This window comes from Blautia sp. DFI.1.216 (assembly GCF_020594215.1).
GTDB classification, from domain to species: Bacteria; Bacillota; Clostridia; order Lachnospirales; family Lachnospiraceae; genus Blautia_A; species Blautia_A wexlerae.
In genome coordinates this window covers 1-86,942 of sequence record NZ_JAJDML010000012.1, presented here as the reverse complement: position 1 = coordinate 86,942, position 86,942 = coordinate 1, and the positions used below count along the sequence as shown (strand labels likewise).

The 86,942-nt window shown below is 41.8% G+C and carries 78 protein-coding genes, 5 pseudogenes and 1 riboswitch; of the genes and pseudogenes, 75 read left to right on the top strand and 8 right to left on the bottom strand.

All coding sequences use genetic code 11. The features are described 5' to 3' along the window. From LJE11_RS06875 to LJE11_RS06865, 3 genes and pseudogenes are all read left to right on the top strand, one after another. The coding region (locus LJE11_RS06875) for a hypothetical protein (RefSeq protein ID WP_227295731.1) at positions 1-206 on the top strand (206 nt) is incomplete at its 5' end. Continuing rightward, positions 190-1,038 (top strand): annotated as a pseudogene (locus LJE11_RS06870) (ABC-three component system middle component 6); the annotation flags it as partial. The gene LJE11_RS06875 and the pseudogene LJE11_RS06870, both read left to right, overlap by 17 nt. 430 nt (positions 1,039-1,468) lie before the next feature. Further along, entirely contained in the window at positions 1,469-2,020 is a 552-nt protein-coding gene (locus tag LJE11_RS06865; protein WP_008704233.1) for a prolyl-tRNA synthetase associated domain-containing protein, read from the top strand. A gap of 389 nt (positions 2,021-2,409) precedes the next feature. Here the strand turns inward: LJE11_RS06865 and LJE11_RS20280 are convergent. Continuing rightward, positions 2,410-2,595: pseudogene (locus LJE11_RS20280) on the bottom strand (small, acid-soluble spore protein, alpha/beta type); the annotation flags it as partial. Between the two features lie 289 nt (positions 2,596-2,884). Here LJE11_RS20280 and LJE11_RS06855 point away from each other — a divergent pair. The 4 genes from LJE11_RS06855 (at position 2,885) to LJE11_RS06840 (ending at position 5,140) form a co-directional block, all read left to right on the top strand. After that, positions 2,885-3,280: a methylglyoxal synthase gene (locus LJE11_RS06855; protein ID WP_008702973.1), complete on the top strand. Its 396-nt coding sequence runs from the start codon at positions 2,885-2,887 to the stop codon at positions 3,278-3,280. After that, a complete protein-coding gene (gene rsmD / locus LJE11_RS06850) occupies positions 3,277-3,828 on the top strand; it encodes a 16S rRNA (guanine(966)-N(2))-methyltransferase RsmD (protein WP_020993877.1) in 552 nt (183 codons plus the stop codon). The genes LJE11_RS06855 and rsmD overlap by 4 nt, the downstream gene beginning before the upstream one ends. Before the next feature lie 126 nt (positions 3,829-3,954). Further along, complete coding sequence (gene coaD, locus LJE11_RS06845; protein ID WP_055058006.1) at positions 3,955-4,449, top strand: pantetheine-phosphate adenylyltransferase; 495 nt, start codon at positions 3,955-3,957, stop codon at positions 4,447-4,449. A gap of 58 nt (positions 4,450-4,507) precedes the next feature. Next, positions 4,508-5,140: a hypothetical protein gene (locus tag LJE11_RS06840; RefSeq protein WP_008702979.1), complete on the top strand. Its 633-nt coding sequence runs from the start codon at positions 4,508-4,510 to the stop codon at positions 5,138-5,140. A 107-nt stretch (positions 5,141-5,247) separates the two neighbouring features. Here the strand turns inward: LJE11_RS06840 and LJE11_RS06835 are convergent, their stop codons facing one another. Beyond that, a complete protein-coding gene (locus tag LJE11_RS06835; protein ID WP_118339409.1) occupies positions 5,248-6,174 on the bottom strand; it encodes a hypothetical protein in 927 nt (308 codons plus the stop codon). Between the two features lie 169 nt (positions 6,175-6,343). Between LJE11_RS06835 and LJE11_RS06830 the strand changes: the two genes are divergently transcribed. The 7 genes from LJE11_RS06830 (at position 6,344) to LJE11_RS06800 (ending at position 13,656) form a co-directional block, all read left to right on the top strand. Then, a complete protein-coding gene (locus LJE11_RS06830) occupies positions 6,344-7,795 on the top strand; it encodes an aminoacyl-histidine dipeptidase (RefSeq protein ID WP_020993878.1) in 1,452 nt (483 codons plus the stop codon). A 199-nt stretch (positions 7,796-7,994) separates the two neighbouring features. Next, positions 7,995-8,807 (top strand): GTP pyrophosphokinase, encoded by an 813-nt coding sequence (locus LJE11_RS06825; RefSeq protein ID WP_025576989.1) that lies wholly within the window; start codon positions 7,995-7,997, stop codon positions 8,805-8,807. 102 nt (positions 8,808-8,909) lie between these two features. Further along, entirely contained in the window at positions 8,910-10,856 is a 1,947-nt protein-coding gene (locus LJE11_RS06820; protein ID WP_118613718.1) for a YgiQ family radical SAM protein, read from the top strand. Then, positions 10,853-11,506 (top strand): hypothetical protein, encoded by a 654-nt coding sequence (locus tag LJE11_RS06815; protein WP_008702984.1) that lies wholly within the window; start codon positions 10,853-10,855, stop codon positions 11,504-11,506. The genes LJE11_RS06820 and LJE11_RS06815 overlap by 4 nt, the downstream gene beginning before the upstream one ends. Positions 11,507-11,587: 81 nt before the next feature. Next, positions 11,588-12,613, top strand: coding sequence for an RluA family pseudouridine synthase (locus LJE11_RS06810; RefSeq protein ID WP_055149671.1), 1,026 nt, complete (start codon positions 11,588-11,590; stop codon positions 12,611-12,613). After that, positions 12,537-13,097 (top strand): signal peptidase I, encoded by a 561-nt coding sequence (gene lepB / locus LJE11_RS06805; RefSeq protein ID WP_008702987.1) that lies wholly within the window; start codon positions 12,537-12,539, stop codon positions 13,095-13,097. The genes LJE11_RS06810 and lepB overlap by 77 nt, the downstream gene beginning before the upstream one ends. 25 nt (positions 13,098-13,122) lie before the next feature. Beyond that, a complete protein-coding gene (locus tag LJE11_RS06800; RefSeq protein ID WP_008702988.1) occupies positions 13,123-13,656 on the top strand; it encodes a Holliday junction resolvase RecU in 534 nt (177 codons plus the stop codon). Between the two features lie 168 nt (positions 13,657-13,824). On the opposite strand, the pseudogene LJE11_RS20275 reads toward LJE11_RS06800, so the two are convergent. Next, positions 13,825-13,947, bottom strand: a pseudogene (locus LJE11_RS20275) (DUF6783 domain-containing protein). Here LJE11_RS20275 and LJE11_RS20270 point away from each other — a divergent pair. The 15 genes and pseudogenes from LJE11_RS20270 to glmS form a co-directional block, all read left to right on the top strand. Next, positions 13,906-14,031 (top strand): annotated as a pseudogene (locus LJE11_RS20270) (DUF6783 domain-containing protein); the annotation flags it as partial. The pseudogenes LJE11_RS20275 and LJE11_RS20270 overlap by 42 nt on opposite strands. A 619-nt stretch (positions 14,032-14,650) precedes the next feature. Then, the gene (gene hisZ, locus LJE11_RS06795; RefSeq protein ID WP_022381095.1) at positions 14,651-15,769 is read left to right on the top strand and encodes an ATP phosphoribosyltransferase regulatory subunit; all 1,119 of its coding nucleotides are present in this window, start codon (positions 14,651-14,653) and stop codon (positions 15,767-15,769) included. Positions 15,770-15,772: 3 nt separating this feature from the next. Then, a complete protein-coding gene (gene hisG, locus LJE11_RS06790) occupies positions 15,773-16,420 on the top strand; it encodes an ATP phosphoribosyltransferase (protein WP_008702990.1) in 648 nt (215 codons plus the stop codon). 2 nt (positions 16,421-16,422) lie between these two features. Further along, on the top strand, positions 16,423-17,727 hold the full coding sequence (gene hisD, locus LJE11_RS06785; RefSeq protein WP_008702991.1) for a histidinol dehydrogenase: 1,305 nt from the start codon (positions 16,423-16,425) through the stop codon (positions 17,725-17,727). Positions 17,728-17,834: 107 nt separating this feature from the next. Then, on the top strand, positions 17,835-18,422 hold the full coding sequence (hisB, locus tag LJE11_RS06780) for an imidazoleglycerol-phosphate dehydratase HisB (protein ID WP_008702993.1): 588 nt from the start codon (positions 17,835-17,837) through the stop codon (positions 18,420-18,422). Between the two features lie 90 nt (positions 18,423-18,512). After that, positions 18,513-18,827, top strand: a pseudogene (hisI, locus tag LJE11_RS06775) (phosphoribosyl-AMP cyclohydrolase); the annotation flags it as partial. A gap of 197 nt (positions 18,828-19,024) precedes the next feature. After that, positions 19,025-19,201: riboswitch (cobalamin riboswitch) on the top strand. A 200-nt stretch (positions 19,202-19,401) separates the two neighbouring features. After that, entirely contained in the window at positions 19,402-20,814 is a 1,413-nt protein-coding gene (locus tag LJE11_RS06770) for a sirohydrochlorin cobaltochelatase (RefSeq protein ID WP_055052818.1), read from the top strand. A 324-nt stretch (positions 20,815-21,138) separates the two neighbouring features. Next, positions 21,139-22,158, top strand: a complete 1,020-nt coding sequence (locus LJE11_RS06765) for a hypothetical protein (RefSeq protein ID WP_022381097.1) — start codon at positions 21,139-21,141, stop codon at positions 22,156-22,158. A 24-nt stretch (positions 22,159-22,182) separates the two neighbouring features. Next, a complete protein-coding gene (locus LJE11_RS06760) occupies positions 22,183-23,376 on the top strand; it encodes an ABC transporter substrate-binding protein (RefSeq protein WP_118613710.1) in 1,194 nt (397 codons plus the stop codon). Between the two features lie 139 nt (positions 23,377-23,515). Further along, a complete protein-coding gene (locus LJE11_RS06755; protein ID WP_055052829.1) occupies positions 23,516-24,535 on the top strand; it encodes a FecCD family ABC transporter permease in 1,020 nt (339 codons plus the stop codon). A 79-nt stretch (positions 24,536-24,614) separates the two neighbouring features. Next, positions 24,615-25,772 carry an ABC transporter ATP-binding protein gene (locus LJE11_RS06750; protein ID WP_008702999.1) on the top strand — a complete coding sequence of 386 codons (1,158 nt, stop codon included), beginning with the start codon at positions 24,615-24,617 and terminating at the stop codon, positions 25,770-25,772. A gap of 235 nt (positions 25,773-26,007) precedes the next feature. Then, positions 26,008-26,727, top strand: a complete 720-nt coding sequence (locus tag LJE11_RS06745) for a glycosyltransferase family 2 protein (RefSeq protein WP_008703000.1) — start codon at positions 26,008-26,010, stop codon at positions 26,725-26,727. A gap of 299 nt (positions 26,728-27,026) precedes the next feature. Further along, positions 27,027-27,290 carry a hypothetical protein gene (locus LJE11_RS06740; protein WP_008703001.1) on the top strand — a complete coding sequence of 88 codons (264 nt, stop codon included), beginning with the start codon at positions 27,027-27,029 and terminating at the stop codon, positions 27,288-27,290. 79 nt (positions 27,291-27,369) lie between these two features. Next, positions 27,370-28,992: a hypothetical protein gene (locus LJE11_RS06735; RefSeq protein WP_227295729.1), complete on the top strand. Its 1,623-nt coding sequence runs from the start codon at positions 27,370-27,372 to the stop codon at positions 28,990-28,992. 263 nt (positions 28,993-29,255) lie between these two features. After that, positions 29,256-31,097 carry a glutamine--fructose-6-phosphate transaminase (isomerizing) gene (glmS, locus tag LJE11_RS06730; RefSeq protein ID WP_227295716.1) on the top strand — a complete coding sequence of 614 codons (1,842 nt, stop codon included), beginning with the start codon at positions 29,256-29,258 and terminating at the stop codon, positions 31,095-31,097. Between the two features lie 75 nt (positions 31,098-31,172). On the opposite strand, the gene LJE11_RS06725 is transcribed toward glmS, so the two are convergent. After that, the gene (locus tag LJE11_RS06725) at positions 31,173-32,228 is read right to left on the bottom strand and encodes a tetratricopeptide repeat-containing glycosyltransferase (RefSeq protein WP_331466268.1); all 1,056 of its coding nucleotides are present in this window, start codon (positions 32,226-32,228) and stop codon (positions 31,173-31,175) included. A gap of 81 nt (positions 32,229-32,309) precedes the next feature. After that, complete coding sequence (locus tag LJE11_RS20755) at positions 32,310-32,810, bottom strand: collagen-like protein (protein WP_173698797.1); 501 nt, start codon at positions 32,808-32,810, stop codon at positions 32,310-32,312. Positions 32,811-33,644: 834 nt separating this feature from the next. Between LJE11_RS20755 and LJE11_RS06715 the strand changes: the two genes are divergently transcribed. The 20 genes from LJE11_RS06715 to spoIVA all read left to right on the top strand — a co-directional run bounded on the left by LJE11_RS06715 (position 33,645) and on the right by spoIVA (position 57,096). Continuing rightward, complete coding sequence (locus LJE11_RS06715) at positions 33,645-35,240, top strand: AAA family ATPase (protein ID WP_173701692.1); 1,596 nt, start codon at positions 33,645-33,647, stop codon at positions 35,238-35,240. Positions 35,241-35,446: 206 nt separating this feature from the next. Then, a complete protein-coding gene (locus LJE11_RS06710; protein WP_008703013.1) occupies positions 35,447-36,247 on the top strand; it encodes a DUF4866 domain-containing protein in 801 nt (266 codons plus the stop codon). A 68-nt stretch (positions 36,248-36,315) separates the two neighbouring features. Beyond that, positions 36,316-37,647: a threonine/serine ThrE exporter family protein gene (locus LJE11_RS06705; RefSeq protein WP_020993881.1), complete on the top strand. Its 1,332-nt coding sequence runs from the start codon at positions 36,316-36,318 to the stop codon at positions 37,645-37,647. Between the two features lie 264 nt (positions 37,648-37,911). Beyond that, a complete protein-coding gene (locus tag LJE11_RS06700; RefSeq protein ID WP_008703016.1) occupies positions 37,912-38,862 on the top strand; it encodes an L-lactate dehydrogenase in 951 nt (316 codons plus the stop codon). A gap of 596 nt (positions 38,863-39,458) precedes the next feature. Continuing rightward, positions 39,459-40,253, top strand: coding sequence for a CoB--CoM heterodisulfide reductase iron-sulfur subunit B family protein (locus LJE11_RS06695; RefSeq protein WP_118521581.1), 795 nt, complete (start codon positions 39,459-39,461; stop codon positions 40,251-40,253). Further along, complete coding sequence (locus LJE11_RS06690; protein WP_008703021.1) at positions 40,250-40,639, top strand: 4Fe-4S dicluster domain-containing protein; 390 nt, start codon at positions 40,250-40,252, stop codon at positions 40,637-40,639. The genes LJE11_RS06695 and LJE11_RS06690 overlap by 4 nt, the downstream gene beginning before the upstream one ends. 6 nt (positions 40,640-40,645) lie before the next feature. Next, the gene (locus LJE11_RS06685) at positions 40,646-42,634 is read left to right on the top strand and encodes a 4Fe-4S binding protein (RefSeq protein ID WP_227295712.1); all 1,989 of its coding nucleotides are present in this window, start codon (positions 40,646-40,648) and stop codon (positions 42,632-42,634) included. Then, positions 42,625-43,068 carry a hydrogenase iron-sulfur subunit gene (locus tag LJE11_RS06680; protein ID WP_008703025.1) on the top strand — a complete coding sequence of 148 codons (444 nt, stop codon included), beginning with the start codon at positions 42,625-42,627 and terminating at the stop codon, positions 43,066-43,068. Before LJE11_RS06685 ends, LJE11_RS06680 begins: the two co-directional genes overlap by 10 nt. Next, positions 43,056-44,030 (top strand): 4Fe-4S dicluster domain-containing protein, encoded by a 975-nt coding sequence (locus tag LJE11_RS06675; protein ID WP_022380682.1) that lies wholly within the window; start codon positions 43,056-43,058, stop codon positions 44,028-44,030. Before LJE11_RS06680 ends, LJE11_RS06675 begins: the two co-directional genes overlap by 13 nt. 3 nt (positions 44,031-44,033) lie before the next feature. Further along, complete coding sequence (locus tag LJE11_RS06670; RefSeq protein ID WP_008703028.1) at positions 44,034-45,065, top strand: 4Fe-4S dicluster domain-containing protein; 1,032 nt, start codon at positions 44,034-44,036, stop codon at positions 45,063-45,065. Continuing rightward, the gene (locus LJE11_RS06665; RefSeq protein WP_022380684.1) at positions 45,065-45,919 is read left to right on the top strand and encodes an FAD/NAD(P)-binding protein; all 855 of its coding nucleotides are present in this window, start codon (positions 45,065-45,067) and stop codon (positions 45,917-45,919) included. The genes LJE11_RS06670 and LJE11_RS06665 overlap by 1 nt, the downstream gene beginning before the upstream one ends. Before the next feature lie 178 nt (positions 45,920-46,097). Beyond that, the gene (locus LJE11_RS06660; protein WP_008703029.1) at positions 46,098-46,775 is read left to right on the top strand and encodes a 2Fe-2S iron-sulfur cluster-binding protein; all 678 of its coding nucleotides are present in this window, start codon (positions 46,098-46,100) and stop codon (positions 46,773-46,775) included. 14 nt (positions 46,776-46,789) lie between these two features. Further along, positions 46,790-48,403 (top strand): FAD-dependent oxidoreductase, encoded by a 1,614-nt coding sequence (locus LJE11_RS06655; protein WP_008703030.1) that lies wholly within the window; start codon positions 46,790-46,792, stop codon positions 48,401-48,403. Positions 48,404-48,539: 136 nt separating this feature from the next. Next, complete coding sequence (locus tag LJE11_RS06650; protein ID WP_008703031.1) at positions 48,540-49,382, top strand: fumarate hydratase; 843 nt, start codon at positions 48,540-48,542, stop codon at positions 49,380-49,382. A 1-nt stretch (position 49,383) separates the two neighbouring features. Next, the gene (locus LJE11_RS06645) at positions 49,384-49,950 is read left to right on the top strand and encodes a Fe-S-containing hydro-lyase (RefSeq protein WP_022380686.1); all 567 of its coding nucleotides are present in this window, start codon (positions 49,384-49,386) and stop codon (positions 49,948-49,950) included. Positions 49,951-50,274: 324 nt separating this feature from the next. Then, on the top strand, positions 50,275-50,976 hold the full coding sequence (locus LJE11_RS06640) for a YoaK family protein (RefSeq protein ID WP_025576998.1): 702 nt from the start codon (positions 50,275-50,277) through the stop codon (positions 50,974-50,976). 322 nt (positions 50,977-51,298) lie between these two features. Continuing rightward, positions 51,299-51,778, top strand: a complete 480-nt coding sequence (locus LJE11_RS06635; RefSeq protein ID WP_008703034.1) for a complex I 24 kDa subunit family protein — start codon at positions 51,299-51,301, stop codon at positions 51,776-51,778. Beyond that, on the top strand, positions 51,775-53,646 hold the full coding sequence (locus LJE11_RS06630; RefSeq protein ID WP_008703037.1) for an NADH-quinone oxidoreductase subunit NuoF: 1,872 nt from the start codon (positions 51,775-51,777) through the stop codon (positions 53,644-53,646). Before LJE11_RS06635 ends, LJE11_RS06630 begins: the two co-directional genes overlap by 4 nt. A gap of 15 nt (positions 53,647-53,661) precedes the next feature. Then, positions 53,662-55,350 (top strand): [FeFe] hydrogenase, group A, encoded by a 1,689-nt coding sequence (locus tag LJE11_RS06625; RefSeq protein WP_008703039.1) that lies wholly within the window; start codon positions 53,662-53,664, stop codon positions 55,348-55,350. Between the two features lie 276 nt (positions 55,351-55,626). Further along, positions 55,627-57,096: a stage IV sporulation protein A gene (gene spoIVA, locus LJE11_RS06620; protein ID WP_008703041.1), complete on the top strand. Its 1,470-nt coding sequence runs from the start codon at positions 55,627-55,629 to the stop codon at positions 57,094-57,096. A gap of 81 nt (positions 57,097-57,177) precedes the next feature. Here spoIVA and LJE11_RS06615 read toward each other — a convergent pair whose 3' ends face one another. Next, on the bottom strand, positions 57,178-57,549 hold the full coding sequence (locus tag LJE11_RS06615) for a NusG domain II-containing protein (RefSeq protein WP_008703043.1): 372 nt from the start codon (positions 57,547-57,549) through the stop codon (positions 57,178-57,180). Between the two features lie 370 nt (positions 57,550-57,919). Here LJE11_RS06615 and glpK point away from each other — a divergent pair, with 370 nt between their 5' ends. The 15 genes from glpK to LJE11_RS06540 all read left to right on the top strand — a co-directional run bounded on the left by glpK (position 57,920) and on the right by LJE11_RS06540 (position 73,173). Next, a complete protein-coding gene (glpK, locus tag LJE11_RS06610) occupies positions 57,920-59,416 on the top strand; it encodes a glycerol kinase GlpK (protein ID WP_025577002.1) in 1,497 nt (498 codons plus the stop codon). A gap of 179 nt (positions 59,417-59,595) precedes the next feature. Next, positions 59,596-60,465 (top strand): phosphoribosylaminoimidazolesuccinocarboxamide synthase, encoded by an 870-nt coding sequence (locus LJE11_RS06605; protein WP_020993888.1) that lies wholly within the window; start codon positions 59,596-59,598, stop codon positions 60,463-60,465. A gap of 215 nt (positions 60,466-60,680) precedes the next feature. After that, a complete protein-coding gene (locus LJE11_RS06600) occupies positions 60,681-61,661 on the top strand; it encodes a transglutaminase domain-containing protein (protein ID WP_008703048.1) in 981 nt (326 codons plus the stop codon). A 39-nt stretch (positions 61,662-61,700) separates the two neighbouring features. Beyond that, entirely contained in the window at positions 61,701-61,946 is a 246-nt protein-coding gene (locus LJE11_RS06595; protein WP_020993889.1) for a TM1266 family iron-only hydrogenase system putative regulator, read from the top strand. 15 nt (positions 61,947-61,961) lie between these two features. Next, positions 61,962-63,011, top strand: a complete 1,050-nt coding sequence (gene hydE, locus LJE11_RS06590; protein WP_008703051.1) for a [FeFe] hydrogenase H-cluster radical SAM maturase HydE — start codon at positions 61,962-61,964, stop codon at positions 63,009-63,011. 125 nt (positions 63,012-63,136) lie between these two features. Beyond that, on the top strand, positions 63,137-64,558 hold the full coding sequence (hydG, locus tag LJE11_RS06585; protein ID WP_020993890.1) for a [FeFe] hydrogenase H-cluster radical SAM maturase HydG: 1,422 nt from the start codon (positions 63,137-63,139) through the stop codon (positions 64,556-64,558). 51 nt (positions 64,559-64,609) lie between these two features. Then, entirely contained in the window at positions 64,610-65,818 is a 1,209-nt protein-coding gene (gene hydF, locus LJE11_RS06580) for a [FeFe] hydrogenase H-cluster maturation GTPase HydF (RefSeq protein ID WP_008703055.1), read from the top strand. Positions 65,819-66,158: 340 nt separating this feature from the next. After that, complete coding sequence (locus LJE11_RS06575) at positions 66,159-66,434, top strand: DUF2325 domain-containing protein (RefSeq protein ID WP_008703057.1); 276 nt, start codon at positions 66,159-66,161, stop codon at positions 66,432-66,434. A gap of 194 nt (positions 66,435-66,628) precedes the next feature. Next, positions 66,629-66,838, top strand: coding sequence for a FeoA family protein (locus LJE11_RS06570; protein WP_008703058.1), 210 nt, complete (start codon positions 66,629-66,631; stop codon positions 66,836-66,838). 97 nt (positions 66,839-66,935) lie between these two features. Beyond that, complete coding sequence (locus LJE11_RS06565; RefSeq protein WP_022380698.1) at positions 66,936-67,157, top strand: FeoA family protein; 222 nt, start codon at positions 66,936-66,938, stop codon at positions 67,155-67,157. 173 nt (positions 67,158-67,330) lie between these two features. Then, the gene (feoB, locus tag LJE11_RS06560) at positions 67,331-69,490 is read left to right on the top strand and encodes a ferrous iron transport protein B (protein ID WP_118613700.1); all 2,160 of its coding nucleotides are present in this window, start codon (positions 67,331-67,333) and stop codon (positions 69,488-69,490) included. 213 nt (positions 69,491-69,703) lie between these two features. Beyond that, positions 69,704-69,835: a FeoB-associated Cys-rich membrane protein gene (locus tag LJE11_RS06555; RefSeq protein WP_008703063.1), complete on the top strand. Its 132-nt coding sequence runs from the start codon at positions 69,704-69,706 to the stop codon at positions 69,833-69,835. 149 nt (positions 69,836-69,984) lie between these two features. Continuing rightward, complete coding sequence (locus LJE11_RS06550) at positions 69,985-70,395, top strand: transcriptional repressor (RefSeq protein ID WP_008703065.1); 411 nt, start codon at positions 69,985-69,987, stop codon at positions 70,393-70,395. 346 nt (positions 70,396-70,741) lie between these two features. After that, on the top strand, positions 70,742-71,077 hold the full coding sequence (locus LJE11_RS06545) for a DUF6110 family protein (RefSeq protein WP_118613698.1): 336 nt from the start codon (positions 70,742-70,744) through the stop codon (positions 71,075-71,077). Beyond that, complete coding sequence (locus LJE11_RS06540) at positions 71,077-73,173, top strand: heavy metal translocating P-type ATPase (RefSeq protein ID WP_118670270.1); 2,097 nt, start codon at positions 71,077-71,079, stop codon at positions 73,171-73,173. Before LJE11_RS06545 ends, LJE11_RS06540 begins: the two co-directional genes overlap by 1 nt. 236 nt (positions 73,174-73,409) lie before the next feature. Here LJE11_RS06540 and LJE11_RS06535 read toward each other — a convergent pair whose 3' ends face one another. Then, a complete protein-coding gene (locus LJE11_RS06535) occupies positions 73,410-73,802 on the bottom strand; it encodes a metal-dependent transcriptional regulator (protein WP_022380700.1) in 393 nt (130 codons plus the stop codon). 324 nt (positions 73,803-74,126) lie between these two features. Here LJE11_RS06535 and LJE11_RS06530 point away from each other — a divergent pair, with 324 nt between their 5' ends. From LJE11_RS06530 to LJE11_RS06520, 3 genes are all read left to right on the top strand, one after another. After that, positions 74,127-74,345 (top strand): cation transporter, encoded by a 219-nt coding sequence (locus LJE11_RS06530; protein WP_008703069.1) that lies wholly within the window; start codon positions 74,127-74,129, stop codon positions 74,343-74,345. Positions 74,346-74,458: 113 nt separating this feature from the next. After that, positions 74,459-76,324: a heavy metal translocating P-type ATPase gene (locus LJE11_RS06525; protein ID WP_022380701.1), complete on the top strand. Its 1,866-nt coding sequence runs from the start codon at positions 74,459-74,461 to the stop codon at positions 76,322-76,324. Between the two features lie 59 nt (positions 76,325-76,383). Next, the gene (locus LJE11_RS06520; RefSeq protein ID WP_008703071.1) at positions 76,384-76,746 is read left to right on the top strand and encodes an ArsR/SmtB family transcription factor; all 363 of its coding nucleotides are present in this window, start codon (positions 76,384-76,386) and stop codon (positions 76,744-76,746) included. 55 nt (positions 76,747-76,801) lie between these two features. On the opposite strand, the gene LJE11_RS06515 is transcribed toward LJE11_RS06520, so the two are convergent. Beyond that, entirely contained in the window at positions 76,802-77,284 is a 483-nt protein-coding gene (locus LJE11_RS06515) for a Gx transporter family protein (RefSeq protein ID WP_008703072.1), read from the bottom strand. A gap of 380 nt (positions 77,285-77,664) precedes the next feature. On the opposite strand from LJE11_RS06515, the gene LJE11_RS06510 reads away from it, so the two are divergent. From LJE11_RS06510 to LJE11_RS06475, 8 genes are all read left to right on the top strand, one after another. Continuing rightward, positions 77,665-79,641, top strand: a complete 1,977-nt coding sequence (locus tag LJE11_RS06510) for an Ig-like domain-containing protein (RefSeq protein WP_022380702.1) — start codon at positions 77,665-77,667, stop codon at positions 79,639-79,641. 215 nt (positions 79,642-79,856) lie between these two features. Beyond that, a complete protein-coding gene (locus LJE11_RS06505; RefSeq protein WP_022380703.1) occupies positions 79,857-80,453 on the top strand; it encodes an FMN-binding protein in 597 nt (198 codons plus the stop codon). Then, positions 80,450-81,226: a 4Fe-4S binding protein gene (locus LJE11_RS06500; protein ID WP_022380704.1), complete on the top strand. Its 777-nt coding sequence runs from the start codon at positions 80,450-80,452 to the stop codon at positions 81,224-81,226. Before LJE11_RS06505 ends, LJE11_RS06500 begins: the two co-directional genes overlap by 4 nt. A 131-nt stretch (positions 81,227-81,357) precedes the next feature. Further along, positions 81,358-82,392 (top strand): FAD:protein FMN transferase, encoded by a 1,035-nt coding sequence (locus LJE11_RS06495; RefSeq protein ID WP_118670269.1) that lies wholly within the window; start codon positions 81,358-81,360, stop codon positions 82,390-82,392. 99 nt (positions 82,393-82,491) lie between these two features. Next, positions 82,492-84,381, top strand: coding sequence for a penicillin-binding Tp47 domain C-containing protein (locus LJE11_RS06490; protein WP_022380706.1), 1,890 nt, complete (start codon positions 82,492-82,494; stop codon positions 84,379-84,381). Between the two features lie 177 nt (positions 84,382-84,558). Continuing rightward, positions 84,559-86,061 carry an FMN-binding protein gene (locus LJE11_RS06485; RefSeq protein ID WP_022380707.1) on the top strand — a complete coding sequence of 501 codons (1,503 nt, stop codon included), beginning with the start codon at positions 84,559-84,561 and terminating at the stop codon, positions 86,059-86,061. Between the two features lie 72 nt (positions 86,062-86,133). Further along, on the top strand, positions 86,134-86,394 hold the full coding sequence (locus LJE11_RS06480; RefSeq protein WP_022380708.1) for a heavy-metal-associated domain-containing protein: 261 nt from the start codon (positions 86,134-86,136) through the stop codon (positions 86,392-86,394). Positions 86,395-86,687: 293 nt separating this feature from the next. After that, positions 86,688-86,936 carry a hypothetical protein gene (locus LJE11_RS06475; RefSeq protein WP_227295709.1) on the top strand — a complete coding sequence of 83 codons (249 nt, stop codon included), beginning with the start codon at positions 86,688-86,690 and terminating at the stop codon, positions 86,934-86,936. Positions 86,937-86,942: the final 6 nt, after the last annotated feature.

Genomic DNA, 86,942 nt, shown 5'->3' with positions numbered 1-86,942 from the left:
TGAGGAAATCCGTGGGACAGAGAATACCGGAAAAAGAAATCGCTAACTTCCAGTTTGCCGAACTGGCGAAATACAGAAAACAGCATAAGAATAATCAACAGGCAGGTAGTCTTATAACGAGACTGCCTGCCTTCTTTTATGCCTGCAAGTGCCATTTCTCAAGGGGTGTTCAAATGAACTCTTTGAACAAGTCATACATGGGATGAACTGATACAGCATTTTGTGGATTCCTATGTTATGGAAACAGATAAGAAGGCGGTATCCGCTTTTTATGACCGTGATTATATTGCAGAAAGGCTGAAGGGGCTGGAAACTGAATTGTCTTTAGAGTGTCGAATCACTCTGAATGGAGAAGAACGATGGGTTCGCAATGTGATCATACGTGGAGAGATAGAGGATTCAGAATATGCCATGATTTTCTTGCGTGATATCACAGAGGCAAAGATAGAGAGCGCACGGCATCTGCAGATGGCAGCAGATAATGCCTCCATGGAGCTGCTGATCCAGAGTATTGTGCGTCTGGTTGACCGTTTTGTTGTCTGTGATCTGGAAAATGACAGATATGAGTTCTACAACCTGAATGGACAGATGATATATAAACCTCTGGGCTTTTATCATGATTTTCAGATGCAGGTTCTTGAAAGGTATAAGACACTGGAACCACTGGAAGCTATAGATATTCTGATAGCCCCGGATAATATTCGAAAAAAACTGAAAAGTGAAAATGATATTTATAAGTTTGAGTATTGTAGCCTGGATGAAAAGACTTATAAAATCGCTTCTTATATTCCCTTGGAATGGAAGAATGGAAAGCTGGAAAAGGTATTGCTGGCATCCATGGATGTGACACAGGAGAAGAAAGCAGAGATTGAATCCCGTCAGGCACTGAAAGAGGCTTACCGGTCCGCAGAAAATGCAAATCGTGCGAAAACAGAATTCCTTTCCAATATGTCCCATGTTTTGTTATGTTTAGATTGGTTGTATCTTATAGATGCGGCAGAGGTCGATAAGAAAGGGTGCATAAACTTATGTATATGAACTACTACGGCTATTGAATAGCCGATTTTGTTAAACTCTTTGATATCCGGCAATTCCATTGCTGTGAGTACCGTTTTATCCCCATGGAGGCTTTCTATGTAAGTATCTACAGCATTGTGGATAGGATGGGGGAATAATCCATGTCAGGATGCAGGGATGCTGGCAGTAGATGCAGTTGGATGAGATGTTGTTTCAGCGGATATATAGCGGGTACTGATGGGTACTATGGAGCATCACATGATATTCCTGCTGCGGATAGACCGGTTGGTATCATAAGGTGGGGAGAGCTGGAGTGCTAGTGATCTATTCCGCGGAGGTGGTAGAATGTATAGGATACCAGAAAAATATTCTGGATATCTGCCCTTTTGTTGACAATCCGCATATAAAAGGATTACACTTTCATCAATAAAAAATAAAGGAGCACCACGAAATGGAATTACAAAAGGGAAGACCTGAGAATACAGATAATCGTCTGGACAAAGAAATCCGTGTCTATGATTTTTTAGACAAACTTGGAGTTCAATATCAGCGTATTGACCATGAGGCTGCTATGACTATGGAAGCCTGCGAAGAAATTGACCACGCCCTTGGCGACAACACCACGATCTGCAAAAATCTGTTCCTGTGCAATCGTCAGGAGACGGATTTTTATCTTCTTCTGATGCCTGGTGATAAACCGTTTAAGACAAAAGATCTCTCTGCGCAGATCCATTCCGCCAGATTATCTTTTGCCAAACCGGAATATATGGAGAAATATCTTGATATCACCCCTGGATCCGTCAGTGTATTGGGACTGATGAATGATTCTGAGAAGAAAGTACAGCTTCTTATTGATGAAGATGTCATGAAGGAGCCATACTTCGGCTGTCATCCCTGTATTAATACCTCGAGTCTCAAATTCACAACTGAAGATCTGATGCAGAAAATTATTCCAGCACTGGAGCATGAGCCTGTCACAGTGACTCTGCCGGTTCCGGAATAAGGAAAACACATAACCAAAGACACAGGAAAGCCCTCAGCTATAGATTTTGTCTATATCTGAGGGTTTTCTGAATATGGACTATTTTAAAATGCCATAATCCTGCATGAATTCCTGCTATCCTTGATACTCCAATCGCATTAGACTCATGCACTGCGTCCAGACGATTACATATGATCACTCTGGGACAGCGAATACCAAGTTCCGGTTCCGGAAATGTCGGAGAATCTTATCATAAGACCGGCCGAGAATAAAGGCTATAATACAATTATTTCGGGGGTTATATGTCTCGGGATAGTGGTGCGTAAACAGTAACAAATACCTGGGAATGTTGTTCTGTAGTTGACAATGACTCTGGGAATGATATAAAATATGGAATTGAAATTCAGCGGTTGTTCTGATACTATTTTTTTGACCATATAACCTCCGACAGAACCATTCTGTTTAGAAGTCAGGTTACCGTTGTACCCGTCTGTAAGCGGTACGCCTAATTCATTTGCAACCTCGAATTTGAAACGGTCTAACGCACCTTTTGCTTCCGGTACAGCTGTCTGGTTAGAAGATTTTGTGTTTGACATATCAATTTCCTCCTTGGTTGTTGTTTTCTTTTGAAAGTATTTTTGTGTTGCAATGCTAGTATATGAAGATGCAGAAATAATACACTGGAAGTTTTCGCATGGACAGGAAGAGCATGGAAACAGGAAAACTTGCATGATGACTGTAAGAAAAATATTAATAAATTATGAATTATGTATATTTTTTAAGTTTTAATTGCGTTTTATTTAGTGCTTTGTTATAATTACAGTTAGGATTGTGGATAAAAGATAAAATCCGCAAAATAAATAGGAGAAACGGAGAGGAGAAACTATGAACTTAGGTATAATCGCACATAACAGTAAAAAAGTACTGATAGAAGATTTCTGCATCGCTTATAAGAATATACTTGCCAAACATGAGGTCTATGCCACAGGTACAACCGGACGGAGAATAGAAGAAGCGACAAGCCTTCATGTGCATAAATTCCTTGCCGGCAGCATTGGTGGAGACAAGCAGTTTATGGAGATGGTAGAGCGTCAGGATCTTGATATGGTCATTCTGTTCTACAATCCGGTCATGATTGATCCTAAAGAACCGGATATCACAAGCATCGTGAGAAGATGCGACCAGTACAATATTCCTGTAGCGACAAATATTGCCACAGCAGAACTTCTTATTTTAGGGCTTGCAAGAGGAGACCTGGATTGGAGACTGAATCTGAAATGAGAGTGATCGCAGGTAAAGCCAGAAGGCTTAATTTGAAAACAATTCCGGGGATAGACACAAGACCTACTACTGACAGAATCAAAGAAACATTATTTAATATACTTCAGCCGGAGCTTTTGGAATGCCGTTTCCTGGATCTTTTTTCCGGAAGTGGCGGGATCGGAATCGAAGCTCTGAGCAGAGGGGCTTCTTATGCAGTGTTTGTGGAGAAGAATCCAAAAGCTGCTGCATGCATCAGAGAAAATCTTGCATTTACAAAACTGGCAGAAGATGGTAAACTGCTGAACATGGACGTGTTGCAGGCATTGCGTTCCCTTGAGGGAAAAGGTGTTTTTGATATTATTTTTATGGATCCCCCATATAATAATGAACTGGAAAGACAGGTGCTGGAATATCTGAAAGACAGCACAGTTGCAGATAAGAATACACTTATTATTGTGGAAGCGGATCTTCAGACGGATTTCAGTTATGTGGAATCTCTCGGTTACAGGCAGCTGCGTTCGAAAGAGTATAAAACAAATAAGCATGTATTTTTAGAACGTGCATAATTAACTATAATAATTTCAGAATGAATGCATTGCTTCCTGAAATTATCATAAGATTGCTGCCTGCAGGCAGCATTCGTGTTGTTATGCATATGTGTATGTGCCAGAGGAAAGAGAGAGTAAAAATAAATGAAAATAGCAGTATATCCCGGCAGCTTTGATCCGGCTACCTATGGACATCTTGATGTGATCCGGAGAGCAGCAGTTTCTTTTGACAAAGTGATAGTGGGCGTTTTACATAATTCTTCAAAAAGTCCGTTGTTTTCTGTGCAGGAACGTGTTAATATATTAGAAAAGGCGACTCAGGACGTTCCTAATGTCGAGGTAAAACCATTTGAGGGATTGTCTGTGAATTTTGCCAGAGAGAATCACGCTCAGGTGATCATACGTGGACTTCGTGCAGTTACAGATTTTGAGTATGAGCTCCAGATGGCTCAGACCAATCGTGTACTTGCACCGGATGTAGATACTGTATTTCTGACTACAAGTCTGGAATATGCATACCTGAGTTCTACAATATTGAAGGAAGTTGCACATTTTGGAGGCGACCTGAGTAAGTTTGCACCGGCCGAGATAACGGATGCAGTTATTGAGAAGATTCGTCTTACAGCAGACAACAAATAAGTTATTGTTCACATAGAGCGTACAGTAACAGAAATAGAAAATAAGGAGTGTATATACTATGAGCAGCAGAATTGAACAGATTATCGGTGAGATTGAGGAATATGTGGACAGCTGTAAATTCCAGCCACTGTCAACTACTAAGATTGTGGTAAATAAAGAAGAAATTGAGGAACTTCTGAGAGAACTCCGCCTGAAAACTCCGGATGAGATTAAACGTTATCAGAAGATCATTAACAATAAGGACGCTATCCTTGAGGATGCTCAGACTAAGGCAGATGCACTGATCGCAGATGCACAGGCAAGAGCACAGGAACTGGTAACACAGCATGAGATTATGCAGAAAGCATATGCACAGGCAAATGATACGATCAATGCAGCTAACAAACAGGCACAGGAGATTCTGGATTCTGCAACACAGGATGCAAACAGCATTCGTCTCAGCGCGATCACCTATACAGATGATATGATGGCCAATATTGGCAGTGTGCTTAATACAACATTAGAGGATGCAGGTGTGAAATACAAAACATTTATTGATTCCCTGCAGAGCTGTCTTGATGTTGTAAACCACAATCGTCAGGAACTTGCACCTCAGACAGCACAGGCTGCAGCAATTACAGGCTCTTATCATGATAATGACGGAGCGAAAGATGATGATGACGATCTGTTAGATGATCTGGGAGAGAACTAAAAATAAATCAGTTATAAATATAGAAGATGAGAAAACAAGGGGCAGGAAAATTTCCTGCCCTGATTTTGTATAATGAAATGATGACAGTTCCCGGAAAGAATTTATTTTCACAGATAGGAAATCAGACAGTAAAGAATACCTGCTGTAAGGAATGTACAGATACACTTGGAAATAAAATAAGGCAGAATGCTGAGGTCATGGTGGAGAACACCTTTTGTCTGAGCAAGGATGCACAGACCGCCGGATGCGGTGGCTGCAGCGGACAAAAGTATACGAGTCATGTATGGCAGTCCGGAAACTGAAATAAGAGAAAGTCCGGAAGTAATCTCTGTAAATCCGAGCAGCAGGTATTGATAGAGAAGTGGAAAAGGCGCATAATATCTGATACATCCTGCCAGAATGGAGAACAATAGAATATATCCTCCGAGACGTGTAATGGTTTCAAAACCGTTCATTATAGAAAAATCAAGTATATTTTTTCGAGAAGAAATCTCGGGTGAAAATTCTGGGGAATCTGAGATGGTGGCATTTTGGTACACAAAAAAACGAAAGAACAGCATACATATCAGATTTGCTGAAAAAATACTCGCAAAGACCATGCCGGCAGGTACTGTATCCTTAAGACAGGACTTACAGAGATAGGTAATGATAAAGGCAGGGCTTGGATTGTTACAGAAGGTAGTGAGATAAAGAGCTTCTTTTTTGCTGATTTTATGTAATCCATACAGATCAGAGGCAAGTTTGGCTCCCAGAGGATAACCACACAGCATTCCGAGAACGAAAACATAACCACCCCAGATGCTGACACCCGGAAAAATATGAAAGAATGATTCAAATGGCAGGAGAAGTTTCCGGATATGACCGGTATGTGTAAGCATTCCTGTGAGAATAATAAATGGGAGAAGCGTTGGGATTAATGTATTCAGCCACAGAGTCATTCCGGCTCTGGCACAGGACAGACTTTCAGCAGGATGTAGCAGAAGAAAGACAAGAAGAAAACAAATACCACCGGTGAGTATGGTGTTTTTGGACATACAACAACCTCTTTGCAATTGTTTGCCATTCTTTATAAAATTTATATGGCGCAGAATGAAAATAAATGCTATAGTATTTGGGTAAAATATATCTGGAAAATTTGTCGTATATCGGGAAAACAATGGTATATTATAAGACAAATGTGTGATTTTTGGAGGTAATATAATTATGGCAGTTTTAGAGAATTGTGAACCCAAAAGAGTGTTCCATTATTTTGAGGAGATATGCAAAATTCCTCATGGCTCAGGAAATACAAAGCAGATCAGCGACTATCTGGTTCAGTTTGCAAAGGATCATGATCTGAAATATGTTCAGGATGAGATGAATAATGTGGTTATTTATAAACCGGGCACAGCGGGATACGAGAATGCTCCTGTAGTGATCATTCAGGGACATATGGATATGGTATGTGAGAAACGTCCGGATGTAGAGCATGATTTTACAAAAGACGGATTAAATCTTTCTGTAGAAGGTGACTATGTATCTGCAAACGGAACAACCCTTGGTGGTGATGACGGAATTGCTGTTGCTTATGGTCTTGCACTTCTGGAAAGTGATACAATTGCTCATCCGCCGCTTGAAGTGTTTATTACTGTAGATGAGGAAATCGGTCTTCTGGGTGCAGTTGGATTTGACTGCAGTGTATTAAAAGGAAGAAGATTTATCAATCTGGATTCTGAAGCAGAAGGAAGCCTCTGGATCAGCTGTGCAGGCGGACTTTCCGGAGTCAGCCATATTCCAGTGACAAGACTGGATGCAGAGGGAGAGAAGCTGACAGTTAAGATCAGCGGACTGATGGGCGGTCATTCCGGAGCTGAGATTGACAAGAATCGTGCAAACGCAAATTCTCTTCTCGGAAAATTTCTCCATGGTCTGGATGAGAAAACAGATTTTGAACTGATCAGTGTGCAGGGCGGACAGAAAGATAATGCCATTACAAGGGAGGCTACAGCAGAAATCCTTGTTCTTGAAGAAAATGTAGATGCTGTCAGAGAATATGCGGCTTCTGTGCAGGGAGCATGGAGAGAAGAGTATGCAGGAACTGATGAGGGTATCACAGTAACTGTTGAAGATGAGGGAAAACAGGAAGTAAGGGTTCTTCATCCCACAAGTAAAGAAAAAGTAATTTTCTTCCTTGTAAATGTACCTTATGGTGTTCAGAAAATGAGCGGAACGATCAAAGGACTGGTAGAGACTTCTACGAATATTGGTATTCTGAAGACTTCTGAGAATGAGGTAATGGGAAGTTCCAGTATCAGAAGTTCTGTGGAGACAGCCAGAGATTCCCTTTCTGACAAGATTGCCTATCTGACGGAGTTCCTTGGCGGAGAGTATGAGAGACAGGGCGTTTATCCTGCGTGGGAGTATCGCAAGGATTCACCGCTTCGTGATAAGATGGTGGAAGTATATGAGGAAATGTATGGACAGAAACCGAATGTGGTGGCAATCCATGCAGGACTTGAGTGTGGACTTTTCTATAAGAAGATGGAAGGACTTGACTGTGTGTCTCTGGGACCTGATATGAAGGATATTCATACGTCTGAAGAGGTGCTTAGTATTTCTTCTACAGAGAGAGTCTGGAAGTATCTGGTGAAAGTTCTGGAGGCTCTTAAAGAGTGATGTTGGAAGCATCCCTGTTGCGCTTTGGCGGCAGGGGTGCTTTTTTGAATGTTCTATATGTCCGGTGCTTTGCATATACTGTATCAGAATGCGGAACTAGGCATTTCTAAAAAAAACAGAAACTATTCATATTAGCGAGATATTTTTCAAAATCTATGCTATAATAACAAAATGTATGAAATGCAAGGAGCGAGTGAAAATGGAAATACAGTTATGGAGAAGCATTTTGTGCCCGTATGAACTGGCTGTGAGAGAGCTGGAAGTGAAATTCAATCACATTATTGATGAATGTAAAGAGAATGATGTTTACTGCCCGATTGAGCAGGTGGAGGGCAGGGTTAAGAGCGTGAGCAGTATTCTTGAGAAAATGCAGCGCAAGCATATTCCTATGGAGAGAATGGAAGAAGAACTGGAGGATATTGCCGGTGTTCGTATTATCTGCCAGTTTGAGGAGGATATAGAGACGGTTGCTTCCCTGATCCAGAAGAGAAGCGATATGGTTATAAAGAGTGAGAAGAATTATCTGAAGCATATTAAACAGAGTGGTTACAGAAGTTATCATCTGATTATTTATTATACAGTGGATACGATCAAAGGGCCAAAGAAGCTGCAGGCGGAGATACAGATCCGTACAATGGCTATGAACTTCTGGGCGACGATTGAGCATTCCCTGCAATATAAATATAAAGGGGATATGCCGGAGCATGTGGCAGAACGTCTGAGCAAGGCAGCAGATGCCATTAATGCTCTTGACCATGAGATGTCTTCTGTGCGGAATGAGATTATGGATGCACAGAATTCGTCACAGATGCAGTCTAATCTGGTGAAGGATATTCTGATCAACATTGAAAATCTGTACAAGATTGCAAATAAGCGGGAGATTATGAAGATTCAGGATGAGTTCCTGAGAGTATTTAAAACAAAAGATCTTCAGCAACTGAAGCGGTTCCACAGACAGCTTGATATTATATCCGAAGGATACCGGGCACAGGCAGTGTATCATCATGTCTGATTATTATCCGGAAATGATAATTTGAAAGGTTTGCTGCAGATGTAGAACTGTGTGGCGGATGATCGTATCCGCATGACTATAATACATACGAGGAAAATATAAATGCAGGATTTTTTACCGGTAACAAAGAAAGAAATGAAACAGAGAGGGTGGGAGCAGGTAGATTTTGCCTATATTACAGGTGATGCCTACGTGGACCATCCTTCCTTTGGTACTGCGATCATCAGCAGACTGTTGGAGAGTCGTGGGTATAAAGTGGGGATCATTCCTCAGCCTGACTGGAGAAAGAAGGAGAGTATTCAGGTATTTGGAGAGCCTCGACTGGGATTTCTGGTGTCTGCGGGAAATATGGACTCTATGGTAAATCACTATACAGTCTCTAAAAAGCACAGGCAGAAAGATTCCTATTCACCGGGAGGCCAGATGGGACTTCGTCCTGACCGCGCGGTGATCGTGTACAGCAATCTGATCCGTCAGACTTATAAAAAGACACCCATTATCCTGGGTGGGATTGAAGCCAGCCTGAGACGACTGGCACATTATGATTATTGGGAGAATAAAGTAAAACACAGTGTACTCCTTGATTCCGGGGCAGATATGATTTCCTATGGAATGGGTGAGCATTCGATCATAGAGATTGCAGATGCGCTGGCGAGTGGACTGCCGGTAGAGGAACTTACCTATATTGCAGGAACTGTATTTAAGTGCAGGGATCTGTCGAGAGTTTATGATCCGATTATTCTTCCTTCTTATGAGGAAGTAAAAGTAAACAAGAAGGTTTATGCAGACAGCTTTGCCATTCAGTATCAGAATACAGATCCATTCAGCGCCAGACCAATGGCAGAATCTTATGGGACAAAGGGATATATTATACAGAATCCTCCTGCTCTGCCCCTGACACAGGAGGAAATGGATGATGTATATGCCCTGCCTTATACGGAGAAAGTTCATCCCATGTATGAGAAGCTGGGCGGAATTCCGGCACTGGAAGAAATCAAGTTCAGCCTGACAAGCAACAGAGGGTGCTTTGGCGGCTGTAATTTCTGCGCCCTGACTTTTCATCAGGGAAGAATTCTTCAGACCAGAAGTCATGAGTCTCTGATCGAAGAAGCTACCAGAATGACAAATGATCCTGAGTTCAAGGGTTATATTCACGATGTGGGTGGTCCCACAGCAGATTTCAGACAACCATCTTGTCAGAAACAGCTCACGAAAGGGGTCTGCAAGAATAAGCAGTGCCTGTTTCCCACGCCATGCAAAAACCTAACTGTAGATCATTCGGATTACGTTTCTCTGCTTCGGAAGCTGCGGAAGATCCCGGGAGTGAAGAAGGTATTCATCCGCTCCGGTGTACGCTTTGATTATGTGGTGGCAGACAGGGACAAGACTTTTTTGCGTGAACTGGTGGAACATCACGTAAGTGGGCAGTTGCGTGTGGCACCGGAACATGTGTCTGATCAGGTTCTGAAGTATATGGGAAAACCAAGTCACAGCGTCTATCAGCAGTTTCTTAAGGAATATGATGCGGCAAACAGGCAAACAGGAAAGCAGCAGTATGCTGTCCCGTATTTCATGTCCTCCCATCCGGGATGTACCATGAAAGAGGCAGTAAAACTTGCGGAATATGTCCGGGATCTTGGCTTTACCCCGGAACAGGTACAGGATTTCTATCCAACCCCGTCTACTCTTTCTACCTGTATGTACTATACGGGAATCCATCCTCTTACAGGTGAGAAGGTATATGTGCCGAAGAACCCCCATGAAAAAGCAATACAGAGAGTTTTGATGCAGTACAAGAATCCTGCAAACAGAGAACTGGTGCTGGAAGGCCTCAAAATGACCGGAAGAATGGACCTGGTAGGTTACGGCCCTAAATGTTTGATCCGGCCGCTTCGAGAGAATCATGGAGGCCAACAGCATACTCAGGGCAGTAGTCGGAATGCGAAAAACAGCAGAAATAGCAAAAATAACAAAAACAGTTCAGCATCTGCAAAGAAGAATACTATCAGAAATATACATAAGAAAAATTCCAGAGGAGGACGTAAGTGACAGAAAAGAAAAACAGAAATAAAAAACAAAGTAAAGCGAAAACATCTTCAAAAGTATCCAAAGGGAACTTCGGATATTTCAGAAGTGAAAAGAGACGCCGCCTGATCATCACTGCAATTCTTTTTGCAGTACCCTTATTCATCTTTTTTACATCCTGGTTCTATTTTAAGACAAGAATGACTGTCTGGACAGTTGTAACTGTAGTTGGCTGTCTTCCGGCATGTAAATCCATGGTGAATCTGATCATGATTCTGAAATGCAGACCAATGGATGCCGGATTATATCAGAAAATCCATGAGCATCAGGGCAGTCTGGATATGGCATATGAACTTTACATGACTTTTTATGAAAAAAGTGCCTATATTGATGCAGCAGCAGTATGTGGAAATACAGTAGTGGCTTACAGCAGTGATCCGAAAATCGATGCATCTTTCATGGAAACCAATTCCCAGAAGATCATCCGTAAAAACGGTTATAAAGTGACGGTGAAAATTTTTACAGATCTCCGTCCGTTCCTGGAACGTCTTGATTCCATGAACGATCACAGAGAAAGTCTGGAAGAAGGAATCAAATTTACCCCGGACGAAAAATATCCGGATCTTTCCAGAAACGAACTGATCCGACAGACCATTCTGGCATTGTGTCTGTAGTCGCCGGAATTCAATTACAAAATATATCTATAGCAATGTGTTATTTCGGAGTTTGGTATAATTATACAGGAACAATTAAATATGAAAGAATTTATTATAGAAGAAAATGAAGCGGGCCAGCGCTTTGATAAATATCTGGCCAAGCTTCTCAGAGAAGCACCTAAAAGTTTTTTTTACAAAATGCTTCGCAAAAAGAACATCACTCTAAATGGAAAGAAAGCCACAGGAAACGAAAAACTTCTCAAAGGCGACACCATCAAACTGTTTCTGAGTGATGAAACTTTCGATAAATTTGCAGGAAGCAGTCAGGCAGCAAGAGCATACTGCGAACTGGATATTGTTTACGAGGATCCTGATATCATTATCATCAATAAACCGGCAGGGATGCTTTCACAGCCGGCAGATGACGGGGAACCGTCCCTTGTAGAATATCTGACCGGCTACCTTTTAAAGAAAGGTGATCTTACAGAAGAACAGCTCAAAACCTTCAGACCTTCTGTATGTAACCGACTTGACCGTAATACCAGTGGAATGGTCTGTGCAGGTAAAAGCCTTGCCGGTCTGCAGTTTCTGTCCAGGATATTCCACGACAGAACACTTCACAAATACTACATCTGCCTCACAAAAGGCAAAATAGAAAAACCGGATCATATCAGGGGTTATCTGCACAAAGATAAAAAAACAAACAAAGTAATCGTAAGCAGACAGGAATTCAAAGATTCCCTGCCGATTGAAACGAAATATCGTCCTCTTGGCAGCAACGGAAAAATAACTCTTCTGGAAGTTGAGCTGATCACAGGCCGTACTCACCAGATTCGTGCTCACCTTGCAGGAACAGGACATCCATTGCTTGGAGACACCAAATACGGAGATTCTGAATTTAATAAGCAATACATCCGCCATGGAGTCAGGCATCAGCTTCTCCATGCATACAGGTTAGTAATTCCGGAGACAGACCAGACCTTTGTGGCGCCGGCACCGGAGCTTTTCTGTAAAATCATCAAAGAGGAAAATCTTGAGGAGGCTTATCATGAGAATCTGGAAAGAAATATGGGATTACGCAAAAATGATCATCATAGTAGTAGTGATCGTAACGCTTGTGAATAGCGTAGTACTGATCAATGCCAAAATTCCTTCCGAATCAATGGAAAAAACCATTATGACAGGAGACCGTATTTTCGGATTCCGCCTTGCATATGGACTCAATCTGGATTTCTTCGGACATGAAATATCAAAAAAAATAAAAGATCCGGAACGTTTTGACATTGTTATTTTCAAATACCCGGATGACGAAAGCAAGCTTTTTATCAAACGAGTCATCGGACTTCCGGGAGAAAAAGTACAGATTAAGGACGGCAAAGTCTATATCAATGATTCAGAGATTCCTCTGGATGACAGTTTCGTTCCGGAAAAACCAAGGGGCAGCTTTGGCCCGTATGAAGTTCCCGAAAACAGCTATTTCGTCCTGGGTGATAACCGCAATCATTCCAAAGACTCCCGTTGCTGGAAAAGCACCAGTTTTGTGACATTTGATGAGATTGTCGGAAAGGCAGTTATCAGGTATTATCCGTCGGTAAAATTATTGAAGTAGAAAATAAAATTTACGGAGAAATAAAGTGGCAACATGGAACAGCAGAGGTTTGCGGGGATCCACTCTGGAGGATCTTGTAAATCGTACAAATGAACAATACAGAGAAAAGGGACTGGCACTTATCCAGAAAATTCCCACTCCGATCACACCTGTCCGTATGGATAAGGAAAACCGTCATATTACGCTGGCATATTTCGAGCAACGAAGCACTGTAGACTATATCGGAGCAGTACAGGGTATCCCTGTCTGCTTTGATGCCAAAGAATGTGCGGCGGATACTTTTCCGCTTGCGAATATCCATCCTCATCAGGTGGAATTTATGCAGGCATTTGAAAAGCAGGGAGGGGTGGCTTTTTTTCTTATATTCTACAGCCATGAAAACCAGTTCTATTACCTTACACTGCGCAGTCTCCTTACTTTCTGGAACCGGATGCAGGAAGGCGGCCGCAAGAGCTTCCGGCGCGAAGAACTGGAGCCTCAGTACTATTTGAATAAAAAAAGCGGGTTTCTTGTGCCCTTTCTGGATGGGATTCAGATTGATCTTGATGAGAGGGAATAGAAGAGGGACGCGCAGAAATTTATTTTATTTCCGGTGCGGTTTCGGCATCTAAGAGTTTCTAAGGCAAAAAAAATCTGCTAAAAGCATGAGCCGTCTTCTCAAACTCGCTCCGTCGCCGACTTCGCTCAGACAGTGAAACAGCCGGCTCATAACGCAGATTTTTTTTGCCTAAGAAACTCTAGAGTGTGTCTGAAAAATCATTCCCGCAATCTGCACGCCCCACTTTGCGGGATATTTCACCCGAATTCAGTTGCCGTAGCCCGCTACGGCGCCCTCATCCGGGCAAAATATTCCACAAATTGTGACGCACATCTTGCAGAAAGCCTTTTTCAGACACGCTCTAAGATACCTGCAAATGCACCGGAAATAAAATAAATTTCTGCGCTGTGTATTGGCAGTAACCATGAAGAAATCAACTGGCTGGCATACTATAGCAAGCCTCTTATAATGTATATTGATTCAGTTCATCAGAGCGTAAAATCCTGCGTCAGATATCCTTGATGTGCGTCAGCACGCCTGTAGGTATCTGCCTTGTCTTTCGCACTCGGCTGAACTGTCTTAAATGCATTAGTTAATAGACTTGCTATAGCCGTCATAATCTTCCACATTGCGAAAACCAGCTCGGAAACATATTGTATTTGAGGTGCATTTGCAGGTGTCTTAGAGATTCTTAGTTTTCAGGAAATCTGCGTTATGAGAAGAAAAGCCCCTTGTCTGAGCGACAGCGAGTAATTCCGGGCTTTTCTTCTCATGGTTTTAGCAGATTTCCTGAAGACTTAGAAGCTCTTAGATACCGAAACCGCACCTCAAATACAATATGTTTCTGAGCGTCCCTCTAAACATATAATAATAACATTAACTGTACTTGACATTTTTCTAAAAAACAATTATAATTCTATCTAGTTTCACATTACTTTAGTAGCACGTTACTGTACTAAAGCGAAATCGGCAAAGTAATAACAACCACAATACATAACCAAGAGGAGGACCACCCATGCAGCGTATTTTCCACACCCCTGAAGGTGTAAGAGACATCTACAACGGCGAATGCAGCCAGAAAAGAAAGGTACAGGAGAAAATCCATCGCGTCTTCCACCAGTATGGCTATGAAGACATAGAAACCCCGACATTCGAATACTTTGAAGTATTCAGCCGCGAAGTAGGAACCATCCCATCCAAAGAACTTTATAAATTCTTTGACAGAGAAGGCAATACCCTGGTACTCAGACCTGACTTCACCCCGTCTGTATCCAGAGCCTGTGCAACCTACTTTTCCCCGGACAAAGAACCTGTAAGCCTCTGCTACACAGGAAACACATTTATTAATAACACCAGCTACAGAGGACATCTCAAAGAAACCACACAGATGGGAGTAGAACGGATCGGTGATGAATCCGCAGATGCAGATGCAGAACTTCTTGCCATGACAGTGGAATGCCTTCTGGCAGCAGGTCTTACAGAATTTCAGGTCAGTGTCGGACAGGTAGATTACTTCAAATCCTTATTAAAAGAAGCCGAACTCGGTCCGGAAGCAGAAGAACGTCTTCGTGTTTTGATCTCGCAGAAAAATTCTTTCGGAGTAGAAGAGTTTGTAGAAGAACAGAAACTCAAAGACAGTATGCAGAAAGCCTTTACTGAAATCCCACAGATGTTTGGTTCAGAAGAAGTCTTAAAGAAAGCCAGAAGTCTGACAAACAACGCCTGCGCACTGGAGGCAGTTTCCAGACTGGAAGAAATCTATGAGATTATGAAAAACTACGGATATGAAAAGTATATCTCTTTCGATTTTGGAATGCTTAGTAAATATCAGTACTATACAGGTATCATTTTCCAGGCATATACTTACGGAACCGGTGAACCTATGATCAAGGGAGGCCGTTACAATGGCCTGATGAAACACTTTGGCAAACCTGCGGCATCTATCGGATTTGCCCTTGAAGTAGATAACCTTCTTCTTGCACTTTCCAGCCAGAAACTGATCTCTGAGAAAGAGGAGAAGCCGGAAGTGATCGAATACGAGCCACAGAACCGTACAGAAGCCATTAAAGAGGCACAGAAACTTCGTGCAGAGGGCAGATGTGTGGCATTACGTTTGAAAAAGGAGGCCAGATAAGCCATGAGATACCTGACAGTTGCCCTGACAAAAGGCAGACTTGCCAACAAAACAATGGAGATGTTTGAGAAAGCAGGAATCACCTGCGAAGAGATGAAAGATAAAGATTCCCGTAAACTGATCTTTACCAATGAAGAACTGAAGATGAAATTCTTCCTTGCAAAAGGGCCGGATGTTCCTACCTATGTAGAGTATGGTGCGGCAGATATCGGAATTGTGGGAAAGGATACGATCCTGGAGGAAGGCCGTAAGCTTTATGAAGTGATGGATCTTGGATTTGGAAAATGTAAGATGTGTGTCTGTGGACCGGAGAGTGCCAGAGAGGTTCTGGAGAACAACCAGCTGATCCGTGTGGCGACTAAATATCCAAATATTGCCAAGGATTACTTCTTTAACAGAAAACACCAGACAGTAGATTTGATCAAATTAAACGGTTCCATTGAACTGGCACCCATCGTTGGTCTGTCTGAAGTGATCGTAGATATTGTGGAGACCGGAAGTACACTGAAGGAAAACGGACTGAAGGTGCTGGAAGAGGTCTGCCCGCTGTCTGCCAGAATGGTAGTCAATCAGGTGAGCATGAAGATGGAAAATGAGAGAATCCGTAAACTTATTGAAGACTTAAGAAGAGTTCTTCAGGAGGAGATGTAAAGATGCGTACAGTAAAATTAACAAAAGAATCAACAAAGGATATTCTTGAGAATCTGCTGAAAAGAAGCCCGAATAACTATGGGAAATTTGAATCCACAGTAGCTCAGATCCTTGATAAAGTAAAAAATGAAGGGGACGCAGCTCTTTTTGCCTATACAAAAGAATTTGACAAAGCTGATGTGACAAAAGAGACTATCCGCGTCACAGATGCAGAAATTGAAGAGGCTTATGCGCAGATTGATCCTGCACTTCTTGGAGTGATCCGCAAAGCTCTGGTCAATATCCGTCAGTATCATGAAAAACAGATCCAGAACAGCTGGTTTACAAGCACAACAGATGGAACTATGCTTGGACAGAAAGTAACACCGTTAAATCGTGTGGGTGTCTATGTACCCGGTGGAAAAGCAGTTTATCCGTCTTCTGTACTGATGAATATTGTACCTGCGAAAGTGGCAGGAGTCCCGCATATTGTTATGACAACACCGCCCGGAAAGGATGGCAAAGTATGCGCTTCCACACTGGTAGCAGCCAAAGAAGCAGGAGCAGATGAGATTTATAAGGTGGGTGGTGCACAGGCGATCGGTGCCCTTGCTTTCGGAACAGAGAGTATTCCGAAGGTAGACAAGATCGTAGGTCCCGGAAACATTTTCGTAGCTCTTGCAAAGAAAGCAGTATATGGCTATGTAAGCATTGACTCCATTGCAGGACCGAGTGAGATCCTTGTTCTTGCAGATGAGACAGCTAATCCGCATTTTGTGGCAGCTGACCTTCTTTCCCAGGCAGAGCATGATGAACTGGCATGTGCTATCCTGATCACTACAAGTGAGGAATTTGCGAAGAAAGTAGATGAAGAAGTAAAAGGTTTCGTGGAGGTTCTTTCCAGAAAAGAAATCATTCAGAAGTCTCTTGATAACTTTGGATACATTCTGATCGCAGAGGATATGGACGAGGCGATTGAGGCAGCCAATGAAATCGCTCCGGAACATATGGAGATCGTGACAGCCAATCCCTTTGAAGATATGATGAAAGTGAAGAATGCAGGTGCGATCTTTATCGGAGAGTACAGTTCCGAGCCACTGGGAGATTATTTTGCAGGTCCGAACCATGTACTTCCTACAAACGGAACAGCCAAATTTTTCTCAGCCCTTTCCGTAGATGATTTCATAAAGAAATCAAGTATTGTATATTACTCAAAATCCGCACTGCGTAATATACACAAAGATATCATTCAGTTTGCAACTTCTGAGCAGCTTACTGCACATGCAAATTCTATTGCAGTTCGTTTTGAGGATGAAGATAAAGAATAATGGTAAGGCTTTGAATCTGAAATCTGCTATAATGTAAACTGTAGTTTGCGCATTAAAACAATGGATTCAGAGTGTTTGAAAATAAGTAAGACAGAGAGGACTTAACCATGGCAAGAGAAGCCTCAGCAGAAAGAAATACAAAAGAAACAGAAATCAAATTAAAAATAAATCTGGATGGAACCGGATATTCTGATATTGAGACAGGTGTGGGATTTTTTAACCATATGCTGGATGGATTTACCCGTCATGGGCTCTTTGATCTCAGTGTCAGAGTCCATGGTGATCTTCAGGTGGATGACCATCACACCATCGAGGATACAGGAATTGTTCTGGGAACTGCATTAAAAGAAGCAATTGGTGACAAAAAGGGGATTAAGCGCTATGGAAGCTGCATCCTTCCCATGGATGAATCCCTGGTGCTCTGTGCGATTGATCTGTCCGGAAGACCTTACTTTGTATGGGATGCAGAGTTTACCACAGACAGGATCGGTGACATGTCCACGGAAATGGTAAAAGAGTTCTTCTATGCCATTTCCTATGCCTGTGGCATGAATCTTCATATCAGGGTTCTGGCAGGTGGGAATAATCACCATGTAGCAGAAGCAATGTTCAAAAGTTTTGCCAAAGCACTGGACGCAGCCACATCCTATGATCCAAGGATCACAGATGTTCTGTCTACCAAGGGCAGTTTGTAAAATTTGAAAATTTACGAAATGATTTATGGCAATCAATAAATTAGATGGAGACAGAAAATGGAAAATACAGTGAATTTAAAAAGCAGCATCGCATGGTCTGATTTTAAATTAAACAGTGATGGAATGGTACCTGTTATAGCCCAGGATTATCAGACAAACGAAGTGCTGATGCTGGCGTATATGAATGAAGAAGCATTTAATACCACTCTTGAAACAGGTAAAATGACTTACTGGAGCAGAAGCCGCAATGAACTCTGGACGAAGGGACTCACATCCGGACATCTCCAGTTTGTAAAATCCCTTACACTGGATTGTGACAATGATACGATCCTTGCTAAAGTAGAGCAGATCGGTGCAGCCTGCCATACCGGAAACAGAACCTGTTTTTTCAAAGCCCTGACAGAAGTGTAATGAATAACGCGATAATATACATACAAGCCAAAATTCCATTGCCGCAGGCAATCTGGAATGAATTTTGGCTACGTTACTGTGAACGGAGTGAACAGTAACACTAATGCCAAACATTAAAGGAAAATATACACGAATTGTATTGACATTTTTGTTAAAATGTGATAAAAAAAGAATATCCGAATTGAATATGTGCAATGTTATAACGCAAAGGTTGCATCGTACTTGATGTGCAAAAGAGAATCCGGTGAGAATCCGGAGCGATACCGTCACTGTGTATGGGAGCTGCTTTTCAGAAACCACTGGGAAACTGGGAAGGGAGAAACAGCGATGATCGAAGTCAGGAGAACTGCCTTGGCGTAGAATTTAAGGTCTGCGGTATACAGAACCTGTATTCTCATAACGATACATAGCTCTTTTATTAAATGAATCAGACAGAATCGAAATTACAGATATATCTGGTACATATAAACCATGTATTTATGGGAAAGCGGTAGCTGCAGAATATGCAGTTGCCTTTTTTGTGCATACAATTGTCCGGAAATACGAGAAATAAAAGAGGAAAAACGAAATGAAAAGAAAATCCATGTTAGCCTTATTACTGGCAGTATCCATGACCTGTTCCATGACAGCAGCAACAGGTACAGTTGCTTTTGCATCTGATGATGCAGCAACAGAAGAGGCTGCAGATGACACAGAAGCAGCTGCAGACGATGCAGATGCAGCAGATACAGAGGAAGCATCTGATGATACAACAGAAGCTTCTGATGATGATCAGAAAGCCGCAGACGAAGTTGGTGCCCTGATCGATAAGATTTATGTTCAGGAAAGAACAGACACAACTGACGAAGACTGCAAAGCAGCAAAAGAAGCATGGGACAAACTTACAGATGCTCAGAAAGAACTGGTAACAGGTGAAGAAGCAAGCCCTGAATACTTTGGACGTGACACAGGTGATGCTTCCAAAGATGATCCTCGTAACCAGGATGAGATTGGTGAGAATGAACTTCTTGTAGTAAGTTTTGGTACATCCTTCAACGACAGCCGTGCAGAGGATATCAAAGGAATCGAGGATGCCCTTGCAAAAGCATATCCGGACTGGTCAGTAAGACGTGCATTTACAGCACAGATCATCATCAACCATGTACAGGCAAGAGATGATGAAGTAATCGATAATATGCAGCAGGCTCTTGACCGTGCAGTAGCTAACGGTGTTAAGAATCTTGTTGTACAGCCGACACATCTGATGCATGGTGCAGAATATGATGAAATGACAGAGGCAATTGATGGATACAAAGACAAATTTGAATCTGTTGCAATTGCAGAGCCAATGCTCGGTGAAGTTGGTGATGACGCTACAGTGATCAATGATGACAAGAAAGCAGTTGCTCAGGCAATCACAGATGAAGCTTGCAAGGAAGCTGGATTTGATGATATGAAAGCAGCAGCAGATGCAGGCACAGCATTTGTATTCATGGGACATGGTACATCCCATACAGCTAACGTAACCTATGACCAGATGCAGACACAGATGGATGATCTTGGATTCACAAACGCTTTCATCGGAACTGTAGAGGGAGAACCGGAAGACACAGCATGTGACAAGGTTATCGAGAAAGTAAAAGAAGCAGGATTCAAGAATGTAATCCTTCGTCCTCTGATGGTTGTTGCCGGAGACCACGCTAACAATGATATGGCTGGTGATGATGCAGATTCCTGGAAATCTCAGTTTGAGGCATCCGGTGATTTCGACAGTGTTGACTGTCAGATCGCAGGTCTTGGAAGAATCGCAGCAGTAGAAGATCTGTATGTGGCTCATACAAAAGCAGCAATTGATTCTCTTGGAGCATCTGACGATGCAGCAGCAGAAGATACTGATGCCAAAGCAACAGATGACAGTGCAGACGATGCACAGGCAGACGATGCACAGGCAGATGACGCAGCTGAGACAACAGCTGATACTGCAGAGGCTGACGCTGAATAAAAAATATTGTTCAAACAAGATAAACTGCCCGGAGAACTTGCAAAAGTTTCCGGGCAGATATATTATATGATAAGAAAAAAAGAAGTCATAGCAATTCCATAAAATACTGCAAACAGTTCGCACGTTTCTGTTCATTCCGTTCACAGTAACGTGCGCACATCTGAGAAAGATCCAGAGGAACTGTCTTAATTGCATTATTTTCTGGAATTACTATAATATATTTGCCATCACCTGTTCAAAAGCCTGTTGCTCTGCAGCAGATGGGTTGAACAGCACGATAGAAAAAACTATAAAAAATATGAAGATAAGGGAGAAGAAATAATCATGAAGAAACGTTCATTTACATTATTAATGTCAGCACTTACTATTTCAGCTACTCTGATCGGTACAAGCCCGGTTGCTGCAAAGACAGATACTGATACGGCAACAGAAGAAACCACTGATAAAGAAGAAACAACTGCAAAAGATGCTGATTCAGAAAACACAGATAATAAAGAAACAGATGCATCCAAGAGTGATACATTAGAGGATGGCACCTACACAGCAGAATTTGATACAGACAGCGGAATGTTCCATGTAAATGAAGCAAACGATGGAAAAGGAACCCTTACAGTAAAGGATGGCAAGATGACTATCCATGTAAGCCTTGCTTCTAAGAAAATTGTAAACCTTTTCGTCGGAAAGGCAGAAGATGCACAGAAAGACGGGGCAGAGGTTCTTGAGCCAACCACAGATACTGTTACATACAGCGATGGAATGAGTGAGGAAGTATATGGATTTGATATCCCGGTACCCGCAATTGATGAAGAATTCGATGTAGCTTTGATCGGAACAAAAGGAAAATGGTATGACCATAAGGTAAGTGTCAAAAATCCTGTAAAATCCGATGATACAGATGCAAAAAAAGATGATAAAGAAAATAAAGATGCAGATTCCAAAGCAGATGACACAGACAAAGATGCGAAAGACAGTAAGACAAGTGAAGGTAAGACTCTGGCAGATCTGAATCTTGAAGACGGCGATTATACCATGGATGTAACTCTCACAGGCGGTTCAGGAAGAGCAACCATTGATTCTCCTGCAGCCATTAATGTAGAAGGCGATAAAGCTACAGCAACTATCGTATGGAGCAGTCCGAACTATGATTATATGCTTGTGGATGGTGAGAAATATGAGCCGGTTAATAAAGACGGAAACTCCACTTTTGAAATCCCTGTCAGCGTATTTGATGCAGAGATGGAGGTAACAGCAGATACAGTAGCAATGAGTGAGCCTCACGAGATTGACTACACCTTAAATTTTGATTCCACAACTGCCAAAGAAGCAGAAAAAACAGCAAAATAATCACATACAAACAAAGAAACAATTATGAAGATGAAAAACATAATAAAGAAACAGCAAAAAACAATATTTATCGGTTTTATGTCAGTTGCATTATTTATTATCTGTATATGCACTGTCTGTACAGCATACGCAGCAGATAAAGACAATGCAAAAACTCCTGTGGATATCCCGGGACTTACCTATGACCACAGTATGGAACTTTCCTACGCAGAAGAATTCAGCGTAGACTATTACAATGATGGCTATGCTCTGATTACTATCGATCAGGAAGGACAGTTTCTTGTAGTTCCAGAGGGAAAAAAGGCTCCAAAGGGGCTTGAAAAAGATATCACAGTTATTCAACAACCGCTGAACAACATCTATCTGGTAGCAACCTCTGCCATGGATCTTTTCCGCGCAATTGACGGTATTGACAGCATTCGTCTTTCAGGAACTCAGGAGAATGGATGGTATATCCAGGAAGCAAAAGATGCCATGGAATCCGGAAAAATGATTTATGCAGGCAAGTACAATGCACCGGATTATGAACTGATCCTGGATGAAGGCTGTGGTCTTGCCATTGAATCAACTATGATCCATCATAATCCGGAGGTGGAAGAGAAACTGGAACAGTTTGGTATCCCGGTAATGGTAGAACGTTCCAGTTATGAGAGCCATCCTCTGGGAAGAACTGAATGGATGAAACTCTATGCTGTGCTTCTCGGAAAGGAAGATGTAGCTGAGAAGGCATTTAAGGAGCAGACAGACAAGCTTGACAAAGTTCTGACCTCTGATGATAAAGATACAGGTAAAACAGTAGCATTCTTTTATATTAATTCCACAGGTGCTGTCAATGTGCGAAAGAATGGTGATTATGTTTCAAACATGATCGAGCTTGCAGGCGGCAAATATGTTCCCGAAGATACAGGAGAAAGTGATAACGCTTTGTCTACCATGAATATGCAGATGGAAGAATTTTATGCCAAAGCAAAAGATGCGGACTATATCATCTATAACAGTACTATCGACGGTGAACTTTCTAGTATTGATGAACTGCTGGCAAAAAGTAATCTTCTGGCAGATTTTAAGGCAGTGAAGGATGGAAATGTGTGGTGTACGGGTAAAAATCTTTTCCAGGAAACCACCGAGCTTGGAACCATGATCGAAGATATTCATACAATCCTTACCACAGATGATGATTCACTGGATGAACTTGTATATATGCATAAGTTAAAATGATATTTGTAAATCCTCGGCACACTTGAATTCGCATTCTATGCGATTGGTATAGTTATTTACGAATGGCATTGAAATATGTTTGCGGGATTCTGCAGAACTGCCAAAAGCAGGAAATATAAAAACAAAAGGAACAAAAAATATGGATGACAAAAAACGTACAGCCAGATACTGGATAGCATTTTTTATACTGGCGGTGTTTCTGGTGATTTTATTTGTCTGGAATGTAAATGCCGGAAGCATTCATCTTTCAGTGGGTGAGATTCTGAATATTATTTTCAGACATCAAGGAGATGCGACTGCTTACAATATAATATGGGAAATCCGTCTTCCCAGGATTCTGTCAGTGATCATTCTTGGAGGAGCACTTTCTGTATCCGGATTTCTTCTTCAGACATTTTTTAATAACCCTATTGCAGGTCCCTTTGTACTTGGAATTTCTTCAGGAGCCAAGCTGGTAGTTGCACTTCTGATGATTTATTTTCTGAGCAGATCTATTTCCATGGGTTCTGCAGCCATGATCATTGCAGCGTTTATCGGTTCTATGATTTCCATGGGATTTGTCCTGCTGGTTGCCAAAAAAGTCCACAACATGTCCATGCTGGTTATCAGCGGTGTCATGATCGGTTACATCTGTTCTGCAGTTACAGATTTCGTAGTTACATTTGCGGATGACTCCAATATCGTCAATCTTCACAACTGGTCACTGGGAAGTTTTTCAGGAATGTCCTGGGGTAATGTGAAAGTAATGGCAATAGTAGTTCTGCTCACAATGGTGATCGTGTTCTTTATGTCTAAGCCTATCGGTGCCTATCAGCTGGGTGAAGTTTATGCCCAGAATATGGGAGTGAATATCAAGCTGTTCCGCATAGGACTGATTCTCTTATCCAGTATTCTGTCTGCCTGTGTGACAGCTTTTGCAGGACCAATTTCTTTTGTTGGCATTGCAGTGCCTCACATTGTAAAAAGCCTGCTGAAAACAGCCAGACCGCTCCTTGTGATCCCGGCTTGCTTTCTGGGAGGGGCAGTATTCTGTCTTTTCTGTGATCTGATCGCCAGAACCGTATTTGCACCTACAGAACTCAGTATCAGTTCCGTAACAGCAGTGTTTGGCGCACCAGTTGTAATCTATATCATGATTCGCAGACAGAAGAGAAATTGATATAAAAAGCAGGAGCAGAATACGCTATCCGGGCAGATTACTATAAGATGCAGCATAAAAAAGGAAAACAGGAAAAAATATGTCAGAGAAAATAGCAGATGTAATAAAGGAAACAGAAAATAACAAAGCAGACCGGCAGGAACAGTATTTTTTCCGTACGGATCAGCTGACTGTGGGATATGACGGAAAACCTCTTATCAGAGAAATCAATATTCAGCTGAAAAAGGGAGAAATCCTCACTCTCATCGGTCCTAACGGTGCCGGAAAATCCACTATTCTTAAAAGCATCACCAGACAGCTTGCCACGATCAGCGGTACTGTTTATCTGGATAAAGAGAAAATGGCAAAGATGACCAATAAAGAGGTTTCTCAGAAACTGGCAGTCGTGCTCACAGAGCGTATGCGTCCGGAACTGATGACCTGCGAAGACATTGTAGCCACAGGGCGTTATCCTTATACAGGAACTTTGGGAATACTCTCCGCAGAGGATAAGACAAAGGTAAAGAAATCAATGGAAACCGTCCATGCATGGGATTTAAAAGACAGGGATTTTACAGCCATCAGTGATGGTCAGAGACAACGAATCCTTCTTGCCCGGGCTATCTGTCAGGAGCCGGAGATCATTGTACTGGATGAGCCGACTTCTTTTCTGGATATCCGTCATAAGCTGGAACTTCTTACCATTTTGAAACAGATGGTGCTGGATCATCAGCTTACAGTGATCATGTCGCTGCATGAGTTGGATCTTGCACAGAAAATATCTGATAAAGTTATCTGTGTACATGGAGAATATATAGAAAAATATGGTGCTCCGGAAGAAATCTTTACTTCTGAGTATATTCGGAAGTTGTATGGAATTACCAGAGGAAGCTATAATGCTGCTTTTGGATGTGTGGAGATGGATCCGCCCAGAGGTGAACCTCAGGTGTTTGTAATTGGCGGTAATGGAAGCGGAATTCCGTATTATCGAAAACTGCAGAGACAGGGAATTCCATTTGCGGCAGGAGTGCTTCACACGAATGATGTAGACTGTCAGGTAGCCGGTGCACTTGCAGACCAGGTGATTACAGAGAAACCTTTCGAAAGTATTTCACAGGAATCTTATGATAAGGCTGTGGAATTGATGAAAAAATGTCAGAAAGTGATCTGTCCTCTGAAAGACTTCGGAACAGTGAATGCCGCAAACAGGGAACTGCTTCGCCTTGCGCGGGAGCTGGGAATACTGGCAGAGCTATAGGTTACTGTTCACTCCGTTCCCAGCAACACGCTTCGCGATGCACAGAATTTATGCTAATCGCATAAATTCGCGCAGTATGTCTCGGGTTTTCTGTGACCTTCGCTCACAAAAAACACCTCGCGGGATATTAGCAGTGAACAGTGACAGCTATAGTACATCGTTTTCGAAATAATATTATTATTTCATGTATATGTATGCTATAATGGATACCATCAATCATCCAAAGGAGAGAAATATGGATAAGTTATACATTGTTATCCCGGCATACAATGAGCAGGATAACATTGAACAGGTCATTAATGACTGGTATCCTGTTATAGAGAAGCATAACGGAAACGGTCAGTCACGTCTGATTGTCATTGATGACGGGAGCAAAGATTCTACATATGAAAAACTGAAACAGTGTACAAAGACACGCCCTCTGCTGATTCCGATAACAAAACCAAACGGCGGTCATGGTGCAACTGTGCTTTATGGCTATAAGTATGCACTCAAAAATGGTGCAGATTACATTTTCCAGACAGATTCAGACGGCCAGACACTGCCGGAAGAATTTGAACCGTTCTGGAAACGAAGACAGAAATATGATATGGTCATCGGTTGGAGAAAAGACAGACAGGATGGAATATCACGTGTTTTTGTAACAAAAACTCTGAAACTAGTTATCCGTATCTGTTTTGGGGTAAATCTGACAGATGCCAACACTCCGTACCGTTTGATGAAAGCAGAGACGATGGCCAGGTACATACATCTGATTCCGAAGGACTTTAATCTTTCCAATGTACTTCTGGCTGTTATTTATAAGAAGAAGGGATGCAGCATCAAATTTCTTCCTGTCACATTCAGACCTCGTCAGGGCGGGGTGAATTCCATTAACATGAAGAAAATCTGTAAGATCGGAAAACAGGCGGTAATAGATTTTGTGAAATTGAACAGGATTATCCGCCGAACATAAAAAATGATGAAAAAAAACTGTTGTTCCTACAGTGATCGTGAGGAACAGCAGTTTTTTTGTTGTTATATTTTCAGATAAATGTCGAATCATATCATAAGATGTCGGACGAAATAAATTGACATTTTCTTTAAACAAAATTACAATTATAGTTGTAATAAAACAGAAAACGGTATGTACCGATCTGCACACATCGGGTACATAACACACATAACACAACAAATCAACATATAACAAAACAACACACACAGGTAACAAGGTTGCCACAAATGTAAAAATAATAATAGGGAGAAAAGAATAAGATGAACAAAATGAATGAATTGTGCGAAATGGAATTAACAGGTCGTTACGAGGAGAAACTTTCTGCTCTGAAAGCGGAAATCAGTGCAGCAGATGAGTATATCAGGCAGGATAACAGTGACCTGACGGAATTTGAGAACCGATATGAGCGCTTAGATATCCCGTATCGTGTAAAAAGATTTCTGGATGACTATATTGCGTGTATGCAGACAAAATATGAACGTCTTGCAGACCTGTGCTATCTGGCAGGAGAACAAGGATTATAAAAAAAATCTTGTTTTATCTGTCGAAATAAAGTATTGTAGTAATATACTATATTTACGACAGATAAGGAGAAAATGCGTTATGTACAGAAAGAAAAATTTTATAAGTCTGGGAATGAGCCTGGTTCTGGCAGCAGGAATTACGGTAACACCTGTAACAGCAGCAGATTTCACAGATGGTACAGTTTCTGAATTTAATTCAGATGATGCAACAGAATTTGATGTACAACAGGAAACTGCGGATAATGCGGAGTTTGCATCAGATACAGAGGATAGCATTTCGGACAAAGCAGGTTCAAGTGAAGCAGATTCAGACGAAGAAGTCTTTGCAGAGGCTGTAATTCCGGACGAAAACGGTGCTGTGGATAACAGACAGCTTCTGGAGAAATATCTGAATGACATTCTGTACGGACAGGATCCGGACACACAGCCAGCAGCTTCTCTGGGTGAGGATGTACTGAATGGACAGCAGCAGACCTTATATGAGGAACTTAAGAGTAAAATCAGCGCAGTGGCATCGAAAGGTGGTTCTACCAGGTTTAAAGTCAGTTCAGATCTGGGACTGACCTGGCAGACAACAGCAAGCGGTAATGCTCTCAAAAGAGAAGTAGCCGCACACCTTAATGAACTGGATATTTCAAAGATTATCGATTGCCTGGCTGTAGATTGTCCATATGAATTGTACTGGTACGAAAAGACTGCGGCTACTACCTGGCAGTATGGTTACAGCACAAAGGCAACAGGAAACAAAACAACTGTAAAAATTGAAAATCTTTCCATATCTATGCCGGTGATCAGCAGTTATGCTTCCGGTAAATATAAAGTAAATGCAGGGATTGTACAGCTTGCAAAAAGTGCAGCAGAAAATGCCAGAATGATCGTAAAAGAATTTCAGGGTTATACAGAGACAGAAAAGCTGTACGGATATAAAGAAATGATCTGCTACCTGACTTCCTACAATGATGATGTGACGGAGGATGATGAATACGGAGATCCATGGCAGTTAATCTATGTTTTTGACGGAGATGACAGTACTAATGTGGTCTGTGAAGGTTATTCCAAGGCATTTCAGTATCTGTGCGATCTCAGTGACATTACCTGCTATACAGTGACCGGTATGATGAATGGCGGTACAGGTGAAGGTCCTCATATGTGGAATATTGTGGCAAATAACGGTAAATATTATATGGCAGATATCACAAACAGCGATGAAGGAACAGTTGGAGAAGACGGAGGTCTGTTTCTGGATACTCCGATCTCAGGAAGTATTTCCCGGGGCTATACATATGCGACAGACAGTGCGAATATATATTTTGCATATGACAAAGAAGCAAAGAGCTTATATGGAACCGGAAAAAATTCCATTCTTTATATGACGAAGGAAACGTATTCTGCTGATGATCTGACTGCAAAACCGGCAAAAACTTCAATTACAGGTATATCAAACAGGACTGCCGGAAAACTTGTGATTACATGGAAAAAGGCAAAGAGTGCAGACGGATATGAGATCTACCGCCGGGCAGGAACCACTAATCCATACGTAAGAGCAGCGGTAATTAAATCCGGTTCAACTACAAAATACACAAATGCAAAACTGAAAAAAGGACATACATATTATTACAGAATCCGTTCATACAGATATGATGAGAATGGAAGAAAGATATACAGCGGCTGGTCAACAGTAAAGAAGCAGAAAGTAAAATGAAATCGGTAATCAGAAAAAGACACAAAGGATAACGTGGATAAAACAATGATGAAAGTACTTTCGTAAAAACAGAGTACACAGTTTCAGGGGATTTTCTTGCCATATGTGGAACATCATGATACAATGAGACACGATATGACAGAGAGAACCCCTGAAATTTTATTATGTTATAAGAAATTACTCCATAATGTTCTTATAATATAATAAAGCAGTATTTTTATAATGCTGTAAATATCTGGAAAATATGGGAGGAATAAATATAAATGTGTGGAATTGTTGGATTTACAGGTAATCATCAGGCAGCACCTATATTATTATATGGTCTGTCCAGACTTGAATACAGAGGTTATGATTCAGCGGGACTTGCAGTTCGCGACGGCGAAGGTGATACAGAGGTTATTAAAGCGAAAGGCAGACTGAAAGTTCTTGCAGATAAGACTAATAATGGAGAATCTGTACCTGGAACATGTGGTATCGGACATACCCGTTGGGCGACACATGGAGAACCATCTGAGACAAATGCGCATCCCCATATGAGTGATGACGGTAACGTAGTAGCAGTTCATAATGGAATCATTGAGAATTATCAGGAACTGAAAGACAAACTGATCCGCAATGGCTATGAGTTTTATTCATCTACAGACACTGAAGTAGCAGTTAAACTGGTAGATTATTATTATAAGAAATATCTCGGAACACCGGTAGATGCCATTAACCATGCAATGGTCCGTATCCGCGGTTCCTATGCTCTTGCGATCATGTTTAAAGACTACCCGGGAGAGATTTATGTGGCAAGAAAAGACAGCCCGATGATCCTTGGGGTGGAGAACGGTGAATCTTACATTGCATCCGATGTTCCTGCAATTTTAAAATACACCAGAAATGTATATTATATTGGAAATCTGGAGATGGCTCGTATCAGAAAAGGGGATATCACGTTCTACAATCTGGATGGTGATGAGATCCAGAAAGAGCCGAAAACAATTGAATGGGATGCAGAAGCGGCGGAGAAAGCGGGATTTGAACATTTCATGATAAAAGAAATTCATGAACAGCCGAAAGCAGTTCGGGATACTTTGAATTCTGTACTCAAAGATGATCGTATTGATCTCTCAGAAGTAGGTCTTACAGATGAGGAGATCAAAAAGATCAGCCAGATCTATATTGTAGCCTGTGGCTCTGCTTACCATGTGGGAATGGCAGCCCAGTATGTGATTGAAGATCTGACAAGGATTCCGGTACGTGTGGAACTGGCATCGGAATTCCGATACAGAAATCCGATTTTAGATCCGGAAGGTCTTGTGGTCATTGTCAGCCAGTCAGGGGAAACAGCAGACAGCCTTGCGGCACTTCGTGAGGCGAAACAGAGAGGCATCCGTACACTGGGAATTGTCAATGTGGTAGGTTCTTCCATTGCCAGAGAAGCGGATAATGTTTTTTACACTCTGGCGGGACCGGAAATTTCTGTAGCAACTACCAAGGCATACAGTACTCAGCTGATTGCCTCCTATGCACTGGCAGTGCAGTTTGGAAAAGTCAGAGAACAGATTACAGAAGAAAAATATCAGGAGCTGATCGCAGAGCTGAAAACACTTCCGGATAAGATTGCCAAGATTATTGAAGATGACAAAGAGCGTATCCAGTGGTTTGCGGCTAAGCAGGCAAATGCCAGGGATGCTTTCTTTATCGGGCGTGGTATTGACTATGCCATCAGTATGGAAGGCAGCCTGAAGATGAAAGAAGTCAGTTATGTACACACAGAAGCTTATGCGGCCGGAGAACTGAAACATGGCACAATCTCTCTGATTGAGGACGGAACTCTTGTGATCGGTATTCTCACGCAGAATCATCTCTATGAGAAAACAGTCTCCAATATGGTAGAATGTAAGAGCCGTGGTGCATACCTGATGGGGCTCACCACATATGGACATTATAATATAGAAGATACTGCAGATTTCACAGTTTATATTCCGAAAACAGATCCACACTTTGCAACTTCACTGGCAGTTATTCCTTTGCAGCTGCTTGGCTATTATGTCAGCGTAGCCAAAGGCCTGGATGTAGATAAGCCGAGAAATCTGGCTAAGAGTGTAACTGTAGAATAGTGCCGGGAAAACAATACAATATGTAGCGTAATGCCACAGACTGTAAAGGATTAATACGGTCTGCGGCATTTTTTTTCAAAATCTCAGAATCTCATGAAAATAGATCTGATTTTGAATAACAGAAGGATGTTCCGGTTTCAGTGTTCTGGCTTTCCGATGAAATTCAAAAGCTTCTTTGTGCATTCCGGATTTGTCCAGACATACACATAATTGCAGAAATGGTATGAAATTATGGCAGTCCGGAATATAGAATCCTCCGTTTTGGCTGTTGTCCGGTGCAAGAAGTGCCTGATGATACCAGTGAGCTGCCATGGAAAAGTTCTGTTTCATAAAAAATATTTTCCCAATCTCACAGCATATTTCGGCTCTTGGAATATCTGACATGAAACTGTGAAACAGTATCTCAAGAGCATACTGGTCATTGCCTGATGCCTGATAACAATAGGAGAGAACCAGACAACTGTCCAGTCTGTTTTCAATCCAGCCGTCCGGCTCTTTCAGAAATTTTTTCAGAACACAGATGGCATACTCGTATTGCTTATGATAAAAAAGTTCCCGGCCATAATAAAATAAGTCTCTGGGTTCCAGAGGCTCTCCTTCTTCGATCATCTGTTGATAGATGTGCAGATTTCGAAAGGAAGAGCAGGGTTTTATTTTGCGATGTTCAATCTGTATGGGAGAATAAAGGATGTTCCCGGTGGGAATGATGGATTCATGAACTCTTCCCCGCCATCTGAAATTTCGGGAAGTTTTTAAGATGCGTTCTCTGTAACAGGAGAATGCAGCATGATTCCATTCATCGAAATCTGTGACATAATCCATCATAACCATATCTGTGTTCGGACTCAGTGTTTCTTTTAATTGTTTTAGTCTGTACAGATTTTCCTGAGTGATCATGTCGTCTGCATCCAGCCACATCCAGTAATCAGTACTGACTTTTTCCGAAATAAAATTCCGGGCAGCAGAAAAATCATTTTTCCATGGAAAATCATAAACTTCTGCTGTAAATTCTTTGATAATTTCTTTGGTCCTGTCTGTAGAACCGGTATCACAGATAAGAATTTTGTCTACAATTTCTTTCATGGGTTTCAGGATACGCGGCAATACTTTTTCTTCATTTTTTACAATCATACAAAGGCTGAGAGAAATCATGGAAGATAATTTAAAGCACCTTTTGAGAAAATCAGGAGGAGCATTTGCCCCTCCTGAGGTTTAAGTTGCAAGAAGTCCGGCTGCGCGGAGATTTGCGAGAAGCTGATTAAACTGGGTTACAATATCTGTCTGACCTGTGGCATCTGCTACGGCCGCTGCCGGAGCTACAGTACCGGCAGGTCCGGTAGCACCAGTGGCTCCAGTAGGTCCGGCAGGCCCGGCAGCACCAGTAGGTCCGATAGGCCCGGCAGGGCCAGTAGGTCCGGTAGCTCCGACAGGTCCGGCAGCGCCAGTGGCTCCGGTAGCTCCGACAGGTCCGGTAGCGCCAGTGGCTCCAACAGGTCCGACAGGACCTGGGTAACCTTGAAGTCCGGGTTCACCCTGGGGGCCCTGAGGTCCCATTGGACCAACGGGACCGGGACAGCCTCTGGGTCCGGTAGGACCAGGACAACCGCGCGGCCCCTGAGGTCCCTGACAGTCACAGCTGCAGCGATTGTTATTGTTACAACAGGATGTACCGGATAATTCCGGATCATCTGATGTATGATGACTAAACAGCATAGAAAAGTATCACCTCTGGAAAAATCTTATATCGTCAGACTAGACAGTCTGCCCGGCAGACTGTAATTTTACAGGACATTCCGGCAGTTGTCGTGGAATCTGACAATAATAGATTGCAGTTCTCGATATTAGTATATGTTTCATATGTGAGTTTGTGACTTACTATTGTATAACTGTCAACTACCCATTACCTAAAGGCAATGGGCTTGTAACTGCCCAGTCGTAGTAACGGTTTACGCCTTCGACCTTTTATCCCCAATAGGTATTGCTACCTAAAGTGGCGCTACATCATAGGGTGGTTGACAGCATCCTTTACAGACAAGATATACTCATCTGTAACTGTATCAGGTACTAAACTTCTCATGCTATACAGCAAACATTTTTTTACGGGTAAGATTTTACGCAATACGCGAGTTTTTTACTTTATAAGAAAGAAATATAAAAAATGCTGTGGAAGATAAGTTTATTTTCCTGACAGAATAATTATCAAAAATGAAAAGAGTCTGATGCATAAAACATATAGGTTTATGCGTTGGATTCTTTTTTGTCTCTTGCCCAATAAGTTCCGGTATGCTATGATAAACAAAAGCATATTTTCTAATTATCTAAATCTATGTAACTGTCCGGTATTTTCAACAGTTACAGCCAAATCTCAATTCATATACAGATCATGAATCTGTTCTTTCAGAAAAGTCATGCTTTAATTTTCACTATTTATTTCTAGCAGGAGTTTTCTAAAAGGCAGGAACTCCTGAACATATTTATCAAGGAGGTTATAAGATACTGTATAAGAAGACAGAAAAGCTATCAATAATAAAGAGGGAGGGTGAGATAATGGGTATGTTTGTAAATCCGAATGCTGCTGCATTTCAGTGTGCAGTCAATTCGGAAGTATATATAGACAAAACGGGATTATTGGAATATACAAATAAAGTACTTGGCACGAATGCCAGGTTTATATGTAACAGTCGTCCGCGCAGATTCGGGAAATCTGTTACTGTAGATATGCTGACTGCATATTACAGTAAAGGATGCGACACTGAAAAAATGTTTTCAGGACTGGAAATCAGCAAATGTCCGGATTTTTACGAACATTTAAATAAATATGATGTCATTCATTTTGATGTACAATGGTGCTGTATATCAGCAGGTTCCAGTGAGAATTTAATTTCATATATCACGAATATCGTTGTTTCCGAATTAAGAGAGACTTATCCTGAAGTCAATCTGGTGGAAAACAGCACTATATATGGAGCAATGGCACGCATTAATACTGTATTAGGAAAACAGTTTATTGTAATCATTGATGAATGGGATGTTCTGATTCGTGATGAAGCCCATAATCAGGCAGCACAGGAAATGTATATTGACTTTCTCAGAAACATGTTTAAAGGAATTGAGGCATCAAAATATATCGCACTTGCATATCTGACCGGAATTTTACCGATAAAGAAATTAAAAACCCAGTCTGCCTTAAATAATTTCACCCAGTTTACAATGCTTAATGCCGGCCCATTGACACCATATATCGGTTTTAATGAAGATGAAGTAATCGATTTGTGTGAAAAATATGAGATAGATTTTGCAGAAGTGAGGCGGTGGTACGATGGTTACCGTCTTGGAGATTACCATGTATATAATCCAAATGCGTTAGTAAATCTGACAATTATGCGGACATTCCAGAGCTACTGGTCACAGACAGGAACCTATCTGTCAATCCTGCCACTGATCAACATGGATTTTGATGGTCTGCGGACATCCATTATAGAGATGCTGTCCGGTTCCTCTGTAGAAGTAAATGTGAATGAATTTCAGAATGATATGGTCAGCTTCGCAGACAAAGATGATGTATTGACTCTGCTGATCCACCTGGGTTACCTTGCCTACGACCAGAGAACCCAGAGAGCTTACATTCCCAATGAAGAAATCCGTCAGGAATTTCGTGCTGCCACCAAACGAAATAAATGGAACGAACTGATCGAATTCCAGCAGGAATCCGAGAAGCTACTGGAAGCCACCTGGGAAATGGATGCAGAAACAGTTGCTGAACAGATAGAGAAAATCCATGCAGAATACACATCAGTGATTCAGTACAATAACGAGAATTCCCTGAGCAGCGTACTCAGCATTGCCTACTTAAGTGCAATAAAATACTATTTTAAGCCAATCCGGGAACTCCCGACAGGAAGAGGCTTCGCAGATTTCGTCTTCATCCCCAAACCACTGTACAGAGACTATTATCCTGCATTACTCGTGGAGCTAAAATGGAACAAAGACGCAGAAACTGCTCTGAATCAGATAAAAGAACGAAAATATCCAGAGTCATTGGAACAGTATACAGGGGATATTTTGCTGGTTGGAATCAATTATGATAAAAAAGAAAAAGTACATCAGTGTGTAATCGAAAAATGGTTTCCACTGTGTATATAGAACGTAACTTCAAAAGAATCATATAAGTTATGAGAAAAGACATTCTACCCCAGTGGATGGAATGTCTTTTTTATATAATTTTTAGCTTGCATCTATGTAAAATTGATATCAGAAAATTCCCTCTTTTTATGTTGACATTACTAAAAGCAAGACTATAATGAGAACCGAAAAAAGAATCTGAAACGATTGGAAAGGGGAAGTTAATTATGAGTACAGTTTTGCCAAGAGAAGAAGCAGTAGAAACAATTTTTTCTAAAATTTTGGCTTCGCCGGAAGCATCCGGACGATTAAGCGGAGTTTTTTATGACCATATAGATGACGACCATCGTCTGACAGATAATGACAGAGATCATTTCCTGCAGGTATTGTTTCATGCGTACCAGAACGGTGATATCAGTGCACTGCTGTTGGAATTATGCGGCAGAAGTATGTTTGACCTGTTAAGGGAGGCTTATCTGATCCCGAAGAAATTCCACGGAAAAGCAGGAGAGAACCCGGTGCTCCTTACAGATGCAGCCGGAGAACTTCTTCCCGGGGAAAAGGTTTCAGCCAGAGAATATGCAAAATTCAAGGAAACATATGAACATCATGAATGTGCCCCCAGATCTGCACTGTATCTTGCAGATGGTTATGATCTTGTCCGTACCTATACAGAAGGTCTGAACATTACAGAAGAAAAAGATAACCGTAAACGTGGTGTCCTGGCTCTTTATGCACTTCCCGACACCTGTAAACTGGGTCTGACAGAAGCACAGGCATATGCCGTTGTATGGGATGCTTTCCAGAAGATTCAGGAAGAAGCCCCAAGAGCCATGGTATACTACGGACAGGAAACAGGTCTGAAGAAAGAGAATCCGGATAAACCCTATGATGAAATTGGAATTCTTCTTCCTATCCATGAATTTGAGAAAAAAATGCTGCAGCATTTAGACGAGATTGACGGAATCGTACTGGCATGCAGAGAGAAAATGATGGAGAAAGCAGGAAATGACAGTCTGCAGCTTTAACAAATCAAGCAAGTAGCAAAGCGGATGATTTTATCCGATTGACAATATAGAATGAGGAAGTGAGAAAAATGCCGCAGGAAGTGATTAAAAAGAACCATATGGATGTTGCCTGGCATGAGTATACAGATGAAAATGGGGGAAATGTACCAGTTGTAGATTCCAGCATCGCAGAGAAAGCATCCATTATCGGACGTGTGGGGATTATGTTTCTCTCATGCGGTACCGGAGCATGGAGAGTGAGAAGTTCCATGAATACACTGGCAGAAGCACTTGGCATTACGTGTACGGAGGATATTGGTCTGATGTCCATTGAATATACATGTTATGACGGAGAAAATGGTTTTACCCAGTCGTTGTGCCTGACTAATACAGGCGTAAATACTTTGAAGTTAAATCGTCTGGAACACTTTATCCGAAACTTTGAAAAAGAAGGAAAGCATATGTCAGGAGAACAGCTGCATACATTTCTTGACAATATTGAAAAAACACATGGTCTATATTCCCCGCCTGCACTGGGACTTGCTGCAGCGATCGCATGCTGCGGATTTACATTCCTTCTTGGGGGCGGTCCGATCGAGATGTTCTGTGCATTTGTCGGGGCAGGAATTGGAAATTATCTCCGCTGCAAATTGACCAAACACCATTTTACATTGTTCTTATGTATTGTGTCTTCTGTATCTCTGGCATGTTTTGCATATGCAGGTCTGCTCAAACTTGGAGAAATATTATTTGGTATTTCTGTTCAGCACGAAGCGGGATATATCTGTGCAATGCTCTTTATCATACCGGGATTTCCGTTTATTACCAGTGGTATTGACCTTGCAAAACTGGATATGCGTTCAGGAATAGAACGTCTGACTTATGCTTTGATCGTTATTCTGGTAGCTACTATGTCAGCATGGATCATGGCACTGATCCTGCATTTGAAACCTGTAGATTTTATAAAACTTTCACTGTCAACAGAGCAGTGGATCTTATTCAGGCTTCTTGCAAGTTTCTGCGGAGTGTTTGGATTCTCTATCATGTTTAACAGCCCGGTTCGTCTGGCAGTCGCAGCAGCCGGGATAGGAGCAGTTGCCAATACTCTGAGACTGGAACTGGTAGACCTTGCAAATATTCCTCCTGCTGCAGCCGCATTTATTGGTGCACTTACTGCGGGACTTCTGGCGTCCCTGCTGAAGAATAAAGTCGGATATCCAAGGATATCTGTAACAGTTCCCTCAATCGTTATCATGGTTCCGGGATTATATTTATACAGAGGATTTTATAATCTTGGTATTATGTCATTATCAGTAGCTGCATCCTGGTTTGCGTCTGCAATCCTTATCATTGCAGCGTTGCCATTAGGGCTAATCTTTGCACGTATTCTGACAGATAAAGCTTTCAGATACTGTACTTAACCGAATCAAAAATCAGGGAAATCCCCAACCACTGCTTAAATTGCAAAAAGCAACAAGCAGTGGTTGGGGATTTGTTCGTGCAAGTATCTACTCCAATAGGAAAATGTGAAAATTATATCAAACTAACAAACAATTTTATGCTTCCAAACAAATATTTAAACGAAAAAATTGTTCAGGTTTCTGTACAAAAGCTCTTGTCAATTTTTTGACAATGTGTTATCATTAAGACGTCAATTTTGTTAGGAGAAAAGGAGTATTAAGATTATGAGCAGTAAAATTACTATCATTGGAGCCGGCAGCGTCGGATCTACCATCGCGTACACTTTATCAAGCCAGGATATCGCATCTGAAATTGTTCTGATCGATATCAACAAAAAGAAAGCAGAAGGTGAAGTTCTGGATATTATCCAGGGAACCTGCTTCAGAGATCCTATCTCTATCATTGCCGGAGACTACGAAGATGCTAGGGATTCTGACATCGTTATCATCACATCCGGTATTGCCCGTAAACCAGGACAGACAAGACTTGAACTTACACAGACAAATGTAAATATCCTCAAATCTATCACACCGGAGATCGTAAAGGCAGCTCCAAATGCCCTTTATCTGATCGTAAGCAATCCGGTTGATATCATGACTTATGTATTTACAAAGATTTCCGGACTTCCAGAAAACCAGATCCTTGGTTCCGGTACAATTCTTGACTCTGCACGTCTGCGCTGCGGATTATCCGAACATTTCCAGATTGCACAGAGTAATATCCATGCCTATGTATTCGGTGAGCATGGAGATACATCCTTTATTCCGTGGTCTGGTGCCTATATTTCAGGTGTAAGTGTGGATGAATATTACGACCTTGAGAAGAAACTCGGTAAGGATATTGAACCGATTGATAAAGAAGCAATGCTTCAGTATGTACAGAAATCTGGCGGTGAGATCATTTCCAAGAAAGGTGCAACTTTCTATGCAGTATCCTCTTCTGTATGCAAACTTTGCAGCCTTCTTGTATCTTCTTCAGAGTCTATCTCTACAGTATCTACTATGATGCATGGAGAGTACGGAATCGATGATGTATGCTTGAGTACATTAACTCTGGTAGGACCAAATGGTGTACAGGGCAAAGTTCCAATGAGAATGACAAAAGCTGAGATCGAACAGCTTAAGAAGAGTGCAGATGCACTGAAAGAAATTATTGCTCAGATTGACCTTAATTAATAATATATCAGACAAAACATTCAGAAGTACAGGTACAGCCTGTTCTTCTGAATCCATATTACTGTTTACTCCTTTTTAATTATTAGCCAAAATTCTGTACTGTAAGCGGAAACAGACGAATTTTGGCTTACATATATCAAAAGCAAAAAAATATATAAATAATATTTTTATTAATTTTTTGAAAGATACTATGATTGTGAGTAAATAGAAAAGCGGAAGATTTTATCTGCCTGAAAAAGATTAATTTAGATCAGAAGAATTGAGCAATGATGCGTGATAAAAAAATTATCAAAAACCTCTTGTTAAAATGTTGTCAATATGATATAATATTTTTCGGAAATCGAGCTGATACACTCCTTTAATTGCGGAGGAAGGGTGTGCGAACTCTTTTATTTTCTATGTCTCAACAAAGATATAAAAAGTAATTGTATTAGACTTGATTTATATTTTTGTCCATATATTGTTAAAAAAAAGACAAGGACTAGCGACTGTTATTTACGGGCGCTATATATCGGGGCAAATTGCTTTTGGACCCTGATATCATTATTTGAGCAACATGAATTTATCTGAACAACTAAGAAAGGATAATGTTAAGTATGAAGTACAGTTATTATCCGGGTTGTACCCTGAGAAACAAGGCGAAAGATCTGGACGAATATGCCAGAGCCAGCGCCAGAGCACTTGGGTTTGAACTGGAAGAGATCGAAGACTGGCAGTGCTGCGGAGGTGTTTATCCTCTGGGAACTGACGAAATTGCTACGAAGCTTTCTTCTGTACGTGCTCTTAATCAGGCCAAAGAAAAGGGCCAGGATCTGGTAACAATCTGCTCTGCCTGTCATCACGTGATCAAACGTGTCAATGATGATATGAAAAATGTGGAGGATATCCGCACCAGAGCAAATAATTACATGCAGCTTGATGAGCCTTATGAAGGCGAGACAACAGTGCTCCATTATCTGGAAGTACTTCGCGACAAAGTCGGTTTCGACAAGCTGAAAGAGAAGGTAGTAAACCCGCTTACAGGAAAGAAAATCGGAGCCTATTACGGATGTCTCTTATTACGTCCGGGCAAGATCATGGCTTTTGATGATCCGGAGAATCCGACAATCATGGAAGATTTCATCCGTGCACTTGGGGCAGAACCGGTAATCTATCCATACAGAAATGAATGCTGCGGCGGTTACATTTCTCTGAAAGAAAAAGATATGTCTCAGAATATGTGTCAGAAAATCGAAGACAGTGCGAAAGGCTTTGGCGCAGATATGCTGATCACAGCCTGTCCATTGTGTAAATATAATTTAAATAAAAACGCTTCCAGCGAACTGCCTGTATATTATTTCACAGAGCTCCTTGCAGAAGCCCTCGGAGTAAAAGAGGAGGTGGCAAAATGAGAAACCAGCATTCAGCAGCAGAAAAGATCAAAGAGATCTCCGGAACCAATCCGCTGAAATGTATGAAATGTGGAAAATGTTCTGCTACCTGCCCATCTTTCAATGAAATGGATATCAAGCCACATCAGTTTGTATCCTATGTTGTAAATGAAGATATCGAAGCACTTGTCAATTCAAAGTCTCTCTGGAAATGCCTTTCCTGCTTCGCCTGTGTAGAGCGTTGTCCAAGAGATGTAAAACCGGGAAAGATCATCGATGCAGCAAGACAGTTAGTTGTCCGTGAAAAAGGCGGCGATTATCTGAAAGCAGATGAGATACCACAGCTTCTTGATCCGGAACTGCCACAGCAGCTTCTGGTAAGTGCATTCAGAAGATACAGGAGGTAAGCCAGCGTGCAGAGAATTGGTGTATTTGTCTGTCATTGCGGAAGTAATATCGCCGCTACGGTAGATGTAAAAAAAGTTGTTGAATTAGCTGCCAAAGAGCCGGGTGTCGTTCATGCAGAAGACTACCAGTACATGTGCTCAGAAGCAGGCCAGGCTAAAATTCAGGAAGCCATTAAAGAGAAAAACCTGACAGGCGTTGTTGTCTGTTCATGCTCTCCACGTATGCATGAGGCAACATTCAGAAAAGCAGCTGAAAGAGCTGGCCTGAATCCATACATGGTGGAGATTGCAAATATCCGTGAGCATTGTTCCTGGATTCACAAGGATATGGAAGAGGCTACAAAGAAGGCCGTGATCCTTGCCAGGGCAGCAATCGCAAAAGTAAACTTAAACACACCTCTTCAGCCAGGAGAGAGCCGTGTTACAAAGAGAGCCCTGATCATCGGCGGCGGTATTGCCGGAATCCAGACAGCCCTGGATATCGCAGATGCAGGATATGAAGTAGATATTGTAGAGAAAACTCCAAGTATCGGCGGAAGAATGTCACAGCTTGACAAAACATTCCCTACACTTGACTGTTCTGCATGTATCCTTACACCGAAGATGGTTGAGGCAGCAGCCCATGAGAAGATCAATATCTATACATACAGTGAAGTAGAACATGTCAGCGGTTTCGTAGGTGATTTCACCGTTGATATCAGAAAGAAAGCAAGAAGTGTAAATATGGACAAATGTACAGGCTGCGGTGTCTGTCAGGAAAAATGTCCGTCCAAGAAGATCCCTAATGAATTTAACAGAGGATTAAACAACAGAACTGCTATTTACACTCCGTTTGCACAGGCCATCCCAAATGTTCCGGTTATTGACCGTGAGAACTGTATCAAGTTTAAAACCGGAAAATGTGGAGTATGTTCCAAGGTATGTCAGGCAGGAGCCATTGAATACGATCAGCAGGATGAGATCGTAACACAGAAATATGGTGCCATCGTAGTTGCTACAGGTTTCGATACCATCAAGCTTGACAAATACGATGAATATGCATACAGCCAGAGCAAAGATGTGATCACATCTCTGGAACTGGAACGTATTATGAATGCAGCAGGTCCTACAAAGGGACACTTAGAGCGTCTTTCCGACGGAAAGGCTCCGAAAGAGCTGGTATTTATCCAGTGTGTGGGAAGCAGATGTTCTGATGACAGAGGAAAGCCATACTGCTCCAAGATCTGCTGTATGTACACAGCAAAACATGCAATGCTGATCCGTGATAAATATCCGGATACAAATGTAACCGTATTCTATATTGATGTCCGTACTCCAGGTAAAAACTTCGATGAGTTCTACAGAAGAGCCGTAGAACAGTACGGCGTAAACTACATCAAAGGCCAGGTAGGAAAAGTTATTCCACAGCCGGACGGAAGCCTTCTTGTACAGGGATCTGACCTGATCGACAACAAACAAATCCTTAAGAAAGCAGATATGGTCGTTCTTGCAACAGCCATTGAACCGAACCCGGATGTTCGTAAGATCGCTACTATGCTTACAGCAAGTATTGATACAAACAACTTCCTCACAGAAGCCCATGCAAAACTCCGTCCTGTAGAATCTCCTACAGCAGGTATCTTCCTTTCCGGTGTATGCCAGGGACCGAAGGATATTCCGGAGACAGTTGCACAGGCTGGCGCAGCAGCAGTTAAGGCAATCGGCCTTCTTGCCAAAGATAAACTGACAACCAACCCATGTACAGCAAAATCCGATGAACTGTTATGTAACGGATGTTCTACATGTGCAAATGTCTGCCCATATGGAGCAATTTCCTATGAGGATAAACAGGTAAATGACCACGGTATCCGTGAAACAAGAAGAGTAGCCGTTGTAAATACAGCACTTTGCCAGGGATGCGGCGCTTGTACAGTAGCCTGCCCGTCTGGTGCTATGGATCTGCAGGGCTTTTCCAACAGACAGATTATCGCGGAGGTAGATGCAATATGTCGATAGAAACAAACGAAGAATTCAGACCTAAGATTGTAGCATTCTGCTGTAACTGGTGTAGTTACGCAGGTGCAGACCTTGCAGGAAGCAGCCGTCTTTCTTACCCGGCTGACGTAAAGATCATCCGTGTTCCATGTTCCTGCCGTGTCAATCCAATGTTCATCCTCCGTGCTTTTGAGAAAGGTGCTGACGGTGTGATCATGTGTGGATGTCATCCTGGAGACTGTCATTACAGCACAGGTAACTACTATGCAAGAAGACGTATGACGCTTCTTTTCTCCATGCTTGACTACATCGGTGTGGAAAACGGAAGAACACGAGTAGAATGGGTTTCCGCTGCTGAAGGTGTGAAATTCTCCCAGACTATGAATGAGTTTGTAGAGAAGATCCATTCACTCGGTAAGAACGTAAGATTGGAGGATTTAAGATGCAGGAGCTGATAAATCGTGCAAAAGAACTGCTTGCTGACGGTACAGTTGCAAGAGTTCTGGGATGGAAAGCCGGAGATCTGCCTTACAATCCGGAACCGGCTTACTTTGAAACAGAAGAATCTCTGAAAGATTTTGTATATAACGGATTCTGCGGTGCAAATTTAAGCAAATATATGATCGAAGCTTCCAAACTGGAAGGCAAGACACTGGTTTGTTTAAAACCATGTGATACATACAGCTTTAATCAGCTGATCAAAGAGCATCGTGTAGACCGTGAGAAAGCTTATATCATTGGTGTTGGATGTAAAGGAAAACTGGATATCGAGAGAATCCGCAAACAGGGAATCAAAGGTATCGAAAGCATTTCCGGTGCAGAGATCACAGATGAGGCAGAAACACTGACTATTCAGACAATCTATGGTGAGAAGACCTGTGCATACAAAGATGCAATGCTTGAAAGATGTCACGTATGTAAAGGAAAAGAACATAAGATTTATGATGAACTTATCGGTGAGTCCAAAGACACAAAAGATGCAGATCGTTTTGCAGAAGTAGAGAAGATCGAAGCAATGAGCCCGGAAGAAAAATTTGCATTCTTCCAGAGCCAGTTAAGCAAATGTATCCGCTGCAATGCCTGCCGTAATGTCTGTCCTGCATGCAGCTGCCGTAAATGTGTATTCGACAGCAATAAGTTTGACAGTGCGCAGAAAGCAAACGTGGACTCTTTCGAAGAGAAGATGTTCCATATCATCCGTGCATTCCATGTGGCAGGAAGATGTACAGACTGCGGCGAATGCAGCAGAGTATGTCCTCAGGGAATTCCGCTTCACCTGTTCAATCGTAAATTTATCAAAGATATTGATACATTCTATGGTGAATATCAGGCAGGAGAGGATTCAACATCCAAGGGACCTCTTACAAACTTTACATTTGAAGATGTTGAGCCGAGTATCGTGGCAGAAAGGGGATAATGTATGTATAAGATAGCAGCAGAGAATCTGCAGGCATTATTCCAGAAGATTGCCGCAGATCAGGATTTATATTTACCGGTCAAAGTCAGTGATCAGGTAAACTTCAAAGCATGGAGCGAAGATGCAGAAGTTTGTCTTGATACTTTAAAAACTGTAAAATCACCAAAAGATGCTTTTTTTCCACAGAGTGAAAACCTCTACACCTGTAAGAAAGAGGAGAAGAATATCTCCATTGAGCCACAGGCATTACAGGAAAAGAACTTTGTTGTGTTCGGAATGAAAGCCTGCGATATCCAGGGTGTAAAAGTACTGGATAACGTATTCTTAAGTGATCCGATCGATACTTTCTATGCAGCCAGAAGAGATCATGGTACGATTGTAGCACTTGCATGCCATGAGCCGGAAGAAAGCTGTTTCTGTAAAGTATTCGGTATTGACTGCGCAGACCCTGTTGCAGATGTTGCAACATGGATGATCGAGGGAGAGCTTTACTGGAAACCTCTTACAGAGAAAGGGGAAGCCCTTACAAAAGCAGTTGCAGAACTTCTCAACGATGCTGACGAAGCAAAAGTAGAAGAAGAGAAAGCTGCGATCCGCGCAATCGTAGAGAAGCTTCCGTACTCTAATCTTTCTCTGGAAGGATGGGGACAGGAAGATTACATGGATCGTTTCAATTCTCCTGTATGGGAAGAACTTTATAAACCATGTCTGGCATGTGGTACCTGTACATTTGTATGCCCTACCTGCCAGTGCTATGACATCAAAGATTATGACACAGGACACGGCGTACAGCGTTACCGCTGCTGGGATTCCTGTATGTACTCTGACTTTACAATGATGGCACACGGAAATAACCGTAACAGCCAGATGCAGCGTTTTCGTCAGAGATTCATGCATAAACTTGTTTACTATCCGGTAAACAACAATGGAATGTTCTCATGTGTAGGATGCGGCCGCTGCGTTGAGAAATGCCCATCATCCTTAAATATCGTAAAAGTCATCAAAGCTTTTGAAAATCAGGGAGGTGAAAAATAATGAGCGAATGTACCTGCCATAAAAACTACACATTAGACACACTGATCCCGAAGGTTGGTGTGATCACAGATATCCGTCAGGAGACACCGGATGTTAAAACATTCCGTGTAAACGCTCCTGAAGGAGGAAAACTTTTTGAACATATGCCTGGCCAGTGTGCAATGGTCTGCGCACCAGGTGTAAGTGAAGGTATGTTTTCCATTACTTCTTCACCTACAAATAAAGAATATCAGGAATTCAGTATCAAGAAGTGCGGTGCACTGACCGATTATCTCCACAGCCTTCAGGTTGGAGATGAGATCACAGTCCGTGGACCATACGGAAATCATTTCCCTGTAGAAGATAAATTAAAAGGTAAAAACCTTCTTTTTATCGCAGGTGGTATCGGACTTGCACCTCTTCGTTCTGTTATCAACTATGTACTGGATAACCGTGCAGATTACGGAACAGTAGATATCCTCTATGGTTCCCGTTCCGCAGATGACCTGGTACAGTTAAAAGAAATCCAGGAAGTCTGGATGAAAGCAGAGGGAGTTAATGTTTATCTGACAATCGACCGTGAACAGGAAGGCTGGGACGGACACGTTGGATTCGTTCCTTCTTATCTGAAAGAGATTGGATTCGATACAAACAAAACAGCACTTGTCTGCGGACCGCCGATCATGATCAAGTTCGTTCTTGCAGGACTGGAAGAACTGGGCTTCTCCAGAGAACAGGTTTACACAACTCTGGAGCTTCGTATGAAATGCGGTATCGGTAAATGCGGCCGTTGCAATATCGGTTCCAAATACGTCTGCAAAGACGGTCCGGTATTCAGATGCGACGAGATTGATGAATTACCTGCAGAATATTGATAAGCAATGAGCAGTGCAGAAAGTGATGTGAAGGAATGCGTCATGCTTGCATATAAGCATTCTTTCACAGAACATTCTGTAGGGCGAACGCCCTCAAGCGAGAAGTAGCGTAGCGGATTCGAGCTTGTATGTGCTGCTGACGACAGATGATATATATAGAAAGGACTGGTAATCTCAAATGGAAAAGAATATGGTAAACGTATATTTTTTCGGTAAGAAATACAGCGTACCTGCAGAACTTACAATTATGACTGCCATGGAATATGCCGGTTATACATTAAAGAGAGGATGCGGCTGCAGACACGGATTCTGCGGAGCCTGCGCAACAATCTACAGAATCAAAGGTGAAAACGAGCTGAAAACATGTCTTGCCTGTCAGACACAGGTACAGGAAGGAATGTATGTAGCAAGCATCCCGTTCTTCCCTACAGATAAGAGACTCTACAACATCGAAGACCTGAAACCGAATCAGCAGGTAATGATGGAACTCTATCCGGAAATCTACAGCTGTATCGGATGTAATGCCTGTACAAAAGCATGTACTCAGGACTTAAATGTAATGCAGTACATCGCATATGCACAGAGAGGCGAACTTGAAAAATGTGCAGAGGAATCCTTCGACTGCGTAAGCTGCGGATGCTGTTCTGTAAGATGTCCGGCCGGTATTTCCCATCCGATGGTAGGTCTTCTGGCAAGACGTCTCACAGGTAAATATATCGCGCCTAAGAGCGAACATCTGGAGAAACGTGTAGAAGAAATCCACGAAGGTAAATATGATGATCTGATCGAGCAGATCATGCAGAAACCAATCACAGACATGCAGGAACTTTACAACAACAGAGAAATTGAGAAATAGGGAGGGCGTAAAACATGTATGCACCATATCCAGAAAATATGATGGAATCCATCAAAAAGGTAGAGGCTACAAGAGCACAGCGTATGGCAACAGAGCCAAGACGTCTGACAGCTGAAGAGAAAGACGCTCTTCTTGAGAAATTCCATCCGGATTATAATCCAGACGCGTTTGCAGAAATCAAAGTAGGACCGAACAAAGGACAGAAAGCTCCTCTGGAACTGGCAGAAATGCTTCATTCAACAAGCCGTCTGATCAACGAAAAAATTGACCTTACAAAAATTGATTATGATGTAGATGTACTTGTAATCGGCGGCGGCGGTGCAGGTTCTTCCTGTGCAATCGAAGCACATAATGCAGGTGCTGACGTTATGATCGTTACAAAGCTTCGTATCGGTGATGCCAATACAATGATGGCTGAAGGTGGTATCCAGGCAGCTGACAAAGAGAACGATTCTCCTGTACAGCATTATCTGGATTGCTTCGGCGGCGGACATTTTGCTGCAAAACCGGAACTGGTAAAGAGACTGGTAATGGAAGCTCCGGATGCCATCAAATGGCTCAATGACCTTGGTGTTGAATTTGATAAAGCAGAAGACGGAACCATGGTTACCACACACGGCGGCGGTACTTCCAGAAAGAGAATGCATGCTGCAAAGGATTATTCTGGATCTGAGATCATGCGTACCATCAGAGATGAAGTTCTGAATCTTAAGATTCCGGTAGTTGAATTTACTTCAGCTGTTGAACTTCTGAAAGATGAAAAAGGACAGGTTGCAGGTGCAGTTCTTCTTAACATGGAAACAGGAGATTATTCTGTTGCAAGAGCCAAAACTGTTGTAATCGCAACAGGTGGTGCAGGAAGAATGCATTATCAGGGATTCCCGACATCTAACCATTATGGCGCAACTGCAGACGGACTTGTACTTGGATATAGAGCTGGTGCTTCCCTTCTTTATCAGGATTCTATCCAGTACCATCCAACAGGAGCAATCTATCCATCACAGATCATGGGTGCTCTGGTAACAGAAAAAGTTCGTTCCGTTGGTGCACAGCTTGTAAATGCAAACGGAGAAGCTTATATTCATCCGCTTGAAACCCGTGACGTAAATGCTTCCGGTGTTATCCGTGAATGTGAAGAAGGCCGCGGCGTAGAAGTTCCAGGCGGACTGAAAGGTGTATGGCTTGACACTCCGATGATCGAGATCCTCGGTGGCGAAGGAACCATCGAAAAGAGAATCCCGGCTATGTTCCGTATGTACATGAACTACGGCATTGATATGAGAAAAGTTCCTATCGTTATTTATCCGACACTTCACTACCAGAACGGTGGTCTTGAGATTAACGGAGACGGATTCACAAAAGAAATTCCAAACCTGTTAGTTGCAGGAGAAGCCGCAGGTGGAATCCACGGAAGAAACAGACTGATGGGTAACTCTCTTCTGGATGTTATCGTATTCGGAAGAAATGCAGGTAAAAAAGCAGCTGCAAAATGCAAGAACGTAGAGCTTGGTGAAATGAACCTGGATCATATCTACAAATATGCAGATGAACTGGACAAAGCAGGCGTACATACTGATAAGGTATCTCCATTACTGCTTCCAAAATACGCTCGTCACGAACAGCGCTAATAAGATACTCAGAATGTAAAAAAGAGCTCCCGGTATCGATAAGGGATTACCGGTACCGGGAGCCTTTGATATAATGCAAAAGGGATATGTCACCTCCCGGTGAATATCCCCAAATGAAAGAAGGGAGCTTACCAGAATGCGTGAAGTAGAAGTAAGCAGACTTACAGATGTCATCGAAAAACTCTGTATCGAAGCAAATGAACATCTTCCGGAAGACGTAAAATGTGCGATCAAAACATGCCGCGCATGCGAAGACGGAGAGATTGCCAAGGGTATCCTTGACAATATTATTGAGAATTTTGATATTGCAGATAACGAGAACGTGCCGATCTGCCAGGATACAGGAATGGCATGTGTATTCCTTGAAATAGGACAGGATGTACATTTTGTTGGCGGAGATCTCACCGATGCGATCAATGAAGGTGTACGCCGCGGATACGACAAAGGATATTTAAGAAAATCTGTAGTAAAAGACCCGGTACGCCGCGGAAACACAGGCGACAATACACCGGCTATGATCTACACAGAAATCGTTCCCGGAGATCAGGTAAAGATTACAGTAGGCCCTAAAGGCTTCGGAAGTGAGAACATGAGCCAGATCCGTATGTTCAAACCATCTGCAGGATTACAGGGAATCAAGGATTTCATCCTTGAAGTAGTAGAGACCGCAGGTCCCAACCCATGTCCGCCAATGGTAGTCGGAGTTGGTATCGGAGGAACCTTTGATAAATGTGCACTTCTTGCAAAGAAAGCACTGATGAGACCTCTGGATACTCAGAACCCGGATCCGTTCTATGCTGATCTTGAGAAAGAAATGCTGGAAAAAGTAAACAAGCTTGGAATCGGACCTCAGGGATTTGGCGGAAAGACAACAGCCATCGGCCTGAATATCGAAACAATGCCGACTCATATTGCAGGTATGCCATGTGCAGTTAATATCAACTGCCATGTAACCCGCCATAAATCGGAGGTGATCTGAGATGGAAAGAAAGAAAATTACACTTCCACTTACTAGAGAGCTGGCAAGAACTCTCCATGCAGGTGATCAGGTATTATTAACAGGTACTATTTATACATCACGTGATGCAGGACACAAGAGAATGTGTGAGGCCCTTGCAAAAGGGGAAAAAATTCCATTTGATCCTACAGATGCAACCATCTACTATGTAGGACCAACTCCTGCAAAACCAGGCGCAGTCATCGGCTCCGCAGGCCCTACAACCAGCGGACGTATGGATGCCTATGCACCCACAATGATGTCTGTGGGAGCAAGAGGAATGATCGGAAAAGGTGCCCGCCTTCCGGAAGTAGTAGACGCCATGAAGAAATATGATGGTGTATACTTCGGAGCTATCGGCGGTGCAGGTGCGCTTCTTGCAAAATGCATCAAAAAGGCCGAACTGATCGCCTATGAAGATCTGGGAGCAGAAGCACTTCGTAAATTGTATGTAGAGGATATGCCTCTTGTAGTCATCATTGACTCAGAAGGTAATAATCTGTACGAGATGGGAAAAGCAGAATATCTCAAAGAACACGGAGATAAGTAATTCTGCAGATACATAAAAAAATAACTTCCATATGCTGTAGACATACAGTATATGGAAGTTGCTTTATATAGCCAAAATTATATATATATATTGTATCCAATATATAAAAATCATATATACAATAATATGAATTATATCTTTTACATTTGACCTATAAACGTATAACATGATAATCAGGGTCAAAAAGGGACCCGCCAAACATGAGAAAGCAGCGATTTACGCAGTAAAGCAGCGGATTTCGAATGTTTGAAAATAAACGGTAAAAGAATAAAGGCAGTTATCCGTACAGGAAATAACTGCAAATAAACTTGAACGGGGAAAATCATGAAAGATCATAATCAACACGAAATACAAATGTCGGAAGCCTTTTTAAACAGTGCATTCCTGGCACTGTCAGGAGGTTTTCAGGATGCTTACACCTATAATGCAAGAAACGAAGTATTCTGTAATGCACAGACAGGAAACGTCGTTCTTATGAGCCAGCACTTTATGGCAGGAGAACTGACAGCAGGACTGGGATACTTCTTTCCTATTATTTTCTTTGCACTGGGCGTATGGGTTGCGGAGAAAATACAGGCAAATTATAAATATGCGCAGAAGCTCCACTGGCGGCAGGGTGTTCTGCTGGCAGAAATCCTGATCTTATTTACAGTAGGTTTCCTGCCAACCGAATACAATATGCTGGCGAATGCCATGGCATCTTTCGCCTGTGCAATGCAGGTACAGTCTTTCCGCAAGGTAAACGGATATTCCTATGCAAGTACTATGTGTATCGGTAATTTGCGCAGTGGTACAGCTGCGTTGTCAGTTTATTTTCGTGAAAAAAAATCAAAACAGCTAAAACAGGCGATGTATTATTTTGGAATCATCCTTATGTTTGCCTTGGGTGCCGGCATTGGTGGAAATCTGTCCATACGCTATGGAATCAGAATGATCTGGGTTTCCTGTGGATTCCTTATGATCAGCTTTCTGTTGATGTTTATAGAAAAATATAAGCATTTCCATGAGGAACATGAAATTAAATAATGCAGCCATTTCCAGAAAGGTCATTGAGAAGAAGATAATATTCTTTTCAATGATCTTTTTTGTTTTGATATTGCTATTAAATTAACAACCCTGTTAAAGAAATTGCTTTTCATTTCTATACATTTATGAATACTATACATCTATAACAAATTGTTATAAATTAATTTCAGAAAATTTCAAAAATGATATTGTGCAAAACAACTATATAATGTATAATATCAACAGCACATATGTTGAAAATAACTAAAGCTGCGTGGGAATCGATATATCGGTACTATATTAAAACCGATGTATCAAAATTACTATTTAAGGAGGGAACCGAATGTTAGACCAGTCTTATTACAGAAAAGCGGATGAGATCATCGAGCACTACGGACGTACAGCAGCATCGCTGATTCCGATCATGCAGGATATTCAGGCGGAATATCGTTACCTGCCGGGAGAATTGCTGACTTATGTAGCGAAAGAAATCGGAGTAAAAGAAGCCAAGGCCTACAGTGTAGCCACATTCTATGAGAATTTTTCTTTTGAGCCGAAAGGGAAATATGTCATTAAAGTGTGTGACGGAACAGCCTGTCATGTGAGAAAATCCATGCCTGTAAAAGAGGCTTTGATGAAGGAACTTGGACTGAGCAACAAGAAACACACTACAGATGACATGCTTTTTACCGTAGAAACAGTATCCTGTCTGGGTGCATGTGGACTTGCCCCCACACTGACTGTCAATGATGAAGTACATCCGAAGATGACTCCTGAGAAAGCTGTAGAACTTTTGAATAAACTGAGAGGAGAGTGCGTATGAGTATTAAGAGTAAAGAAGACCTGTTAAATAAGCAGGCTGAAGTAAATGAGCAGATTAAATCTTATACCTGCCGCGTTCTTGTCTGTTCAGGTACCGGATGTATCGCATCCGGAGCGCAGAAGATTTATGAAGAGATGTCAGTACTCTGTGAGAGAATTGATGGAGTAACAGTTGAAATGCAGAAGGATGTGCCTCATGTAGGCGTGATCAAGACAGGGTGCCAGGGCTTATGTGAACTTGGACCTCTGATGAGAATTGAACCATATGATTATCAGTATGTTCACGTACAGCCAGAAGACTGTAAGGAAATTGTGGAGAGAACTATATTGGAAGGGAAACCTGTAGAGAGGCTGTTTTATCGTGATAATAATACAGTCTGTCCACATCCTGATGATATTCCTTTCTTAAATCAACAAACACGTATCGTCCTTGAAAACTGCGGAAAAATTGATGCGGAATCTATTGAAGAGTATATTGCTGTGGGAGGCTATCAGGCACTTGCAAAAGTGATGGGAAGCATGTCCCCGCAGGAAGTTATTGATGAAGTAACTAAATCCGGGCTTCGCGGTCGTGGCGGTGCAGGATTCCCGGCAGGCAAGAAATGGTCTCAGGTTGCACGCCAGGCAGAGAAAACCCGCTATGTTGTATGTAATGGTGATGAGGGTGATCCCGGTGCATTTATGGATGGTTCCGTCATGGAAGGTGATCCATATAAGATGATCGAAGGTATGACTATTGCAGCCTACGCAGTCGGTGCGGAGAATGGATATATTTATGTTCGTGCAGAGTATCCTCTTTCTGTAAAGAGACTTAGGATGGCGATTGAACAGGCAGAAAAATATGGCCTGTTAGGTGATAATATTTTAAATTCCGGTGTAAACTTCCATTTACATATCAACAGAGGTGCCGGAGCTTTCGTATGTGGAGAAGGTTCGGCACTTACCGCATCTATCGAGGGTAACAGAGGTATGCCTCGTGTAAAACCGCCCCGTACAGTAGAGAAAGGTCTGTGGGGTAAGCCTACAGTTCTTAATAATGTAGAAACCTATGCTAATGTACCGAAGATTATTCTTCAGGGAGCAGACTGGTTCCGCACCATCGGTACAGAGGGAAGCCCCGGAACTAAAACCTTCTCACTGACCGGTTCTATCGAGAATACCGGTCTGATAGAGGTTCCTATGGGAACCACACTCCGCCACATTATCTATGATATCGGTGGTGGCTTAAAGAGTGGCGCCGCATTTAAAGGTGTCCAGATCGGCGGTCCGTCCGGCGGATGTCTGATCCTTGACCAGCTGGATGCACCTCTTGATTTTGATTCTGTCAAAAAATTAGATGCGATTATGGGATCCGGTGGTCTGGTAGTTATGGACGAGAATACCTGTATGGTTGAGGTTGCCAGATTCTTTATGAACTTCACCCAGCGTGAGAGTTGCGGTAAATGTGTACCGTGCCGTGAGGGTACCAAACGTATGCTGGAGATCCTGGAGAGGATCGTAGATGGCAAGGGTGAGATGTCCGATCTGGATGAGCTGGAAGAGCTTGCAAATATGGTTCAGAACATGGCTCTGTGCGGACTTGGCAAGAGTGCACCTCTTCCTGTTATCAGTACTCTCAAACGCTTCCGCAATGAATATGAGGAACATATCCGCGATAAGAAATGCCGTGCAAAAGTATGTACTGCTCTTCGTCAGTTCCACATCAACCCTGAGTTCTGTATCGGCTGCGGTAAATGTGCAAAGAACTGTCCGGCAGGTGCAATCTCAGGTAAGATCAAACATCCATATCACATTGATAACGACATCTGTATCAAATGCGGTGCATGTAAGGACAACTGTAACTTTGATGCAGTATATGTGGAAGCATAGAAGGGAGGATACACTATGGGCCATATGATAATTGACGGTAGAAAGGTAGAATTTACCGATGAAAAAAATGTCCTGTCTGTCATCCGCAAGGCAGGGATCAATATTCCGACACTGTGCTACCACTCAGAGGTATCCACTTTTGGTGCCTGTCGTTTATGTACAGTTGAAGACGAGAGGGGAAAAACATTTGCCTCATGTTCTGAACAGCCAAGAGATGGAATGGTGATCTATACCAATTCCGGAAGAGTCAAGAAATACAGAAAACTAATTGTAGAATTATTGCTTGCAGCACATTGTCGTGACTGTACAACCTGTGTTAAGAGTGGTGAGTGTGTCCTTCAGGAACTGGCACACAGGCTGGGCGTACAGACAATCCGTTTCAAAAATACCAGGGAATATCATGAGTTGGATACAAGTTCTCCTTCTCTGGTTCGTGATCCAAACAAATGTATTCTGTGTGGTAACTGCGTACGTGCCTGCGAAGAACTTCAGGGAATCGGAGCTTTAGGATTTGCATTCCGGGGAACTGAGGCCATGGTAATGCCTGCATTTAACAAAAAAATCGCAGAGACAGAATGCGTAAACTGCGGTCAGTGTCGTGTATATTGCCCAACAGGTGCTATTGCGATCAAGACACATATGGACGAGGCATGGGAAGCACTTGCTGATCCGAATATACGTGTAGTTGCTCAGATTGCTCCTGCAGTACGTGTCGCAGTAGGTGATCATTATGGACTGACCAAAGGCAAGAGTGTTATGGGTAAGATTGTCAATGCTCTCCACAGAATGGGATTCGATGAAGTTTATGATACTTCATTCAGTGCTGACCTTACTATTATGGAAGAGAGTGCCGAGTTCCTTGACAGAATTAAGAAGGGTGAGAAACTTCCGCTTCTTACTTCCTGCTGTCCTGCATGGGTGAAGTTTATCACAGACCAGTACAAGGAGTATATTCCTAATCTTTCTACCTGCCGTTCTCCACAGGGAATGCTCTCAGCAGTAATCAAAGAGTACTTCCGCGATCCGGAACATGCCGGCGGCAAGAAAACAGTTATGATCTCTATTATGCCATGTACAGCCAAGAAGGCAGAAGCAGTTCGTCCGAACAGCTTCACAGACGGTGAACAGGATACAGATATCGTTATTACAACTACAGAGCTGCTCCGCATGATCGATAACTTTGGTCTTGACTTTGCAACTCTTGATCCGGAAGCCTGTGATATGCCGTTTGGCTTCGGCTCCGGTGGTGGTGTTATCTTCGGTGTTACAGGAGGTGTTACAGAAGCAGTTCTCCGCCGCCTGACTCCGGATCACAGCAAAGAAACCATGCATGAGATCGCAGAATGCGGTGTTCGTGGAGATGAGGGAATCAAGGAATTTACAGTTCCTTATGAAGGAATGAACCTTAATATCTGTGTTGCCAGCGGCCTTGCAAATGCAAGAACCGTTATGGAACAGGTTAAGAATGGTGAGAAAGAATATCATCTGATCGAGATCATGGCATGCCGCCGCGGATGTATCATGGGTGGCGGACAGCCGACAAGATCCGGCGACAGAACCAAAGCTCTGAGAGCTAAGGGCCTGTATAATGCAGATAATACAACTATCATTAAGAAATCCGATGAAAACCCGTTAGTTCTGGAACTTTACAACGGACTTCTGAAAGGCAAAGAGCATCATCTGCTTCACAATGATTCCTATTAAGGAACATCTGTGATACCTGACAGTAACAATATGTCATTACTGTTCACTCCGTTCACAGTAACGTAGCCAAAATTCATTCCAGATTGCCTGCGGCAATAGAATTTTGGCTTGTATGTCTCGGGATTTTGGCATATTCATGCCAAAACACCTCGCGGGATAGTGGTGTGTGAACAGTAACAATATATCCAAATGATAAATAGAATATTTTAAAGCTTCCTTGCATATTTTATAACAATACATGAAGGTTATGTGTAAATATGCAAGGGGGCTATTTTTATGGAAAATTTTCAGGTGTATCGTGATATCCAGGCCCGTACAGGGGGAGATATATACATAGGGGTCGTAGGACCTGTCCGCACAGGAAAATCTACATTTATCCGCAGATTCATGGAACTTGTTGCATTGCCGCAGATGTCAGATACAAAGCAGGCAGAGATCAGAGATCAGCTTCCTTTAAGCGGATCAGGCAAAATCATTACCACAGCAGAAACAAAATTTATTCCCAAAGAAGCAGTTCCCATCACTCTCGGAGAAGATCAGCAGGTAAAGATCCGCCTGATCGACAGTGTGGGTTTTCTGGTAAAGGGTGCATCCGGGCAGACGGAGGACGGGAAAGAACGAATGGTAAAAACTCCCTGGTTTGAGCAGGCAATCCCATTTCGCGAGGCCGCACGCATCGGAACACAGAAAGTAATTCAGGAGCATTCCACAATAGGTATTGTGGTCACAACTGACGGAAGTTTCGGTGAACTTCCCAGAGACAATTTTCCGGAGGCAGAAGAGAAGACTATTCAGGAACTGAAAAAACAGCAGAAACCATTTATCGTGCTGGTAAATTCGCAGATGCCATATAAAGATGCGGCTCTGAAAACAGCGGAAGAAATCCAACAGAAATATAAGGTAACTGCTCTGACTGTAAACTGTGACCAATTGAGAAAAGAAGATATTGCCAGGATTCTGGAGAAGGTTTTATATGAATTTCCTGTCAGTCAGATTCAGTTTTTTATTCCGCGCTGGGTAGAAATGCTTCCCCTGGAGCATGAATTAAAACAGCAGATCCTTTCACAGATCAGGGATAAAATGAAAAGTATGCAGCATATACGTGATATCACAAAGGAATCTGTAAAATTATCCGGACCTTATGTACAGGATTCCCTTCTGGAAGATGTAGGCTTATCCGATGGAACAGTAAAGGTAAGAATACGCATAAAGGAAGAATATTATTACAGGATGCTCAGTCAGATGAGTGGAATCGAAATGGAGAGTGAATATGAACTGATCCATACAATGCAGGAACTGGTACATATGAAAGAGGAATATGTAAAAGTGCAGGCTGCACTGGAAGCAGTGCGTGGAACCGGTTATGGTGTGGTTGTCCCGAATCTGGATGAGATTGAGATCGCACAGCCTGAAGTGATCCGACAGGGAAATAAATATGGAGTAAAGATAAAATCAAAGAGTCCGTCTATCCATATGATAAAGGCAAATATAGAAACTGAAATTGCTCCCATAGTGGGAACAGAACAGCAGGCAAAGGATCTGATCCAGTATATTGACGAAGGCAGCCAGAGGGGGGAGAGTATCTGGGAGACTAATATTTTCGGTAAATCCATTGAGCAGCTGGTACAGGATGGCATCCGAAGCAAGATTGCAGCTATCAGCGAAGAAAGCCAGGTAAAGCTTCAGGATACCATGCAGAAAATTGTCAATGACAGTAAGGGCGGGCTGGTGTGTATCATCATATAGCTGCCGTATAATATGGTTCCTTTTAATTTTGCTTTTTAGCCGAACTGTGAAACAGTTATTCAGTTACAGGCAACGGAGAGCTCAGGTTACTGCGTCAATTACCGGTTCGTCAGTTTTTTTACTGTCAGTACTTTTTTCCCCTTCAATAACGACTTTATTAGGGAGGCATACGATGGTGCCTCCTTTTTCATCGATTGCCTTCTGTTTCATACACAGATGATCGGGGCATTGTGCAGAGATCATACGTGCCTGACCGTCTTTGATCTCACAGACATTTGTATCGTTGATTTTAATCGTCTGATCCTTTTCCAGAGAATAAGTTCCATATTCTTTTCCGTCTACAGTAATGCGGATGGAACCATGACTGCCCTTATTTATAAGAGACATTCCTCCCCACATCGCAAGTGCAAGAATAAGGATACCACCTATAAAAATAAATTCTTTTTTCTTCAAAATATTGTACTCCATCTTTCTATAATAGCAGTAAGGTTTGTGTTACTGTTCACTGATAATATCCTGCAAAGCGTATTGCTGAGAACGGAGTGAACAATAACAGGTTTGTTTTGTCTGCATCATAACATGAATAAAAAAGAATAGCAACCTTCAGATGTTTGTGGTATGGTTATAATAATAAAATGTACTCTCGGAGTCTTTATTGCACTTGCTTTTGCGGCTGATTTTTTGTTAGCTGCACCCGAATTTTATCAACGTACGCACCGCGTACGCCTCAAAAATTTGGGCACATCTAACAAAAAATCTTCTCACAAAATCAAGTACAAAAAGATTCCGAGAGTACATTGAAAGAGAACGGAGGAAATCTTTTATGGGAAAATATATTATGGCACTGGATGCCGGGACGACCAGCAACCGCTGTATCCTGTTTAATGAAAAGGGAGAACGTTTAAGTGTTGCACAGAGAGAATTTACCCAGTATTTCCCGAAACCGGGCTGGGTAGAACATGATGCAGATGAGATATGGGCCAGTATGCTGGGTGTGGCAGTAGAGGCAATGACCAAGATCGGAGCAGATGCTTCAAAGATCGCTGCGATCGGAATCACAAACCAGAGAGAAACTGCAATCGTATGGGATAAAAATACCGGCGTACCTGTCTATCATGCGATCGTATGGCAGTGTCGCAGAACATCGGAATACTGCGACTCGCTGAAAGCCAGAGGACTGACTGAGAAATTCAGGGAGAAAACAGGGCTTGTGATCGATGCTTATTTCTCTGCAACAAAAATAAAGTGGATTCTGGACAATGTAGAAGGAGCCAGAGAGAAAGCGCAGAAAGGGCAGCTTTTGTTTGGAACTGTGGAAACCTGGCTGATCTGGAAACTGACAAAGGGCAGAGTCCATGTTACAGATTATTCCAATGCATCCAGAACCATGCTTTTTAATATCAATACTTTACAGTGGGATCAGGAAATTTTGAATGAACTTGACATTCCAAAGTCCATGCTTCCCAAACCAATGCCATCCAGCTGTATTTATGGAAAAGCAGATCCGGCAGTCCTTGGCGGTGCTATCCCTATTGCAGGTGCAGCAGGTGATCAGCAGGCTGCTTTGTTTGGCCAGACCTGCTTTAATGCCGGAGAAGCAAAAAATACTTATGGCACGGGATGTTTTCTTCTGATGAATACAGGAGAGAAACCTGTCTTTTCAAAGAACGGACTGGTTACTACGATTGCGTGGGGATTGGACGGAAAGGTAACCTATGCACTGGAAGGATCAATTTTTGTTGCAGGTGCAGCTATCCAGTGGCTGCGAGATGAATTAAAGGTAATTGATTCCTCTGAAGATTCCGAGTATATGGCAAATAAAGTATCAGATACACATGGATGTTATGTTGTGCCGGCCTTTACAGGACTGGGAGCTCCCCACTGGGATCAGTATGCGAGAGGTACGATCGTAGGAATTACCCGCGGTGTGAACAAATATCATATTATCCGCGCAACGCTGGAATCTATTGCCTATCAGGTAAATGACGTACTAAATGCCATGAAAGCAGATTCAGGCATTAATCTGGCGGCATTAAAAGTTGATGGCGGAGCCAGTGCCAACAATTTCCTGATGCAGACACAGGCAGATATTATCAATGCACCGGTCAACCGTCCATGCTGTGTTGAGACAACTGCAATGGGGGCTGCTTATCTGGCAGGTCTGGCAGTAGGCTACTGGAGCAGTAAAGAAGAAGTGCGCCACAATTGGTCCATTGACCAGAAATTCTACCCGTCTATCACCGAAGAAACAAGAGAGCAAAAGATTAAAGGATGGAATAAAGCTGTGAAATATTCTTACGGATGGGCGAAGGATGAATAAAGCCATTTCAGGATATGAAGTGGAATTCATATTTGCTTACATTTTATCAGCAAAGCTAAATAAAATTCAGTGTATTGACAATCTTACAGAGATAGTGGTACGGTAATACAGTAATTTCGGCAAAGGCCGATGATTTTGAAGTTTTACAAATTACATAACGAATATTGAGGTGCGAAAAAATGCAGGAAATGAAACCAATCAAAGAAGGTAAAGTACGTGAGATTTATGACAACGGTGACAGCCTGATCATGGTTGCGACAGACCGCATCAGCTGCTTTGATGTTATCCTGAACAATCAGGTAACCAAGAAGGGAACTGTACTGACTCAGATGTCCAAGTTCTGGTTTGACATGACAGAAGACATTCTGCCGAACCACATGATTTCTGTAGATGTAAAAGACATGCCTGAATTTTTCCAGCAGGAGAAATTTGACGGAAACAGCATGATGTGCCGTAAGCTTGAAATGCTACCTATCGAGTGTATTGTGCGTGGATATATTACAGGAAGCGGATGGGAAAGCTACAAAAAGACAGGTAAAGTCTGCGGTATTGAATTACCGGAAGGCCTGAAGGAATCCGACAAGCTTCCTGAGCCAATTTATACTCCGTCCACAAAGGCTGAGATTGGTGATCATGACGAAAATATCTCCTATGAGCAGAGTATCGCTCACCTTGAGAAATATTTCCCGGGCAGAGGAGAGGAATTAGCTGCAAAACTTCGTGATAATACAATTGCACTTTATAAGAAATGTGCGGAATACGCATTAAGCAAGGGAATCATCATCGCAGATACCAAATTTGAATTTGGTCTGGATAAAGATGGAAACATGGTGATCGGTGATGAGATGCTCACACCGGACAGCTCCCGTTTCTGGCCTGCTGAAGGATATGAACCGGGACATGGCCAGCCATCCTTTGACAAACAGTTTGCACGTGACTGGCTGAAAGCAAATCCGGACAATGACTGGACACTTCCGCAGGATATTGTAGATAAGACAATCGGAAAATATCTTCAGGGTTATGAAATGCTTACAGGTAAGAAATTATAATAATTCAGAGATATAGCAGATACTGCTGTTCGAAACATTGATAAAAGTTCGGACAGCAGTATTTTTTGATAAAATGCCACAAAAGTGTGGAAATCAGATAAATTTTTTGTTACACTAAAGTGAAGAAGGTAATGGAAGAGACAGGATTGTAGTCATGGTGTGTAGTTATATTTTTGTTTCTGAGATTATGAAAATGTGTAAGGAGAAAAAGGTTTATGAAAACATTGAAAAAGTTGCTTTTTATCATAATGGCAGTTGCTGTTTTAGCTATGCCGGTATTTGGTGTACAGGCTGCGGAAAGTGATATTCCTGTTACAGAGCAGCCCGGGGTATCCCCGACGCCATCTCCGGTTCCCATAAGAGAACTGGTTACAAAGGGAAACAAGATTTACTATTATTATAAGGGAAAAATGGTTAAGAACAAATGGAAGAGATATAATGGCTATAAGTATTATTTTGGCGCAAATGGAAATGCTGTGCGGGGAGGACAGCGTATCAACAATGTAGTTTATGTTTTTGATGAGAAAGGACGTTTATTTGAGAATAAACAGAATAAAATTGTAAAATCCGGATCCAATATTTATCATATAAGGACAGAACACGGCCGTGCCAGCATTGGATATTTTATCTATAAGAATAATCTGTATTATGCGGATCCAAAAGGAAGGCTGTATCAGAAGAAATCCAGACAGAACGGCCAGCTTTATTTTACCAATTCCGGTGCTGCAAGAAAAGATTATAATGCTCTGCTGAAAATGCGTGTGATGCAGATTGTATCGTCAATCACAAATTCAGGTATGAGTCAGAGCCAGAAGCTTTATGCATGTTGGAAATATGTTGTTTACGGAGGATTTTACTATGGTGGTCCGGATCCTAACATTTACCAGAGTGGCTGGGCGCGCAGTGAGGCATTGAGGATGTTTCGTACAGGATATGGCAACTGTTATGGATTTTCCTGTATTTTTGCTGCTCTTGCAAGAGAAATAGGATATACACCGTATATGATCTGTGGCCGGGTACCGGGAAGCAGAGATGGAGCGGCAGATGGCTTCACCCGTCATTGCTGGGTAGAAATCAATGGTCTTTATTATGATCCGGAAGCGCAGTATGCCGGTTGGATGACAGGGGTTTATGGTTATGATTATTACCCGATCAGTCACCAGATCCTAAGAGTTGTTAACTTTTGTAAATTCTAATGTGCAGATAAGTTGACTAATTATATGAGAGGTGTTTCTATGGAAAGCAGAATTGCAGTGATCAGTATTATAGTAGAGAATTCAGATTCTGTAGAATGTCTGAACAGGATTCTTCATGAATATGGCATTTATATCATCGGCAGAATGGGGATTCCTTACAGGCAGAGAGGGATAAGCATTATCAGTGTGGCAATAGATGCACCTCTGGATATAATCAATGCACTGACCGGAAAAATTGGCCGGCTGGCAGGGGTTTCAGCAAAAACAGTCTATTCGAAAGCTTAGAGGAAATGAAAATATATGGCATCAGCAGAGTTGCAGATACCTGAACACATTCAGGAGACACAGAATATTACCAGAGAAGAACTGGAAATGATTTTACATACACAGAATCCACTGGTAACGGAAGAACTACGAAGAAGAGCACAACAGACCGCAAAAGCAATTTATGGAAATAAAATTTATGTCCGTGGTCTGATCGAATTTACAAATTACTGCAAGAACAATTGTTATTATTGTGGTATACGCTGTTCAAATACGGATGCAGACAGATACCGGCTTTCTTTGGAACAGATTTTGTCCTGCTGTGAAACAGGATGGAATCTTGGTTTTCGGACTTTTGTTCTGCAGGGCGGGGAAGATCCGCATTTCACAGATGAACATATTTGTCAGATTGTCCGCACGATTAAAGAAATATACCCTGACTGTGCAGTGACTCTTTCTATTGGAGAAAAGAGTGAAGAAAGCTATCAGGCATATTTTAATGCAGGCGCTGACAGATATCTCTTGCGTCATGAGACAGCAGATGAAGATCATTACAAAAAACTTCACCCGGAACAGATGTCCCTGGTTTTCAGAAAAAATTGTCTGAAAAACCTGAAGAAAATAGGATATCAAACCGGATGTGGATTCATGGTAGGATCTCCGGGACAAACTGTAGATACACTTTACCGCGATTTTTTATTTATTAAGGAATTAAAGCCTGAAATGATAGGAATCGGACCGTTTATTCCTCACAAAGACACCCCGTTTGCTAAAGAATTACCCGGAACTCTGGAGCAGACTCTGCGATTATTGTCAATTATCCGCCTGATCCACCCACACGCACTTCTTCCGGCAACAACAGCCCTTGGAACCATAGACCCCAAGGGCAGAGAGAAGGGAATTTTGGCAGGGGCCAATGTAGTAATGCCCAATTTATCACCGGTCAATGTCCGGGATAAGTATACCCTTTATGATAATAAGATCTGTACAGGTGATGAAGCTGCTGAATGCAAAGCCTGTATGGCAGCACGTATGAAGAGCATTGGTTATGAAGTAGTGACAGACAGAGGCGATTATAAAGCATGACTGCAGTTCACTCCTGAATAACTTAAGCATCCGCGATAAGCGGAACATAAAACTGAATATAGAAAAAACTAATCGGAAAGCGGCAGATAAGGAAGCCCCTGACCGAAAAGAAAGGAAACAAATCTATGTATAATCCAAAATCATTAAAAGCAGAGGAATTTATTTCCGACGAAGAGATCAGAGAAACCCTTGCATATGCAGATGCAAACAAAGAAAATGTGGCGCTGATCGACCAGATCCTTGCGAAGGCAAAAGAATGTAAAGGACTTACCCACAGAGAAGCCTCTGTCCTTCTTGCCTGTCCCATTCCTGAGAAGATTCAGGAGATGTATGATCTGGCAGCGGAGATCAAGAAAGAATTCTACGGAAACAGAATCGTTCTGTTTGCCCCTCTGTATCTTTCCAACTATTGCGTAAACGGCTGTGTGTACTGTCCGTATCATAAGAAAAATCAGCATATTGCCCGCAAAAAACTTACTCAGGAAGAAATTGTAAAAGAAGTAACTGCTCTTCAGGATATGGGACATAAACGTCTTGCTATTGAAGCCGGAGAGGATCCGATCAATAATCCCATTGAGTACATTCTGGAATGCATCCAGACAATCTACAGCATTAAACATAAGAACGGTGCCATCCGACGTGTCAATGTAAATATTGCGGCCACAACTGTGGAAAATTACAGGAAATTAAAAGATGCAGGAATCGGTACCTACATTCTTTTTCAGGAGACTTATCATAAAGAAAGTTACGAAACACTTCATCCAACAGGTCCGAAACATAACTATGCCTATCATACAGAAGCAATGGACCGCGCAATGGAAGGCGGCATTGATGACGTAGGACTGGGTGTATTATTTGGTCTTGAACTTTACAGGTATGAGTTTGCCGGGCTTCTGATGCATGCGGAACATCTTGAGGCAGTTCATGGAGTAGGTCCTCATACTATCAGTGTGCCTCGTATCAAACATGCGGATGATATTGATCCTTCTGCTTTTGATAACAGTATCAGTGATGAAATTTTTGCCAAAATCTGTGCACTGATCCGGATTGCTGTGCCATATACGGGAATGATCATTTCCACAAGAGAAAGTAAAGCAGTTCGTGAAAAAGTACTTCCTCTGGGAGTTTCTCAGATCAGCGGTGCCTCCAGGACAAGTGTTGGCGGGTATGATGTTCCTGAAACAGAAGATGAAGTGACATCTGCACAATTTGACGTCAGTGACCAGAGATCTCTGGATGAAATCGTTAACTGGCTGATGGGTATGGGAGATATCCCAAGCTTCTGTACTGCCTGTTACAGAGCAGGAAGAACAGGTGACCGTTTTATGTCTTTGTGCAAAAGTAAACAGATTTCCAACTGCTGCCATCCCAATGCGCTGATGACATTGATGGAATATCTCCAGGATTATGCAAGCCCTGAGACGAAAAAAGTCGGACTGGAGCTGATTCAAAAAGAACTGGAAAATATCCCGGGCGAAAAGATAAGGAAACTCACAGAGGAACACCTTGCAGATATTGTAAACGGACAGAGAGATTTCCGATTCTGACATTCTCTGCACTTTTAACGATCAATACAACACCTGAAAGAAGGGATTAATATGGCAGTGACATTGAACGAAACACCTTCCGGAAACCGTCTGCATATCGGAATCTTTGGCAAAACCAACAGTGGAAAATCCTCATTTATCAATACTTTTTCCGGACAGAAAGTATCGATTGTTGCGGATGTTGCCGGAACTACCACAGATCCTGTATATAAACCAATGGAAATCTATCCTCTTGGTCCCTGTATCATCATCGATACGGCAGGATTTGATGATGAAGGAGAACTGGGTGCATTACGAATAGAAAAAACCAGTCTGGCTGCACAGAAAACTGAACTGGCGATCATCCTTTTCTGCGAGGATGAAATGGTACAGGAATTAAAATGGTATAACTATTTTAAGAAACGGCAGACACCGGTAATTCCGGTGCTTGGTAAAGCTGATCTATATACACAGGAACAAAAAGAATATCTGATTCAGATGATTCAGAAAAATACAGGAGAAACGGTCTGTCCTGTCAGTTCTGAAACGGGAGAGGGAATCCGGAAATTAAAAGAGCTTCTGGCAGAAAAAATCCCGGAAGGCTACGGTAACAGAATGATCACCGGGAATCTGGTTTCCAAAGATGATCTGGTACTCCTTGTAATGCCACAGGATATCCAGGCACCAAAGGGACGGCTGATCCTGCCCCAGGTACAGACTCTACGAGAACTGCTGGATAAAAGATGTCTCATAATGAGTGTAACTACTGACCGGTATCCGGCTGCATTGCAGACTCTTTCCAGACCACCGAAGCTGATCATCACAGATTCTCAGGTGTTCCCATACATCTATGAGAACAAACCAAAAGAGAGCATGCTTACTTCCTTTTCTGTACTGTTTGCGGCATACAAGGGAGATCTTTCTTACTACATAGAGGGAGCAAAAGCAATTGACAGTCTGAAAGAAACTTCTCATGTACTGATTGCCGAATGCTGCACACATGCACCTCTGAAAGAGGATATTGGCAGAGTGAAAATTCCCCGGATGCTGAAAAAACGATTTGGAGAAAACCTGCAGGTAGATCTGGTAAGCGGAACCGATTTTCCGGATGACCTTACCGGATATGATCTGATCATCCAGTGCGGAGCATGTATGTTTAACCGGAAATATGTGATGTACCGCATCGACAGGGCAAAGAAGCAACAGGTACCTGTGACCAATTACGGGATAACCATCGCACATCTTACCGGAATACTGGATCATGTGGCATTGCCGGAATGATGATTCCAATCCCGAAAAATAACAGATATTAACAAATACATAAAGACTGCTGTACAGTTAGATTACTGTATGGCAGTTTTATTGTTATATTACAGGAAATTAATCCTGCTAATCCTGCAAGCAGGATTCTTTTTTATAAATAATTGCTTCACAATTTGGATGAATTTCGCAAAATTTTCATGAAGATATTGACAAGCAGCCTATGTTAGTTTATACTAACTTACAGTTAGAGAAAGTTAACCATACCCAAAGTATTATCAATGCCCGATTATCAGGCAAGGGATAAATACTTTCCAATCCCCATATTAATATATCTAAAAGAACAAAAGGAGGATAATACATGAGTATTGTAATCGTAGGCGGACATGACAGAATGGTAGGGCAGTACAAAAAAATCTGTAAATCTTATAAATGTAAATGCAAAGTCTTCACACAGATGGAAGCCGACTTCGGAAAAAAGATAGGATGTCCGGATCTTCTGGTACTTTTTACAAATACCGTATCCCACAAGATGGTAAAATGCGCACTGGACGAGGTTGGCGCTTCTACAGATATTGTGCGCTGCCATACCAGCAGTGGAAATGCACTTAACGGTATTCTTGAAGCACGTTGCTGATAAATACTTTTCTTGTATATATTGCATAATATAGTGATAAATTAATGAAAAAAATTATTAATGTTTTAAACTGAAAAACTTTATCATTAAAAATTTCAATAAAGTTATTGACATCTAACCAAAATTAGAATACACTAACCACATGATAAAGATAATGTTTATCACTTATTAAATGCAAAGGAAGGGATGAAGAAATGCCGTTATCAATGGTAAATGCAGGTGAACCTTTTACAATCAAAAGGATCGGAGGCAAAGAAGAAGTGAAGAGACATCTTGAGGAGCTCGGCTTCGTAGTAGGAGGAGTTGTCACGGTTGTTTCTGAGATTAACGGAAGCCTGATCGTTAATGTTAAAGAATCCAGGGTTGCCATTGGAAAAGATATGGCAAGCAAAATTATGGTCTGAACCATAATTTCTTCCTGAAAGAAAAATAAAATTCCAGAGCGTATAGATTGTGGAAATGATTTTTCAGACACGCTCCGGGGAAAGAAGGGAAAGAAACTTGAAGACATTAAAAGAAGTTCATGTTGGAGAGACCGTTAAAGTCCAGAAACTTACCGGTGAAGGTCCGGTCAAGAGAAGAATCATGGATATGGGAATTACTAAAGGCGTGGAAATTTATGTAAGAAAAGTTGCACCTCTGGGAGATCCTGTAGAAGTAACTGTAAGAGGATATGAATTATCCTTACGTAAAGCAGATGCCGAAATGATTGTAGTGGAATAATTTTTTTGACATCATGTTAGGTCTTTCTAACAATTAGCCTTGTCTAATAGTTAACGAAAGTTAAGTATTAGTGATGACTAATAACTGTTGAGAATGATAAATGATATCAGCAGTAGAAAGATTGGATAAAGCGATCAAAATAAAAGTGATCAAGAAATCAGAGGAGAGAGATTATGTCAGTAAAAATTGCACTCGCAGGTAATCCGAACTGCGGTAAAACGACATTATTCAATGCACTGACCGGCTCAAATCAGTTTGTAGGTAACTGGCCAGGTGTAACTGTCGAGAAAAAAGAGGGTAAGCTGAAGGGACACAAGGATGTGGTCCTCACTGACTTACCTGGTATTTATTCTTTATCACCATATACACTTGAAGAGGTAGTTGCAAGAAATTACATTCTTCAGGAAAAACCGGATGCGATCATCAATATCGTTGATGGTACCAATATTGAACGTAACCTGTATCTTACAACACAGATTCTGGAACTTGGGATTCCGGTCATCATGGCAGTCAACATGATGGATATCGTTGAGAAAAACGGTGATACAATACATATTGATAAACTGAAAAAGAAACTCGGCTGTGAAGTTGTTACTATTTCTGCTCTGAAGGGAACTGGAATCACAGAAGCTGCAAACAAGGCAGTTTCCATTGCCCAGAGCCACCGGAAAGTAACACCTGTCCATGAATTCTGCGATAAAGCAGAAGAGATCATCGGAGCAGTTGAGAATAAACTGACCGGTGTGGTACCGGAAGAACAGAAGAGATTCTTCGCAATCAAGCTTCTTGAAAGAGATGACAAGATCATTGAGCAGATGAATACATCCGTAAATGTATCTGCCGAGATCAAAGAAATGGAAAATGAGTTTGACGACGATACAGAAAGTATTATCACAAATGAGAGATATGTTTATATTTCTTCTATCATTGGTCAGTGTGTGACTAAGGCAAGAAAAGATAAGCTTTCCACATCTGATAAGATCGACCGTATTGTTACCAACAGATGGCTGGCACTGCCGATCTTTGCAGTTGTAATGTTTATCGTATATTATGTATCTGTAACTACAGTTGGTGCTTTCGTAACTGACTGGACAAACGATGTTCTGTTTGGTGAGATCATTCCTCCGGCAGTTGAATCAGGGCTGAATGCGATTGGCTGTGCAGCATGGTTACAGGGACTGATCCTTGACGGTATTGTAGCCGGTGTGGGAGCTGTTCTCGGTTTCGTACCTCAGATGCTTGTACTGTTTGCATTCCTTGCATTCCTTGAGTCCTGTGGTTACATGGCTCGTGTAGCATTCATCATGGACAGAATTTTCCGTAAATTCGGTCTTTCAGGTAAATCCTTCATTCCAATGCTTATCGGCAGTGGATGCGGTGTTCCAGGTGTTATGGCTTCCCGTACGATCGAGAATGACCGTGACAGAAAGATGACAATCATGACAACTACATTCGTTCCCTGCGGAGCTAAACTTCCGATCATTGCCATGATCGCAGGTGCATTCTTCGGAAACAGCGGATGGGTTGCAACAAGTTGTTACTTTGTCGGTATTGCAGCAATTATCTGCTCCGGTATCATCTTAAAGAAAACAAAAATGTTTGCCGGTGATCCGGCTCCGTTCGTTATGGAGCTTCCTGCATACCACTGGCCAACAGTCAGCAATATCTTAAGAAGTATGTGGGAAAGAGGCTGGTCCTTCATTAAGAAAGCCGGAACAATCATCCTTCTTTCAACAATCATTCTGTGGTTCTTAATGAGCTTCGGATGGGAAGGCGGAAGCTTCGGTATGGTTGAAGAACTTAACGAGAGTATCCTTTCTAAGATCGGTACAGCAATCGCATGGATCTTTGCACCTCTTGGCTGGACAAAAGCCGGCGAAGGATGGAAGATGGCAGTTGCAGCTGTTACAGGTCTGATCGCAAAAGAGAATGTAGTAGCTACATTTGGTATGCTTTATGGATTCGCAGAAGTTGCAGAAGACGGTGCTGAGATCTGGGGTAACCTGGCAGCAGCCATGACACCGATCGCAGCTTACGGCTTCCTGGTATTCAACCTTCTTTGTGCTCCTTGCTTCGCAGCTATGGGTGCGATCAAGAGAGAGATGAACAATACAAAATGGTTTTTATTTGCAATCGGATATCAGTGTGGACTTGCATATCTTGTGTCTCTGTGTATCTATCAGATCGGTACACTGGTTACAGGCGGCGGTTTCGGTATCTGGACAGTGGTTGCATTCGCAATTATCATCGGATTTTTATATCTGCTGTTCAGACCTTATAAGGAAAGCGGCAGCCTTAATGTAAAGGTAAAGGGTATGGCAAAAGCCAGATAAAACAGTAATAAGATCAGAGCCTGCGTCCCATCTGGTGGTGCGGGTTCTGATAAACAGAATTGCAACTGTTTCATACCTTTTTCATCGCGGAGCGTGTTACTGAGAACGAAGTGAACAGTAACGTATCTTCACAGTTAGTGGACTGCTGATTATCAGATTGCAGTATAGTGATTATATGTGTATGATAATGATATAAAGCAGGAGGTGTCATTTATGGGAACATTGATTGTAGGAGCAATTTTGATTTTAATTGTCGGACTGATCATAAGAGGAATCGTCAGAGACAAAAAAAGCGGCAAGTCATCATGTGGCGGAGACTGCAGCCACTGCAGAGGGTGCCATTGAGAATCAGGCATATTACTGAAACCTGATGCCAAACAGCAGCCATATGTCAGGAAACAGAAATTAACAAGCGGAAGGATGATGTGATTTTGGGAGCAGCAGCATTACAGAGACAGGAAAATTGTAAAGAGCCCAATTACCAGAGAACCCGAATGCAGAAAGATGTTGTAATCCAGGAATTAAAGAAGCGAGGATGCAGGATTACCAAACAGAGAAGAATGCTGTTGGAAGTCATTCTTGAAAATGAGTGTTCCTGCTGTAAAGAAATCTATTACAATGCATCCCGCCTGGATCCGGGCATCGGATCAGCTACGGTTTACCGTATGGTAAATCTTTTGGAAGAAATTGGTGCGATCAGCAGAAGAAATATGTATAAAATCGTGAGAAATCCGGATTGTAAAGATGAAAGTGTATGCACCATTGAGCTGGATGACAATACAGTCCAGAAATTATCAAAAGACAGTTTTAACAATGTAGTTCTGACAGGACTGAAGGCCTGTGGATACATTGACAAACAGGAAATTGAGCGGATGTTCGTAAATTCCTGTGATTTTAAACATTGAAAACAAGTAAAAATTTAAATAGAGAACGAACTGATGACCGCCGGGAAATACTGAAGAGTATAATTTCCGGTGGCTTTCTTATATTTCTTCAGTTTTTTACTCTCTTTTGGCAATACGGTTTCCGGTAACCTTCTTAACATGCCTGAAATGAGAACATTTCTCAACAAGAAGAAAAAAGTAGAAATCCAGAAATTTTGGTTGTATAATACATGAAATATAAATAAGCTGATGTCGCAATAATGCGTTTGCCCATCATATTTATCTGAAAACAGTTCATAACTGTTCAGCACCAAAAGGGTGCTGAGTGGTTACAATAAATTAAAAATCACAACAGGAGGATACATCAATGATTAAATTTGACGGTAAAAAAACAGGAATCTTTGCAGCAGGAGTAGCTTTCGGTACAGCAGGTATCAAGATTCTTACAAGTAAAGATGCAAAGAAATTATACACAAACTGCACAGCAGCCGTTTTACGTGCAAAGGCATGTGTAATGAAAACAGCTTCCGCAATTCAGGAGAATGCTGAGGATATTTATGCAGAAGCACAGCAGATCAACGAAGACAGAGCAGCAGCTGAGGAAGTGGTAGAAGATACAGCTGACGAAGCAGCAGAAGAAACAGAAGAGACAACAGATTTCAAAGAAGAGACAGAAGAAACAAAAGAAGGCAGCGAGGAATAATGAAATTTGCTATTAAGCATGAAATAAAAGGACGAATTCGTATCCACCTTGCGCAGAAACACATGACCTACAGACAGGCGGATATTCTGCAGTGTTATCTGGAGAAAGAGGCAAATATCAGCAAAGCATCGGTTTATGTAAGAACTCAGGATGTCGCTGTTGTCTATACCGGCAGCAGAGATGGGCTGATTCGTTTACTGAGCAGATTTTCCTATGAAACTGCTCAGGTATCTGAATCAGCACTTGAGAATTCCGGACGTGAATTAAATGAAACCTATAAAGAAAAACTGATCAACTCTGTAGTAATGCGTACATTAAATAAAATGTTTCTGCCATACCCGGTACGTGTAGCAATCACTACAGTAAAATCAGTGAAATACATTTATCATGGTGTACGTACTCTGATGAAGGGCAAACTGGAGGTACCTGTTCTGGATGCAGCAGCAATCGGTGTATCTATGCTCCGCGGTGACTTCAATACTGCAGGTTCCACCATGTTCCTGCTTGGAATCGGTGAGATCCTTGAGGAATGGACACATAAGAAATCCGTCAATGACCTTGCAAGAAGCATGTCTATCAATGCAGAGAAAGTATGGTTTGTAAACGAAGACGGACAGGAGGTTCTTATATCTGCTTCTTCTGTTAAAGCAGGTGATCTGATACGCGTACATATGGGCAATGTGATTCCATTTGACGGAGATGTTGCAGCAGGAGAGGCAATGGTCAACCAGACTTCTCTGACAGGTGAATCTGCGCCTGTACGTAAAGCAGAAGGCAGTTTTGTCTATGCAGGAACTGTTCTGGAAGAGGGCGAACTCACTGTTAAGGTTAAAGAAGCAGCAGGTTCCAGCCGCTATGAGAAGATCGTCAACATGATCGAGGATTCTGAGAAGCTGAAGTCCTCTGTGGAAAGTAATGCAGAACATCTTGCAGACAGACTTGTACCATACACTCTTGCAGGTACAGGGATAACTTATCTGCTTACCAGAAACATGACGAAAACCCTTGCGGTACTTATGGTAGATTTTTCCTGCGCACTGAAGCTTGCCATGCCTGTTTCCGTATTATCCGCTATACGTGAGGCAAGTACTCACAGTATTACTGTAAAGGGCGGTAAATATATGGAAGCAATGGCTGATGCCACGACTATTGTATTTGACAAGACGGGTACACTTACAAAAGCAAAGCCTGTAGTTTCAGATGTGGTATCTTTCAGTGAAGAACTGAGTTCAGATGAGCTTCTGCGTATTGCAGCATGTATGGAGGAACATTTCCCTCATTCCATGGCAAGAGCAGTTGTCAATGCAGCCAAAGAGAAACATCTTGTTCATGAGGAAATGCATTCAAAAGTAGAATATATCGTAGCTCATGGTATTTCTACAACTATTGAAGGCAAAAAGGCAGTGATCGGAAGCTGGCATTTCGTAATGGAAGATGAAAAGTGTGTAATTCCGGAAGGAATGGAAGACAGATTTGAACACCTGCCATTAGAATGTTCTCACCTGTATCTTGCAATCGAAGGAAAACTTGCAGCAGTTATCTGTGTAGAGGATCCGCTTCGTGAAGAGGCTGCAGATGCAGTACGTGAATTAAAAGAAGCCGGCATTACAAAAGTCGTAATGATGACCGGTGACAGTGAACGTACAGCAGCAGCTATTGCGAAACGTGTAGGCGTAGATGAATATTACTCCGAAGTTCTGCCGGAAGATAAGGCATCTTTTGTAGAGAAAGAAAAAGAACTGGGTCATAAAGTTATTATGATCGGTGATGGGATCAATGATTCTCTGGCACTTTCTTCTGCAAGTGTGGGAATTGCTATCAGTGATGGCGCAGCTATTGCACGTGAAATCGCAGATGTTACAATTTCTGCAGATAATCTCCATGAGATTGTTACGTTAAAGAGACTGAGTACAGCGCTGATGAAGCGTATCCACAATAATTACAGAACTATTATCGGTATAAACGGCGGTCTGATCGCACTTGGAGTTACAGGTATCATTATGCCTACAACATCCGCACTGCTTCATAACATGTCAACACTGACTATCAGTTTAAGAAGTATGAGAAATCTTCTTCCGAAAGAAGAGGAAGCATAAAGATAACCATAAAAAACCATATCCGGGATTTCATGATAAAGCAACAGATGCTTAGTCTCTGAAAATCCGGGATATGGTTTTTATTATGTTTTTATTTATAGCAATTCTCTAAAATAATGCATCTTAATCCAGCCCATCAGAGTGTGAAATCCTGCGTCAGATATCTTTGCCGTGCGTCAGCACGCCTGCAGATATCTTCCTTGTCTTTCGCACGCTGCTGAACTGTCTTAAATGCATTATTTACGAGGATTGCTATAATTTTCATGCGTGCCTGCAATAGACTTCTTAATGGCAGCAAAACTCTCTGCGCTGATCGCATGCTCCATCTTACAGGCATCCTCGGCTGCAACCTTCGGGTCAACTCCGATAGAAGTCAGCCATCCGGTCAGAAAGGTATGTCTTTCATAAATCTTATCTGCAATTTCCTGCCCGGTTTCCGTCAGATTGATAAATCCATTTTCATCAATCGTAATGTAATTACTGGCTTTCAAATTCTTCATTGCAACACTGACACTCGGTTTTGAAAAAGACAGTTCATGCGCAATGTCGATAGAGCGGACATTACCGTTTCTTTTTTGGATCATAAGGATCGCTTCGAGATAATCTTCTCCTGATTCATGTATCGCCATATTGATACTCCCTCCTTTTTTCTTTCCGATATTGCTGCTGTGAACTGCTGTACGCAAACAGTACAGGCAGTTATGTTCTGTCAAAGAGTATCATATTTCTTTTTATGATTTTGATACCTGCCGGATAATAATATCCTGTTTTTTAAAACATTAAAGCAACACGTTAAACTATAATAACATGGATTATAACATAACTTTTGATTTCCGTAAAGAAATCTCCTCAAAACTATTGACAGAAGAGAAAATAATGCTATAATAAAATCAAACAAATGAACAAGTGCTCATATGTTAATATAAAAGAGATGAGCGGAAAGGGAAAATATTATGAAGAAAACTTATAAAATCGATGTAGATTGTGCAAACTGTGCTAACAAAATGGAGGAAGCTGCCAGGAATACAGCCGGCGTTAAAGATGCAACAGTTAACTTCATGATGCTGAAGATGATCGTTGAATTCGAAGACGGACAGGATCCAAAAGCGGTTATGAAAGACGTATTAAAGAACTGCAAGAAGGTAGAAGACGACTGTGAGATCTATCTTTAATTCTGCGTTATCCGGAGAATGGACTGTTGCATAAAACGTATCCCGGCACTGAGCTTTTCGCCGGAAAGTTTTTTGCAGCAGTCCTGCTTTTATAAGAAGAGAGAGGTATTGATATGAACAAGAAGCAGAAGAAAATGCTGATCAGAATTATCATAGCAGCAGTGCTGATCGTGGTCTTTTCCTTACTGCCGGCAGAGGGATACCTGAGATTTGTTCTTTTTATGATCCCATATCTGGTCATCGGCTATGATATCCTGAAGAAAGCATTTAAGGGTATTTTAAATAAACAGGTGTTTGACGAGAACTTTCTGATGGCTGTAGCCACAGTAGGTGCAATTCTCCTTGGCGATTATTCCGAGGGTGTTGCAGTTATGCTTTTCTACCAGATTGGAGAACTTTTCCAGAGCTATGCAGTGGGAAAGAGCAGACGAAACATCAGTGAACTGATGGATATCCGTCCTGATTATGCGAACATAGAGAAAGACGGAACACTGGAACAGGTTGATCCTGATGAAGTTGAGATCGGAACCATTATTGTTGTTCAGCCGGGTGAAAAAGTACCGATCGATGGAGTGATCACCGAGGGAACTTCTACATTAAATACAAGTGCACTGACAGGTGAGAGTCTTCCGCGTGATGCAAAAGCAGGCGATGAAGTGATCAGTGGCTGTATCAATATGACAGGTCTGCTGAAGATCCGTACAACTAAGGAATTCGGTGAATCTACAGTATCCAAGATTCTTGAACTGGTAGAGAATTCCAGCTCCAGAAAGTCAAAATCTGAAAACTTTATTTCCAAATTTGCGAAATACTATACACCTGCAGTATGTTACGGAGCCCTTGCTCTTGCATTTATCCCGCCGATCGTACTTCTTATTATGGGAAAACCTGCCATGTGGGGAGACTGGATCTACAGAGCCCTTACCTTCCTTGTAATCAGCTGTCCATGTGCGTTGGTTATCAGCATCCCGTTAAGTTTCTTCGCAGGAATCGGTGGAGCCAGCAATCAGGGCATTCTGGTCAAGGGTTCCAACTATCTGGAAACACTGGCTCAGACAAAATATGTTGTATTTGACAAAACAGGTACTATGACTCAGGGTGTCTTCGAAGTAAGTGGTATTCATCACAATGAAATGCCTGATGAGAAATTGTTAGAATATGCAGCACTTGCCGAGTGTTCTTCCTCCCATCCGATCAGCAAGAGCCTGCAGAAAGCATACGGAAAACCAATCGACAGAAATCGTGTTACTGATATTGAAGAAATCAGTGGTAATGGTGTGATTGCCAAAGTTGACGGCATATCTGTAGCTGCCGGTAATACCAAATTAATGAACAGACTTGGCATTGCTTATCAGGATTGCCATCATGTAGGAACTGTTGTGCATATGGCCATTGACGGCAAATATGCAGGACATATCCTGATATCCGATATCATCAAACCTCATGCAAAAGAGGCAATCGCTGAACTGAAGAAAGCCGGAATCAGCAAGACCGTTATGCTGACAGGCGATTCAAAACGTGTTGCAGATCAGGTTGCCGAAGAACTGGGAATTCAGGAAGTATACAGCGAACTTTTACCTGCTGACAAAGTTTCCAGGGTAGAAGAACTTCTTAATCAGAAGTCTGAAAAGGCTAAACTTGCGTTTGTAGGTGACGGTATCAATGATGCCCCTGTATTATCCAGAGCCGATATTGGTATTGCGATGGGAGCGCTTGGTTCAGATGCAGCAATCGAAGCAGCAGATATCGTTCTGATGGATGATGATCCTCTGAAGATTTCCAAAGCAATCAAAATTGCACGTAAATGTATCCGTATTGTATATGAGAATATTTATTTTGCAATCGGCATTAAAATTCTCTGTCTGATTCTTGGAGCTTTAGGTATTGCAAACATGTGGGTGGCCATTTTTGCAGATGTAGGTGTTATGATCCTGGCAGTATTAAACGCGATCCGTACATTATTTGTAAAGAATTTATAAGAAACAGGCAAATCAGCAGAAACCTTTTGTGATAAGCCGGAAAGGTAACAGGTAAGAAAATGGAAGTATGCAAAGAAGAATTATGTGAGAGTAATGAAATACATGAAGATCTGCTTAAAATTGTAGATGAAACCCTGCCGGAGGAAACAGAGCTTTATGATCTGGCCGAATTATTCAAGGTTTTCGGAGACTCTACCAGAATACGCATTTTGTTTGTTTTGTTTGAGGCAGAGGTATGCGTCTGCGATCTCGCTAAAGCATTGAATATGACTCAGTCTGCGATTTCTCATCAGCTTCGTATTCTGAAACAGAATAAACTGGTAAAGAGCCGCAGAGAGGGAAAATCTATTTTTTATTCTCTGGCAGATGATCATGTCCGCACGATTATCAACCAGGGACGGGAACATATAGAAGAAGATTGAAAAAAGCATCAGTTATCTGAAAGATTATAAATTCAGATAACTGATGCTTTTAAAGTTATAGATGAACTCTTTTCAAAATCTCGTTAGTAAGTCCGCCGATTACCACCCCGGCAGCAACACCTGCCACCAGAAGTGCCGGTGCGTATACAAACACACTTGCATTTTGTACGATCAGCATGGCAATGATCAACTGACCGATATTATGGGAAACACCTCCTGCAACGCTGACACCGATTAGACTGAAAGATGTTTTTTTCAGCATAAGTGTCATAACTGTCATACTAAGCGCAGCGCCTGCCAGGCTGTACAGGATACTGAACAGATTTCCGAACATAAATCCGATCACCAGAATGCGGACAACAGAAACCAGAGCAGCCTCCCTAAATGAATATTTCTTCAAAATAAAAAGTACTCCCAGATTGGCAAGTCCAAGTTTAATCCCCGGAATCCCCGCAAAAACCGGCACCAGTGATTCCACATATCCCAGAATGATCGCCACAGCTGAAAAAAGCCCAAGGCAGGCTGTTTTTTGCTTCATAAATCTATTTTCTCCTCTCAAAAAATCCAAAATGGAATTATCAGAATTCTTCAGACATTTTAACACAGAAAAAATATTCCCGCAACCACAAGTTAGATGTAACTAATACTGATTTTTACTGAAGTATTTATTGAGAAAAAATGACGAATATCCCAGATAAAAAAGTGTGGATTTTTTCAGACAGGCATGTTACTATTTTATGAGTTAGTAGTGACTAATTTATATAATTACTGCTGACAGCATACCTATAGCAATCCTATATGAATATCTTTGGCAGAAGTCACTCCCTTTTGGTAAAAGTAAAATCCCTTTGGTTAATAAGTTGATTAACCCTCTGGTAAGAGTGATTCCGCAAAAAAATTTTAGAAGAGGAGAAAAACATGACAAACAAAAAACTTATGAAAAAAATAGCACCTGTTGTAATGAGTGCCGCAGTTGCTATGACCAGCATGCCATATGCAGTTCTGGCATCTGATTTCACAGACAGTGAGGTACTTACAGACAGCACAGATTTCTCTGTTTCCGAAGAGTTTGCCGCCGAGGATGCGCAGGAAGAATTTACCACCGAAGATGTCCAGGATGCTTTTGCTGCAGAAGCACAGCAGGGCGAAGCTTATGTGCTTATGAATATTCCATACGATGATTTCTACAAGGCAGAACTGAAAAATAATGATGTAAAAGTTGATGCTTTCACATCTGCAACTCTTAATAAATCAAGAACCGCAGGTATGATGAACGGAAATTCCGCTTATCACGTAGACCCCAATGGAACCGATGTAACAGGTGTTACTTTCCCTGTAAAGGTCAGTGATCTTTCCCTTCTGAAAGACCAGAAGCAGGTCACAGATTCCGACTCTGTAACGATCACAGTGACAAACAGAGGACAGACAAGCAGCAACACCTATACAGGAAAAGATTCCCTGATTGAAAATGCTTCTTACTCTTATTATATTTTAAGTGAAACACCGTCTTATTACAAAGAACTTACTGTAAATGCAGATGGCAGCTATTCTTTCTCAGCAATGAAAGGTGCTCAGACACAGACCGTTGCAATTGATGCTATATTAAAAACAGAGACAACTTACGGGGACTATGAGCTGGATCTGAATAATGAGACTTTTTCATCACTGATCGATACGACTACAGATAAGATTTATGGTGTAACCGTAAATACTACAGACGGAACCAACTATGGCCTGCGTCATCTGGAGAATATCTGGCGTGGAAGTATGCTTGCCTGGGGTACAGGATATACAACAGAAGTTCACGGATGCCCTGTTTCTTCTGCGCATTATAAATCAATCATGGGAAAAACAATTGACAGCGTTACTTATTACACAGATAAAGGCATGATTACTTTTGATGTTCCGGATGTAAAGGTGCAGACAACTACAGGAATCAAGGCAACAGTGGCAGATATTATGAATACAGACTCATCTGCAGCAGTTACCTTTGACCAGGCTCTGCCGGCAGACTTCAAGGCACAGTATACTGTAGACGGAACAGCGGTTTCTTGCACAGACGGAAAACTTGCAGTTGGAGCTCTTGCATTGGGAACACATAAGGTTGAAATTGCAGATGCCAGCGGAAAATATGCAGCCATTGTAACTGAATTTACAGTAAATACAGACAAAATGCCGGCTTCTTATGACAGTAACGAGACAAAACTGGTTGCAGCAAAAGGCATTACAGCAGAAGAGTTCTCTGCATACATTAAGAGCATCAGCAAAGTAAAAGTTGATGATACAGAATATGCCGCAACAGGAAGAGGAAGCAAGGTCATTGTAAAAGAAGATGGAACTCTTGATCTCACAGATATTCAGGTAACAGATGCAACTGTATTTGAAATAACTGCTGTAGGATATAAGAATAATCTTACTTTTACTTACAAAGAAGCAGAAAATACATTTGAATTAAATACTTCTTCCAAGACTCTTTATACAAAAGGCAGCACAAAAACCACTCTCAAAGTTACAACAAACCTTACAGATAAAATCACATGGAAATCCAGCAATACAAAAGTGGCTTCTGTAAACAGCAAAGGTGTTGTAACTGCTAAGGCAAAAGGAACAGCAGTGATCACAGCATCCTGCGGAGAATACCAAGTAACCTGCAAGATAACAGTTAAAAATCCATCCCTGAAACTTAGCAAATCTTCAGCAACTGTAAAAGTTGGAAAAACAACAAAAATTTCTGCAAAGGCAACTCCATCAGGAAAGGTTACTTACAAGTCAAGCAACAGCAAGATTGCAACAGTAAGCTCCAAAGGCGTTGTAAAAGGAAAGAAAAAAGGTACTGCCAAAATCACAGTAACCTGCAATGGTGTTAAGAAAGTATTTACAGTAAAAGTAAAATAAACGATAACAGGTAAATAATTCACACAATAAATGACCTCGGATTTTGCTCCGGGGTCATCTTAATGAGAAAAAAACAACATTAGCAGAATCTGTTATATATAGATTTTTGTATACTAAAATGATACACTTTTAAAGTTAGTTATGATTAAGTTTTGCTTCATCCAAAAACAGATATCATATCCGGCAAAATAAAAAAATGAAGGAGAGGAAACAACGTGAATAATCAAAATTTTTATCTGCGTCTGATCGCACTTTTGTTGATCATCATGGCGGTATTTTTCTATAACGGAACAGTAAAAGATAAAGAACAGGCTCAGGATATTGCAGATCTGACTGCCAAAACAGAGAGTCTGGAGAACCAGCAGGACCAGATCCTTATAGCATTAAAGGAAACTTATGAGGAACAGAAAACAGTAGCAGAAAGTAATGCTTCTTCTGATGTATCTTCGGAAGCTGATAATAAATCTGAAAAGGATTCTGCAGAGGATAAAGAAAATGCAGATCAGGCAGATTCTGAAGAAACCGATGATTCTGACAATGTATATAAAAATGGCACCTTCGAAGGTTCAGGAACCGGATACGGTGGAACGATCACTGTTCAGGTGACTCTGGAAGATGATACCATTACAGCAGTCAGTGTAGTCAGTGCACCGGGTGAGGACAGTGCTTATCTGTCACAGGGCGAGAATGTCATAAACAGTGTCATCAGCGAGCAGAGCACAGATGTTGACACCATTTCCGGAGCAACTTTCAGTTCTACCGGTATCTTAGAAGCAGTAAATGACGCATTATCAAAGGCGGAAAACGCATGAAAAAGAAACAACGAAAGGTACGGCTGATCCGTGCCGCCATACAGCTTATATTTTTTATAGCAGCGCCCTCCCTTTTTTCCACAGCATTTGCAGGAATCAAATCCATCTTTCTTGCAATCGGAGGACAGCAGAGCGTAACCTGGAACTCTTTTCTGAATATTACGGCATTATTGTTGATCATTACTATTTTGTTCGGACGTCATTTCTGCGGTTATGCCTGTGCGTTTGGCTCGCTGGGAGATGCTCTGTATGAGCTTACCGCATTTATCCGTGCGAAATGTTTTGGAAAAAAGAAAAAACATGGATATCCGGAAGAATGGGTACACAGATTACAGAAAGTAAAATATGTGATTCTTGCATTTCTGCTTCTTTCCTGCATAACAGGATTCTATTCCAAATTACAGGGAATGAGTCCATGGGATGTATTCTCCATGCTTACAACAGGCAGACTGCCGAAATCTACCTACATTGTGGGAACAGTTCTGCTGATCCTGATCATGGTCGGAATGTGTACACAGGAGCGTTTCTTCTGCCAGTTTCTCTGTCCTATGGGAGCAGTATTTGCAATCATGCCGATCATCCCGGGAGCACTTTTCAAACGAAATCGTCCAAACTGTGCGCCAAAGTGCACTCTCTGTAAGAAGAGATGTCCGGCACATCTGGATATTGACGGCGATACTGCACATTCAGGGGAATGCATCTGCTGTCACGCCTGCACTGCAGTCTGCCCAAGGAAAAATATTCATACAGGCACTGTTATTGATAAAAATTAGCAACTGCTAACTTATTGAAAAAATTTGATTAGTAAGAACTAACTATATTGGTAGACATACTATCCGTACAGTGATATAGTCTATAGAGTTAGTTGGAAACAACAATAAGAGGATAAGGAATCAGAAAATATATGACAAACAGACGCTCTTTTGTACTGGGACTTTTTATTACAGCCTCTCTTTTATGCACATCCCGGACTGCATGGGGAAACTCTGAAATAAACACATACACCAAAACAGACTTTGCTATGGACACCGTAGTATCAGAGACTCTTTACACAATAGGTGAGGATATCACAGCAGACATAATCTCTGCATTAAAAGATGTGGAAGAAAACTGGATCTCCTGGACAAAAGAAAGTTCTCAGATATATCAGATCAATCAAAATGCCGGGAATACAACAACGGTATCTGATGAAACTGCCACCTGTTTAAAACAGGTACTGGATTTGTCGAAAGTTTCTGGCGGAGCCATGGATCCTACTATGGGAAGAGTGATCCGCCTGTGGGACATTGACGGAGAAAATCCGCACATTCCTTCAGATGATGAATTAAATTCCCTGCTTGAAAATGTAGGATATGACAAGGTGACTCTGGATGGAAATAAAGTTACCATGCCGGAGGGAGTAACTCTTGATCTGGGGGCTGCAGGTAAGGGAATCGGCTGCGATGCAGCACAGAAGATTCTTGATGCAGATAAAAATGTATCAGGCATGATCCTGAATCTGGGCGGCAGCAGTGTTATGAGCTATGGAAGCAAACCCGACGGCTCTGCCTGGCAGGTAGCTGTCACTGATCCGCGGGATACAGAAGGTGATTACCTGGGAGTAGTTACTCTGAATGGTACTGAATTTTTATCTACTTCCGGAGATTACGAAAAATACTTTATAGAAGATGGTGTTCGATATCATCATATACTGGATCCTGCTACAGGATATCCTGCAAGAAGCGGTCTCACATCTGTGACGGTTGTGTGTGATGACGGCCTGAACGCAGACGGACTTTCCACTGCATGCTTTGTACTGGGAAAAGAAAAGGCAGAAGAACTTTTGAAGAAATACAATGCAGACGGACTGTTCGTAGATGATTCTGATCATGTCTGGATGACGGAAGGCATGAAAGAAAGATTTCAATTACTGAAAGATACTTATTCCATCGGTGAATAGGTTTATCTTATATAAAGATCTCTGAACTGTCAAAAATTTCAGTTTTCCGGACAGTTTGGAAATATATTTATTAACTCATATTCAGGAGGATTTAAAGGTATGCGTAAGGGAAATTTAATCAAAATGGCAGCTCCTGCAATTTTAAGTGCAGCAATGATGGTTTCAGGATTACCGGTTATGGCTGCGGATTTTACATCTGATACTGCTGTGGAGACTGAGGCACAGACAGATGAGTTTGATGCAGCAGATGACACCGCTGATGCTTTTGCAGGCGATGAGGAAACACCTTTTGTTGACGATCAGGCAGCAGCAGAAGATGAATTCGCTGCAACAGCAGAAACAGGCTACAAATATGTCTATGCAGGTCTGACATGGACACAGTACTGGGCATCTGAGGGAGTTTATAATGCTGCAAACACAGCTTCCAATGGAACAAAAGACAGCCATGATGAACTTGACAAAGGCGGTTTCGACACAGTAACCAGAGCTACTGTAAACCATGGCCTGCACAGAGGAAGCTACCAGTGTGAAGCAATCATGTATGACAAAAACGGCGGTTCTTATGAGATTTCCTACTGGACCTCAGCTAATGATGCAGTTCTTACGGACGGAACAACTGTAAAGCTGAATCAGCCTGAGCGAGGACAGATCACAAAAGCTGACGGAAGCGTTGCAGAATTCGACCATTACAGCGTTGTAGGTCTGAAATATGTGCCTGTCGCAGTAAAGGCAGAAGATTATGAAGCCTTCAAATCCCAGTTCAAGGTTGTGGAAGACGGAAGCACAGTTGCCGGAGGATTTGGAGAAAACAATTTGCAGTCCTATAGTGCAGTTGCGGATGTTACCGCTGAAACAAACGGCTTAAAAGAAGCTGTAAAAGGTTCCGATGGAACATTCACATTCAAGGCCAGAACAAACGGTACAGGTTCCGGACTTAAAGATCAGGCACTCCAGACAGCATCCAATGTTACCGCAACAGTAAAAGAAGCCAGCGGAAGTTACGGCGAATTCTTAAGAGTAGATATTACAGGTGACGGATATGGTACTCTTGGTGCTAAAATGTATGCTGTAAAATGGGATTACTACGGAAATGGTGATAAAGTTCTGGCATCTTACGGAACAAAATTTGCAGCAGATAACTGGATGCACAAGGCAATGGGAATCCAGCTTGGTCTGACAGATTCCTACCGCTGCCAGCTTCCAAAAGGAACAGATGGAACCGGCAAATGGAAAATCACCGTATATGCAATGGGATATGCAGATACTGTATTTGAAGTTAATGCAACAGATGCAAACATCGTAAAACCGGAAGCAGGAGAAGCAGATACAACAGCATTAAAAGCAGCAGTAGAAAAAGCAGAAGCCTTAAAAGAAGCAGATTACACAGCAGATTCCTGGAAGGCAATGCAGTTAGAACTTCAGGAAGCAAAGGATCTTCTTGCAAAAGAAAAGCCAACTCAGGCAGAGGTTGATGAAGCTACCACTCATCTGAACGCAGCAGTAGAGGCTCTTGTTAAAGCAGATACGAAGGTAACAGTAACTCTCAACAAGAAAACAGCCACTGTTTACAAAGGAAAAACAACTACACTGAAGGCAACTGTAACAGGAGCAGATGCACCAAAAGTTACATTTACTTCCAGCAACCCAAAAGTTGCAGCTGTAAACAAAACAACCGGTAAAGTTACTGCAAAAGCAAAAGGTAGTGCAGTCATCACAGCTAAATGCGGAGATGTAAAGGTAACCTGCAAAGTAACAGTTAAAAATCCAACTCTTACACTGAACAAAACATCTGCATCTGTAAAAGTCGGCAAAACAACTAAGATTACAGCAAAAGCAGCTCCATCAGGAAAAGTTACATACAAATCCGGCAACAAGAAAATTGCTACAGTATCATCCAATGGTACAATTAAAGGTATCAAAAAAGGTACTGCCAAGGTTACAGTAACATGCAATGGTGTAACCAAAACAGTTAAAGTAACTGTAAAATAATCTGACCTGACTGAAGTCAGGCGGATATTTGCAATCGGATTAGCAGACAAGAGGAAAGAAATCCTGTATCCCACAGAAAGGGCAGGATTTCTTTTCGACTGTAAAACTTTATACTGTTATTACAGTAATCACTTGAATATGATTACCTGAAACAAACTATTGAAGAAGGAGGAATTTATGGACAAAAATAATAAGCAGAAAAATAATAAGACTCCGGAAACGAAACCAAAACAGGACAGTTTCCGTCCATGGTTAAAGCTTATTCCTGCGGCAGCAGTTTTTGCTGCAGTCTGTGTAACCTGTTATCAGGCAAATAAAAGTCCTGTGGAAATCGCATCAGTTTCCGATAATAATATTATGTCTACTGGCGAGATTAAAGAATTGATTTCGCACGGAACTGCAGGTAAGGATTTTGATTCAGAGGACTCTTCTGAAACCAATGGAACCTCAATTTCAAAAACATCAAAAAAGACAAAGAAAACAAGTAAGATTAAAACAGGAACAAAGAAAAATTCATCTACAGGTTCCTCTGCAAATGGAGGTACCGCAGGGGGTGGTGCAGGAAGCACAGTCACACCGACTACAGAAGTCCCCGCCGGTGGATATGCAGACGGTACCTATACAGGCTCCGGGACCGGTTTCGGAGGAACGATCACTGTTCAGGTAACTGTCACTGACCATAAAATTGCAGCTATCAATATTGTAGATGCATCAAGTGAAACAGCCTCCTATTTTGCAAATGCACAGGGTGTGATCAGCAAAATTCTTGCAAGCCAGTCTCCGAACGTAGATGCAGTCAGTGGTGCCACTTATTCTTCAAACGGAATTATTACTGCGGTTCAGAATGCATTGTCACAGGCAATTCCATCAGGAAATCAGGCAGTTGTTACGCCAACTCCCACTCCATCACCGAAACCTACAAAGAAACCTTCTCCAACACCGAAGCCGGGAGACGAACAGATTTACAAAGACGGAACCTATACAGGAACCGGTAAAGGATACAGTGGGACAATTACGTTGACAGCTAAGATTAAAAAAGGTATGATCAAGTCTCTGGAAGCAGAGCATACAGATACGCCTATGTTCTTTAAGAAAGCATGGGATATCCTGGAAAATGAGATCATTCAGAATCAGTCTGTCGATGGCATTGATACTGTCAGCGGTGCAACCTACTCTTCAAAGGGTATCATAAACGCAATGAAAGATATTCAGAAGCAGGCAGAAAAAGGCACCACAAAAGTGACACCAACTCCAACACCAGAAGTAACAGTTACGCCAATTCCTGAGGCAACCCCAACCCCGACACCGGAAGAAACTCCGACTCCAGAAGTTACTCCAACACCAGAGGAAACACCAGCTCCCACACCAACACCGGAAGAGACTCCGGAGCCTACGCCGGAACCTACAGGACCATATATTGACGGAACTTATACAGGCTCAAGCTACGGATACAGTGGAAGAGTAAATGTAACAGTAACGATTCAGGGCGGTCAGATTGCATCTATTGAACAGAGTAACAGTGATTCACCTGAGTACTTTGATTATGCATGGGAAACTATTTATCCTCAGATTATGGGAAATCAGTCAGCAGACGGAATTGATGCTGCAAGCGGTGCTACTTATTCCTCAGAGGGAATCCTTGGAGCAATTCAGAAAGCTCTTGCCCAGGCATTGGCATAAAATTATTGTAAGAGAAAAAATCATATGCTCTGGCTATTTCTAACTTATAACGTAAAAATGGAGGACAACAATATGATTAAAACAACTGTAAAAGTAGACGGTATGATGTGCGGAATGTGCGAATCTCACGTAAACGATGCAGTGAGAAAAGTCTTTCAGGTAGATAAAGTTACTTCTTCTCACAGCAAAGGGGAAACTGTGATCATTTCAGAGAAACCTGTAGACGAAGCAAAGCTAAAAACAGCCATCAGCGCAACAGGATATGAAGTAAAAGGTATCAGTTCACAACCTTATGAAAAAAAGAAAGGTTTGTTTTCATTTTTTCATAAATAATGAACATGTTCAGTAGATATCATTAAATCATAAACCTATTAAAAAACCAGGCAGAAACTTTGCAGATTATACTGCAGTTTTTGCCTGGCTTTCTCTGTGCCAACAAGTTGATTTCTCGACAAATCTCGAATAATGGCGTTAAAAAGTCTGAAAAATTCCCAAAAATTAGTTGCTTAATTTGTACAAAATATGGTAGACTATTTGTAGTTAAGAAGTGACAGAAATTTACAATTACTTAACCGAATCAGGTGAGACAAATGACTCTATCTGCCTGATTAATCAGGAGACGAAGAATGAAAAGAAAAATAGAACTTGTCTGCTGGATTTTATTTACCTTATGTTCCGGTATTTGCTTCTTTATCAATTTTATGAGCAAACCGCCTGTAGACGATACACATAAATTTACCTTATATATGATCGGTGCTGCAACAGTATCTTTACTTTATCCGGGAACTATGTTTATCCTTGGACTGAGAAACAGTTATCTGTATGATAAATTAACCTATTGTGCTACTTCAAATAGATTATGTGAAAACCTGTAAAACCGC

Coding starts and splice junctions, on each gene's coding strand:
- LJE11_RS06715 (WP_173701692.1), top strand. CDS start 33,645: ATGGGTATGTTTGTAAATCCGAATGCTGCTGCATTTCAGTGTGCAGTC.
- LJE11_RS06735 (WP_227295729.1), top strand. CDS start 27,370: ATGTACAGAAAGAAAAATTTTATAAGTCTGGGAATGAGCCTGGTTCTG.
- LJE11_RS06740 (WP_008703001.1), top strand. CDS start 27,027: ATGAACAAAATGAATGAATTGTGCGAAATGGAATTAACAGGTCGTTAC.
- LJE11_RS06530 (WP_008703069.1), top strand. CDS start 74,127: ATGAAGAAAACTTATAAAATCGATGTAGATTGTGCAAACTGTGCTAAC.
- LJE11_RS06650 (WP_008703031.1), top strand. CDS start 48,540: ATGCGTGAAGTAGAAGTAAGCAGACTTACAGATGTCATCGAAAAACTC.
- LJE11_RS06570 (WP_008703058.1), top strand. CDS start 66,629: ATGCCGTTATCAATGGTAAATGCAGGTGAACCTTTTACAATCAAAAGG.
- LJE11_RS06525 (WP_022380701.1), top strand. CDS start 74,459: ATGAACAAGAAGCAGAAGAAAATGCTGATCAGAATTATCATAGCAGCA.
- LJE11_RS06695 (WP_118521581.1), top strand. CDS start 39,459: ATGAAGTACAGTTATTATCCGGGTTGTACCCTGAGAAACAAGGCGAAA.
- LJE11_RS20755 (WP_173698797.1), bottom strand. CDS start 32,810: ATGCTGTTTAGTCATCATACATCAGATGATCCGGAATTATCCGGTACA.
- LJE11_RS06485 (WP_022380707.1), top strand. CDS start 84,559: ATGGACAAAAATAATAAGCAGAAAAATAATAAGACTCCGGAAACGAAA.
- LJE11_RS06855 (WP_008702973.1), top strand. CDS start 2,885: ATGAACTTAGGTATAATCGCACATAACAGTAAAAAAGTACTGATAGAA.
- LJE11_RS06655 (WP_008703030.1), top strand. CDS start 46,790: ATGTATGCACCATATCCAGAAAATATGATGGAATCCATCAAAAAGGTA.
- hydG (WP_020993890.1), top strand. CDS start 63,137: ATGTATAATCCAAAATCATTAAAAGCAGAGGAATTTATTTCCGACGAA.
- LJE11_RS06840 (WP_008702979.1), top strand. CDS start 4,508: ATGAGCAGCAGAATTGAACAGATTATCGGTGAGATTGAGGAATATGTG.
- hisZ (WP_022381095.1), top strand. CDS start 14,651: ATGCAGCGTATTTTCCACACCCCTGAAGGTGTAAGAGACATCTACAAC.
- LJE11_RS06835 (WP_118339409.1), bottom strand. CDS start 6,174: ATGTCCAAAAACACCATACTCACCGGTGGTATTTGTTTTCTTCTTGTC.
- LJE11_RS06605 (WP_020993888.1), top strand. CDS start 59,596: ATGCAGGAAATGAAACCAATCAAAGAAGGTAAAGTACGTGAGATTTAT.
- LJE11_RS06820 (WP_118613718.1), top strand. CDS start 8,910: ATGCAGGATTTTTTACCGGTAACAAAGAAAGAAATGAAACAGAGAGGG.
- LJE11_RS06545 (WP_118613698.1), top strand. CDS start 70,742: ATGATTAAATTTGACGGTAAAAAAACAGGAATCTTTGCAGCAGGAGTA.
- LJE11_RS06540 (WP_118670270.1), top strand. CDS start 71,077: ATGAAATTTGCTATTAAGCATGAAATAAAAGGACGAATTCGTATCCAC.
- LJE11_RS06635 (WP_008703034.1), top strand. CDS start 51,299: ATGTTAGACCAGTCTTATTACAGAAAAGCGGATGAGATCATCGAGCAC.
- hydF (WP_008703055.1), top strand. CDS start 64,610: ATGGCAGTGACATTGAACGAAACACCTTCCGGAAACCGTCTGCATATC.
- LJE11_RS06500 (WP_022380704.1), top strand. CDS start 80,450: ATGAAAAAGAAACAACGAAAGGTACGGCTGATCCGTGCCGCCATACAG.
- LJE11_RS06825 (WP_025576989.1), top strand. CDS start 7,995: ATGGAAATACAGTTATGGAGAAGCATTTTGTGCCCGTATGAACTGGCT.
- hisD (WP_008702991.1), top strand. CDS start 16,423: ATGCGTACAGTAAAATTAACAAAAGAATCAACAAAGGATATTCTTGAG.
- LJE11_RS06670 (WP_008703028.1), top strand. CDS start 44,034: ATGTATAAGATAGCAGCAGAGAATCTGCAGGCATTATTCCAGAAGATT.
- lepB (WP_008702987.1), top strand. CDS start 12,537: ATGAGAATCTGGAAAGAAATATGGGATTACGCAAAAATGATCATCATA.
- LJE11_RS06865 (WP_008704233.1), top strand. CDS start 1,469: ATGGAATTACAAAAGGGAAGACCTGAGAATACAGATAATCGTCTGGAC.
- LJE11_RS06710 (WP_008703013.1), top strand. CDS start 35,447: ATGAGTACAGTTTTGCCAAGAGAAGAAGCAGTAGAAACAATTTTTTCT.
- LJE11_RS06515 (WP_008703072.1), bottom strand. CDS start 77,284: ATGAAGCAAAAAACAGCCTGCCTTGGGCTTTTTTCAGCTGTGGCGATC.
- LJE11_RS06725 (WP_331466268.1), bottom strand. CDS start 32,228: ATGATTGTAAAAAATGAAGAAAAAGTATTGCCGCGTATCCTGAAACCC.
- glmS (WP_227295716.1), top strand. CDS start 29,256: ATGTGTGGAATTGTTGGATTTACAGGTAATCATCAGGCAGCACCTATA.
- LJE11_RS06745 (WP_008703000.1), top strand. CDS start 26,008: ATGGATAAGTTATACATTGTTATCCCGGCATACAATGAGCAGGATAAC.
- LJE11_RS06535 (WP_022380700.1), bottom strand. CDS start 73,802: ATGGCGATACATGAATCAGGAGAAGATTATCTCGAAGCGATCCTTATG.
- LJE11_RS06660 (WP_008703029.1), top strand. CDS start 46,098: ATGGAAAAGAATATGGTAAACGTATATTTTTTCGGTAAGAAATACAGC.
- LJE11_RS06645 (WP_022380686.1), top strand. CDS start 49,384: ATGGAAAGAAAGAAAATTACACTTCCACTTACTAGAGAGCTGGCAAGA.
- LJE11_RS06575 (WP_008703057.1), top strand. CDS start 66,159: ATGAGTATTGTAATCGTAGGCGGACATGACAGAATGGTAGGGCAGTAC.
- LJE11_RS06490 (WP_022380706.1), top strand. CDS start 82,492: ATGCGTAAGGGAAATTTAATCAAAATGGCAGCTCCTGCAATTTTAAGT.
- hisG (WP_008702990.1), top strand. CDS start 15,773: ATGAGATACCTGACAGTTGCCCTGACAAAAGGCAGACTTGCCAACAAA.
- LJE11_RS06760 (WP_118613710.1), top strand. CDS start 22,183: ATGAAGATGAAAAACATAATAAAGAAACAGCAAAAAACAATATTTATC.
- LJE11_RS06665 (WP_022380684.1), top strand. CDS start 45,065: ATGAGCGAATGTACCTGCCATAAAAACTACACATTAGACACACTGATC.
- rsmD (WP_020993877.1), top strand. CDS start 3,277: ATGAGAGTGATCGCAGGTAAAGCCAGAAGGCTTAATTTGAAAACAATT.
- LJE11_RS06475 (WP_227295709.1), top strand. CDS start 86,688: ATGAAAAGAAAAATAGAACTTGTCTGCTGGATTTTATTTACCTTATGT.
- LJE11_RS06830 (WP_020993878.1), top strand. CDS start 6,344: ATGGCAGTTTTAGAGAATTGTGAACCCAAAAGAGTGTTCCATTATTTT.
- hisB (WP_008702993.1), top strand. CDS start 17,835: ATGGCAAGAGAAGCCTCAGCAGAAAGAAATACAAAAGAAACAGAAATC.
- LJE11_RS06765 (WP_022381097.1), top strand. CDS start 21,139: ATGAAGAAACGTTCATTTACATTATTAATGTCAGCACTTACTATTTCA.
- glpK (WP_025577002.1), top strand. CDS start 57,920: ATGGGAAAATATATTATGGCACTGGATGCCGGGACGACCAGCAACCGC.
- LJE11_RS06630 (WP_008703037.1), top strand. CDS start 51,775: ATGAGTATTAAGAGTAAAGAAGACCTGTTAAATAAGCAGGCTGAAGTA.
- LJE11_RS06690 (WP_008703021.1), top strand. CDS start 40,250: ATGAGAAACCAGCATTCAGCAGCAGAAAAGATCAAAGAGATCTCCGGA.
- LJE11_RS06770 (WP_055052818.1), top strand. CDS start 19,402: ATGAAAAGAAAATCCATGTTAGCCTTATTACTGGCAGTATCCATGACC.
- coaD (WP_055058006.1), top strand. CDS start 3,955: ATGAAAATAGCAGTATATCCCGGCAGCTTTGATCCGGCTACCTATGGA.
- LJE11_RS06520 (WP_008703071.1), top strand. CDS start 76,384: ATGGAAGTATGCAAAGAAGAATTATGTGAGAGTAATGAAATACATGAA.
- LJE11_RS06595 (WP_020993889.1), top strand. CDS start 61,701: ATGGAAAGCAGAATTGCAGTGATCAGTATTATAGTAGAGAATTCAGAT.
- spoIVA (WP_008703041.1), top strand. CDS start 55,627: ATGGAAAATTTTCAGGTGTATCGTGATATCCAGGCCCGTACAGGGGGA.
- LJE11_RS06640 (WP_025576998.1), top strand. CDS start 50,275: ATGAAAGATCATAATCAACACGAAATACAAATGTCGGAAGCCTTTTTA.
- LJE11_RS06675 (WP_022380682.1), top strand. CDS start 43,056: ATGCAGGAGCTGATAAATCGTGCAAAAGAACTGCTTGCTGACGGTACA.
- LJE11_RS06510 (WP_022380702.1), top strand. CDS start 77,665: ATGACAAACAAAAAACTTATGAAAAAAATAGCACCTGTTGTAATGAGT.
- LJE11_RS06750 (WP_008702999.1), top strand. CDS start 24,615: ATGTCAGAGAAAATAGCAGATGTAATAAAGGAAACAGAAAATAACAAA.
- LJE11_RS06555 (WP_008703063.1), top strand. CDS start 69,704: ATGGGAACATTGATTGTAGGAGCAATTTTGATTTTAATTGTCGGACTG.
- feoB (WP_118613700.1), top strand. CDS start 67,331: ATGTCAGTAAAAATTGCACTCGCAGGTAATCCGAACTGCGGTAAAACG.
- hydE (WP_008703051.1), top strand. CDS start 61,962: ATGGCATCAGCAGAGTTGCAGATACCTGAACACATTCAGGAGACACAG.
- LJE11_RS06755 (WP_055052829.1), top strand. CDS start 23,516: ATGGATGACAAAAAACGTACAGCCAGATACTGGATAGCATTTTTTATA.
- LJE11_RS06600 (WP_008703048.1), top strand. CDS start 60,681: ATGAAAACATTGAAAAAGTTGCTTTTTATCATAATGGCAGTTGCTGTT.
- LJE11_RS06550 (WP_008703065.1), top strand. CDS start 69,985: ATGCAGAAAGATGTTGTAATCCAGGAATTAAAGAAGCGAGGATGCAGG.
- LJE11_RS06480 (WP_022380708.1), top strand. CDS start 86,134: ATGATTAAAACAACTGTAAAAGTAGACGGTATGATGTGCGGAATGTGC.
- LJE11_RS06705 (WP_020993881.1), top strand. CDS start 36,316: ATGCCGCAGGAAGTGATTAAAAAGAACCATATGGATGTTGCCTGGCAT.
- LJE11_RS06700 (WP_008703016.1), top strand. CDS start 37,912: ATGAGCAGTAAAATTACTATCATTGGAGCCGGCAGCGTCGGATCTACC.
- LJE11_RS06810 (WP_055149671.1), top strand. CDS start 11,588: ATGAAAGAATTTATTATAGAAGAAAATGAAGCGGGCCAGCGCTTTGAT.
- LJE11_RS06680 (WP_008703025.1), top strand. CDS start 42,625: ATGTCGATAGAAACAAACGAAGAATTCAGACCTAAGATTGTAGCATTC.
- LJE11_RS06625 (WP_008703039.1), top strand. CDS start 53,662: ATGGGCCATATGATAATTGACGGTAGAAAGGTAGAATTTACCGATGAA.
- LJE11_RS06495 (WP_118670269.1), top strand. CDS start 81,358: ATGACAAACAGACGCTCTTTTGTACTGGGACTTTTTATTACAGCCTCT.